Origin of the sequence: Paucisalibacillus globulus DSM 18846, from assembly GCF_000482485.1 — a bacterium.
Classification (GTDB): domain Bacteria; phylum Bacillota; class Bacilli; order Bacillales; family Amphibacillaceae; genus Ornithinibacillus; species Ornithinibacillus globulus.
The window spans coordinates 196,899-312,241 of the sequence record NZ_KI519437.1 but is presented as its reverse complement, the minus strand read 5'-3'; the positions used below and the strand labels follow the sequence as shown (position 1 = coordinate 312,241).

Below are 115,343 nucleotides of genomic sequence, written 5' to 3'. Positions count from 1 at the left end.
ATAGAATTCGCCTGACGATACTTAAATAAATCAACTAAATATCGTAATGTATTACCACTATCAATAATATCTTCAATTATTAACAGATCACGGCCCTCTACTTTCGTATTAAGGTCTTTTAGTATCTTTACTTCCCCTGAAGATTTAGTATTGGTGCCACCATAACTAGATACGTCCATAAAGTCCATTTCCAAATGAGCATTTACTTGTCTTAATACATCGGACATAAATGGTAATGCACCTTTTAATACACCAATAGCTAATGGAAAACGTCCTTCATATTCCTCTGTTAACTTTGCCCCGATTTCTTTGCATTTTGCTGCAATTTCTTCTTCCGTAATGAGTATCTTTTTAATGTCGTTATGCAAATAAAACCCTCCTACAAATTACCTTTTTCATAATAAAGCTTTATATATGAGGAACTTTTTTGGTCTGGTATGGAATCTCTTTTTTTCAATCCGACAAGCCAAAGTATATCCCCATTATTATCCGTTACAACTGGCCAACTATTCCGATCTTGTAAGGGTATTTTTGCATCGATAAAAATATCTTTCAACTTTTTACTTCCATTTAGTCCCTTCCAACTCATTCGATCACCGTCACGACGCGTTCGAATATGTAATGGAAGTTTAATTTCACTTTCCAAACAAATATATGTATTCTCATTAATACTCTTGACTTCATCTTGATATGTGGCTATCATTTTGTTGCCATTTGGTAATAATACTTCACCAGGTACTTTTAGAACCTCGTGGAAGTTCGGGAAATTATTTTCTTCTTCTTGGAAATAAAAGATAAGTTTATTATATGCCTTTTTCACCTTTAAATGACGGGGAAAGTCAATTTGTACATTACTTTTATCTTTAGCCAATAACGATAGTAATTGTTCCTCGTGGACATATGTTATATCTTTAGGTAAATCATTATGATATAGATATTTTAATATTAGATGATAGACACGCCTTTGTAAAGCAGATGCGCGCGACACAAAATCATTAATATTAAATGTGGCTGTTCTAAAATTTTCTTCTAATTGGACAACTTCCTCAAACACCCTATTCGCCTCAATTTGTAAAAAGTTCTCGTCCGCTTCCAGCGATTCACTCAAATGTTGAATGGTCTTATGCAAATTTCCATTTTTACTTTTTAATAGTGGTAATACGTTTATCCGGTAGAAATTACGTGTATAGTCATCACTCGCATTGGATGGATCAATTCTTGGATTGATTCCGTTAACCTGACAATAGTTCTCAAGTTCTTTCTTCGTAACACATAATAATGGCCGAATAATACTTCCACCAGCGAATTCTCTTTTGACAGGTATACCAGAAAGGAAACTAGAATCTGCAGAACGAACCATTCTCATTAACATGGTCTCAACTTGGTCATCTCCATGATGACCAAATGCTAAATAATCCGCTTGAAAATACTTCATTTGTTCTGCAAAAAATTGATATCGTAGTTCTCTTGAGGCAATTTGGGTTCCTATATGTTTTTTCTTCTTATAACTTATTACATCTATTGATTTCCCAATAAATTCTATATTCCACTCTCGGCACATACTTTTTACATATTCAAGGTCGTCTTTGCTTTGTTCTCCTCTTAATTGATGATCAACGGAGAGCGCAATCACCTTCAACCCCCATTCCTTTTGAATGGTTTTGAAAAAATGGAGGAGGGCCATTGAATCTGGACCACCAGATACTGCTACCATTACAGTAGTATTAGGTAATAATAGTTGATGCTTTTCAATAAAACTCGTTACTATATCCTTCACCAAACATCCACCCTCTTAATCACGGGATATATCTTCATTTTAACATAGAATATAGCTACTATTAAGGAATTAACAGTGAGGATAAATAGTAACCAAGTGCAATTATTAAAAAACCGATCGACTCTAATGCTAATGAAGGATGATCATGCTTTCTTTTTGGGGTAGTGTCTGTCTTCTGTAAATCATATATAACCGTTGAAACTTCTTGTCTCATTTCATTACTTGTTTGGTATTTCCCTGTTAACGCCTTTTTTAAACAGTCCTGATATGGATGAAGCGCCTTTACTTCATTTACCTTTTTAAACAATGTTACTTCAGTATTTGCCCCTTTAGGAAAATGGTTAGGATAGAAAACAGTCAAGAATACCATTACTAAAGCAAATAAGTCATAGCTCGGCTCCGCCTTTCTTGTACCCAGCCCCCAATATCCCCGGTCATAGAATTCCGTATACTCTTTTATTGCCCTACCTATTTGCGTTGTTCCCCCTACATCAATCCATCTTAAACGCGTGGGTGAACCAGATACCAGTAGATTATCCACCTTTAAATCGCCGAAGACCCAACCGGATTGGTGTAAGTTACTTAGATCCTCTAATAATTGCAACATAAAGACACCTATCCATTCGTTACCATTTTGTTTCATAAATTCTGGAAGTGTTCTACCGTGAATATATTCCATGACATAAAATGAGAACGTCTTTCCTTGAGGAGTGACCCAATCATCAACATCCAACAAAGAAGGTCCAAGACTCTTTCCTTGGACCTTCCCTAGTGACTTCAATACGTTTACCTCCATTGTAATAGATGTACTCATGTCACTTATCTTTAATGCAGCTTTTTTTCCATTTGCATCACATAGATAAACCGATCCTATTGCACCATTTCCTAACTTTCGGATGATTACATAACGTTTTTGGTGCCACTTACCAATTAATGTCATCCCTGGTCTTAGAAAAGAATCATGCGTTTTCAATGTCTTGTTCATGGTTATTTCTGAAGCTCCTTAGCAAGCTTTTTTTACCAAATTGATACATTGCCTCCCGAATAGCGGGGCCTGTTGGCGTAATCCCTCCACTAGTTAGCTTTGGAAATACTGATGAAAATGTATCCAGTCTCGGAGACCAGTCTAGTACTTTATCAATATCCTTACGTTTTCCCGGGAAATTATAAATTGCAAAACGATTTCTTCCCACTCTTGAATTTAAACTAATAGATAAATCAATTAAAGCTTCTTTAACCGTGGGTAATTTATCATGCATACTTGCACTAGTATCAATCAAAACTAATACCTCAAGATCACTAGTTTCACCCAAATCCTCCACCACTTCCATGATTTCTCCACGCTTTTCCGGGTCCAAATCATCCATGGTTTGATCGCGCCCAAGAATTTGTTTTAGTTCCAAATTAACTAGGCCCTGTAAGGTCTGAGTCATTCCCTGCTTTGTTACCATTTGTACGGTTTGTGACAATGCTTGTTTATAAACTAACTGGCTAACACCTCCACCAGATAGTGCGATTTCTTCTACTTCTTGTAAGCCCTCTGGATCCTCTGTTTGATTATCTTCCAAAATACCAATAACATTTATCGTTATTCCTTGTTGATACGCCAAAGCTGCAGTTGCTGCTGGGTCTTCACCTTTATTAGAACACCCATCTGTAATTAATAGAATTTGCTTTAAAGTCCCCTTCTTCAATACGAACACCTCCAGATTAATCCTTATCATCCTCGACAAATAATCATGGAAATATACATAAAGATGGGTATAATCCGCCGGAGACTAGCCATAAGTATAGAAATAATCTAGCATTAATTAGACGGATGCTTTTGTTTGATAGATTGGAAAGGTCGCCCACTCTGGAATATTCTTTTTTACTTTAGCAACCAATACCGTCATATCATCTTCTATTTCTCCTGATCTCGTTCGAATGACTTCTTCTAATAATAGATCCGCTATTTCTTGTGGATTGTCTGTTTCCATCTCACGAATCTTTCGTTTTAACCAGAGATCCGTATTTTCCACATGTTTTGGCCCATCAAAAATACCGTCACTCATCATAATTAGAAGGTCCTCAGACTGTAATTGTTCGTTAACTATATCAACCTCAAATTCACGTATTATCCCCATTGGCAAATTACTTGCTTCAATCTTTAATAATTGCTCTCCTCGCTTTACAAAACTAGGAGTTGATCCTATCTTTAAAAACCTAACAAATGCATTATGCAAATTGATAACTGCTAAATCAAGTGTTGCAAACATCTCATCAGTTGTTCTAAGAGCTAGAATAGAATTAATAGATTTGATTGCCACTTTCTCCGGTATACCTGTCTGTAAAATTTGTTGAAGTAACCTTAATGTTTCCTTACTTTCCTCATTAGCACGCACTCCATTACCCATTCCATCACTAATGGCCATGGCATATTTCCCTTCACCGAGCTCAATCATGGTATAACTATCTCCAGAAACTACCCCTCCACCCTTTGCAGCATTAGCAACACCGGTTTCAACAGTAAATTCCTTTGCCGACCCAAACGCCAAATAGGAATAGCCATTTGGAAAAGGTGATATGTCCTCTTGTTTAACAATAATGGTTTCATTTAATATATCGGAAATAACGGGTGCAATGAGCTTATCCCCTTCACCATGGTAATCATAAAAAGATGCGGTCATCTCAATATCTACACTCCCTTTATCCAACCGGTAAACATCTAATTTCTCTAGTTCAATACCAATTGACTTTAATGCATGACTAATTTGCATCTCTTGATTTTCATGTTGTTCTCTTTCCTTTAAAATTTCTTTAGCAAAATCCTCCATTACATCGGAAACACCTTGCAGTTGTTCCGCAACTAATTTCTTACTTTCAAATACTTGTCGCCTAAGTTTACGATTTGCTTCAAAATAGGACATTTCCTCTTTCATCGTATCAATTACTTTACGAGATTTAATACAATGGTTTTCAAATTCCTTCACAAGTTTTCTTCCTGGGTCATTTCCTGTTTCTATATCTTTCTTTAACTCCCCCATTAAGGCATAGGTTGTATCAAATTGTTGTTGCCAACACCGTTCTTTCATAAAGCAGGATTGACATGTTTTTTCAGTAACATTACTTAGAAAATAATCCGTCTCCCGCTCAGCTTCAGCTTCTTCCAAAGAATAGTTTTCTGCAGAACTAAAGCTTTTAGACAAAGCCTCAAAGACCTCCGAAAATTGTTCCACTCTTTTAGCCGTTACGTTCCGGATTTTCTGTAGATATTGTTGCTGTTCATTAGCATGCTCCTCCGTTCCTGGGATATAACGTGATAATTGTGTAAACCAACTAGCTGGTGTAATAAGGAATAGTAGAATTGCCATGGAAGATTCGACTAAGGATGGTAGGAGTGCACTAGAGTCTCCATAAATCCCTACTAAAAATGTTCCAACCAATAGCCCTACACCAACACCAATCTTTTTACCTTCCTTTAGTAATCCTCCGAGCAAACCAGAAAATGCTAGTAGACTCATTTGGTACAGATTGGCCACATTTGCTAATGATAAAATTAAACCAACGACAACCCCGACTGTTGAGCCAATTGCTGCTCCGCCAACGAAAGCAAATATTAAAACAAAGTATCTGGATAAGACTTGTTCCAATGAAGCCCCGTAAACTTCCCAACCTACTGTTCCAGTCAGGATAGAGGCAATAAGAATAATCATGCAAACGATTTCTTCATTTTTTAATGTGGGACGATATCTTCTTTGTGATAATAATGGAACACTTTGCATGAAAATTAATACTAAGACTGTACCAAGTACACCTTCTACGAAAATAAGCATCCATTCATAGGAAGTGAGCTCTCCAGAGATGGAGTATAGAAAAATCCTTGGCCCTACCGTTGCAAGAAACACAAAGATTGGAATTTTAGTTTGCTGACCTTTTATGTTCTTGAATATGGCACTGATAATAATAAAGAAAAACATTGCAATACCGACAAATAAACCATGTGATAGTGAAATAGTAAATGCACCTAATATCGTAGCAAGCAGCACTTTAGGTGCCTTATCTTTATGCATAAACCACAATGTTGCTAAAAAGGCGACCGCAAATGGCGAAACTACTGACAAGATAATAGCCCGTCCCAATAAAAAACCTACAAAAACATAAAGCCATCCGCGATCTAGTAGAATCCTTTTACCCCCTGTGTATACTCTCACTCGCATATTTTCAAGAAATGTACCTTCCACACCTATTGCTTTTGTATGAGCCCTAGTAACTGATTCCATTCAACCACTCCTCTTTGACAGTTATTATTAAATTCACTTTGTATATGTAGTTCTAACGGACGGATTGTTGGCATATATTATTCTTATGGACATGACTCTTTCATAACAGTAAACCACATATCGTTATTTTTTTTTGTCAAAACAAGAAGATAGAATCCATAAATCGTTCGACTGAAATCTAGTAGGTGGTGGGCATTTCTACATAATCTGTATTTTTGTGTATTCTTTTTGTCAGAGAACGTCATTGTAATAGGATACAGTTAATGTAAACTTACTTTTCTCTTCCTTCCAAATCACTATATTTTTGGAAGACAGCAAAAAAGCCACCCTATGGTAGGTGACTATAAAAATCTTTTTAAATATTGAATTGCCCCTGCGTGTAGACCTTCATGATATATGGTGCGGATTAGTACTTGTTCTATCGTATACATACCCATTTCGGTAGGTTCGAATTCTTCTTCTAAACGGTCCATGTATTTTTCTTTTATTTGTATCGGTTGACGGTGAAGTAACTCTTTTAATTCAAAAAAGTTAGGTGTACTATCTGTAAAATTCTCCGGGCCTGTCCCAAAGCCAAACCACGTATTAAACACTTTAGTTTGAAAAGACTTTTCCTTGGTCACAGATTCAATCCACAAATATTGGTCGAGATAGATATGTCCTAGATTCCACCTTATATTATTACTGAATCCAGTTGGTATTCTTTCCGCTTCTTCATCCGTAATATCCTTAATTAGACTTAAGGTTTCTTCACGATAAGTAGATAGTTGTTTAAATAATACTTTATAGCGCCTCTCCACTATTTATCACCATCTTTCCATTGTGTTTTTATAAATTCAATTTTATCTGAAAATACCCTTTTTAGTAAAAGATATTGACACAATTTGTTTCATATTGTATGATGATTTTTGTTGGCTTAAAGAAAAAAAGTCAAATTATATTATGGCGGCGTAGCTCAGCTGGCGAGAGCGTACGGTTCATACCCGTGAGGTCGTGGGTTCGATCCCCTCCGCCGCTATCAAATAAAAAGCTTGTTATCTGTTTTGGATAACAGGCTTTTTTTGTTTAGTATCTTTTTGTACAGTTTGTTGCTATTTGTATAGACTGTGCGGTAACCTTTATGGATAGCTGGAGTTGGTGAACTGCTATCCCCCGCTCCGGGAGGATAGGCATAGGTGAGACCCCGCAACGACGAAGGAGTGAGGAGGCTCACCAGCCGCCCGCGGAAAGCGGAGTGTATTTCCGGAGCGGAGTTAGAAGCTCAACTTAAAATCCTAAGTGAAGTTACCGCGCAGTTTCCATCAACTCATTATGTTCAATGTCCGTAGATACCCAACAAAAAAACAGCTACGTTTACATGAAACGTAGCTGTTTGATTGACATATATTAAATAAATAGAGCATTATCCGGTAGACAGCATCTACTATCCTCTTCTAGCACCTCTACCTCCGCGCCTAGATTCTGTGTGCTTCTTCAAAGAGGCTAATCGATCTTCAGAATCCTTAAGAAATCGGTTCATTTTTTGATCAAATGTTTCCGTGCGTTCTCTTGGATTATGACGGACTGGCTTTTTTTCTTTTGCCTTTTTAATTGATAAACCAATTTTGCCATCCTTTTCGACATTAATTACTTTAACCTCTACTTGGTCACCTACTGTTAAATGTTCATTAATGTCTTTAACATAATTATCGGCAACCTCACTAATATGAACTAATCCTGTTGTGCCTTGGCCGAGCTCAACAAAAGCACCAAAATTTGTGATACCGGTTACCTTACCTTGCAGCTTGCTGCCTACTTCAATTGACATAAAAAAAATGCTCCTCCTTAAGATTTTTAAATACCTTACTTATATATTATAGCTAGTAACTCAAAAGTGTGTCAATATGACGTATCATCATCTGGCGTTTTAAAAATTAATTCGCCTTCTTTAGATAGGAAATATTTGGTGCGAGCAATTTCTAAAATGTACTCTTCATCATTTAGTAATTCTATTTCCTCTTTATACTTATCTTCTGCTTTTTTCAAGTTAGCTATTTCTTCTTTAAGTAGCTTATACTCTTCCGCTTTTTCTATATGTAATGCTCGTTGTTGGAAGTGGTATACCGCCATGCTACCAACTGCAATGGCAACTAAAATGAGAAAAAGAGCTAACCTCCGATAAAGGCGCTTTTTCTTCCGCTTCTGTCTTTCTATGTAAGCATCATATTGTTCCATATAGTTTGAGTTTAGTTTTGTAATTGTCTTCTTCTTTTGCATAGCGTCACCTCCTCTTTGATGAAATGAGCTTCCAATACTTTCTACATATATTCTGTATTTTACTATAAAATCCTGCTAATTTGTGTAAAATTAATTTGAACTTTTTTGGAAGTAAACGATAAACCTGTTTTAAGAGCCATTTCAACGGGAGGTAAATACACTTCAAAAAGAAACCCAAAACTACCATAATCATATTAAAGAGGAAGATTACACTTGCTATTAGAAACTTAATTAAGTATCTTATCGGCGCAATAATTACGTTCTTTACTAGATTAAAAATTATTCGATAGATTCTTGAAGCTATAATAATTATTCGTTCTAATAATCGTTTATATAGGGTTGCAGCCAATGCTTGATAAGCTGCAAACCCTAATAAACATGCAACAAATACATAAACCCTTAGCTCACCTAAATTCACTTGAAATAATATAAAATATAATATGAATACTTGGGTGAGCCAAAAGCTAACTTCCATAAAATAAACTAAAAACACATTTCTTTTCCAGTGTCTATGGAATCTGCGAAAAGTATCTAATGCAACACCAAGGTAAAAGCCTCCAGCAATCATGGAAACCATGGTTAAAAACTGGATACTTAGTGTCATTTGAATAGCTTGCTAAAGAATCCTTTAGCCTTCTCCTGAGAATGTTCATCTACATAGGAAACTTCGTACACCTTACCCTTAATAGCAACAATTCCCTCCGAAACATCTAAATTCTTCAGCTGAAGGTTTTGCCCACGAATGATTAGGTATCCCATAACTGTTTCTAATAGAAACTCCTCATTGTCAAAACTATCTACTTCTTTCACGCCTGTAATTTCTAACAACCTACGATTATTTAGTTTTAACTGATGTTCCTGTTGAGTCACTCTTGTACTATTTTCTTTTTCATAATAGTTCATATCCGCTTCCTCCTTATCAGTAATATTTTATGAAAGGAGGGACAAGTCTAGAACTATTCTCTATCTATTTTTTCTTCTTTAATAATTTTATATAACATGTCAGCTTCTTCTTTTCGAACCGTTTCTTTTAGAGCCGTAACCTCAACTGTTACAAGCTTCTGACCGAATTTAATTTGCATCATATCCCCTACAGATACCATCGAAGACGCCTTTGCCTCTTTTCCATTTATGGAAATCCGGCCTTGATCTGCGACTTCTTTTGCTAGAGTACGTCTCTTAATTAATCGAGATACTTTTAAAAATTTATCTAAACGCATGAGTTTACTCTCTCCCCTTCGCTTGATCCCAATAATAATCCATTTCTTCTAGTGTAGATTGCCTAATATCCTTCCCTTTTTCATGCAATTTCTCCTCAATATATGAGAACCTCTGAAAGAACTTCTTATTAGTTAGGCTTAAAGCATTCTCTGGATTTACTTTATAATATCTTGTTAAATTGGCAAGGACAAATAATACATCACCGAATTCCTTTTCTACTTCCTCTTCATTACCCGAATCAATGGCTACCTTTACTTCTTTTATTTCTTCATCAAGCTTATTCCAAATATCTACTACTCGATCCCAATCAAAACCGACTTTAGCTGCTTTCTTTTGTAATTTATAAGCCTTTAGAAGCGATGGTAAGCCTTTTGGTATTCCATCCAAGACTGACTTCCTGACATCACCTTTTTCCTTACGCTTAAGTCCTTCCCAATTTGTCATCACATCATCAACGGACTGGACAGATACATCAGAAAACACATGAGGATGTCTATAAATCATTTTGTCTGTAATAGATTGAATTACATCATTAATAGAAAAATACCCATCGTCCTCACCAATTTGACTATGTAGCATTATTTGCAGAAGAACATCGCCAAGTTCTTCAATCATACCGTTATCATCCTGCTCATCTATAGCTTCAATCAGTTCATAAACTTCCTCAATGGCATATTCTCTCAATGACTCATGTGTTTGCTCCTTATCCCAAGGGCAGCCATTTGGACCCCTTAAAATAGCAATTACTTCCCTAAGTCGATTAAATGTATGATTTAGTAATTGCTTTGGCGCAGGAGGAATATAAACGCTAGTTAAATTACTTATCTCTAATCTATGGTCTAATTCTTCTAATGGTATTGTTATCATTTTCTCCTTTTCACTTCCAGCTGCATCTATAATGGTTACTTGATAATCAGCTGGTAAATCCTCTAATAACGCTAGTTTTACTTCAGATGCTATAAACCGGTCATATACTTGGCAAAAAACAATATGATGTTGATAGTCAAGCTGTTCCCTAGTAAAACTTGTACCATCGACAAACTGAAAGCCTTCAATTGGGTCAACTTTCAAGGATGTGAATAAGGCATCTAGATAACTTTGTCCCCCTATTATTGCCACTTCTACTTCCTTTTGTTCGAGTAGAAGCTGAACCGTTCTCTCCGCGAGCATAGGATGACCTGGGACGGAATAATACACATCTTTATCCTGTGCTGTTTCTAAGAGAACTTTCACAATTTCTTGATATACTGATTCAAACTCCTTTTCCCGTTCATATAAATAATCAAACGAAGAAAAAGTCACACCCTCTTCACTTAATGACTGAATTACTGGGTGGTCTAATGTGCGAGTAAACAGAACATGATTCATATTCGTTAACTTACGGTAAATACCAAGTGGTAATTGTTCTATTTCACCTGCTCCTAATCCAATGACTTCTATACGATGCTTCATTTTATTTCCTCCTATTGCTGCTATTTAAAAACCTTGAAACAAAAGGTAAAAGATTTAATTCCTGTTCTGAAAAAGCTTGATAGCGTATGAGAATTAATAGATAGATTAATGCTCCGATTACTGAAACTATAAGAACGAAGAATAATAACTCTATCCTAGAAAATACATCCGTTGGTAGCATCATTTTTATACAAAATATAAATGCAATCATTCCAATATTAGAAAGGATAAATGCCTTCCAGTTAATATGCACTAGCTTTTTACTTCGCAAGGACATTTTTAATTTTAGTAATGTGGCAAAGGTTAAAAATAATAAACTAAATACAGTTCCGATTGAGCCACCTGCTATACCAACACGTGGAATTAATAGCCAATTTAATAACCATTTAAGTAAAAAGGCTACCAAAATGAATAGAGCTGTCCACTTGACATGCCCTAACCCTTGCAGTATAGAACTTGATGTAATAATTAGGGAGCTTAATACAACGGCTACCATCAACAGGCTTAATGCTTGTTCCCCTTGATTATCTTGATACAACAACCGATTTGCTTCTGGAAATAGTAATATTAATCCTAATGTGGCACCCCACGCTAAATAAAAACTTATTTTTAACGAACTATCAATATGTTGTCGTTGTCTTGCTAAAGCGTCCTTTGCCATACTAGGTATTAAGGCAAGTCCAAAGGATGATCCAAGAACAGCCCCTATCTGTATTAGTGGCTGCCCCCTGTCAAAGACACCCTTTACTTCCATTGCCGCTTGATTTGATAAACCATATTCTACTAACTTAGGTACAATAGTAAATGAATCAGCAAATTGAATAATCAACAAGATCATATGATTCAATGACGCAATTAATCCAAATACCATGATTGTTTTCCCATAATATTTCCAAGGGATTGGTTGGCTCAAAGTTGTGGTTGGTTTAAAGTTCAAAAAGAAAATAATCAGTATAATAATTGCTGCAATTACACCAATAATAGAGGCAATCCCAGCAATATTACCTATTTGATAAATATCTATTCCGTATTTCGCCACACATACCGCCATCACAATAATAATCATAACCCTAAAAAATTGTTCGCCAATTTGTGAATAGGCTGTTGGCTTCATTTCCCCTTTTCCTTGAAATACACCGCGCAGTAAAGCAGAGAAAGGAATAACTAACAATACTATACTTGCTAATTTATAGGCTGAAGTCAACCTCACGTCTCCAACGAAAATGGCGATAGATTCAGCATTAATAAAAAGAAGCAATGCCAAAGTACCGCAAATCCCGAATAGAATGGTTAAAATAGGCAAGATAAAATATGTAATAGAAATGTCCTTTTTTTCTGCTGTTAACTTGGATATTGCTGTTGGAAACCCGTACAGGGCAAGGACTAGCGTTATTCCAAGAATGGGGTATACTTGCTGATAAATATAGAAGCCAAAATCACCAGTAAGGTTTTGTAAGGGAATTCGATATCCAGCACTTAAAACCTTACTGATTAATCCAGCTAACGTTAAAATTAAAGCACCCTTAACAAATTTATTAGATTCCATATGTAACGTCCTCTTAGGGCTTTCCCACTGTTTAAATTTCCACTCCATTATACCATATGGATGTCTAGCTAGTCCGTGAGTGGCGCGCATCTTTACTTTTGCTCTATTCGCCCTACTATTTAAAGACTGTTTCCGTATTTGTATAAACTGCGCGGTAACTTAAGAAATTACCGAGCTATACATCATTTTGAAGTAGATACTTAAGTGAAATGGCGAATAGAACCCCGCTATACATCAATTTGATGCAGATACTTAGGTGAAATGATGAATAGAACCCTGCTATACATCATTTTGATGCAGATACTGGAGCAAAATGACGAATAGAACCCCGCTATACATCATTTTGATGTAGATACTGGGGTGAAATGATGAATAGAACCCTGCTATACATCATTTTGGTGCAGATACTGGAGTGAAATGACGAATAGAACGCCGCTATACATCATTTTGATGCAGATACTTAGGTGAAATGACGAATAGAACCCTGCTATACATCATTTTAATGCACAATCAAACACTATTAGTTACCGCACAGTTTCTATCTACTATTAGTTAGATGCAATACCAGAAAAGTCAATCTTTTATTTGGCTAAAAAAAGAGTAAAAATTAGTTTTTGAATAACTAATTTTTACTCTTTTAAACCTCTATTCCATTTGTTTTGCTAAAAAGCTTGCTGCTGTTTCCAAAGACTTTTGTTCTACTTCACCTAACTTATTATCGCCTTCTCTTGAATACATCACAACACAACCAATCGGGTCACCATTTGCAATGATAGTACTTATACAATAAGAGTTTACTTTCTCTTCTTTTCCTGCTAATAATTCTAGCGAGCTACCTTCTGTTTCCAATGTTTGCAGTCTTGCTTCAATTGCTTTTTCAATTTTTGAACCAATGTTTTTATTTAAATAATCTTTTTTGGATTCCCCAGCTACTGCGATAATTTCATCACGATCACAAATTAATACTGGATGATGGAGAGAATCAAACAGTGCCTGTGCGTACTCCGTTGCAAAATTTCCTAATTCATTGATTGGTGAGTATTTCTTAAGAATTACCTCACCCTCACGATCAATGAATATTTCAAGCGGATCTCCTTCACGTATTCGTAATGTTCTTCTAATTTCTTTCGGGATGACTACTCTACCTAAATCATCAATCCGTCGTACAATTCCTGTTGCCTTCATTCAAGTGAAGCCTCGCTTTCTTATGATGATTTTTGGTGCCAAAGATTCGAAGCTAAGCCTATTAAGTTACAATGGTGATTGTTTGGTTAGGTGTTTAACTAACAGCCTACGCCCTAAGTACTTACACAACCTTTAGCGTTTCTTTTGTATTTTTTAAAACTGCTGTTGTGTTTTAGTAGTATGAATCAACTTGGAAGAACTATACATGAAATACCATTTTCTGTTCTTCATGGAAATTCCCGATATAATAACTAGTTTTTTATTATTTGTATGAACCTACATCTAAAAAGATATTTTTAAAAGTTAATCCCGTGTATACGGCAGGGAGGAGTGGTATTTTTGTTAATCTATCCCCGCTTTTATCGGTTAATCGTATCCATTTTTCCTACAAAGTCTTTTATCGTATCATATCGGTTTATTTTCGTATCTTTTGAATATCGATATATTACCTTTAGTTTACTTCCCTCTGTTCCTAACATAACTTCTCTACCATACTGATTTGCTAATTCAAATATTTTGGATCCATCAATCATCTGGCTCCTATCTACTGAAACAAGCATTTCAATCTTGTAATTTTTTTCTACTATGGATTCAATCTTTTCTTTTTTTGCTAACCATCTGAGTTCAGAAACAATGAAAAGATTCTCTACCTCTGTAGGGAAATCCCCAAATCGATCCAATAATTCATCTTGCAAGTCATGGATATCCTGCTTAGATGAAAATGTTTGGAACTGCTTATACATATCGATTTTCTGTCTTTCATCCTCAATATAAGTGTCCGGTATATACGCATCCATTGATAAGTTTAGCTCTGGATCAAATGGTTTAACATCCTTAATATCTTTACCAAGCTTACGAGCTTCAATAGCATCACTTAGCATTTGGTTATACATATCAAATCCAACTGAATCAATGAAACCATGTTGTTGTGCCCCAAGAAGATTACCAGCTCCACGGATGGATAAATCACGCATAGCAATTTTAAAGCCTGATCCTAATTCCGTGAATTCTTTAATTGCTTGTAGTCGTTTCTCGGCAACCTCTGTTAAAACCTTGTCTTTTTTATAGGTAAAGTATGCGTAAGCAACACGGTTTGAACGTCCAACCCTACCTCTTAACTGATAGAGTTGACTTAAACCCATCCGGTCCGCATCATAGACGATCAACGTATTCACATTGGGAATATCTACACCCGTTTCAATAATGGTAGTACTTACCAGAACATCAAATTCTCCTTCTAAGAAGCCGAACATGACATTCTCAAGCTCTGATTCATTCATTTGTCCATGAGCAATCGCAACCCGTGCTTCTGGTACTAACATTCCGAGATCTCGAGCCATTTTATCAATACTTTCCACTCGATTGTATAAGAAAAATACTTGACCACCACGGGACATTTCTCTTTCAATTGCTTCACGAACCAATACAGGATTGTATTCCATTACATATGTCTGGATAGGGAAGCGATTCTCTGGTGGTGTTTCAATTACAGACAAATCACGAACTCCAAGCATAGACATGTGTAAGGTTCTTGGAATTGGTGTTGCCGTTAGCGTTAGAACATCGATATTTGATTTCAATTGTTTAATTTTTTCCTTATGCTTAACTCCAAATCGTTGTTCTTCATCAACAACTAATAATCCCAAATCATGATACTCAATATCCTTAGATAACAGTCGATGGGTTCCAATTACAATATCTACTAGTCCTCGTTTTATTCCGTCGATTGTTTCTTTTTGTTGTTTAGGTGTTCTAAATCTGCTTAATAGACCAATATTAATTGGATAGTCCTGAAACCGTTCCCGAACCGTTTCATAATGCTGTCCAGCAAGAATCGTGGTTGGGACAAGGAATGCAACCTGTTTCCCATCTGCAACAGCTTTAAAGGCAGCACGGATAGCCACTTCTGTTTTGCCATATCCAACGTCACCACATAATAGTCGGTCCATCGGTCTAATACTCTCCATATCTTGCTTTATCTCTTCGATACAACGCAGTTGATCTTCTGTTTCTTGATATGGGAATGATGCATCAAACTCCCGCTGTAACTCCCCATCTTGTGAATAAGCAAATCCTTTTTGAGCTTGTCTTTCTGCGTATAGTTTGATTAGATCATCTGCAATATCCTCAACAGAGCTCTGTACTTTGCGTTTTACTTTAGTCCATTCACTACCACCTAACTTATACAGCTTAGGCTCTTTTCCCTCTGAGCTAACATACTTTTTAACGAGATCAATTTGATCTATAGGAACGAATAATTTATCGTCACCAGAATACTTAATTAGCATATAATCCTTATGCTTTCCACTTACTTCTAGTGTTTCTATACCTAAATAACGTCCAATACCGTGACTAGTATGAACTACATAGTCCCCAACTTTTAACTCTTGGTAATTTTGAATTCGTTCCGCATTGGAGATATTCTGTTTCTTTCTTGGTCGTTTGGATTTTTTCTTAAATAACTCATTCTCTGTTATGACAACAAGCTTATGCATAGGTAATTCAATACCACTTGTCATATTAGCTACAGCAATAGTAGGAACTTCTACTGGTAATTGTAAGTGGTCTGTAATCCCTGCTTCAATATCATAGTCAGCTAAAATGGATTGAACTTTCTCTGCCCTACTTTTACTTGGTACGGCAATAACAACAGAAAAGTCTCCCTTGGACCAACGCTTCAATTCATTTTTAAATAAATGCATTTGACCATGAAACTCTTGCATTGCTCTTGACGAAAGGTTAACGATATTCTGTGGGTTTGTATTAGGAATATGACGTAAAAATACAGACATATAAATTCGCGTGGCATTCATATTGATAAATACAGAATGCCAGTCAAAGGAGAATCTTCCACCAGCCACCATTTTATTTGCTTCTAACAGACTGCTATACCATTCCGCTTCTTCGTGATCTAAATTTGTAGCGGTTTCCTGTATTCTACTCATCTCATCAAGAATAATAAATCCGTTTGTTGGTAAATAATCTAATAAACTAGCAGGTTTATCATAGAAAAAACCTATGTATTTATGCATTTCCTTGAAGTGGTCTAAACTCTTTAGACGTTCGATATCCCCTTCAATCGCTTCTACTAGTTCTTCCTTCGATTCTTTTGACTTCATTTTCTTTAATGTGTTGATGAGGGCCTCTTCTAACCTATTTGCTCCGGTAAGAATATCTTCATTCGTTAAAAGTAATTCCGTTGCTGGTCCAACCGCTATTCTTTGCAAGCGGTCTAATGATCGTTGCGTATCGGCATCAAAATAGCGAATAGAATCTACTTCATCATCAAACATTTCAATTCTAATAGGATGGGCCTCTGTTAGTGGGTAAATATCAATAATTCCCCCACGACGACTAAACTCCCCTGGTGTTGTTACCATGGAAGCATGTTCATATCCCATATCCACTAATGAACTTAAATAAGAATCCAGTGCAATTTCTTCACCTTCTGAGAAGGTTAGTTGGTATTTACTCCAATAATGTATTGGGGGCAATATTCGTTTCAATGCTGCTACTGGTGCAATTAAGATACCAGATTTTTGATTGGTCCATTTTGTTAAAGCATCTATCCGTTGGCTCTTTAACTCCGGACTAGATATAGCAATATCAGAAGCGATTAACTCATTAACAGGATATAAATGGACATGGTCCTCGTCCACTAATACAGTTAAATCATCATATAACTGCTGAGCCTGGACTAATTGATATGTAACAAGGAGAATCGGGCGTGTAGTCGCCGCCTCCAGAGCAGAAACTAGCATACTTCTAGCTGAACCAGATAGTCCTGCAACTAATTGCTCTTTTAAGTTTCCTTCGATTCCGCTAATAATAGACTGTACGTCTTTTTGTGACTCTAAATATTGATTAAAACCTTTCACTTCAAAACCCCCATTGTGACTTTCCCAAATGTTGGATTTGCTAAGTTAATAGCATTTTTCCTATTGCCAATCCGCTGCTCGAATACACTTCACTTTTGCTACCACCATAAGAGCGACATCTGCTCAGATTAGGATCAGCGCAGTGTCTACCTTGCCGTGTATTCGTGCACTCTGTGCAAACAATTAATTTTTCCTATTTATTTAGTTACAAACAACCATCCAGGTTAAATCTACTAAATAAAGCAGAAAAATGCCTTGGTTTGGGGACCAAAGCTTTGTATAACTTTATGTTTTATTGTATGAAATAATCTAATTCGTGATATTCAGGATGTGTTCCAAGGGTTTCTTCACAGTTTTCGCAAATCGCTTGGATATGTACGTCCCCATTTGATTTATATTGGATCATTTCTTTTTTTTCCTCATCTGATAGCTTATTCCAACCGAGCAATGATGTATCAATAACTTGCTCATTAATTTCACCAATTACATGCCCACAGTGCCTACAAGTATAGACAACAGACATAGGATAACCTCCTCGTATAAACATTAACTACTAGTTAATAGGTTTATCCGAAAAGACTCATTTTATACAATTTACACATAAACTGGCATGTTATGCATTAAATTCATTCATTACTTCTTCAAATTGTTTATTCAACCACTTTTCACAAGCATCTGCAGCTTTCTGAATACTTTCTTGTACAGCAACTTGTTCTTCCTTTGGAAAGGATCCTAGCACATAATCTACAACAGGAATTGGTGATGTTGGTCGTCCGACACCCAGACGGATACGTTTAAAATCCTTCGTTCCTAAATGATCGATGATGGAGCGAATTCCATTATGTCCACCATGTCCACCCTTTTGGCGTAATCTAACCTTACCAGTTGGTATATCTAAATCGTCATAAATAACAAGTACATCTTCAACATTTATATCATAATATTCCATTAATGGTCTAAGGGATTCCCCTGATAGATTCATGTAGGTTTGTGGCTCTAGGAGAATAACCTTCTCACCATTAATAGTTTCGATTGCATATTTGCCTTTAAATTTATCTTTGTTAAGGTTGAGGTTATGGCGTGATAATAATTCATCGATTACCATGAATCCGATGTTATGACGTGTGGCTTCATATTTCTTCCCCGGGTTTCCTAAACCAATAATACATTTCATTTTGACTCTTCCTTTTGTTTTTATATATTTATGCTAACAAATTATCATATACTAATAATATTGCCCGAGTTTGGGATGCTCACAAGTTTAAAGCATCTGTTTGATGTATTAAAATAAAACAACCATTCTATATAATAACAAATACAATAATCCCTCCAGTATAAATATATTTATATGGAGGGTTATTGTTTTTATAGTTAAAATTTGAACTTGTGTTTTGTTTTAGTCTTCATTCGCTTCGGATTGGGCTTCTCCAGTAAATTCTGGTTCAGATCCAGTTTCTTCTTGGCCTTCCATATCCGCGTTGGTATTTGGTGCTAGAACACTTGCTACTACTGTCTCAGCATCTTCTACCACTTCGTAGGAAGTTGATTCTCCCAATTCAGCTACGGTGATAATATCTCCGATGCTTTTATTAGAAATATCCACGGTTATCTCATTCGGTATGTTATTCGGTGTCGCTCTAACGGTTACTTCATAGAGTGGTTGTTGAACAACGCCATTTTCCGGTTCACCTTCTAAACGAACAGGAACTTGAGCATCCAATTCTTGAGACATGTTCACAATGTAGAAGTCAGCATGTAAGACACTATTTTTCACATAATCAGATTGATAATCATGTAACATGACATTAATAGCTGAATCTCCTTCAACTTGCAAGGATATTACTGCATTTATTCCTTCATCGCGTACTGTTTTAAGTAATTCCAAACTATCAACTGAAATTGATTTAGACTCTTTTTCTTTTCCGTAAACTACCGCTGGAACTTGTCCCTCTTCACGGAGTTTTTTTGTTGCCGATCTTGCATGATCTTCTCGTTTCATTGCACTTAAGGTAACTGACATAATATATCATCCTTTCGATTAATTAAAAACTAGCATCTCATCCAATGGTGGTGACAACTTTCTCGTTATATGAAATTTTCTACCTAAATCTTCTTACATAATATAGTATGTTCCCTTAAAACACACAGACTAAACATTAATCAAATAAAATACTAACGGATTGTTCTTCATGAACACGAATAATCGCTTCACCAATAAGTGGTGCTACAGATAATTGGGTTATCTTATTTATCATCTTATCTTCTGGTAGAGGAATAGAATTCGTAATAACTAATTCTTTTATTTTCGAATTTTCTATACGTTCAATTGCCGGACCCGATAATACAGGATGTGTACAGCATGCGTATACTTCTTTAGCGCCATTTTCGACTAAAGCATTTGCAGCAAGTGTAATCGTACCTGCAGTATCAATAATATCATCGATTAAAATTGCTGTTTTGCCTTCAATATTCCCGACAATGTTCATAACCTCAGCAACGTTAGGACGTGGTCTTCTTTTATCAATAATTCCAATTGGTGCTTTCAGACGGTCCGCCATCTTTCTAGCTCTTGTTACTCCACCATGGTCTGGTGAAACAACGATCACGTCATCAAAGTTTTTCGCTTCAAAGTAATCGGATAGAAGTGGAACACCTTGTAAGTGATCAATAGGTCGATCAAAGAATCCTTGAATTTGTGGAGCATGTAAATCAAGTGTAATAACACGGTCTGCACCTGCTGTTTCAATTAAATCAGCAACTAATCTTGATGTGATTGGTTCTCTCGCTCGCGCTTTACGATCTTGTCTAGCATAACCATAATACGGCATTACAACGTTAATCGTTTTTGCTGATGCACGCTTTAATGCATCTAACATAATTAATAGTTCCATTAAATGTTGGTTAACGGGTGAACACGTTGATTGTACAACATATACATCACAACCACGAACACTTTCTTCAATATTGATTTGAACTTCCCCATCACTAAATGTTGTTACCATACATTTTCCAAGTGAAATTCCAATGTGGTCCGCAATTTCCTCTGCTAACTTTCGATTCGAATTAAGCGAAAATACCTTCATGTTTGAATTTTGATATTGAGACATCAAGTAAACCCTCCGTATTATTTATCTTTTAGTCTGTTTTTTAGACGGGATGCGTAGCCATCTTTATTTGTCTGTCTTGCACGAGCAACAGATAAAGCATCTTCTGGTACATCTTTCGTGATTGTCGAACCAGCAGCAACGTAAGATCCTTTTCCAATTGTTACTGGGGCAATCAAATTAGAGTTACAACCTATAAATGAATCATCTTCGATTGTAGTCAAATATTTATTTTTCCCATCATAGTTCACTGTTATTGTACCACAACCAATATTAACATTATTTCCTACTTTTGCGTCACCAATATAACTTAAATGGGAAACTTTACTTCCTTTTCCTAACTCTGCCTTCTTAATCTCTACGAAGTTACCAACCTTCGCTTCATCGCCAATATTGGCATCTGGTCTAATATGTGCAAAAGGACCAACGTTAACACGTTCGCCAATTTTACTATCCGTAGCGACACTTTGTTTAATAACGGATTCTGCACCTACTACACAATTGGAAATTTCACTGTTTGGACCAATAATGGCATTTTCATGAATAATTGATTTCCCAGAGATGATTGTACCAGGGTGAATAACTACATCCGATTCGATTACGACATCTGGGTGAATATACGTATTTTCTGGATCAATGATAGATACGCCATTACGCATATGCTGCTCATTAATACGAAGCTTCATCGTCTTCTCCGCCTGTGCTAAAGCAACACGATCATTTACACCAAGCGTTTCATCGAAGTTTGGAGTTAGAAAGGCACTAACCTTTTCTGATTTATTTTTTAGTATTTCAATAACATCAGGTAAATAATATTCCCCTTGAGCATTATCATTTGAAACTTCTTTTAACGCTTCAAATAATGACTCATTATCAAAACAATACGTACCTGTATTTATTTCATCTACTAATAACTCATCACTTGTAGCATCTTTATGCTCAACAATGCGTTCTACTTCACTTTGTTCATTCCTAATCACTCTACCATACCCAAATGGATTAGGAGCTTTTGCCGTTAGTATAGTCGCTTTTGATCCTTCTTTCTCATGGTGATCAAAGAGCTTCCTGAAGGTTTCTTCTGTAATTAATGGTGTGTCACCACAAACAACTATTGTTGTACCCTTTTTATCTTTCATTAATTCTTCTGCTTGAATTACTGCGTGTCCTGTTCCTAGCTGTTCTTCTTGCAGAACAAACTTCGTATGATCTCCGAGGTGTTCTTTTACTTTATCTGAACCAAATCCAACAACTGTAACAACATCCTCAAGACCAACTGCACTCACTTGCTCAAGCACATGTTGAACCATTGGCTTATCTAAAACAGGATGGAGTACTTTATATAATTTAGATTTCATTCTAGTACCTTGCCCCGCCGCCAGTATAATAGCATATCTTTTCGTCATGAGGTACCCTCCAATATTTAAGATAGTTCATTTCCCCTATCTTTTATCCATTTTGACTATATCCTAAAAAACAGCTGATTTCAACAATTTGAACAGTAAAATGGAAGTGGCAGCTTGCTAGTAGTCTAACTTGGAGGGAATCTGGCTATTAGGATTGATAAAGAATATTTATAGACACAAAAAAAGAAGGCTAATCTTGGGAGATTAGACCTCTAGTTGTAAAGGGTTTCATTTTTAGGAAGCTCCAGCTTCCTCAAACTCGACTTCTTCACCTGCACGGCGATATTCTTCTAACACTGCGTCCTGAATTTTAGAACGCGTACTAGAGTTAATCGGATGCGCGATATCTCTGAATTCACCATCAGGAGTTCGCTTCGATGGCATAGCCACAAATAATCCATTGTTTCCATCAATCACGCGGATATCATGAACGACAAATTCCTGATCTAACGTAATAGATGCAATAGCTCGCATTCTACCTTCCGTGTTTACACGGCGTAATCTTACGTCAGTTACTTCCATGCTGATTCACCACCTTTATACTTTTGAGTTAATTAATAATTCTACAAATAAATTAAAATTCCTGCTTAAATTTGAAAAAAGTTTAATAATTTACACAAAAAGTAAAAAATAGATGTTTTTTACTAGTTTTCAGATAGTTTCTAAAATAAAAAAAGACCCTAATTATGAATAGGGTCTAATCAGTTATATAAAGTTACCACGTTGTACGGAAATAAAATTCTCTTTAATATCAACATCCGATATTTTCACTAGAGATGTATATTCGTCTACCATTCGCTCTTCTTCTTCATCATCCGCTTCAGCTAAAACTCCAATGGCTTTCACATTAGCATTAAATTCCTTTAAGAGACTAACCATCCCATTAATAGTTCCACCAGCTTTCATGAAGTCATCAATGATACATACATTGGATCCTTCCTCGAAACTACGCTTTGGTAAAACCATTGTTTGGATTTTTCTTGACGAACCAGATACATAATTTATGCTTACAGATGAACCTTCTGTTACTTTTGGATCTCTTCTAACGATCACTACTGGTACATTTAAGAAAGAAGCAACAGCATAGGCAAGTGGAATACCTTTTGTAGCAACCGTCACTACAACATCAATTTCTAAATTGGAGAATTTCGAAGCAAAAATTCTTCCAATTTCACGAACTGTTGATGGTTCACCTAAAATATCACTCATATAAAGATAGCCACCAGGTAGAATTCGATTAGGGTCCTTTAACCGTTCACACAACCAATCAACAAATTCTATTCCATTTTCTCTAGATGATTCCGGGATATACATAACTCCACCAGTAGAACCGGCACTTCTCTTTAAGTAACCAATGCCTTCTTCACGCAAAAGTTCATCAATAATATCTAAATCTTCACTAATGGAAGCTTTTGCTGCATTATATTTATTTGAAAAAGATGGTAAGTTTTTATGTATTCTAGGGTTTTCTAGAAAGAAGTTTGTTAATGCTACTAAACGTCCACTTCTCTTCATATCTTCACCTCAAAAACCGAATTATTTTATATAAACATACCACCATTATATGCTTATAGCAAGTTCTACCCAATTAAACGTACTAAATAAACCTCCGCGCAAAAACCTTTCATTCCATTGTAAATTCTTTGTGCTTTACTTTCATGTTCTACTAGTCCATACACAGTAGGGCCACTCCCACTCATTAATACACCAGAAGCACCTGCTTGTCCCATCTTCTCTTTAATCCGTAATATTTCTGGATGAATAGAAGAGGTGATTGCTTCTAGAGAATTACCAATATTGTTACAGAGCATTGTAAAGTTCTTTTCATACAATGATTGAATAATCGCTTCCGTATTAGGGTGAGTAATTTCATCGATTTTCACACGTTGAAAGATAGTTCTCGTTGATACACCAATATCTGGCTTTGCCAATACTACCCAAAAGGGTGGTGGTGAAGGCAATCTTTCAATTATTTCTCCAAAGCCTTTGGCAATTCCGGTTGAACCATACACACAAAAGGGGATGTCTGAACCAATTGTCGATCCAAGTTTAGCAAGTTCTTCAATCGGGATATTCATATTCCACAATTGATTTAGTCCCCGTAGAACTGCCGCAGCATCTGTACTTCCACCACCTAGACCAGCAGAAACTGGGATGACCTTTTCAATTTTAATATGTACCCCTTTAGTAATATTATATTTCTGTTTAAAAGCTTTCGCAGCTTTATAGGCCAAATTCCGTTCATCATTTGGAACATATCTACTCCATAGTGAAACCTCGATACGGTCCTCCGTTAAAGTATTTAACTCAATTCGGTCTGCTAAATCAACAGTTGTCATAATCATTTCCACATCATGATAACCGTCTTCACGCTTCCTAAGAATATCAAGGGAAAGGTTGATTTTAGCAGGCGCCTTCTCAAAATGAGTCATATCCGTCACCTACTTTTTTCATGTATGGAAATTGTATCATATTATTTTTAAAGGTGAAAGTGACTGCTTTGATAGGCTTTTTAGAAATCTAGATTGTATAAAAAATGGATATTTTCTAAAAGGTTATTGATTACAAATTTTGTTATAGACTGTGCGGTAGCCTTTATGGATAGCTGGAGTTGATGAACTGCTATCCCCCGTTCCGGAAATACACGGAGACTCCTGCGGGAGGATAGGCATAGGGAGGCTCACCAGCCGCCCGCGGAAAGCGGAGTGTATTTCCGGAGCGGAGTTAGAAGCTCAACTTAAAATCCTAAGTGAAATTACCGCGCAGTTTCTATCAACAGTGAAAACAGAAGGCATTAAGTATAGTATAGATAGAAAAAAAGAGCAGATCCATTATGATCTGCTCTGCATATTTTGCTCGGCTATTTCAATTGCACGTTTTACCATGTTCCCAGCATCCCTTGCCTTAATTCCGCCCCAGCCTTCTTTTTGCACGGTGTCGTAAAAGCCTAACTCTTTTGCAATTTCTTCTTTCAGTTGGTCAGACATTAACCCACGTCTACCCATGAAAGAACAACCCCTTCCCTGTTATAACTTGTTACGACATTCTTAGCTTGTTCAAGTATGACGGTTATAGACCAGTTATATTTAGGTAAATTAGGGAAATCCTTCTTAAAACTGATATTGTTTTAATAGACTTTCTAGTTTTAATGCCAGTGTGATATTCCCCTCAACCTTAAGCTTACCTGTCATAAATGCTGTCATACTATTTAAATTACCCGCCAAAAACTTTCTAAATACAGTATTTTTCATTTTTAATATGCAGTCAGCATTACCATTCGTATCTTTTTTAACAGAAAAACCCCCATCATTAAATGAAAGTTGGTATGTGACATCCTCATCTGTAATTTGTACTTGATATGTACCCGTCATATCTGAATATGGATTTTTATCTTTGGTCAATTTATCTTCAATTTCTTGCCAAATTTCTTGAATTGTTCCATTCTCCAGTGTCCCCATTATAATCCCCTTTGAAATATTATTTTAATTATCAAATAATTATATGCAAACTCATCACTTTTGCCAAGCATTATGTGGGTAATTATTTCTATACTAGAGTGGACATAGGAATTGTTTATCAATAAAAAACAAGGATCAGTAATCCTTTTGGGTTACTGATCCATTAACGTTGCATTTGCATGAAGATTTTCATTGAAGTCTAATTCTACTGTTTCTGTTAGTACGTCTGCATAGCTGTATGAAACACGTTCGAAAGCATTTTCGTCTTGATCTAATTCAACAATAAATACAGAAGGATACGTTTCTGCTAGTACTCCCGTTCTTTCTATCGTCTTCCTTCTGCCACCATTAGCTTTTAATGTCAATCGTTTTCCAATCTGACCTTCAAGACCTTGCTTGATTTCGGTTAATGTTTTAGCCAATACACTCCACCTCACTGTAGTTAAACTATACCATATGCTTGTTTAAAAGTCAAATAAAATCTTTTATTATAACAAGATATGTTTTTAGGTGTCAACAAGTAAATTTCACCTATTAGGTTTATTATTACAAAATATTGTCGGATTATGTATTTTTTTTTACAATTTGCTATTTATTTTAACCTCAAACAGTTATAACGGTGCAGTTTACCAAATTTTCTATTCATTAACTATAAACATTGCATTTTTTAAAAAAGTATTTAACGAGTCAAAACCCGACTTACATGGAAGTTAGCCGAGTTTTATTTTTATTGATTTGCAATTGATTCATCTGACTCTTGGTCACTATCTGTTAAATATGGTAAACCTGTACGAAGGAGTCCCTTTGTCTCTACTCCGCCCATACCTTTTTCTCCTGTCAGTGTATTTCGAAGTGCATCCCATACATTTACCTTTTCCATAAATGGTGTATATGCTATTTTTGCGGCGATATAAACAGGATCTAACGCATGGATATTAATCCTTAATGGAGAGCTTGCAAAATTAGCTCCAGCTCGAATAAGCGATTCAAAATGAGACTGACAAGCTCCCGCAAATATTACCAATTGATCGAGATTAGGAACCAATTTCCTAGCTTCTCTAACGGTTTCTGCAAAGTACTTTGAGTGACGATATGCACGAATATCATCTTTTGTCCCTTTTGCTTTTGAAAACGAATCATGTCCTGTAATTACAATAATATCAGGTTGTATTTTTTCGATTAGTGACCGAATATGAAAAGACATTTCCTTCTCATTCAGATGAACCCCATGAACTTGAAGTCCTAATCGTTGATATAGCGCGATACATTTTCTTAAGTACATTTGATCACCATCTAAATGAAGAACTTTAGCCGGTATTTGAAAGTAATCGGTATATTGATAGCCATCTGTTGATTGGTAATCACGCTTTTCTTTCATAAGCTGATAATCCTGTCTGAATAAACGATACGAAAACTCTTCTTGTTCTTTACCTTTTTGCCTTCTTTTTACAAGATCCCTTTCTTCAACCTTCACTAAATCTTCTAGAGGAGCATCCGCTTCTAACCGAATATCCTCCCCATGTAGGATTGCCTTTTCCTGCTTTACCTGGGAAATTCGAAATAATAAATCATGATGATATGATTTCCTTGTTACTAATTCACCTGTTGTTCTACGTTCCATATATACACCTCACAGCCTTCACTGAAGAAAAAAGCATTCTCCTCTATAGACTATGAGTAAAGAGCCTTATACGTGCTTTATAACAATTAGAAAAGGGTGCCCATAGTGGACACCCTTTTAATTTCTCTGTATTTTATAAAATGCATTAGCCAAAACACTAAATTCCTTCATATCAAGTGATTCTCCACGTCTTGTTCCATCAATACCGATAGATTCTAACGTATGATTTATCGTGTCTTTATCCAGTATTCCTTTGAAATGGCTAGATAAATTATTCCGAAGGGTTTTTCTTCTTTGTGCAAAACAAGCTTGAACAATAGTAAAAAAGTAATCTTCATCTTCAACATGAACAGGAGCTTCGCTACGAGAAACTAATTTCAAGATTGATGAATCAACATTTGGTTGCGGCATAAATACGGTTTTAGGGACATTCATAACTACTTTTGCTTCCGTATAATATTGGATTGCAATCGTTAAGGAACCGTAGCTCTTTGTATTTGGTCTTGCAGCCATACGATCAGCCACTTCTTTTTGAATCATAACTGTAATACTTTCAACAGGCAAACGTTCTCGTAATAATTTCATTAATATCGGAGTGGTTATGTAGTAAGGGAGGTTTGCCACGATGTTTATGGACTGATCCCTCTTAAAATTTTCATTAATAACCTGAAGCACATCAGCCTTTAAGATGTCCTCATGAACGATACGAATATTATCATACTCTGAAAGGGTGTCTTGTAAAATCGGTAGTAGTCTACCATCGATTTCAAAAGCAACAACCTTATCTGAATGGATTGCGAGTTGTTCCGTCAAAGCTCCAATACCGGGACCAATTTCAATGGTTCCTGACGTCTGACCAATCCCTGCATGGCCAATGATATTTTTAAGTACATTAACATCAATTAAAAAATTTTGTCCTAGACTCTTTTTGAATGTAAATTCATATTTTTGTAGGATTTCCTTTGTACGTATCGGTGTAGCTATATATTTCTTATCCATTCGTGTCCTCCTGCTCTAACCTTAGCATTGCCTCTTCAAATTGTACCCTTGTTATTTGGAACATCGTTAAACGCTTTAGTAATTGCTTGCCATTAGTATGCCCGATTTGTACTAACTCTCCAAGTTTTTCGCGTTTCCTACTTGCGCCTGGGCCTCCAATTAACTGATGATCTATTAAATCCTTCTTTGTAATGTCTGTTTGTTTAATCTCTGCCAGTTCATATACGTCCTTTAGAGCCTGCTGTATAGCTTCTACGGATGCATGCTCTATTCCAAGGCTTTTATTATTTGGATGCTTAGCACGTGCCTTATCTTGCGTTAAGAAGGCATGCTTGCAACCGGGTACGTTTTGGTCAATTATATGTCTAATTCGTTCCCCAGGATAATCAGGGTCTGTAAAAATGATGACTCCACGTTTTTCTTTAGCATGTTTAATTTGTTGTATTGTTCTTTGGCTTATTGCTGATCCGTTTGTTTCAATGGTATCTGCATCGACAGCTAGTTTTATTTTTGTTGTATCATCTTTTCCTTCGACAACAATTACTTCTTTTATTTTCAATGGATGTTCCTCGCTTTATACAAAATAAAATATGCTCTTACCACTATAACACGGTAAGAGCACTCATTTCATTAGTCTAAAATTTTTACTTTTACTTTTCTTACGCCCCATTTATAGGCATCAGCTTTTGTTGGCACATGTATATCAATTCGCATACCACTAATATTACTACCAGTATCTCCAGCAATTGCTTCTCCATAACCTTCAACCCAAACTTTCGTACCCAGTGGAATTATGCTTGGATCCACTGCTATAACCTTTATATTTGGGTTTGCTTTCAGGTCAATTCCAGTAGCAGTATACCCAGAGCACCCACTACAATCTGAAGTAAATGCACTTGCTGTCATTGTAAATTCTTTTCCACTACTATCCGAAAGTGTTACAAGGTTCTGCTGTTCTTTCGTCCCAATAGCAACTATGCGATTTTTGCTTTCTTTAGTCACTTCTTCCGTAACTAATTCCCGGTTTACTTCTTCCCCGTTTTCATATATAACTTCATATGTTTTAACAACGGTACCGTCTTCGCCTGCAGCAATTACTTGCTCTTTACCTTTTGCAAGGGAACTATCTTCACGCGTCTCTGTCTTAAAAGCAATCGAATCTGTCACTTCTTCATTCTTTTTTTCCACTCGAACAATGGAGATGATTGTGTCCTTTGAAACAGTTTGGTCTAGAGCCGGATTGACTTTATCAAACGCTGATAGTTGGATATCATTGGACTTTAATAAATCATTAACTGAACCACCTGTTGCCCAAACACTAGCTTCATTTCCACCGTCATTAATCATAACTTGATAAGCTTTTGTAATAGAAAGGGTCAGACCATCTGTAATTACCTCTTCTAATTGGTGGGATACATCATCATGTTCAGAGACTGATAGATTGAGACCATTTAGAAAATCCTTAACTGTATCTTCAACAGTAAAATATTCTTCTTCTTTGCCATCGATGGTTACAACAACTTTATTTGCTTTTTTATATTCAATCTTCATTCCGTCTGCAATCTCTGCATTTAATTCATGCGATAGTGCATCATGAACTCCAACTTTTATTCCTACTTCTTCTAGTAGTTCTTCAACTGTATCAGCATGTGTATGAATGGTTCTATCTTTTTCATTTTCAGTAAATACTATTTCATTCTGTGTTGCGTAAAATAGCATTACACTAGCAAATGTTAAAAGCACTACAATACCAATACTTGAATTGACCAGCATCCGTTTCGAGGCCGGCAATAGCTTTGAAAGAATTCGCATGCATCTTGCCTCCTTATTCGAATTGATTATATAGACAGTATTATGATAATGTAAATGCTTATAGGATTATGGTTATTTTACAATTAGGTAACAAAGCGGATAAAAACATAATTCATGATTGACATTAAAACGCATCAAACCTTTGATATTACTGTGTTTTAACTCTCTTAAAAAAATTGAAAAGGACTAGGCATTCACCTAGTCCTTTTAGTCTAAAATTATGAAGAAGTTGTGACCTTTTTAGGAAATATTAACTAATCACGTGGATAGTCTTGGAAGAAATAAAGTAAACCTCGAGGACTAACTTCACACTTATGTAAAAAAATGCCCCTTACTTTTTCCTTACGCAGCCATATTATTATGTTTGGGATTTTCCCCGTACTTATTACTACCTGGCATGCTATCAAGACAATTAAATACTAATATAACAATCCCTCCGGCTAATGGAATAAAATTAAAAAAGACCCACCATCCACTCTTACCAATATCATGTAGTCGTCTAACAAGCACCGCTAGACTAGGAATAAGTGCTGCAAGTAGATAGACTGCTGAAAAATAGCCAAGAATTCCTGGATCAGCATCTCTCCCCTTTATAGCTAACTCTATGGCAGTTGGAACAAAAATAATTAACAAGTTAAATAGCATAAACATCCAATACTCTTGTCGTCTTGCCCTACCATTGAAATTAGCATAATTTCTCCATACCTTCAGATACCACTGCATAAAAATCCCCCTACACATCAAAAAATTCCAAATAATTACACATTGATTATAGGTAACTTATAGATATTAATAAATAGGGCTTTTTTCCTCATTGATTTACCATTATTAGCGTAAAATTTTAAAAAATCTTAGAGCATTTTCTGTTGTTTGATTACTAAACTCTTCAAAGGAAATTCCTCTTAGTTCTGCAATTTTTTCTGCTACTAATTCAACATATGCAGGTTCATTTCGTTTACCTCTATTTGGATGTGGGGCTAGAAAAGGAGCATCTGTTTCAATAAGAAGTCGATCTAATGGGACTTCTACTGCTACTTCTTTTGGTAGTGGAGCATTTTTAAACGTTACAGGCCCGCCTAGTGAAATATAAAAGTTCATATCCAGACAAGTTTGGACGTATTTTACAGAGTCATTATAGCAATGCATAATTCCTCCTACTTCTTTTGCATTTTCTTCTTGAAGAATTTCTATGATATCCTCTGTTGCTTCACGATTATGAATTATGATTGGCATCTTTACTTTTTTTGCTAATTGAATTTGCTTTCGGAATACTTCTTTTTGGATATCCTTAGGTGATTTATCCCAATGATAATCGAGTCCCATTTCGCCAAGGGCAACAACTTTTGGATGACTGGATAGCTCTTCAATCCATTCGAGATCTTCATCTGTCATATCAATTGCATCAACTGGATGCCAGCCTACCGCTGCATATATAGTTTCATATTGTTCCGCAATTTCAATTGCTAGGGGTATTGTTTCTCGATCGAAGCCGACTACAACCATATAGTTAACTCCTGTTTCAAAGGCGCGCTTGATTACTTCGTCTCGGTCTTGTTTGAACTGTTCTGCGTTCATGTGAACGTGTGTGTCGAATAACATATGATTTTTTCCTTTCTATTAGAAAAGGTCAGGATTCTACAAAATGTAGCATGCTGACCTTTTATTATGGTTCTCTGATTATTGCCCACGGTCCAAAAACATTCCACTCTTACTTTCAAGCACCGTGAAACCAGAGTAATATCCTTATAAGTACCTACAATTTTATTTAACAATAGACCCATTTGGTAATGATTGTTCTACTGTTGCTAGGGATAGGCTTCCATCTGCATCTTCACCAGATAGGATCATTCCTTCTGACATTTCTCCGCGCAATTTAACTGGTTTTAGGTTGGTTACACAGATTACTTTTTTACCAACCATTTCCTCTGGTGTGTAGTATTTTGCAATTCCTGAGATTACTTGTCGTTTTTCAGTACCTAAATCCAGTTGAAGTTTCAACAATTTGTCTGCCTTTTTCATCTTTTCTGCGTGAATTACTTCTGCTACTCGCATATCTAGCTTCATGAAATCATCGTAGACAATTTCCGCCTTTTTGTTAGCTTCAACTTCTTCTTTTTCTTCAGGCTTAGGTCCTTGCATCATAGCTTTAATTGCCGCCACTTCTTCCTCTACATCTAAGCGTGGGAAGATTGGAGAACCTTTTTCAACTTGCGTACCTGCTTTAACTTGCCCTAACTCATAAATACTTTCCCATTCTTTTAATGCTTCATCTTGGATACCTAATTGTTTAAAGATTTCTACAGGTGCTTTTGTTAAGAATGGTTGAAGCATGACAGCAACCACACGTAATGAATCTGCTAGATGAGCCATTACATTACCAAGTCTTTGTGTACTTGCCTCATCTTTTGCTAGAACCCATGGCTCTGTTTCATCAATATACTTATTGGTGCGACTTATTAATTGCCAGATGGAAGATAATGCGACAGAGAATTGCATATTTTCTAATGAATCTTCAACTTGCTTAATAGTTTCATTAATCATTGCTTCTAATGACTCATCGACTCCTGTTTCTCCTAAACGATATTCAGGAAGTTTTCCATCAAAGTATTTTACAATCATGGCAACAGTACGATTTAATAAATTTCCTAAGTCGTTTGCCAAGTCGAAGTTAGTACGCTCTACAAAGCCTTCTGGGGTAAAGACCCCATCTGATCCAAATGGAACTTCGCGTAATAAGTAATAGCGTAATGCATCTAAACCGTAACGGTCAATTAAGCTCACTGGGTCAACAACATTCCCTTTTGACTTAGACATTTTTCCGTCTTTCATCAAAATCCACCCGTGTGCAAATACTTTTTTCGGTAGTGGTAAGTCAAGTGCCATTAACATAATTGGCCAATAAATCGTATGGAAACGAACAATTTCCTTACTCATTAAATGAACATCTGCAGGCCAGTATTTCTTGAACTTCTCATCATCGTCCGTTCCATAGCCAAGAGCCGTAATATAATTACTTAATGCGTCAATCCATACATAAATTACATGCTTCGGATCCCCTGGAACTTTAACTCCCCAGTCAAATGTCGTTCTAGAAACAGCAAGATCTTCGAGTCCCGGTTTAATAAAGTTATTTAACATTTCATTTTTACGACTTTCGGGTTGGATAAATTCTGGATGTTCATCATAGTATTGTACTAGGCGGTCCACATATTTACTCATCTTAAAGAAATAGGACTCCTCTTTAACCATTTCAACTTTTCCACCACAGTCCGGGCAATGACCATCAACCAATTGCCTTTCGGTAAAAAAGGATTCATCTGATGTGCAATACCAGCCCTCGTATTCATCTAGATAAATATCACCTTGCTTAACTAGTTGATCAAATATTTTAGCAACAACTTTTTTATGACGCTCTTCCGTTGTGCGGATAAAATCATCATTGGTAATCTCTAACTTCTGCCAAAGATCTTGAATACCACTAACAATTTCATCCACATAGGCTTGCGGAGTAACTCCTTTTTCTTCTGCTTTACGCTGAATTTTTTGACCATGTTCATCTGTACCTGTTAAGTATCTTACGTCATAGCCACGCATGCGTTTATAACGGGAAATAGCATCCCCTGCTACTGTGGAATAAGCATGTCCAATATGTAATTTTCCACTTGGATAGTATATCGGAGTTGTTATGTAAAATGTCTTTTGTTCACTCATTAGAATGCCTCCTCGAATCCTTTATATGATTCTTCTATTGTATCGACTTTTCCTGTAGATTTCCATATTTTCTTATTGTGTATAGCTCTTCTATCTTGAATTATTAGCGATACGCACGTGTTTTAGACACCCTTCCATGTATAATGTTTTACTTTTAATCACTGTATTGGAATATTTATATAATTTTTTACTGATTTTTGGTTTATTTAGGTAAAATATCGGGTAATGGAGAAAAGAATACTACTAATACATAAAATTTTCCTATTATTTATTGAATTGCATCAACAGAATTGACAGTAGTAGAAAGGTTTGCTAATATAACAAAAGAAATATGTCGAAAAATGACGAAATTTAATTGTAGGAGGAGGGGATACATATGAAATCTACTGGTATTGTAAGAAAGGTAGATGAATTGGGAAGGGTCGTTATTCCGATTGAACTTCGTAGAACATTAGACATTAATATCAAGGACCCTTTAGAAATTTATGTAGATAATGATAAGGTCGTATTGAAAAAGTATCAACCAAATATGGCTTGTCAGATTACTGGGGAGTCTTCCGAAGAAAATATTGCATTGGCAAATGGTAAAATTGTTTTGAGTCCCGAGGGGGCACAACAATTAATTAATGAAATTCAATCTCGTTTTAAATAAGTAGTGATAAATGCGGTGCCCTGTTGTAACAGGGACTATACTGAAGCACTATAAGTATTATCCTATGGAATACAAGCCCAATTATAAACACAAGAGGAGCTTGATAGTTAACAAGCTCCTCTTTTATTCATTCAATATGATAAGCCTGATATACATCTCTTTTTGGGAGATTTCTATCTTTTGCTACTTGTTTTATGGCATCTTTACTAGACAGTTCTTGCTCGTGGATGTAATAATCAACATGGGCTGGAATTTCTAAATTACTCCACCAATTTTCTACTTCCTCTAACTGCTCTTCCGAATTACCTTCAACCACAATACAAAATTCACCTTTAAGCTCACTTTGATTTGTCCATTCTATTAACTCGCTTGCAGTACCACGAACATATTCTTCAAATCGTTTCGTTAATTCACGAGCTATGGCTATATTTCGGTTTCCAAGTTGTTTTTGTATTGCCTTTAAAGTTTCTTTGACTCGGTATGGCGACTCATAAAATAGTAAAGTTGCTTTGTATCTCCCTAATCTCTCTAGTTCTTCTTCTTTTTCCTTTTGCTTCCGAGGTAAAAACCCGTAAAATAAAAATTCCTTATTAGGTAGAGCTGATCCCACTAATGCACAAAGGGCTGCATTCGCTCCAGGTAAAACAATTACTGAGAAATTCTTCTCTGTTGCTGCTTTAACGATTTCATAACCAGGATCGGAAATAGCAGGCATACCTGCATCACTTACTAAAGCAATGGACTCACCATTTGCAAGTTTCTCCAGAAGCTGATCCTCACGTCCTAATTTATTATGTTCATGATAACTTATAAGAGCAGTAGAGATGTTAAAGTGATTTAATAATTTTATAGTATTACGTGTATCTTCTGCAGCGATAACAGAAACTGATTTCAAAATAGAAAGAGCACGATACGTAATATCCTCTAAGTTACCAATTGGTGTTGGAACAACATATAGTGATCCCTCATTACGATTCTCAAAGCTCTTTTGAATCATCATAGCTCATGACCTCTTTCAATTTATCTCGGATCAATTCAAATTTTCCTTTACGAGTTAACTGCTTAATTTCATATTCCCGCTTCATTGCTGTTTCCTTTGTTGGAAATTTTTCCACAAACATTATCTGAAAAGGTCCTCGACCACGAGTATACTTTGCACCTTTTCCTGATTCATGCATTTTCAAACGGTTTTCTATATCATTCGTATAACCCGTATATAATGAACCATCGCCACATTTTAAAATATATACGGTATGTTCCCGATCAGTCATAAATAATCTCCTTTGCTTCCTCAGTATACGTGCCATCTTCCTTATAAATATATAGCGGTGGCAAGATATGTAAGTCTGCCTTTCCATCGCGAATTCCTTCTACTAATAGCATATTTGCTTCTCGACCCTTTTTCGGATAAACAAGTTGTAAACGTTTTGGTTCAAGTTTATAAGCTCGAAATGTCGTTAGAATATCAACAAGCCTTCCAGGGCGATGAACCATTGCAACCTTTCCTCCAGGTTTAACATGTAATTTACATGCTTTAACAGCATCCTCTAATGTACAATACACTTCATGCCTAGCAATGGTTAGAAATTCATTTTGATTATGCTCAGTGATAGATGGTGTTTTAAAATATGGGGGATTACAAGTGACCATATCAAAACTAGAGTGACTTAATTCCTCTTTTAAATTTCGAATGTCACCTTGAATCATATTAATTTGCTTGGTTAGATTATTAAGTTCAACACTTCTTTTAGCCATACTAATAATTCGTTCTTGTAATTCCACACCAACTATATTCACATTTGTTTTCCTTGATAAAAGAAGTGGAATAGCCCCATTACCACTACATAAGTCTAGTATATTCCCTCTCTTTAATGGTATAGACGCAAAACTGGCTAATAATACAGCATCTAGTGAAAAAGAAAAAGCTGTAGGGCTTTGAATAATTTGCATACTTTCATCTGCGGTCAAATAATCAAGCCTCTCATCATCAAGTAGTTGAACCATTTTAAAAATTCCTTTCTAGTTTTAAGAGTTATATGTTCATTCCTGTTACGGCACTTGCTCCAAACAATCAGGTACATCCTAATCAAGTAGTAAAGAAAAAACTGCCTGGGTACAAAAACCAGACAGCTACATTATACGTTATTTAGTTTTGCTAAGAAAATCTAAACAAAACATACAATCTTCATTTCTTCTTGGACTACCAAATTCCAAATTACAAATATGGAATCCTTCTTCATACAATCTAGCTAAATTATCATAACCCTCACTTGGAATTTTTGTTATTTCCATGTTATCACCATTACTTTCCTGATTGGTATCAAATCCATCCAAACGATTTCTTAAATGATGATTTTCCATTTCAAGGCGATGATTTTCTTCTAGTAAGTCGCTTAGTCTTCCTTTTAGGTCACCAAGCTGTTCATATAATTCACCAATTTGTTTTTCCATATCTGATACTTGGTCAAATATTTTTCTCTTTTGCAATTTCGACTCACTCCATTATTCTTGGCGCTGAGCTGTCACAATTCCTTCTTCGATGAGTTCATCCAAGGTATATTCAATAACGCGTTCTTTTTCTGGGATTTCAATTTGAATGACACGGTCAAGAAAGTTAAGACCAACGACATGTCCTTCTCCATGAGGAGTTTTAACATGTTCTCCTAAGTCTGGTAGTTCTCGTTTTGCTTCTTCATATTCATCATTTTCATATTTTAAGCAACACATTAATCTTCCACATAAACCAGATATCTTAGCAGGATTTAGTGATAAATTTTGATCTTTTGCCATTTTAATAGAAACTGGCTCAAAATCACCTAAAAAGGTAGAACAACAAAGCATTCTTCCACAAGGTCCAATTCCACCAAGCATTTTTGCCTCATCACGAACGCCGATTTGTCTGAGTTCAATTCTTGTTTTAAACATTGCTGCTAAGTCTTTTACGAGTTCCCGGAAATCAACCCGTCCATCTGCAGTAAAGTAAAAAATGATTTTATTACGGTCAAATGTATACTCTACATCAACTAAATTCATATCTAATTGATGTTCTTCAATCTTATCTGAACATGCAGCAAATGCTTTATCCGCATACTCCTTGTTTTCCATAACTGTTAATTTATCTTGTTCACTTGCAACACGAATAACCTTTTTCAATGGAAGAACAACATCTTCTTCATCTACTTGTTTGCTAGCAATAACTACCTTACCAAATTCAATCCCCCGGACAGTTTCTACGATAACGTAACTATTTAACTCTATATCTTGCCCAACTGGATCAAAATAATATATCTTACCCGCTTTTTTAAAACGGACACCAATTACCCCTATCATCTTTTCACCTCTCGATTTGAAGTGTAACCTGTTCCATCACAAGGGTTGGATGGACATTTTGCTTCAATTTTCTTTTTGCATCTAGTAATCCATGTAGAATAGAAACCAGTTTTTCCTGGGAGAAATACATGCCCAGACGCTCTAATTGCTCATCCTGTTGAAAGAACACTATGGACTCTTCATTACCCAGATGAGAATATAATATATCTTTAAAGGCTAAAAGCAATAAATCGATTCCTTGCTCAATTTTTATTCTCTCTTTAAAAGACGGGAACCAATGATTATGCATAAATAAATAAACATCATTTGAATTATCTGTAAATGTTTCTACTAATTGTACCACTAATTTTCTCGCTTCGGCAAACCACTCGTCTTTGCTCCATTCCAATGCTTCATCAAGATTATTGGTAAGTGCACTCATCAATTTTGCACTTGCTTCATTTAATCCCGCTTCTATCAACTTACCCTGAAACCTTTTGGAGTTTAATGGCTGTAAATCAATAATCTGACAACGAGACCTAATGGTTGGCAAAATAGATTGACTGTTCTCTGTAAGCATAATTGCGGTTGTTTTTTGACTTGGTTCCTCCAAAAACTTTAGAATACGGTTGGCTGCATTCGCCGTTAATGTATCGGCACCTTTTATAATATAAACTTTCTGATCTGATTCAAGACCAGAATAGGTAAATTCCTTCTGTAAATTTCTAATCTGTTCCATTTTAATAGATTGACCATCTGGCTCAACCCAGTGGACATCAGGGTGATTACGCGAATCAATTCGTTTACAAGCGTTGCAAGTTAAACACGGATTAACTCCCGTCAAATTTTCGCAAAACAGAACCTTAGCAATTATTACAGCAATTGCTTCTTTACCCGTTCCACGCGCACCTTGAATTAAATAAGCATGTGAAATGCGGCCCTTTTTAATACTATTCGTAATAACTTTACTAGCCATTGGTTGTATTTCAGCTATTTCAGACCACGATTTCATGTTTCTACCTTCCTGTCTAGCTTCAGGCTCCAGCGACTAGCGAGACGCCTTTCGCTTTTCCTTAATGCTTGTCCACTCTCAAGTATATAAATTAATCAACAGACCCTTAATCTCACCGATAAGACCTAATAAGTCTACTGTCTTTTTTTCTTGGCTCATAATTTCTTCCGTTAATTCCATAAGCTTTTCATCAATTTGCTTAACTAGTGTTAGGTTCCTACTACTACCAGTATAACTAAAACTAAGTGACTTTTGTAAATCCATACCGTTCGATACAGCTTCTTCTAAGAATCGTTTAATTAAACGTTTGAATTTCACCAAATCTTTAAATGATCTATATCGTGCTAAATGATTCCCTTGTAGAGTAATATCTTGCGTTAATCTCTGTAACTCAGCTTGTTGCATTTTTTGAGTTTGGGACTGAACTAAATTACCGAATGTAGGTTGATTTTGTTCTCTAGTACGAATATTTTTTTTCGATGTATCCACTTGTTTTAACATCTCTTGACTTATTTTCAACAGTTCAGCCCCCTTTCCATGATGGTATTAAAATTGAAAAAATGATTCAATTGGTAGTACAAAAACAGTTGCTCCTCCTACTTCTACCTTCACAGGTCTTGGAATATAAGAGTCCGCATTTCCACCCATTGGTGAAATAGGTGCTACCATTTGTTCACGTTGGGAACAGTTTTCTTTAATAATTTGAAGAACATCATCTACATACTCATCTTCACAACCGATGATTAATGTTGTATTACCCTCTTTTAAGAATCCACCAGTTGTTGCAAGCTTTGTGGACTGATAATTGTTCTTTCCAAGTGCACCAGTTAATCGATTAGAATCTTTATCCTGAATCACTGCCATGACTAGTTTCATAAACTAACCCCCTTTACTCTATTGTATTTAGAAACTGGGTTATTAATGATAGGCTGTCTTCTTCCACTTTCTCAAAAGTTTGATCTGCATTAATAACTTGGATTCGCTCTGGAAAACGCTGGACCAATAATTGATATGCCTCATACACTTTCTCGTGAAAATCAATATTTTCTAAGTCCAGACGATTTCGTTCTCGATCCTCATTTGCAGCAATCCGCTCCAACCCTTTTTGAGGTTCGATATCAAAAAATAAGGTTAAATCTGGCATAGCATTTTGGATAGCAAATTGATTAATGCTAAATACTTCCTCTATGCCTAACGCTCTTGCATAACCTTGATAAGCTAAACTGCTATCAATAAAACGATCACATAATACTATTTTTCCCTGTTCTAAGGCAGGAAAAACCTTTTCAACCAAATGTTGTCTTCGGGCTGCAGCGTATAATAGTGCCTCCGTTCTCCCATCCATTGCGGTATGCAATGGATTTAGAATGATATCGCGAATTTTCTCTGCAATCTCAATTCCACCGGGTTCTCGCGTAGTCACTACGTCATACCCAAGATGTTCAAGTCTTTTTACTATTGAATGTAGAATAGAAGTTTTTCCTGCTCCTTCCCCACCCTCAAACGTTATAAAATAACCACTCACTTATTTATTCTCCTTTAATTAGAAATGCGTAAGGCGCCCGCTTAGCGACTTCGGACTGCGCCTGGCCATGCCAGGTGGGTCAACGTTGCCACGCAAAGTGGTGGTTTTAGTTGACCATTCTTACCGTAGGAGATAAAGGAAACACGACGACCGGAGGAAGTCGATGTTGACTTATCGTACGGAGGCGAGGGAAGTCTCGCTAGTCGCTGGCGCCTGAAGCTGGACACCAATCGAAAACTTGGATGCCTTGTTCGATATCTTGATGTTGAAATGTTGCACCTTGCTGTATTAAATGCTGAATCAGCCTAATCTGCTCCTCTGTTACACGCTCCCCTTTTAAAATAACAGGAATACCTGGTGGGTAAGGGATAACCGCCTCTGTAGCAATATAGCCTAAAGCTTCTTTCCATTGTATCCTTTTTCTAGGGATATGGATCATTTCATGATAGGTTAATGCTAGTTCTGATATAGAGTCTTTAAATAAATTTCTTACCTCCATTGTAGCATGATTTGAAAGATAATTATATTCCTCGTTTATGCTTTTCACGATATTTTCTACTTGCTTATGCTCCTGGAAAACCCCTAATCCATGAATAAACAGAACTTGTTTATCAGTTGCTAGTTCTGGATAGACATGATACTTCTCAAAATAAGATGCAACTTCATATCCAGATAGCCCATTATTTACCTGTATCGTGAGTTTTAATGGATCATTGGTGGGGAGAACCTGCCAGTGCTTTCCCTGAAGGAATACAGATTTCACCTGATTGGCGCTATCTACTATTGTCTCTATTTCTTCCCTTGTAACTGTTGCTAAATAAGACCGTGCAATATCTAACGATGCCATCAACGGATAGGATGGACTACTTGACTGAATGATTTGTAAATAATGAGCAACATGGTCTACTAATACGATATGAGACTTTACATGTAAAAGTGATGCCATTGTCATCGCTGGAGCCATCTTATGTGCTGACTGCACAACAATATCAGCCCCTAGAGCTAATGCAGATTTTGGAAAAGGTTCCCCAATAGAAAAGTGAACGCCATGTGCTTCATCAACTAATACTGGAATATGATGATGATGAGCAACATCAATCATCTGTTGGATATCATAAGTATGCCCAAAGTAATCTGGGTAGGTTAAGACTAAAGCCTTTGCATCTGGGTGCTTTAAAATAGCTTGTTCCACCGTTTGATAGCTTGGTGCTGTGTACCGATGAACAGTTTCATCATATTCTGGACTAATAAATATTGGCTTTGCACCACTTAATTCCAATCCATTCATAATTGATTTATGACTATTACGCTGAACAATGATTTTGTCACCAGGTGTACATACCGATAAAATCATTGCTAAGTTACCCGACGTACTACCGCCAACTAAGAAAAATGTATGATCTGCACCAAAATGATCTGCTGCTATATCCTGCGCCTCTTTTATTGCTTCATGTGGTGCATGTAAGTCATCTAATCCGGTTAATTCTGTTAAATCAAGCGGTAAAATAGAATCAAAATAAGGTTTTGCTATTTCTAAAAATACCTTTCCATTTTTATGTCCTGGTACATGAAATGAAATTGAATCTTGTTTTTTAAAATCAATAAGCCTTTTTAGTAAAGGCAATTCATGATGATTCATCAATCTATTTCCTTTCAAAGCTAATAACATTATCATAACAACAAAAATGGCCTTTGCAAAAATAATGCAAAGGCCATTTCCATTAATCTATGAAAACAGGGAAGGTTGATTAATATTTTTTAACTTTTGTAGATAGTAATTATACTTTTCCTCACGTGGTTCGGTATGAATCATATTATATTCGCATTCCGTACATATAAACATATTATATAGATGAATGCCTCTCTGTTTCTTTTCCTCACAAATTCCACAATGCTCTAATTCTACTATTCTTTCTTCCATTTTCCCCACCTCCGTTAAATCTAATAACTAGTTTGTCCAACTTTAACGGAAGCTATACTTTGAATCTTTGAAAATATTATGGAAGTATGATGAGATGGATTGCCGCGAGACTTGCAACACCAAATAAACCTAAGAAACCTGAAACAACCGCTGTAAATACGTTGATTGGAATATGCAGACCAAATGTTCCGCCAATAACATTAAAAAAGAATAAAAATAAAATACCGATTCCTAATTTAACTGTGCCATTTACAAGAAATCGCATCGGTTTAAAAGATGATCCAACAAAAAGCAATAAAACGATAACTGCCACCATAATGGAAATAATGACTGTCGGTTCCATCTAAAATCACTCCTTTAACTTGTCCCTTATATAGTTAAATATGAGTCGAATCTAAAAAAAAGAACTGATTTGTTATTTAAAATAGGCTGTTTTTTTATAAGAATATTGTTAATCTCACTATTTGTATAGACTGTGCGATAACTTAAGAAATTACCGAGCTATACATCATTTTGAAGTAGATACTTACGTGAAATGATGAATAGAACCCTGCTATACATCATTTTGATGCAGATACTGGAGTGAAATGATGAATAGAACCCTGCTATACATCATTTTAATGCACAATCAAACACTATTAGTTACCGCGCAGTTTCCATCAACAGGAAAAGTAATAAGCAACAAGCTTTATGGAAAAAGCCTAAAAATAAAAACACCTACAATAGGAATTGTAAGTGTTTTTGTTTTATTTACTATATCTAATCGCGCTAATTTTACGGCGCCTTGCTTCCCGCAATAAAAATAAATATTTAGATTGAGCAATTTTCTCTGAGCTTTTCCCCTCGAATGTTGGTTCAATAGATTTTCCGACTATAGATCTTATTTGTTTCCATTCGTGTTCGACGGAGAAGATAGCATCCAGTAAAAGCTCATCAACCTCTCGCTTTTGCTTTCTTTTCTTTCTTCCCACTTATGTCACCTGACTTTTCAGTATATGTTCGAAAAGAACCGAAGTCGGCTATCGAAACCTTTAACGGGACTTTTCGAACATTCTTTTATAGTTCTCTTCTACCCTCTAATGCTTTCGATAACGTTACCTCATCTGCATATTCTAAATCGCCACCAACCGGTAAACCATGCGCAATCCTTGTTGTTTTGATACCAGAAGGCTTTACTAAACGCGAAATATACATCGCAGTTGCTTCTCCCTCGATATTAGGGTTTGTTGCTAGGATAATTTCATTCACTTCATCGTCTTTTAAACGATTTAACAAATCTGGAACATTTATGTCTTCCGGACCAATTCCATCCATTGGTGAGATTGCACCGTGGAGTACATGATACTTCCCATGGAATTCCCGCATTTTTTCCATGGCAATAACGTCCTTTGGATCTTGAACGACACAAATTACTGAGTTATCTCTTGTATTATCAGAGCATATTGCGCATGGGTCTTGATCAGTAATATGACCACAAACCGAGCAATGTGTTAATTCACGTTTTGCATTGACAAGAGAATTAGCAAATTCAAGTACATCATCATCTTTCATATTTAACACAAAAAAAGCCAGACGAACAGCCGTCTTCGGCCCAATACCTGGCAATTTTGTAAAGCTGTCAATCAGCTTGGAAATTGGTTCTGGATAATACATGGTGCCTTCCCCTTTCGAAAAGCGTATGTCGTCTTCACCTGAAGTTAGACAGATTAAAACATTCCTGGCATATTTAATCCTTTTGTAAATTGACCCATTGTTGCATTTGTTTTATCGTCAACTTGTTTTAATACATCATTTGTTGCTGCAAGAATTAAATCCTGTAGCATATCGATATCATCTGGATCAACAACTTCTTCTTTAATTTCTACATCAAGAATTTCTTTTTTACCATTTGCTTTTATAGTGACCATTCCACCACCAGCAGAAGCTTCAAATACCATTTCAAATAATTCGTCTTGTGCCTGCATCATTTTCTTTTGCATTTTTTGCATTTGTTTCATCATATTTCCCATATTTCCCATACCTTTCATGGAAAACGCCTCCTTTAAATTTGAATTTATTTAGTCATGTATTTCAATCAAGTCATCCCCAAAAAGCTTTCTTGCTTCTTCCACTACTGGGTCTCCAGTTTGCTCTCCACTATTAGATGGTTCTTGATTTTTTATATATTCATTCCGAAGTTCTTGCCAATCCTGATTCGGTATCGGAATAATGGTTAACGTTTTATTTAGTACACTTGTTAATATAGATTCTACTAGTTCACGATTATCCATAAAAAGCGAACAATGTATTTCATATTTAAATGCTACAACAAGAGATGAATCAGATGCTGCAGCAGGTTTTGCATCCTGAATGGTTGCATGTGCTGGAGCACTCGTTGATTTGAGCTTACTTAAAAAGTTTGCCCACTGTGATTGAATTTCTTTCAAAGCTGGTTTCTGTGCCTCTTTTAGCACATTACGAATTCGCTCAAATGGAATCTTATAACTATTTTTAGACTTTGTTTGTTGCTGTCTTTTCTTTTCAGGCTGCGGTGCTTGCCCGCCCACTAAAGGAGGTGCCTGTTTTAAAGTAGCAATTTCCTTTTCTAAATGGGCTAACTTTTGGGTTAGTTGCATAACAGCATCAGATGAAATAGCATCCGTAATTTCCTTTGTACTTTCATAACGATTCGAAATAGTTATCATTGCAATTTCAATAAAGACCTTTGGATTATTAGACCATTTCATTTCTTGTTGACATTGGTTTAATTGCATAATTGCGTGCTGTATCCATTCTTCGGGAACAGCAGACGTAAGTTTTTGAAAATCTTCGTCGATAATTGCTCTCTCTAAGATCCCCTCTAAAGATGGTGCACTTTTATACAGCAATAAATCCCGTAAGAAGTAAATAATATCATAGATAAATCGTGCTGGATCTTTCCCATTTTGAATAAGCTGATCGAGCATTTTTAAAGCTGATTGAACATCCTTCTGGTGCATGGATGCTACAATATTAGTTAGAATTTCTTGAGAAACCCCACCCGTAACAGCAAGAACGTCCTCTAGTTCTACACGTTCCTCACTATAGGAAATCGCTTGATCCAGAATGCTTAACGCGTCACGCATTCCACCTTCAGCAGCTAAAGCTACAGCATCAAAGGCTTCTTTAGATACCGGAACACTTTCAGCCTCGACAATTGTCTGCATCCGTTCAACTATTGCTTGATTAGGAATCGGTTTAAAATCGAATCGTTGACAGCGTGAAATAATTGTTAATGGTATTTTATGCGGCTCTGTAGTCGCTAAAATAAACACAACATGCTTTGGTGGCTCCTCTAATGTTTTCAGTAATGCGTTAAATGCATTAACAGAAATCATATGGACCTCATCAATGATGTATACCTTATATGGAACAGCGCTGGAAGCATATTTTACATTTTCGCGAATTTCACGAATGTCATCTACACTCGTATTTGATGCTGCGTCAATTTCAATGACATCAGAAATAGAACCATCTCGAATGCCCAGACATGCAGCACATTCATTACATGGCTCTTTTACTGGAGCATGTTCACAGTTAATTGTTTGCGCAAAAATTTTGGCCGCACTTGTTTTACCAGTACCACGTGGACCAGTAAATAAATACGCATGCGAAAATTTTTCCTGAACAATCGCATTTTGAAGTGTTCGTGTTATATGACTTTGACCAACAACATCCTCAAAAGTTCTCGGACGCCATGTGCGATACAATGCTTGATAGCTCATAATTGATTCCCCTCATTGATTTCTACCTAATTATACCGATTTTAGTGTGGAATGTGAATGATAATGAAAAAGAAATTGTGGAATGTTCATTAATTCATGGGATTTTGTTAGCGGTAAAATATGAAGTACGACAAAACCTCTTGTATAAACAAGAGGTTTTACATTAAAGTATGTATGCCGTGCACCCACCGTCGATGAAATGACCCCATGCGTTACTCAAGTTCATGGCTCGGTTTAGGTGACCCTGCGGCACACAGAGATATCCACTTACTGCTGCTTCCTTCCGGACCTGACAGGGTTCGTGGGTCTCTGTTGCGCAGGACCTAAACGTCAACACCAATCCCTTGAGGCAGACCACACGGTCATCCACCTCGTGATGGGGATTCAGCCTCGCTACAGCGGATTGCGAGTACAGGGCACCGCTACCTCCCCGCCTAGCACGGTAATATTTATTATAACATGATACGAGAAAAAATCAATGGACAGCCACTAATGATGGTTGAATATTTATCGCTTTTTTCTTTCTCGTAATGCTTTAAAGAAGTTTGATAAAAGTTCACTGCATTCTTGTTCCATGACACCTGAAGTAACATCAGCTTGATGATTAAACTGTTTTTGATCAAGTAAGTTCATTAACGTACCTGCACAACCTGCTTTTGGATCTGTGGCTCCGTAGACAACCCGTTTTATTCTGGATTGCACGATTGCACCAGCACACATTGGACATGGTTCAAGCGTTACATATAATGTACAATCTTCCAAACGCCAGCTTCCAATTCGTTTATTCGCTTGTTGAATAGCAATAAGCTCTGCATGGGATAATGTCTCCTGTGATTTTTCCCTAACATTAAAACCACTAGCTATCACTTCATCCTGATGGACAATAATTGCCCCGATAGGAACTTCATCCTTTTCCAATGCCTTTTTAGCTTGTTCTATTGCTAGTTGCATATAGTGTTCATCCGTCACTTCATCACTACTCTCTTGCATAATCTATTTCAATTTATTAATACTATTAATTCATAGCCTATAGGAGGTGTACATCATTTGGAAGATCAATTTGCTAAAACTGCCATTATATTTATCGATTTAATTAATGATTTTCAATTTGATGGAGGCGAGAAATTACGCTCTCACACAGAAGAAATTTTGCCAAACCTTATCAAACTACGTCATGTTGCAAGAGAATATCAACTTCCAGTAATTTATGTAAATGACCATTATGGTTTATGGCAAACAGATGCCCATTCCATTGTAAAGCATTGTACAAATGAAATGAATAACCATATGATCGAACAAATAAAACCAACAGCAAATGATTTCTTTTTTATTAAACCACAGCATTCAGCCTTTTTTCAAACTCCACTCAAATCACTTTTAGACGAGTTAGGGAAAACAACCCTTATATTAGCCGGAATTGCAGGAGATATTTGTGTACTATTCACTGCAAAAGATGCTTATATGCATAAATTTGCGATGCATATACCAAAAAATTGTATGGCTTCAGAAGAGAAGAACGGGAATGATTATGCACTTTATTTAATGGAATCTGTAATGAAAGCAAAAATCACCCCGATTTAAATAGACATAACTTACATGCTCCCTTCATAAATTTGTATATAGAGACATTAGTCATGAATTCAAGTTTTGACTTGAATCTGATTTTTAAGGAGGGAGAATATGCAAATTCATGTTGTCGCACAGGGGGACTCTCTATTTTCCATTGCTGGTACATACGGTACAACCGTTGATGCAATAAGTAATGCAAATGAATTAGATGCTCCAAACCAGCTTGTTGTTGGGCAAGCATTAGTTATCCCAATTGTAGGGAGCTTTTATTTTGTTCAACCGGGAGATAGTTTATTTTCAATTGCTGCACGGTTTGGAATATCCTATCAAGAACTCGCTAGGATAAATAATATCCCAGTAAACAGTCCACTTAATGTTGGGTTACGATTATATATACCACCTAGACCAAAACGGGATATTATCTCCAATGCCTATATCGAACCTATTGGTGGAACTGTTTCTGAGGCTTTGGAAAACGCTGCAAGAAAAAATACTCCTTATTTAACTTACCTTGCACCTTTTAGTTACCAAGTTAATCGAGATGGAAGCTTGGCTGCTCCACCTCTAAATAAATTCAAGGAAATCGCTGATGCCAACAATGCCAATCTAATGATGGTTGTTACAACGCTTGAAGAAGGAGCTTTTAGTGCAGAGCTTGGGCATATTGTCGTTACCGTTCAAGAGGTACAAAATAGATTACTAGACAATATTGTAAACACTGCCCATCAGGTTGGCTTTACTGATGTCCATTTTGATTTTGAATTTTTGCCTCCTGAGGACCGGGATGCCTATAGTACATTTTTAGCCAAAGCAAAGGAACGTTTATCTGCGGAAGGTCTTCTAATGTCCGTTGCACTTGCACCTAAGGTAAGCGCAACGCAAGAGGGTGCGTGGTATGAAGCACATGATTATGGGGCAATCGGGGCAGTAGCAGACTTCGTTGTTCTTATGACCTATGAATGGGGCTATAGTGGGGGCCCTGCTATGGCAGTATCACCAATTGATCAGGTCCGCCGGGTAGTAAATTACGCCCTAACTGAGATGCCTGCAAGTAAAATATTATTAGGTCAAAATTTATATGGTTATGATTGGACACTTCCTTTTGTTCCAGGTGGACAATATGCGCGTGCTGTAAGCCCGCAGCAAGCTATTACACTTGCTAGAGAGCATAATGCTGCCATTCAGTACAATACAACAGCCCAAGCGCCATTTTTTAATTACTGGAATGAAGGTAAACAGCATGAGGTTTGGTTTGAAGATGCACGCTCGATACAAGCTAAGTTTGACATGATTAAGGAACTCGAATTACGTGGCATTAGTTACTGGAAGCTAGGGCTTGCTTTCCCACAAAATTGGTTATTACTACAAGATAACTTTAATATCGTGAAGAAGTCAGGGTGAGGTGAAAGGCCTTAACCATTTTATTAGATATGAACTTGAATACGGATGAGGTTTATCTTCATCGTACTATAGTTACTTTTAAGACATAATGGTACTACTTAAAGTCAAAAGAAAGAACAAAGGCTATCCCATAGCCTTTGTTCTTTCTTTAACTTCGAAACATTGCTAATCGATTATTTAATTCCTTGGTTTTCCTATAAACCTCTTTATATAGCGTAAATAACTCCTTATATTTCACTACATTTTCTGGAATTGGAGTAACTGTATGTTCCTCTATTAAGAATTGCTCTGCACAATCCCTTAATGAATCAAACCAGCCGCTTCCATATGCTGCAAGCATTGCTGCTCCCATTCCTGGCCCTTGTTCACTGCTAAGTCGTACCATTGTTGCATTAAAAATGTCTGCCTGTATTTGAAGCCACTCATCATTCTTCGCACCACCACCAATCGATATGATGGTGTCAATCCTTTTCCCACTTTGCCTAAATATTTCTATAGACTCATTTAAGGAAAATGTTATTCCTTCTAGTACAGAACGGATAAAGTGTTTACGCTCATGTGAACTATCCATTCCTACAAAACTTGCACGAATAGTTGCATCCGCATGTGGGGTTCTTTCTCCAACAATATACGGTGTAAATACTAATCCATTAGATCCTACCGGAACAGAACCAACACCCTCAAGTATTTCCTCAAATGATTCATTACTCGCAAAAACATCTTTAAACCATGTTAAGCTATACCCTGCTGCAAGTGTCACGCCCATAGTATAATAAGCATCCGTCATACCATGGTTAAAATAATGAACTCTTCCCTCGAAGTCCTTCTCTTGACTAGCCTCATAAGAAAGAACAACACCAGAAGTACCTATGCTACATAATGTTTTTCCATCCTCTAATATGCCTGCACCAATTGCACCACAAGCGTTATCTGCACCACCTGCAAATACTTTAGTTGATGGAGATAATCCCGTTTTATTTGCAATATCTTCTAGAATCATCCCTACCTGTTGATGGGATTCAACTAAAGGTGGACAAAGCTCTATATCAACATTAATCATGTCGCATATTTCCCTACTCCATGTTTTATCACTAACATTTAACAATAATGTTCCTGCTGCATCTGAATATTCCATGTGCAACTGCCCAGTAAGTCTGTAGCGAACATAGTCTTTTGGCAAAATAAAATTGCTAACCTTTCGAAAAATATCCGGCTCATGCTTTTTCACCCATAGGAGCTTTGGTAATGTAAATCCCTCTAATGCCGGATTCTTCGTAATCTCCAGTAACCGTTCTTCACCAACCGCATCATAAATGTCCTGACATTCAACAGTTGTTCTTGTATCATTCCAAAGAATTGCATTTCGTAATACCTTCTGTTGTGCATCAAGTAATACAAGGCCGTGCATCTGTCCTGAAAAACTAATTCCTTCTATTTCTTCACGATCTCCATCAAATCTTTTTAGTATATCTGCCAAGCCATCGATTGTCTGATGTACCCAGTCCTCAGGGTTTTGTTCACTATATCCAGACCTTTCTTGAATCAAAGGGTATGTTTTAGAGACTTCATCTATAACTATTCCCAACTGATTAACGAGTATAATTTTCACCGAACTTGTTCCTAAATCAATACCAATTACATATTTCATGGCAGCACCTCATTACTATAGGGGGACTGTCCCCCTGACTATTACATTACTATTCAGCGTATATCGTTAATAAATATTGATTAATGGTTGCCTTGATTAATTCTAATCGACCGGATGTATGCTTAATTTCTGTTAATCCTAATGCATGAGCTTCTAATTGTCGGAAATCTGCTTTATTCTCCACGATATCAAGGCCGATACCTTCTTTAAAACTGCTATAACGATCCTCAATAAAATTATCGAATACCTTGTCATCAATTAATCGCTGGGCAACCTTTAGACCAACTGCAAAGCTATCCATACCAGCAATATGAGCATGGAATAAATCCTCAGGCGTAAAGGAACCACGCCGAACCTTTGCATCAAAGTTTAGTCCACCACGGCCAAGACCACCATTTTTAATAATTTCATACATTGCTAGAGTTGTAGTATATAAATCTGATGGAAACTCATCCGTATCCCATCCTAATAAAGGATGTCCTTGATTTGCATCCACAGAGCCTAACATTCCATTTACTCGTGCATATCGAAGTTCATGTTCAAAGGTATGACCAGCAAGCGTGGCATGGTTCGCTTCTATATTAAATTTAAATTGTTCATGGAGATCATAATGTTGCAGAAATGCATACCCACTAGCAACATCAAAGTCGTATTGATGTGTCGTAGGTTCCTTTGGTTTAGGTTCAATTAAGAATTGTCCATCAAAACCAATTTCTTTTGCATAGTCTACTGCCATATGGAAGAAACGGCCAAGATTATCTAATTCCAGCTTCATATCTGTATTAAGCAGTGATTCATATCCTTCACGACCACCCCAGAATACATAGTTTTCAGCTCCTAGCTCTTTTCCAATCTCTAAACCCTTTTTAACTTTTGCTGCAGAATACGCAAAAACATCCGCATTATTTGATGACGCAGCACCATGCACAAAGCGTGGATGCGTAAAATTATTCACGGTGTTCCATAATAATTTTGTTTTGCTATCCTTCATATAATCTTTAATTAATGCAACAATCGTATCTAAATTTTGATTTGATTCTCTTAACGTGCTTCCTTCTGGTGCAATATCGACATCGTGAAAGCAAAAATAAGGAACACCTAATTTTTCAAAAAATTCAAAGGCAGCTTCCACTCTTGCCTTTGCTAAATCCATGCCAGTATAGTTATCCCATGGCCGAATCGCAGTACCTAGACCAAAAGGATCGGATAAATCCTCAGTAAATGTATGCCAGTATGCAACTCCAAACCGTAAGAATTCTTCCATTGTACGATTCCCTATTTTTTCATCCGGATTATAAAATTTGAAAGCATAAGGGTTTTTAGATAATGGACCTTCATAGGCTATTTTGTTTATTGTTTTGAAATAGGACATTCTACTTACCTCCAGAATTTAAATTTTGCAACTTAATCCATCCATTAAACAAACTTCGTAAATTTACTATATTTATATGAATCCTTCATGTAAAATAAACCTATGAACACAACCTAGCCATTAAGGAGGTTACATACATGAATTACACTAGTAGTAAGATTTATAGCATATTAGAATGGATTACTAGACTCGCTTACGTTAATCTACTGTGGATCTTCTTTACCATATTAGGGGGAATCATATTCGGCTTTTTCCCTTCTACTATTGCAATGTTTGCAGTTACACGAGAGTGGTTACTAGGGAAACCCGATATCCCTATTTTCAAGTCATTTTGGACGCATTATAAGAGTGAATTTATAAAGAGTAATAGAGTCGGAATCATTATCGTTTTAATCACTGCCCTAATCGGAATTGATTTTTTCTTCATTCAATACGTTGTGAATGAGTCATATTCTTGGATATTGATTCCGTTATTTTCATTTATGCTACTTTTTATATTATTTTCATTCTATCTTTTTCCCGCATTTGTACATTATGATTTAAAAGTATTCCCATTACTGAAAAACGCATTTCTAATCATGCTTATAAATCCAATAAATGGTTTTCTAATCTTAGTTTGTTTAGTATCAGCTTATTTTCTTGTGATGTTCATTCCTGCACTATTGTTTATCTTTGGCGGAAGTGTCTATGCCTTTATTTGTATGTGGCTTTCCCTACACACATTTCGCAAAGTTGAACAGAGAAAGGCAGATTACAAAGCCACTTCTTAATCTTTTTTTTAAAAACAAGGTATACATTTCCTATCCTTTCACAGCGCTTGCAGAAATTCCTTCGACCACTTTATTGCTGAAGAAGAGGAATGCTAAAAGTATTGGTAATACACTTATAATTAATGTTGCACCAATCGCACCCCAGTCTGTCATATACTGGCCAATAAAATTTTGAATTCCGACAGTTAGCGTTTTATATGCATCCGAACTAATAAACGTATTAACAAACACAAATTCATTCCAATTGTAGATCATATTAATGATAACGGTTGTAGATAATACCGGTGCTGTCATTGGTAATATGATTTTAAAAAACATGCGGTTAATGGAGCAACCATCGATGATGGCAGCTTCTTCTATTTCTCGTGGTAGCGTGTAATAAAATCCTAGCAGTATCATAATGGTAATTGGTAGATTATACGCTGTGTATGTAATAACAATAGACCATGGGTTATCAATTAAATTTATATTTAAAAACATACTAAACAATGGGATGATTGCAGAATGAATTGGAATCATTAGCCCAACCATGAATAACCCTAATACAGGCTTACTTAGCTTCCATTTCATCCTAGTAATCGCAAAAGTGGCCATACTTGCAAACAGAACAGTAATAATAATCGCTACTGAAGTTATCCAAATACTATTCCAAAAATATGTACCAATTCCACCTTCCCATACTTTTACATAGTTCTCCCATCTGAACTCGGAAGGTAGGGCGAACGGAGAACCTGAAAATATTTCACGATTATCCTTTAAGGAGAAAAGGAATAACCAGATGATTGGGAATACCTGAAACAGTGCAACGCCCCCTAAACAAATGTACAAAACAAAGTAGCCGATACGTTTCATAAAACCCCTCCCTAATATTGAATTTCTTCTTTTGATGCAGTGACTTTACGGATGATTACTGTAACAATCAGTGTAATAACTAATAATAAGAAGCCAATTGCACTACCATAACCAAAGTCCTTACTTGAAAAAGCCAGTTTATACATATACGATGCCATAACCTCACTGGCACCATTTGGTCCTCCACCAGTCATGACATAAATAAGGTCAAAGTACTTCAAAGAACCAACAACAGCAAGAACAATTGTTACTTTTATAACTCCCATTATTAATGGTAATTTAATTCGATATGCAATTTGTAAAGGAGATGCCCCATCAATCCTCGCAGCTTCAATAATTGATTCAGGGATATTTTTTAATGCTGCATAATAAATCAAAATATAGAAACCCGCATATTGCCATAAAATAGGAACAAATATTGCAAATAACACAATAGAAGTATCAGCCAGCCATGCAGGGGGATTTTCCACTCCTAATGCTATAAGAATATGATTTAACATACCGTTTGTTGGATTAAATACCTTTATCCAAAGCTGTGCAATTGCTACAGAAGATAGAAGCATTGGAATCAAGTAAATTTTCCGGAGCAAGTTTGCACCTCTTATTTTCGAAGCTAAAATAAGTGAAATTGCTAAGTAAATTGCTAGGCTAAGTGTTGAAAAAATTGCTAATAAAAAAGAATGCCAGGCGCTATCCCAAAATTTCATATCTTGTAGGGCGGTTACATAATTTTCTAGCCCAATAAAATACATTTCTCCAACGCCGTCCCAGTCCATGAGCCCATAATATCCTGTTAGGATTAATGGGATAAATACTAGTATGGCAATTAAAAGGAGTGCAGGAAGAACATATAATGTAATTACCCATTTATTGGACATAACTTTGTTCATTTCTTTCAACCCCATATCGTTTAAAATAGAAAAGGACTATCCAGATGTAAGGATAAAGTCCTTTTCACTTAATCACTGGATTTACGACTCTAGAATGCTATATATTTGCCTACTCTTCTGCTGATAAGGCATCCTCATGTGCTTTCGTAAATTCTTCTGGTGTTGCTTCATTTCCAAATATAGCTTGAATCATATCTAAATGAACTTGTGCCGCATCAGGACTCATTTGAACATCTGCAAATAAAGTTAGATTACTTGCTGCGTTAAGATTCTCTAATACATCTACATACATTTGAGGTAGTTCTAAAGATGCTACATCCAGTTTAGTTGCTGGGATTACACCAGCTTGTGTTACAGATTTTTCTCCCCATTGTTGAACAAAGAAGGAAACAAATTCCTTTGCTTCTTCTTTAACATCAGAATTTTCAGATACAAATAACCCTACTCCAGGACCACCAACAAAGCTATTCATATCGCCTTTGCCATCCACTGTCGGGAAATGAAAATACCCTACAGAGTCTCTAAATTCCTGTGGTACATCTTCATTCGTTGTATAGTTTGGTAAATCCCAAGTAGCAATTAGATACATTGCCGATTGCTCGTTCATAAACATACTTTTTGCTTCTTCATCCGCTAATCCATTAAATCCTTTTACGAAAGCATCCATATTTACTAAATTTTGAATTTCCTCTGCAGCCTGTACTAATGCTGGATCCTCAAAAGTTCCAGTACGATTGATTGCATTCGTTAATACATCAGAACCACCAATTCGGTCAGCTAAATACATATACCATAAAGAACCTGTCCATCGGTCTTTATTACCAAGTGCGATTGGAGCGATACCATTATCATTTAATGTTTGGATAACTTCCTCTAATTCATCAAGTGTACTTGGTTCTTCAAGACCATACTCATCGAAAATTTGCTTATTATAAAATATCGTTGCAATATTGAGCTCCAATGGTAAACCATATGTTTTACCATCTATTGCATAGGCTTCGGCAGTCCCCGCCACAAAACTATCCGCTAAATCCCCCGCTAACAAATCATCCAAAGGAGCAAATTTCTTACCATTTACATAAGGCTCTAAATATCCCGCTGCCCATGTCATCCCTACATCTGGTAATTCATCTGATGTGGATAATACTTGAATCTTATCCTTGTATTGTTCATTACTCAAAACTTCTAATTCAACTTTTACACCTGGGTTTTCACTTTCAAAATTTGCGATAATCTCGTTTACTATTTCATTATGTGTTTTTGAACTTCCCTCTGGCCACAAGTGCATGAACTTAATTACCTTCGAATCCCCATCAGTTCCCGAGGTCTTGTCATCACCACATGCCCCTAGCACAAATGCAACTGAAAACAGTATAACAACCAAAAATGTAATCGCTTTCTTATTTTTCATTACTAACCCCCCTAATTTTTTAAATATTATGGCTTATTACTAAGCTTAAGTAAAGATTAGCAAAAAACATTTTGTTTGTCTAGTGGATAAACTAAGTTTATAATAAATTTATATAATGATATACTAAAATAAAACTTTTAGAGAGTGATGCTTGAAAATGATGAAGACTAAAACGTGGAATCAGCATGTTGTAAAAAAAGAAAACAAATCATTAGTATTAAGAACCATACGGAACAACTCCCCAATTTCTAGGGCAGCTATTGCAAATATGACTGGATTGAACAAAGGAACTGTATCTTCTCTTGTAAGTGATCTTCTAGAGGAACAATTAATCTATGAATCTGGCCCTGGGGAATCAAGTGGTGGGAGAAGACCTGTCATGCTACTTTTCAATCAACTAGCAGGCTATTCCATTGGAATTGACTTAGGTGTTAATTACCTACTTGGTGTATTAACTGACCTAGAAGGAAATATTTGTTTAGAGAAACAAATAAAGTTTAAAAATATGTCTTATGAAGAAATAGTAATTGAGTTATTTCAAATCATTGATTACTTAAAAAATAATGCTCCAGCAAGTCCATACGGGGTAATTGGGATTGGGATTGGAGTACCAGGTACTGTTAATAAAAGTGGTGAAATTTTACTTGCACCAAACCTTGGTTGGAAAAACGTTGATCTCAAATCACTAATCGAAGAAAAATATTCGTTACCTGTTGTCATTGAAAATGAGGCAAATGCTGGTTCGTATGGAGAAAAGAAGTTTGGAGCTGGGAAAGACTTTAATCAAATTATCTATGTAAGTGTTGGAATTGGTATCGGTGTTGGTCTTATCCTTAATGGAGAACTATATCGTGGGAATAATGGTTTTTCAGGTGAACTAGGACATATGACAATCGAAATAAATGGAACCAAATGTCGTTGTGGAAATGAAGGATGCTGGGAATTATATGCATCAGAACAAGCATTAGTGAAAAGTGCAGAAAACATGGGCTTGCCTATACCTGCTGAAAAGGAACATACACTGGAAAGCCTAATTGATCTTGCTAATGAGGGAAATACCGAGGCAATTGAATTATTCAACCAAATAGGAGATTACTTAGGTGTTGGTATTAATAATATCACCAACATATTTAATCCTGAACAAGTCATTATTGGTAATCGCATGGCATATGCGAAGGAATGGTTAATGGAGCCATTGATGGAACGAATACGAAGACAAACACTTTGGTTCCAACAACAGGACTTAGAAATTAACTTTTCTGAACTAACAACACACTCTACTGCATTAGGTATCGCAGCATTTTCTGTTGAGAATTTTTTACTTATAATTTAAGACAGCCAGAATTAATTACTATCTCTCCAGATGGCCCTTACATTTGGAGAGAAGTTTTTATAAAAAAAGGTAAGCGCATTCAATTTTATTAATATAGAGGAGGAACAAAAGTGGCAACTATTCATAATCCAATTTTAACTGGCTTTAACCCAGATCCAAGTATTTGTCGTGCAGGGGAAGACTATTATATCGCTGTCTCTACATTTGAGTGGTTCCCTGGTGTAGGAATCTATCATTCTAAAGACTTAAAGAATTGGCGCCTTGTATCAAGACCGTTAAATAGAATAAGTCAGCTTAACATGATAGGTAACCCTGATTCGGGTGGAATATGGGCGCCTGCTCTCAGTTATAGTGATGGTAAGTTTTGGCTGATTTATACTGATGTGAAGGTTACAGAAGGGCAGTGGAAGGATTGCCATAATTATCTCGTAACCTGTGATTCTATCGATGGTGAATGGTCTGAACCGATTCACATTAATAGTTCTGGATTTGACCCATCATTATTCCATGATGAGGATGGAAGGAAATATTTTGTTAACATGTTATGGGACCACCGGGTTGGTCACCATAATTTCTACGGAATTGTCATGCAAGAATATTGTGTAGAGAATCAAAAACTTATTGGACCTTCCAAAATAATTTTTAAGGGAACAGATATCAAGCTTACTGAAGCACCTCATCTATATAAAATAAATGGCTACTACTATCTTCTTACTGCAGAAGGGGGAACAAAATATGATCATCAAGCTACGATAGCACGTTCAAAGGATTTATGGGGTCCATATGAAGTACATCCAGAGAACCCATTAATTACGTCATTCCTGTCTCCCAGAAACCCACTACAGAAAGCTGGGCATGCATCCATGGTACAAACCCATACAGATGAATGGTTTTTAGTACACTTAACCGGTCGCCCATTACCAAAGGATAATCAGCCATTACTAGATCCAAGAGGGTATTGTCCACTTGGTAGGGAAACAGCCATTCAGCGATTAGAGTGGCGAGATGATTGGCCATATGTAATCGGTGGTAATCAACCTTCATTAGAAATAGAAGGTCCAAAAATAGAAGAAGTTGTGTGGGAAAGAGACTATGAGGAAATAGATGATTTTAATTCAAAGGAACTGAATTTGCATTTCCAGAGTTTAAGGATTCCATTAGATAAGAGCATTGCCTCCTTAAAAGATAATCCAGGGCATTTACGATTATATGGAAAAGAATCACTTACCTCAAAGTTTACTCAAAGCTTCATCGCAAGAAGATGGCAACATTTTAATTTTGTAGCAGAGACAAAAGTAGCATTCCAACCTGAATCATTCCAACAGTCAGCCGGTCTAGTAAACTATTACAACACACAGAACTGGACAACACTAACGATTACTTGGAATGAAGAAAAAGGACGGATTCTGGATATTACGACTTGTGACAACTTTACCTTTGATCAGCCTCTTAATGGTAAGGAAATTGGTATTCCAAATTATGTAGACTATGTCTATTTACGTGTTGAAGTACAAACCAACCGATATGAATACTCTTATTCTTTTAATGGAGATGATTGGATAAAGATTCCTATTCCATTTGAGTCTTATAAATTATCGGATGATTACATTCATGGTGGTGGGTTCTTTACGGGGGCATTTGTTGGAATGCATTGTCAGGACACTTCTGGTATGAATAAACATGCTGATTTTGATTACTTTAAATATAGTTATTAGATAAATAATCCTCCAGTTCTATACTGGAGGATTATTTTTATGCTTCCAAAGTAGAAGTATCACCAGTTGGAAGACCAAGCTCCCAAGATTTCAATAATCGACGCATGATCTTCCCGCTTCGAGTTTTTGGAATCGTATCACGCACTTCCATTTCACGGGGTGCTGCATGGGCAGCTAATTCCGTTTTTACAAATGTACGGATATCCTCTAATAGTTCAGGAGACTCCTTGTAACCAGGATTTAACGTGATAAATGCTTTGATAATTTCTCCACGTTCTGGATGTGGCTTTCCAATTACACCCGCTTCTGCTACAGCTGGATGTTCAATTAACTTACTTTCCACTTCAAACGGTCCTACACGCTCACCCGATGTATTAATGACATCATCAAGTCGGCCCTGGAACCAAAAGTAACCATCTTCATCACGATACGCACTATCGCCAGATACATACCAGCCATTAATAAAGTAGCTTTCAAACTTACTTTGATTATTCCAAATCGCACGCATCATAGATGGCCAACCTGCTTTAATTGCTAAATTGCCCATTTGATTGGGTGGTATTTCATTTCCCTCATTATCGACAATAGATGCCTCAATACCTGGAATTGGTTTTCCCATAGAACCAGGGCGAATTTCCTCAGAGGGTAGATTTACAATTAGTTGTGCCCCTGTCTCTGTCATCCACCACGTGTCATGAATACGTAGATTGAATGCTCTTAGTCCCCATGTTACGACCTCTGGATTCAACGGCTCACCAACACTCATAAGATGGCGTAACGATGAAAAGTCATATGTTTTAACCAAGTCTTCTCCGGCACTAACTAACATACGCAATGCTGTAGGAGCAGTGTACCAAACCGTTACCTTGTTCTTTTCTAACGTTCCATACCAATCCTCCGGTGTAAAACGTCCACCACGAACTACATTGGTGACGCCATGTAACCAAGGGGCAAAAACACCATAACTAGTCCCAGTTACCCATCCTGGGTCTGCTGTACACCAATAAACATCATCTTCTTTAAGGTCAAGTACCCACTCTCCTGTCACATAATGCTGAATCATTGCATTGTGAACATGTAATACACCTTTTGGTTTGCCAGTAGATCCAGATGTATAGTGGAGTACCATGCCGTCCTCCAAGTCTACCCATTCTATATCAAAGTGCTCACTAGCCATTTCCATCTCGCTATAATAATCAATATAGGTATCAGACTCTTCACTACGATTTCCGACTAAAATTACTTTCTCTAAAGATGGTAATTCCTTTTGCGGAACCCGCTCTAGTAAATCAGGAGTTGTTACAAGTATACTTGCTTCACTATCCTGAATACGATCTCGAACGGCTTGCTCCATAAATGCTTCAAATAATGGCCCTGCAATAGCACCCGTTTTCAAGATACCAAATAAACTTACGTAAAACTCAGGACTCCTTGGCATAAACAAGAAAATACGGTTCCCTTTGTTTACACCATATTTCTTTAACACATTAGCAAATCTGTTACTCTCTTTACTAATTTGCCCAAAGGTTAAGGACTCTTCTCTACCTGGTGCAGAGTATAAAAGAGCAACCTGGTCTTTTTTAGCTGGGTTTTCTGCGTGTTTGTCAATTGCCTCATAAGCAATGTTTACTTTTCCCGTTTCATTCCAGGAAAAATTCCCATGAACATCTTCCCATTTAAATGTTGCTCGCGTCTCATTATAGTTCTGTAAATTGTAGTTACCTTCTTTAGCAGGTATACGTTGCATATCCATCCTATCACCTCATTTTTGAAATTTGAAACCGATTACATTTAATTAATTATGAAATATTTGAAATCTCACTTCATATTTTAGAACATTTTGTGACATTTTAAAAGTAGTTATTGCTAATTTGATAGAATTTTTTATTAATTAGTATGAATTAGATTTGATTCCTATACTAAAAACCTCTCTAGTAATCTACTAAAGAGGTCACACAATTTTTCACTATGTAATTTACTGACGCTTCTTAGTTTGTTATCTTTATTGCTATTTCTTCATAACTCATTTGTTCATTTAATTGATATGTACCAACACGAATAATTCCTTCAAAGTCATTTTCTTCTAAGTAATCGTTGAACTTACTAGCATCATCTACCATTCCATTTTTATACAGAAGTTCAGCTACGGTTATGGAAGACATCCCTCGTTCAATTACTAATTGATATTCCATTTCTTTCTCTTCAACGGAATTCTCTGTTTCCTTTTCTACATTTTCTGTTTCTTCTATATCCTCCGGTTGTGAGATATTAGGTTTTACTGGATCTTTCTTAACCACTTCATAATCTTGCTTTTCCAAATAGGAAACCGCAGCTTCGACCGTGTAATCCTTTTCCTTAACAATGACTTCTTGAGGATTTGTGTAATAAACAAACGCAAGTATACCGGTAGCTAATAAAACACCTAATGTAATCCCTCGTAATAAATCTCTCATTCTTTATATTCCACCATTAACTCTTCTTCTAATACCTTCAATCGCTTATTTATCTTATAAAATTCCACTGTTTGCTTGGTGCTTAATTCATCATAGTTTGCTTCCGCGTCGAACTTTTTAACTCCAAATGATATTAGAAATACTAATAAGGCAAAAACAACTAATAAAATAATTGCTACTAACATTTTTCCACCTCAATTTTTCTTTTTAACATAAAAAACACCGAATCCGACTAAAATAGTCTATCCAGTGTTCTAGTATACATCAAATTAAATATTACGTATAAGGAATATCTTCAAATGATGCCCACGGCAGGAATCGAACCTGCGACACACGGTTTAGGAAACCGATGCTCTATCCCCTGAGCTACGAGGGCTAATTAAAATAGGAACAATGATTATTATACAAAAACTGGTGAATAAATACAAAATACTTTACTTAGAATACCTAAAATTTCTTCCAAAATCTAGTATAGAAGGCTTCTCTATAGTATGGTAAAATTAGAAGATATGTCAGTATTTCATTTTTTTGATTGGGGGAACTAGGATGGCAGGAGTCCCATTTATAGCAATTGAAGGACCAATTGGTATTGGAAAAACATCACTAGCAAAAAAGCTATCTGATCACTTTGATTTCCATTTATTAAAAGAAATTGTTGAAGAAAATCCATTCTTGGGTAAATTTTATGATGATATCGATGAGTGGAGTTTTCAAACGGAAATGTTTTTCCTATGTAATCGATTTAAACAACTGGAAGATATAGATAAGAAGTATTTAACACAGAATAAGCCTGTCGTTGCTGATTATCATATCTCTAAAAATATGATTTTTGCAAAGCGAACACTTCAAGCGGATAAGTTTGAAAAATACGAGCAAATTTATCATATCCTAACAGCAGATATGCCTGTTCCTAATATGATGATTTATTTGCATGCTAGTCTGGATACGATTTTAGATCGGATTAAACTTCGTGGTAGAGAGATTGAACAAAATATAAAGGCTTCTTACCTAGCTCAGCTTGCGGCGGACTATGAAGCTTATATGAATGAATTTGAAATCATGCATCCCAATATCCCAGTTATTCGGATTAATGGGGATGAAATGGACTTTGTAAAAAAACAAGCTGATTTAGAGGCTATAATAGAACAAGTACAAAAGCAGCTACATTCTTTAGAATCTGTTGCGAAATAATATCCTAATTATTAAGCCCTTATAAAGGAGATCAAGTAATGAATTTACGAGAAAAGTACCTAATACCAAATGATAGTATTATTACGATTGCTGGAACGGTTGGTGTTGGAAAGTCTACCATGACAAAAGCTCTAGCAAATGCATTAAATTTCAAAACATCATTTGAAAAGGTGGATACCAATCCATATCTTGAAAAGTTCTATGATGATTTTGAACGTTGGAGTTTTCATTTGCAGATTTACTTCTTAGCAGAGCGCTTTAAGGAACAGAAGAAAATCTTTGAATATGGTGGTGGATTTATTCAAGATCGTTCCATCTATGAAGATACTGGTATCTTTGCAAAGATGCATTTCGAAAATGGCACGATGTCTAAAACGGATTATGAAACGTATACTAGCCTATTTGAATCCATGGTGATGACACCTTATTTTCCACATCCAGACTTGCTTATTTATTTAGAAGGCTCGTTTGATGAAGTGTTGAGTCGAATTCAGGAACGCGGTCGAGAAATGGAGAAAAGCACTCCAATTGCGTATTGGGAAGAAATGTACAACCGTTATGAAAACTGGATTAATAACTTTAATGCATGTCCTATCTTACGTATTAATATTTCTGATTATGATTTAATGAATGAAGAAACATCGATTGAACCAATCCTTGAGAAAGTTGGACATTTCATTCAACAATCAAGACGTTGGGAAACTAGAGAACTTATCAAGAAATAATTAGAAAAGCTAACACATTCGCTCGTCCTTTTGCGAATGTGTTAGCTTTTCTTATGTCGGCGGAAAGTTTTTTTATACTTTCCTAACTACGAACAAAAGCGCAAGCGCCCGGTTAGGGACTACGGACTGGACTGAGCCGTAGGAGATAAAGGAAACACGACGACCGTAGGGAGTCGATGTTGACTTATCGTACGAAGGCGAGGGAAGTCTCGCTAGTCCCTGGGCGCTGGAGCTGGACGTGGCTGTTCCTGCACAAGAACTTAATAAAGTCAAAAATTTATACTTTCTTATCTTTCTAAAAAGACGAAATCGTAATTAGGATTTCGTCTTTTCTTTTGATTACGTATTTCCACTAATATAGTTTTGTACTCCTGTTGTATAATAAAGCTATATAGAAAGAAAGGAAGTTGTTTTTTTGGAAATAGAAGCAAGCAAGCTACAGCAATTGAAACTAATACGGAAAGAAATGACCCGTTTTATGATGAACTATAAATTTGGTCTTGATGAAATGAATACGAAACTTAAAATTCTCCAAGAAGAGTTTCAAAATATACATGAATACAATCCAATTGAACATATTAATTCACGTCTAAAATCACCAGAAAGTATCTTAAATAAAGTTTATCGAAAGAATATTCCTTTCTCGATAGAATCCATAAAGGAAAACATTCATGACATCGCAGGTATCCGAATCGTCTGCTCCTTTGTGTCAGATATTTATATGGTTAGTAACATGATTCATCAGCAAGAGGACGTAACTGTCATATCGACAAAAGATTATATTAAAAATCCGAAACCGAATGGATACCGTAGTCTTCACTTAATTCTATCCATTCCTGTATTCCTATCAGACCGAACGGAAAGTGTATTGGTTGAAATCCAAATTAGAACGGTTGCGATGGACTTCTGGGCTAGCTTAGAGCATAAAATTTACTATAAATATAATAAAGATATTCCTAAGTCTATATTAAATGAGTTAACAAATGCTGCAGAGGTAGCTACTGATTTGGATTACCGAATGGAAAAGCTCCATAATGAAATGAAAATAGTAAAGGGAGCTAATACTAATGAGGATTTAAGTTTATTACAGATAAATAATGAGAAGTTTCATCTTCCATCTGTGTTTTTAGAGTCCCTTTTAAAGGATGAGCAACAATAACTTCAATTAACTTACAGTGAACCGCCTGCTTATGAGAAATTATATTTGTCCCTCGTAAGTAGACGGAATACTTTCTTATCTATGAACAAAAGCGCAAGCACCCGGTTAGGGACTACGGACTGCGCCCTGCCATGCAGGGTGGGACTGCGTTGCCACGCAAAGTGGCGGTTTTAGTAGTCCATTCCCCGTAGGAGATAAAGGAAACACGACGACCGTAGGGAGTCGATGTTGACTTTCACCACAAGGGTATAAGTGCGACTAAGCCTCTGTCAAAGCCAATCGGCAAGTCTTCTTTATCGTACGGAGGTGAGGGAAGTCCGCTAGTCTCTGGGTGCGGAGTGAGACGTGGCTGTTCCTACACAAGAACTTAACAAAGCCATATCTTTATACTTTCTCATCTATCAAAAAAAACCACTACATTTTCTGTAGTGGTTTCCATATCTCCAATATTTATGCGCTTATTAGAATGGAGGAGGTAGAGGGATTCGAACCCCCGCGCGGTTTGACCCGCCTGTCGGTTTTCAAGACCGATCCCTTCAGCCAGACTTGGGTATACCTCCGTAGCAACAAATATTAATATACAGGATTTAAATTTTAATGTCAATTGAATTTGTCTATTTATTTTCGTAAAAGGAAATAAAAATATTTTCCCATTTGAATGACTATTTATGAATTTTAATTAAATAAACTTGCTCTTCCTTTGTTAGGCAACTACATATATATTATCTTCTAAAAAAAACTTTCCCTATAGTACGAATGAACTGAGCCTGTGTTGCTTATTATTATTTACACCGAAAGCTAGAGTGAACTAATTTATGATAGCTTCTATCAGGGCTATTTGTGCTGTATAAACAACTTAAGAAAGAAAAGCCCTCACCGCTTTACCATACTATCGGTGAGGGACTGACTTTCTATTTAATTACTTCTACGCCGCCCATATATGGAACAAGAACATCAGGAACTTTTACTGTTCCATCTTCTTGCTGGTAATTTTCTAAGATGGCTGCAACTGTTCGTCCTATTGCTAATCCAGATCCATTTAATGTATGAATAAATTCGGGCTTTCCATTAGCTTCTCTTCTAAAACGAACACCCGCACGTCTTGCTTGGAAGTCCTCAAAGTTAGAGCATGAAGATATTTCACGATACATATTTTGACTTGGAATCCATACTTCAATGTCATATTTCTTCGCTGCTGTAAATCCTAAATCACCAGTACACATGCTCATCACACGGTATGGTAACCCAAGTAGTTGTAATACTTTTTCTGCATGCCCTGTTAACTCCTCTAAAGTTGCATAAGAATCTTCCGGCTTAACAAATTGAACTAATTCGACTTTATTAAACTGGTGTTGGCGAATTAATCCACGAGTATCACGTCCTGCAGAACCTGCTTCTGAACGGAAATTTGCACTAAATGCTGCATATTTTTTAGGTAAATCCTCTACACGTAATATTTCATCACGGTGATAGTTGGTTACTGGGACTTCTGCTGTTGGAATTAAAAAGTAATCGGTATCAGATAGTTTAAATACATCCTCTGCAAACTTTGGTAATTGTCCCGTACCAGTCAGACTTGCTCGATTCACTATTTGTGGTGGTAACATTTCTGTGTAACCATGTACATCAGAATGTAAGTCCATCATAAAGCTCCACAGTGCACGTTCCAGTCTTGCTCCAAGTCCTTTATAAAAAACAAAGCGACTTCCAGTTACCTTACCAGCTCTTTCAAAATCAATAATGTCTAGATTTGTTGCAACATCCCAATGTGCTTGTGCTTCGTAACTAAATGAAGGAACCTTTCCCCAAATACGTGCTTCTACATTATCTTCTTCATCCTCACCAACGGGTACACTTTCATGTGGGATATTAGGAATAGATAGCATAATCGTTTCTAAAGAAGCTTCTATTTCTCTTAATTCTTCATCATATTCTTTGATTTGATCGCCTACTTCACGCATTTCTTTTATAGCCGCTTCTGCATCCTTCTTTTCCTTCTTAGCTTGAGAAATCTGCTTAGAAACTTCATTACGCTTGGCCTTTAGAATCTCCGTTTTATTAATTAATTCTCGTCGGCGGACATCTAATTCGCCAAAGTGGTCAAGTTCTGATAAATCTTCTCCACGATGTTGTAGTTTTGCTTTTACCTCTTCAAAGTTGTTACGTAAATACTTCATGTCTAACATTGGTAATTCCTCCTATTCATTTTTGAATACAAAAAACTCCCGTCCCTAGAAATAGGGACGAGAGTATTAATTCCCGCGTTGCCACCCTTGTTGAAGAGTTACCTCTTCCGGCTTAGACGTGTTAACGGTACGTAACCGGGTTTACTTACTATTGTTTCGGTAAACCAGTTCAAGGATGGATTCACAATAGGTTTTCGTCGATTCTCACCGGCCATCGACTCTCTTTGGAAAACGGTATTGTTACTATTTCCTGTCATTACTGTTGGAAATTATTTTTTAATTATTCATTATCATAGCTAATTTTTGTTTAAAGTGCAAGTATTATTCTTTACGGTGAAAAATCATAGCTTTCTGGCCGTGACCGCGGCGGGAATATACTTCGCTTTCCGCGGACGGCTGGTGAGCCTCCTCGCTCCTTCGTCGCTGTGGGGTCTCACCTATGCCTGTCCTCCCGCAGGAGTCTTCGTATATTCCCGCCGCTCGGTGCAATAAAAATTAATACTAATTACATCTAAAAAACATTAATTAAAACTTAAGAAAACCATCCTTTAACTGTATCTACTATGGATGTGAAGATTCCGCTGAAGAAGTCGCCGATTGCTCCTAGGGTTAGCATGAACCAGTTGGCTTTTTCGACGGTTTGTTCTGCGACGATGTCGACGGTTTGGGTTTTGCTGTTAAAGATGTACCCGTTATCGTCTTCACCAGTATAATCTAGTGTTGCTGTTCCAATTTTGTCGCCTTTTTTTATAGGAGCGATTACTTCTCCTTCTTTATTTAACTTATCTTTACTAATACTGTATTCAACACTATAAAGTTCTTCTTCATCTTTTTTTATTGGACTAGTGAAGGCTTCATTTGTAGAGATTTCTACTGTATCTTCTTTTCCTTTTGCAACTGGTAGCGTTTCTTTTCCTTCAAGCTGGAATCCTTTTGCAAACAGTTCTGTTTCTTCAAATTGACCGAATCCATAATCCAATAATTTTGCTGTTTGTACAAAACGAGCAGACTTACTCTCTGTTCGCATAACAACGGATATTAATCGGCTGCCATTACGTTCTGCTGTACCAGTAAAGGTATAGCCAGCAAGGCCTGTATAACCTGTCTTTAGGCCATCCATTCCTTCATAGTAAAACTGTTTTAAATAGCTTGCTTCATGTGGTAACATCCAGTTTAAGTTCTCAACCGTATATCCTTCAAAGTCATCCTCAATTCGGCTGGAAATATCAAGAGCGTGTGGATAATCTTTGATTAGATTGTATGCTAAAAGAGCAAGTGATCTAGCAGACAATAGGTTTGTTCCATTTGGATCTGTACCCTCAGGGTGGTTTTCACCTAACGTTTCATTATCAAGTCCCGATGCGTTAACAAATTTAAAATCTGGAAGACCCATTTCCTCTCCCTTTTGATTCATCTTCTTAACAAATTCCCCTTCGGAACCTGAAATTAACTCTGCAAGTGCAATGGTTGTACCGTTATCTGAGAAAATAGCCATTGCTTCATATAATTCTTTAACTGTGTAGCCTTTATCTTGTGTCAATCCTATACCTGAAAAATTAGGATTTGCTGAAATGCCGTATGCATAATCACTAATTTGAGTAGTTGTTTCCCATGTAATTTCCCCGTTTTCAATAGCTTCCAAAACAAGGTATTCCGTCATCATTTTCGTCATACTTGCTGGTGGAAGTGCCATATCAGGGTTTTTTGCAAATAACACCTTCCCTGATTCTGCATCAACTAATATAGCTGACTCAGCATCTAATTCTAAATCGGCTGCCTGTGTATTCAATGGTTGTGTTATAAATGATGTCGTTGCGATAAGTACAGCTAGAAACATCATTACTATTTTGGAATAGATCTGTTTCACTTTTTTACCTCCACCCTTATATTTTTGTATATTTTTTTAGAACACCTCTAGTATTTTACCATATATTGAAACAAAAAAATAGACAGGCATGAGCGCCCATCTATTGTTTAATCTAATCGTAATATTTACCCTTTTAAGGAGTAGTTTGGAGCTTCTTTTGTAATTTGAACATCATGTGGATGGCTTTCTTTTAAGCCAGCATTAGTAATCCGTACAAATTGTCCTTCTGTTCGCAAGGCTTCAATTGATGAAGTTCCACAGTATCCCATACCTGATCGTAATCCCCCAAGTAATTGGTGTACGGTATCAGAGAGTGGCCCTTTATAGGCAACTCTACCTTCAATTCCTTCTGGTACAAGTTTTTTCGTTTCTACTTCGCCATCTTGGAAATAGCGGTCCTTAGAGCCTGCCTTCATCGCACCAACTGAACCCATACCACGATATACTTTATATCTCCTGCCTTGATAAATTTCCATTTCACCAGGGCTTTCTGTTACACCTGCAAACATACTACCTAGCATAACAGCGTGTGCACCGGCAGCAAGAGCCTTAACAATATCACCAGAATACTTAATCCCACCATCTGCAATAACTGGGACGCCATATTCAGCGGCAGCTGTAGCACAATCGTACACAGCAGTAATTTGCGGTACCCCAACACCAGCTACGACCCTTGTCGTACAAATAGAGCCTGGTCCAATTCCAACTTTGACAATGGTAGCACCTGCTTCAATTAATGCCTTCGTTGCTTCTGCAGTAGCAACATTACCAGCGATAATATTAAGGTCAGGATAGGCTTCGCGAACTTTTTTCAATTGGTCTAATACCCCTTGAGAATGTCCATGTGCAGTATCGATAACAATAGCATCTACACCGGCATTAACTAATGCTTCAATACGAGACATAGAATCACCAGTAACACCTACTGCCGCTCCAACTAGTAACCTACCTTGTGCATCTTTTGCAGCATTTGGAAATTCAATAACCTTTTCAATATCCTTAATCGTAATTAACCCTTTAAGGACACCATGATCATCTACTAGAGGTAATTTTTCAATTTTATATTGCTGAAGAATATGTTCTGCTTCATTTAGCGTTGTTCCAACTGGTGCAGTAACAAGATTTTCACTTGTCATCACATCAGAAATTAACAACGAGTAGTCTTGAATGAAACGTAAATCACGATTCGTAATAATACCGACAAGCTTTTGTTCTTCTTCATTATTTACAATTGGTACGCCAGAGATTCTATATTTACTCATCAAATGCTCTGCAGCGAATACCTGATGCTCTGGTGTTAAGAAAAATGGATTAGTAATAACACCACTTTCTGAACGTTTTACCCGATCAACCTGTTCAGCCTGTTCTTCAATAGACATATTTTTATGAATGATTCCAAGGCCGCCTTGTCGTGCCATAGCAATCGCCATGCCAGCTTCGGTAACAGTATCCATTCCTGCACTAATTAATGGAGCATTTAGTTTTAAAGTAGGGCTTAAAGTAGTACTAAGATCGACCTCACGAGGCAAAACCTCAGATTTCGCAGGTATCAGTAATACATCGTCAAAAGTTAATCCTTCTTTCGTAAACTTATCCTTTCTCATAAAAAAATCCTCCTTTTATAATGTCAGAACTAAGGTAATAGAATAATAAAATAAATCCTGGAAAAGCTAGTACGTATATCTATTGTTATTTACAATACGCCAACCAGATGATATTTTCAATAACTGATTTACTATAATATAAAGTTTATAAATTCTAACTTTTCTTTCAAAGGGGAAGGGCGTTTTTATGCATTTCCGAGAAGAAATTCATTCATTCTATACGTATTTACAATCCCAACAAACTGCTCAAAAATATTTACTCCAATGCTATCAACAAATTAACGAGATTGAAGCCGAAAGAAAAAGCTACGAAAACTGCAATGTATTTATGTACTGTCTTAATCATGGGATGGATTACTACCATGCTGGAGACAAGTTAGACACGGTATTAAAACCTGTCATGCTATTTTATGGGATGGCCCATTTATTAAAAGCATGCTTACTTACCAAACGACCTGATTATCCAGAATCTACTTCCGTTCTTGCGCATGGTGTGTCTACTAGAAAGCGTAAAAAAAAGGATTATAGCTTTTTGGACGATGAAGTAAAGCTACAACATAAAGGACTTTTCCCATATTTTTCTGAACATCTATTTGAAATTAGTAAACTTCCATTTGAAAAAGTTACAATGAAATCTTTGCTTTGTTTAATACCAGAGCTAACTTCCTTTTTTAAGTATGAACAAAAGCAAAGTTTGGTGAAAATCGGCAACCTCTATAGTCAGACGTTAACAATCCCTAAAACAATCTGTGATGATTACCACATGACAGAAAGTGCTTTGATTAAACGCTTGGAACGCTATTTACCAGCTATTTTGGAAACGGAAAATAATTCAAATTCTATTTTACTGACTCTTAGTAAACCTATTCCTAATAATTCCGGTCCCTTTCAATTCAATAAGTGTAATGACATTTATTTACCAACAAATAGAGACTTTTTTACCCCACTATCTGAAGTTATGGTACATTACCTACTTTTATACAATCTTAGTATGTTATCTCGTTATGAGGCTGAGTGGTGGGGAGATCTTCTAGCACTAAAACCAGATGCTGATTATCCATTTATTGTAAGGTTTCTAGATATTACGCAAGAAAAGATTCCAATTACAATGGGGAAATACCTATTTAGTAGAGTGGAGGATTAGGACAAAGTTAAAACACTATTTCAAAGACACCTAAATTAAATCTGAACTTTACTTTGGTTGTACAGTAAAATTTTAGAAAAACTCACATTCGTTCGTCTTTTAACGAATGTGGTAGTTTTTCTTATGTCGGCGGAAAGTTTTTTATACTTTCCTAACTACTAAAAAAGTTGGGACAAAAAATTTGTCCCAACCGCTTACAATATTTCATCTATATGTAAATCCTGGCGATTGCTTAGTGTAATAATCTCATCATTTTCAAGTCGTAAAATTGGGCGCGTTGGCATCTTCGAATCAATAAAGACTATCTCACCTTCTTGGTTATTAGAAAGCAATACCTTTGTGCCGATAGAAAATTTTGCTATTGCATCGATAAATACTTGTACAACTCGAATATCAAGCCTACTGTATTGTTCCTTTTGTAGCTCTTCAATAACTTTAAATGGAGACTGCTTCCTGCGATATACCCGATCACTTGTCATTGCATGATAGATATCACAGACAGCAATAATTCTAGCATAACTATGAATTTTATCCTTTGATAAGCCAAGTGGATAGCCGCTTCCATCCATTCGCTCATGATGCTGCAGAACAGCTAGCTTTACGGTGTATGGAATAGAAGAAATATGTTCAACCATTCGATATGTATAGGTTGGATGTTTCCTAATCTCTATTTTTTCCTCATTCGTCAATGAACCTACCTTTTTAAAGGCAAACTCTCCTAGCCTTGCCATCCCAGCATCACTTAATAATCCAGCAATACCAATCTGGAACCATTCTCCTTTTTGGTATCCAAGTTTTTTACCTAAATAAGCACTTAATATGGAAACAGAAACACAATGATGATAAAAGTAATCATCTTTAGTTGCAAATTGATGCAATTTGTACACAGATAAGGCGATATCATCCATACGATCTATTAACGGTAAGATAAGATTACGAACAGCCAAGCTATCAATATTTATATTTCTTCTCCATGAATCGAATAGCTTTTTATATTCGTTAACGACATGATGATAATGATCCTTAAAAGATAACTCTGTAACATCAACAACTTTTTCATTACTTGGACTTGGACGCTCTACTTTTTCATTGTCGTTTACATGCTGAGGTTGAAATGGTGTACCATTTTTGAGTCGCTCCGAAACATCAACGTGTTCAATCAAAAATTTATGTAATACCATAATATGTTCAGCAGTTAATATCGTTTTTTGTGGAATAATTGGCTTGCTTGTCTTTCCCTTTACATCACGTAAAAGTACACAACCTGGAACTAATTGAGATGGCGATACACGCATTTTGTCCCCTCCCTATGATGAAGAAGGTGACGATGAAAGATTATTCTTTTCACCCTCACCTTGTTTATTTCTTATTCCTCTTCTGTTTCTACTTCCACTTGCTCCGTTGATTCTTCTACATTAGTAGATTCTACTTCTACTTCTACTTCTTCTTCATCCTCATGTTCAATTATCGCTACTGTTGCTACTTCTTCATCCTCTTGTAGACGAATTAAGCGAACACCTTGGGTATTTCTTCCTGTCTGGGATATACCTTCAACCGGAATACGAATTAACACACCTGCTGCAGTAATTAGCATCAGGTCCTCGTCGCCTTTTACTGCCTTAACAGAAACAACATGCCCTGTCTCATCTGTTAACTTCGCTGTGAAAATTCCTTTACCACCACGGTTTGTAATACGATACTGATCTTCAGGAGTACGTTTACCGAGACCTTTATTGGTAACATGAAGAATTTGTAATCCACTATCTAAGATTTCCATTGAGACGACTTCATCATCATCTCGTAATGAGATACCACGAACACCAGCTGCTGTTCTTCCCATCAATCTTACTTGCTCCTCAGGGAAACGAATCAGTGAACCATGTTTCGTTGCAATCATTATATCCTTTGTACCATCTGTTAGACGAACAGACATTAGCTCATCATCTTCCCGTAAGCCAAGGGCAATTAAGCCACCTTTACGGATATTAGCAAATTGTGAAAGACTTGTACGTTTTGAAATACCTTTTTTCGTCGTAAAGAAGAAGTTCCAATCCTCACTAAATTCACTAACTGAAATGACAGCATTAATCCACTCTTCTTTTTCAATCTGTAGAAGGTTGATGATTGGTAGTCCTTTTGCAGTACGACTGAACTCTGGAATCTCATAGCCTTTAACTTTATAAACTTTTCCTTTATTCGTAAAGAACAGGATTGTATCATGAGTTGTTGTGGAAATAAGATGTTCAACAAAGTCATCTTCATGAGTTCCCATTCCTTGTATACCACGTCCACCACGCTTTTGAACACGATATGTAGAAGAAGGTAATCGTTTAATATAGCCTTTATGTGTAAGAGTAATAACAATGTTTTCTACTGGAATTAGGTCCTCATCCTCGAAGAAGTCTGCACCACCAGCGCCAATCTCTGTACGTCTTTTATCTCCGTACTTCTCTTTTATTTCTTCTAATTCTTCACGGATAATTTCAAGAACTTTTTCTTCATCGGCAAGAATTGCTTTTAATTCTTCAATTAGTTTTTGAAGTTCATTATATTCATTTTCAATCTTTTCACGTTCTAATCCAGTTAAGCGTTGTAGCCTCATGTCAAGGATTGCTTGTGCTTGCTTTTCAGATAACTTAAAGCGAGTCATTAGTCCTTCACGGGCAATATCTGCTGTTTTCGAGTTACGAATTAAGGCGATAACCTCATCCAAATGATCCAGAGCAATTCGTAAGCCTTCTAAAATATGTGCTCTAGCTTCTGCCTTTTTCAACTCAAAAGCAGTACGACGTCTAATGATTACTTTTTGGTGATCCAAATAGTGCACTAGACATTCCTTAATATTTAGCACTTTTGGAATACCATTTACAAGTGCTAAGTTGTTCACACCGAAAGTCGTTTGTAATGATGTATATTTATATAAATTATTTAGAACCACATTGGCATTTGCATCACGGCGTAATTCCATAACAATACGCATACCATTACGATCTGATTCATCACGTAGATCTGTTATACCTTCTACACGTTTATCACGGACTAATTCAGCTATTTTTTCAATTAATCTAGCCTTATTAACCTGATATGGTAATTCTGTTACAAGTATTGTGGCTTTTCCATTTGATTTTTCCTCAATTTCAACCCTAGCACGAACCGTAATCGAACCTCTACCAGTTTCATAGGCTCTACGAATACCGCTACGACCTAAAATAATTCCTGCAGTAGGAAAGTCTGGTCCTGGCAAATGGTTTTCCATAATCTCGTCAATTGTAATCTCAGGGTCCTTACTAACGGCTAATACGGCATCAATTGTTTCCCCTAGATTATGAGGAGGAATGTTAGTAGCCATCCCTACAGCGATTCCAGATGCTCCATTAACTAGAAGGTTAGGAAAACGAGCAGGAAATACTACTGGTTCTCTTTCAGAACCATCATAGTTATCCTGAAAGTCTATCGTGTCCTTATTAATATCACGGAGTAATTCCATTGAGATCTTAGACATTCTAGCTTCTGTATAACGCATCGCCGCTGCTGAGTCACCATCGACGGAACCAAAGTTACCATGTCCATCAACTAATGGATTACGATAACTAAAAGGCTGTGCCATACGTACCATTGCTTCGTATACCGCAGAGTCACCATGTGGGTGATACTTACCGATAACTTCCCCTACAATACGAGCAGACTTTTTATATGCCTTATCAGAATGCATACCTAAATCATTCATAGCATATAATATTCTTCGATGAACAGGTTTCATACCGTCTCTTACATCTGGTAATGCACGAGATACGATAACACTCATCGCGTAGTCTAAAAAGGATGTACGTACTTCTTGGCTTATATTAATTTCTTGTACACTTCGACGTTCCTGATCCGCCATAGATTTAAACCTCCTGATTGTGTCAAAGACTAACTTTCGCTTATGTTAGTCAGACACATGTTTAGAAAAACTCGCCACAATCGCCTCTCGATTTTATCGCTTGGAGTGCCTCTCTTTAGAGTAATCTTTACAATACGGCAAGCGATCCTTTGCTAGTTTTTCTATACGTGTGTGAAAGATGTTTATACTTTCCTAACTACCTAAAAACGAGTAATATTTTATCTTTTAACTTTTAATAACTTATCGTTAAATATCTAAATTCTTAACATACTGGGCATTTTCTTCAATGAAATGACGACGCGGTTCTACCTTGTCACCCATTAACATATCAAATACATGGTCCGCTTCAATTGCGTCAGATAATTCTACCTGTAGCAATGTTCGATTTTCAGGGTCCATTGTTGTCTCCCAAAGTTGTTCCGCATTCATTTCTCCAAGACCTTTGTAACGCTGTAGACCAGGCTTAGGTGCTTGTGGTAATCTAGCCAAAATTTGCTCTAGCTCTTTGTCATCATAAGCATAATGAACAGCTTTACCTTGCTGAACTTTATAAAGTGGTGGCTGAGCAATATAAACGTAACCATGTTCGATTAATGGTCGCATAAATCGGAAAAAGAATGTTAAAAGTAATGTTCGAATATGTGCACCATCCACATCGGCATCAGTCATAATAACAATTTTATGGTATCTTGCCTTTGAAATATCAAAGTCATCACTTATACCCGTTCCAAGAGCGGTAATCATAGAACGTACTTCATTATTGGACAAAATACGATCTAATCGTGCTTTTTCAACGTTTAGAATCTTACCTCTTAATGGCAAAATTGCTTGGAAGTGTCTGTCGCGACCCTGTTTTGCGGAACCACCCGCAGAGTCTCCCTCAACAATATACAGTTCACTAATGGATGCATCCTTTGAGGAACAGTCAGCCAACTTACCTGGAAGATTGGAAATTTCTAAAACTCCCTTTCTTCTAGTTAAATCACGGGCTTTCTTTGCTGCAGCACGGGCACGAGATGCCATTAAGCCTTTTTCTACTATTATCTTTCCTACAGTAGGGTTCTCGAATAAGAATTTAGCAAACAACTCACTAAACACTGAATCTGTAATTGCACGAACTTCACTATTTCCTAGTTTTGTTTTTGTTTGCCCTTCAAATTGGGGGTCTGGATGTTTGATAGACACAATCGCAGTAATTCCTTCACGAACATCGTCACCCGTTAAATTAGTTTCACTTTCTTTTATTAGATTACTTTTACGTGCATAATCATTTATTACACGTGTTAAGCCTGTCTTAAATCCAGACTCATGTGTTCCGCCCTCATACGTATGAATATTATTGGCAAAGGAGAAAATATTGCTATTAAAACCATCGTTATACTGGATTGCCACTTCCACAGCAATTCCCTGGTCTTCTCCTTCCGCATAAAAAGGCTCGTGAAGAACTTCCTTATTACGGTTAATAAACTCTACATATTCACCAATTCCACCTTCATAGTGGAAAGATTGAGGTTCTTCACCAGTACGCTTATCTTCAATTGTGATTCGGATTCCTTTATTTAGGAATGCTAGTTCACGTACACGTTGAACTAATGTGTCTAAATCATATGTCGTAGTTTCAGTAAAAATCTCTGGATCAGGAGTAAAATGAACCGTTGTTCCAGTGCGATCTGTTTCACCAATAACTTCTAGGTCTTTGACCTTATCACCACGTGAAAAGCCAATATGATGCACTTTTCCATCGAGATGTACATACACATCTAAATTAGTTGACAGTGCGTTTACTACAGAGGCACCAACACCATGTAGTCCACCAGAAACTTTATATCCGCCACCGCCAAATTTACCACCAGCGTGTAGGACAGTCATAATAACTTCAACAGCAGGTTTACCAGTCTGTTTCTGAATATCTACTGGTATACCACGTCCATTATCCTTAACCGTAATACTATTATCCTCTTCAATAATTACCTGAATATGGTCACAGTATCCCGCTAGTGCTTCATCAATACTATTATCAACGATTTCCCATACTAAATGGTGCAGTCCCTTTTCACTAGTGGAACCAATATACATCCCAGGTCTTTTACGGACTGCTTCTAACCCTTCTAATACCTGGATCTGATCGGCATTATATGACTCTTCTGTTTTTACGTTTTCTTCCATTGCCATTTTCCCACCTACATTCCATTTGAATTATTCAAGCTCTAAGTCACTTGAATAATCATCAAGTTTACTTATTGTTGACATGATACTTGCTCGTTTCTTTAATGTTGCAACAGACAATGTGCTCAAATACAATTGGTTATTCGTAATCACAACTGCTTTTGCATCCTCTACTGGTCCAATAATGATAGCTTGATTGGCTGTCATCATTTCATCCATAATAGTGGATGATGAAATAATATTATAATCAATAATGGAAACAATATCTTTTGACCTTATAACATTTTCATTTCCAATGTGAATAAACAATTTTTACTCCCCCATCTACATACAATTCCCTAAGAGATGACCATTCCATCTTGAACTCTAAAAATTTCTGCCTTTTCCAAGGTACTATGATGAATTCCATCTACACTTGTCGTAGAAACAAAGGTTTGGACTTTCCCTTGAATTGTATTTAAAAGATGTGACTGCCTATAGTCATCCAATTCACTTAAAACATCGTCTAAGAGGAGGATTGGATATTCTCCTACTTCACTGTAAATAAGATCAATTTCAGCTAACTTTACGGACAAAGCCGTTGTACGTTGTTGACCTTGGGATCCATATGTTTGAACATTTTTCCCATTTACGTAAAAGTGGATATCATCTCGATGAGGTCCATAAAGTGTTGTTCCACGTTCAATCTCTTTATCAATAGATTGCTCAAACTTCTCTTGAAAACTACTTTCTATTTTCTCCTTAGACGCACCTTCTAATACTTCTATCGTTGCTTGGTACTCAATTTCAAGTTCTTCTAATTGATGGCTTATCCCATGATGAATTGGCTTTGCCCATTTTCTTAGCAGTTCTAAGAAGGCAAAGCGTCGTTCTAAAATAGTGCTTGCATGTTCAATTAGTTGCTCTGTTAAGACGCTGAGCATCATACGATTTATACTTCGGTCTCTTTGCATTTGCTTTAATAAGTGATTCCGCTGCTTTAATACCTTTTGAAACTGTCCAAGGTGATATATATACCTAGGTTGAATTTGTCCTAGTTCCATATCAATAAACCTTCTACGTACATTCGGAGGCCCTTTGACTAAGGTCAAGTCTTCAGGGGCAAACATGACAACATTTAAGTTCCCAATATAATCACTTAGTTTTCTTTGTTCTAAATGATTTAACTTTGCTTTTTTTCCTTTTCCGGATATAACTATTTCCAGTGGAATGGAGGTCTTGCGCTTTTCGACTCTACCTTCTATTTTAGCATATTCCTCGTCCCAACGGATTAATTCTTTTTCTTTAGAGGTTCGATGTGACTTGGTAAATGCGAGAAGATAAATGGCTTCCATTAGATTTGTTTTACCTTGTGCATTTTCTCCAATAATGACATTTACTTTATCATCGAATTCAATATTCAAGGTTTTATAATTCCGGTAATTTGTTAATTTTAATTCTTTAATATGCATGTGCATTCCTCATTTAGGAACTAATCTTTTTTTACAACAACGAAAGATCCAGCACCTTCAATTTCAACAACATCGTTTGGATAGAGTTTTCTCCCGCGACGATGTTCTAATTCTCCATTAACAACAGCTCCTATATCTTGTAAATATGCTTTTACCATACCACCTGACTCTAGTACGTTAGTGAGCTTTACAAGTTGGCCGAGTGTAATATAGTCCGTGTTAATTTCAATAGTTGTATGCAATTTCATCACCGATTCCTGATTGTTTTTTAGAAATAATCGCTTATAACCATTTTACTAAAGTTTTTGCTTGAAGGAAAGGTAAGACCCTTAAAAAGAGGTTAAAACGTTTGTATGGGGTTAAAAATGCTTTTTATTGGTATGAAAAAAGACTTTTATCGCTCGGGTTTGTGATAAAAGTCTTTTTTTAGTTTTCTTGCCATGTCCACGTCGTAAAGGGTTATCCTTTTCCTACAGCTGCAGAATTCTAATATGTTCTTACCGGTAGGATTAGTTGGAGCATGGTTGGGTCGTTTATTGGGCGGATGATGAATGGTCTCATAGCGCCTGTGAAGTCGACTTTTACTTCGTCTACTTCCATTACCTTTAGAGCATCTAGCATATATTTTGAACTGAAGGAGATTTTTAGTTCTTCACCTTCGATTGATTGAACAGCTAATTCTTCTGATACGTGTCCTACTTCTGGAGAATTACTTGTAATTTCCAAAATATTACCGTTCAGAGTTGTTAATTTAACCACATTATTTCTTTCTTCCCTAGCAAGTAGAGATGCACGGTCAATACTACTTATTAAATCTTTTGTTTTTACGTGAAGAACTGTTTTACTTTGTTCTGGAATTAGTCTAGATGTTTCTGGATAGTTTCCGTCTAGAATACGAGATAAGAAGTTTAAGTGTTTCGTACGGAATAAAATCTGATTATTAGTGACACTTATTTCCACTGTTTCTTCTGTATCATCTAGAATTTTATTTAGTTCATTTAAACTTTTACCAGGGACTACAATACTCCCGAATTGTACATTGGATGATGAAACAGGTACTTCTCTAGCTGCTAAGCGGTGGCTATCCGTAGCAGTAAACGTCAATTTATTATCCACAAGTGAAAGGTTAACACCCGTTAAGATTGGACGTGTTTCCATAGAAGAAACAGCAAATACTGTTTGTTTAATTAAGCTTTTTAGTAAATCAATTGGAAGTTCAAAACTCTCATCCGTTTGTAATTTAGGAAGTTGTGGATATTCATCAGCATCTTGGCCATTTAAATTAAATTCAGCTTTCCCAGAACGAATGGTTACCTTTAAATTTTCATCAGCCACAATTTCTACGTGCTGTTCTGGTAATTTACGTACGATATCAGGGAAATATTTGGCCTGTAAAACAATACTACCTTCTTCAATATCTTCTACATTTACCATACCGTTCTCTTCAGCGGGGATATAAGACTCAATGGAAATATCGGAATCACTACCTGTTAAGGTTATCCCATGATGCCTTACTTCTATCTTCATCCCCGTTAGAATCGGTATAGCGGTTCTAGAAGAGATAGCTTTCATTACATCTTGTACACTATCAATTAATAGATCACGTTGAATCGTAAATTTCATGAATAAATCCTCCAATGGAAGTTCTATATATTTATTATTTTTATAAAGATTTTATAGTAATAATAGTAATAGGGGCTGTGATTATGTGGATAACCGTAACGAACACAGATGGTATATAGTTATCCACATGTGAATAAAGTGTTTGTAAGTATGCACCCCTTATCCACGATATTAACAGGTGGATAACTCTAAAGAGATTTCAATTCTTGTTTAATTTCTTCAATTTCTCGTGCCAGTAAAGAGTCATTTTCAACTAATCGAGCAATTTTTTCATGAGCATGGATAACAGTTGTATGATCACGCCCTCCAAATTCCTCACCAATTTTAGGAAGAGATAAATCCGTTAATTCTCTAGATAAATACATGGCGATTTGACGTGGGAATGCAATCGATTTTGTTCGTTTCTTAGCAAGGAAATCCTCTTTTTTGACATTATATTTCTCACCAACTACTTCCATAATGGCGGGAATAGTAATAACTCGAGGTTTGTTATTTGGAATAATGTCTTTTAATGCATCTGCTGCAAGGGAAGCATCAATATCTCGGTTAACAAGCGATGAATAGGCAACAACGCGAATTAACGCACCTTCAAGTTCACGAATGTTGGTATCAATCTGGTTTGCAATATAAAGCATAACCTCGCTTGGAATATCAAGCCCTTCTGCTTTTGCCTTTTTGGTTAGAATTGCGATTCTCGTTTCTAAATCTGGTGGTGTAATGTCCGTAATAAGGCCCCATTCAAATCTAGAACGTAACCGATCCTCAAGCGTTGGTATTTCCTTAGGTGGCCGGTCACTTGAGATAATAATTTGCTTATTTTCCTCATGTAGTGCATTGAATGTATGGAAAAATTCTTCCTGTGTTGATTCTTTACCAGCAATGAATTGGATATCATCGATTAGTAGGACATCTACACTACGGTACTTATTGCGGAAATTTGCTGTTTTATTTTCCATAATGGCATCAATAAACTCATTCGTGAATTTCTCTGAAGAAAGATAAACAACTTTGGCATTTTTATTATGTTCTAATACATAATGTCCAATAGCATGCATTAAGTGAGTTTTCCCTAATCCTACGCCACCATAAATAAATAGAGGGTTGTATGCTTTAGCTGGTGCTTCAGCTACTGCCAGTGAAGCTGCATGAGCAAATCTGTTTCCAGACCCAATAACAAACGTATCGAAGGTGTACTTAGGATTTAGCATGGTTTTACCATCATGTACATCATTTATTGGTGGTTTTTGTTTTGGTTTAGGCTTGTTGTCTTCTTCAATAATCGTATCCAAAACAATTAGTTTTAAGTTTAATTTTGCACCAGTTACTTCAAGTAATACTTTTTGAATGAGTTGGGAGTATTGTTCTTCTAACCAATCTCTTGCAAATTCATTTGGTGCTGTTATCGTTAATGTGCTTCCTTCTAATGATTCTGCTTTTGTATCTTTAAGCCATGTATCAAAGCTAGGCTTACTTATCTTTTCTTCAATTTTTTCAAGCGTAGCTAACCATAAATCATGGATATTTTCCAATTCATGACCCCCCTTCAAATTAGATAATTAATTAGCCAAAATTAAGAATAAAAAACCTCTCTCTATCTTTTCTAGTAAGAAAGTATAAAAACTTTCAAATACGATTTCTCGTAGCATAAAATTGCTAGTTAAATCATAAAGATGGAAAGGTAAGTAATCTATTTTTGTAGTTAGGAAAGTATAGGAACTTTCCGCATGTATAGAAAAAACAAACACATTCACTTTGGATGATACGAATGTGCGTTTTTCTAACGTTTTTTTACCATAACTATATAAAATAGTTAAGAATGATTGTGGATAATTAAGGTCAACTCTACTAAGTGTTAAAATGAGTTATGCGCAGATTAGATGAAATTGTGGATAATATATAAAAACAAGTTGTGAATTAATGTCCACAGGATATCCACAGTTTGTGAATAACTTTTAATAGTTAGTTGCTTATTAACATGTTAAAACACAACTATGATACCAAAAAAATGGTAGGTTTGCAATGCCTTTTCGACACTTATCCACAATATCCATCTGTTGTAGACAATTTTTATACACACCACCATATTTTGTGATTAACCTGTCGACAAATGCTGTGGACAATAAAAAATGATATAAAAAATAATAAACAGGGGATGTGGATAATTAAATTTGTGTAGTAAGAGAGGAAATATGACTACTTTTTTTATTGTGGATAGTTCTGTTGTTTTTGCTTTCTATAATTTTGAATTGATGGAAACTGCGCGGTAACTAATATCAACTTTCCTCACTCTAATGAGAAGAGAGTGGTAAAGTGCTATGTTAGTGCTCCAGCAGAATACTCCGCTTTCCACGGGCACGGCCTCAGCCTCCGTTGCGGAAAGAGCACCGCTGCGGGGTCTTCGGACACGTGCTATTCCCGTAGGACAAATGTTTTCGGTGGGGCGAGTAATCGCAGTCCCAAGGAAGGCTTCGTCAGCAAGGCATCGCACGAAGAAAATCGGTTTTTATTTTCGAGGAGTCTCCGTATTCTGCCTACGCTAATTTAATTTTCTAATTATGATATAGTTGTTAAACATAATTACAAGAAATTAAGTGCATTTATTAGTGATTAATATACACTAGCTCCGGAAATACACGGAGACTCCTATGGGAGGATAGGCATAGGTGAGACCCCGCAGCAACGAAGGAGTGAGGAGGCTCAACAGCCGCCTTAGGATGCGCGAAGTGTATTTCCGGAGCGGGTACGATACGCTACCAAAAATTATTAGTTACCGCACAGTCTATACAAAGTATGAAATTGACAATATGGTTACAGCTGTCTTATGGAGTGAGAATGAATGAGAAAAGTGGATGTAATTATTTTGTGAGTTGTCTTATCAGTAATAAAGGGATGGCAACGGAGGGGATCCTTTATTCAGAAGATAGGAATTCAATGGAAAAAATGCGATACCGCAGTGTTGAATTATCAGTATGGACAAGGAAAAATACACTTCATTATAAGAGTAATATTTCAAAATCAAGTTGACGATAAAAAAATTTTTCTGTATAATGACAAAGACTGTCTAAGGATTAGTTTATTTGTTAGGAAAGTGATATCTTTCCCGCCTGCAATAGTTGTAGGCATTCACAATTGTTTAAAAGCTCAGGCCAATGGCCAAGTTTTGTAAAAATAGATCCCCCTTAGGAGGTGCAGCATAAATGAAAAGAACGTTTCAACCTAATAACCGTAAACGTAGTAAAGTACATGGCTTTCGCGCACGTATGAGCACAAAAAACGGCCGTAAAGTTTTAGCTCGTCGTCGTCGTAAAGGAAGAAAAGTATTATCTGCATAGGCCACTGAAACCATCAGTGGTCTTTTTTTGCAAAAAAGAAAGTTTAAAAACTTATTTTACCGATTTACGTTTTTTATTACTATAAATAGATAATATAATAATTATATAGTTAGAATAAACTTTAAAGCAGTGGTTCAAAATGGTAAAAGGTCCATTGCTTTTTGTTTTTACATATGAATTGGATTTATATTTTTCTAAATGTAGATTAATGGGAAATATGGTTAATCGCGACAGGTGATCAATGATGAAGAAAGAATTTCGTGTGAAAGATAATAAGGAATTTCAAGGTATCTTTAAAAAAGGGAAGTCCTTTGCGAACAGGCAGTTAGTTATTTATTATATGAAGAAAGAAAATCAAAATCATTTTAGAGTGGGCTTATCCGTTAGCAAAAAGATTGGAAATGCTGTGGTAAGAAATAGGATTAAAAGATATATTCGTCAGGCATTTCATGAATTAGAAAAGGATATTAAGCCAACTTATGATTTTATCATTATTGCTAGACAGCCTACGAAGGATTTGGAATTCTTTGAAGTAAAAAAGAGCTTAACCCATTTATTGTCGAAAGAAAGACTATTAAATAAAAGGTAAAGTTTGAGATAAGAATAGAATCTAGCGAGTGTTTATTGTAAAATATGTGTTATATACGTCTTTTAGTGAAAGCGATTTTTTTCGTTTGGACTAGTTAGGAGGAAAAGGATTTGCGTAAGAAGTTATTTTTAATAGTGTTACTAATAGGATTGGTTGTTTTCTTATCAGGTTGTACTGAAATTAAAGAACCAATCACACCGGAAAGTGAAGGAATTTGGAATGAATATTTCGTATATCCGTTATCATGGTTAATCATTTATTTCGCTGATTTATTTAATGAAAACTTTGGACTAGCTATTATTTTGGTGACAGTAATCATTCGTACTTTATTACTTCCACTTAATATTAAGCAATTAAAAAGTTCAAAAGCAATGCAAGATATTCAGCCTGAATTAAAAGAATTGCAGGCAAAATATAGCTCAAAAGATGCTAATACACAGCAAAAATTACAGCAGGAAACGATGGCATTATTCCAAAAGCATGGTGTAAATCCACTTGCAGGATGTTTACCGATCTTTGTTCAAATGCCAATTTTACTTGGAATTTATCATGCAATTATGCGTACGGATGCAATTGATGGTCATTCATTCTTATGGTTCCCATTAGATGAAAAAGACTTTATTCTTCCATTTATCGCAGGGGTAACAACTTTCTTGCAACAAAAATTAATGATGGGTGGAAGTCCAGCAGCAAATAACCCACAAATGACAGTAATGCTGTATATGATGCCAATTATGATTACTGTATTTGCGTTTATGTTCCCAGCTGCATTAGCACTATACTGGGTCATTGGTAACCTATTTATGATTGCACAAACGATCTTTATTCGTAAACCAATGATGAAAGATAATACTGGAGGAGACAAAAAGTGAGAGAAGTAACTGCTACCGGACAAACAGTTGATGAAGCGGTCCAATCAGCACTAGAGCAGTTAAACACATCCAGGGACCAAGTACAAGTTACGATTATTGATGAAGGTAAAAAAGGGATTCTAGGAGTATTCGGAGCCAAACGAGCAATTGTAAAGGTAACGTTGGCTAAGAATCCAATCAAAGAAGCAGAAAAGTTTATCCTAGATGTTGTCAAAAACATGAATGTAGATGTTGAGGTGACAACTGCTGTAGAAGATAAGCATGTAACCTTTGATTTAGCTGGAGAAAAGATCGCGTTATTAATTGGAAAACGTGGGCAAACGTTAAATGCATTACAGTATTTAACACATCTAGTAGTCAATAAAGAAGGAAATAAATATTATACCGTTACAATAGATGCTGAAGGCTATAGAGGTCGCCGTAAGGAAACTCTAGAAGGTCTAGCATTACGAATGGCTGAAAAGGCTAAGCGAATGAATAAGAAGGTCGCATTAGAACCAATGCCAGCTTATGAACGAAAAATAATTCATAGTGTCTTACAGGATAAAGAAGATGTTTCCACTTATTCTGACGGAGTAGAGCCACACCGTCACGTAGTTATAAAACCATAATCGAAATAAATGAAGCCTCTGGTTAAATCAACCAGAGGTTTTTTGTATGATTTTAACTATAAGTTCCATAATAACTAATAATGTGTATGTAAAGGGGAGTGTTCAGTGGAACAGTTTTATGGGGCAGTTTTTGAAGGAGAAATAGAACATAAGGGATTTTACTTAACCCAGGTTAAAAATATAACCACTGGATCCTCATTATCTGTTAATCAATTAATGAAAATGGCAGCATATTTAGGTGCACAGACGGATTCATGCACGATAACGGTTAATGATCAAATACCATTATTGTTAAGTGTAAGAGATATTAAAGACCTTCTAACGGATGTAGAAAGTATATTAGGAAAAATAAATTAGCTAGAAAGAAAGGTGAGAATGATGGATAAAAACAAAAGAACGAATTCAAATGAAGTGGCAGAAATGAACTACGATGCTGCTGGATACAAAAGTAGTAATCTAGTTGAAAAAGGTTTAGCAACAACTCATGAACAGGCGACAGATGCCTATACGGAGGGGACCGTTGATGCAAAACTAGATCAGTTAGATGAACAGGGCGAGTTAAGAACTTATCATGGCGAAGATATAAAAGAATAGACTATGATAAAGTATAATTTCGTGTCCTGCTATTGAGGTTTAAGATTTTATCTATATTATATTGTTTCGCATCGGCGATTCATCGCTTTTTCTACCCAAACAACGTATAATAAGTGAAGCAGAAGAAGAATTCGTTTTTCCTCTAGTTAAAAAAAGAGGTGCAATGACTTGAAACAGTTTGAAACAGTATTACCAGAGCAATACGAAGCATTAAAAAAACAGGCCAATTATACGTCTAGCTGGCGAGAGCGTTTGGACGCAGTTGAGAAGTTATCAGCTTTTCAACACGACAAAGTTGTCGATTTATTAAGAAATCGTATGCAGCATGATAAAGTCTATAAGGTGCAGCTAGCAGCTTATGAGGCACTTGTAGCGTTTGGTGAGGAAGAAGAGAAACCAGCACCTGCACGATTTGATATTATTAAAGGTACAGATAAGATTTTCCTACGCGTGAAAAAAAGCTTACCGGAAAATCACACTGTGGTAGACTTTGCTGATAAGCTAAAGCGTATGCGTTTAGATGTCTTTGATGCGTATGAAGGTGACAAAGGTAAACAATTCATGGACTGGTTAGAGGAACGTTGGGTAAAACTATAATCAGTAGATTGATGATTATAAGTTAAACGGTCATTCTCTCGATAGTCGAGGGGTTGGCTTGAACATGTTATAGAAAAGTGAAAGGGGTATAGAGAAGTTTTTTCTCTGTACCCCTTTCTATACATTTACCTATGCTATAAAAGCAGCCATTCTTTTTGTAAAGGTTATTAAATTTACCAACTTATATTTTTTTTACATTTTTACTCTTTTCAATAGCTATAGTTGCTCCAAACAGAATGAGAACAAAAATAACTAAAGAGATTGGAAATAGACTCATATGGAAACGTTGAAACACTACTCCTAATAACGGAGGGAATATGGTAATACCAACATAACCAAAAGCTACTTGTAACCCAATAATTGCACCCGAGTTCCTTTCTCCAAACCTTCTAGGGGTTTCGTGCATCATGGTTGGAAAGATTGCGGCACAACCAAGACCAATTAGTAAAAATCCAGCGTACAGCATGCTTCCTTTTCCAATAGCAACGGTGATAATTCCTATTAGAAGGGTGATTTGACTAAATATCAACAACTTTTGGTTAGTTAGCCAAAAGGTAATAAATCCGGAAAAAATCCTTCCTACCGTTATACTTGCAAAGAATATGGATACTATAAAACTAGCGGTTGCGGCAGACAACGACTTCAGTTCAATTAAATAACTGCTCCCCCACAAAAAAATGGTTCCTTCTAAACCAACATAAAACACAAAAGATACGAGTGATAATACAACACCTGTTTGTTTCCATACAGATCGAAAGGACACGGTACTTTCATCAGATTTTTTAGATGTTTTTTGTTCATTTTTCTTCCACAGTGGGAGGGAAAATAGGAGTAAAAAAACTAATGTCAGCTGAATGCTACCAATAATTAAATAACCATTTCGCCAAGAAAAGTGGTTATTTAAAACAACCCCCATAATAATTGGCCCTAACGTTGCCCCAACTCCCCAAAAAGCATGCAACCAGTTCATATGATGTGCCTTTAAGTTGGCTGCCACATAGTCGTTCACTGAGGTGTCAATAGCACCAGATCCAAAACCTAAAGGAAGTGCTGCAACTATTAATAAAAAGAAATTTTGTGTAAGCGCAAATCCGATTAATCCAATCGAAGTAAGTAATACACTGCCTAATATCAACTTGCCCGTTCCTATTTTTTGAGTGATTCGGATAGTTTGTAAACTAGATATCACCGTACAAATTGCAATTGTCATTGAAATTATCCCAACTGCACTGTATGCAACATGAAATTCTCCCACCATCTTTGGCCAAGCCACTCCTAAAAGAGAATCAGGTAAACCTAAACTGATATAAGTTGCATAAATTATGAATAGAAAAGTTAAATTACGCACAGATTGCCTCCATTATTTGCATCAGTATACGATTCAGACGATAAAACAAAGTCTGTGTGATTTTTAGTTAGCATCTTACATTATACCAAAAATCGGAAATTGACAGTGCATTTTCTCGTTACTTCAATAAACGCTCTACTATTTTATGGAAGCATTAATGGTTTAAAGTTCAATATGGGGAATAGTATTGTGGATAAACAAAAAAGTTTACATGTGTAAACTTATCCACATGTTAATAAGTTATAAAAATAAAAAGGTATTTTTGTGTTGTGGATAAGTTTATTTTTGCTAGAAATTGTGTTATTCTATTAAGTTAGTGACGGAAAAAAATCGTTGCTAATAAAATGTGGATAAAAAATTGTCATTATATATAGATTGAAAAATGATAGTGGAGGTGAAAAGAATGTTTGATACAGAAACGATTACTGCAATATCTACCCCAATAGGTGAGGGAGCAATTTCGATTGTACGTTTAAGTGGAAGTGATGCGATTGAAATAACTTCAAAGATATATAAAGGGAAAGATTTGCAAGAGGTGGAGTCCCATACCATTCATTATGGAAAGATTATTGATCCGGAAACGAATGAAGTAGCAGAAGAAGTAATGGTGACGGTCATGCGTGGTCCAAAGACATTTACACGTGAAGATGTAGTAGAAATCAATTGCCATGGTGGACTTGTATCTGTTAATCGAGTACTCGAGATTGTTTTAAACCAAGGTGCACGACTAGCAGAACCTGGTGAATTTACAAAACGTGCTTTTTTAAATGGAAGAATTGATCTATCCCAAGCAGAAGCGGTAATGGACCTAATACGTGCAAAGACAGATAAAGCAATGAATGTTGCTTTAAAGCAAATGGATGGTCGTCTGTCATCGTTAATAAAAAAGTATCGACAGTCTCTTTTAGAAACAGTTGCGCACGTTGAGGTTAATATTGATTACCCAGAATATGATGATGTGGAAGAAATGTCACATGAAATGATGCGTGTAAAAACGAAAGAAGTTCATGCGGAAATTGAGGAACTGTTAAGTGTAGCAAAGCAAGGAAAAATATTGCGTGAGGGAATTGCAACTGCTATTATTGGACGTCCAAATGTTGGAAAGTCTTCACTACTAAATGCATTAGTACAAGAGAATAAAGCAATTGTTACAGATATCCCTGGTACAACAAGGGATATTATTGAGGAATACGTGAATGTAAGAGGTATTCCATTACGCTTGATTGATACTGCGGGTATTCGTGAAACGGAAGATGTTGTGGAACGAATTGGGGTGGAGAGATCCCGACAAGCATTAAAAGAAGCAGATTTAATTTTACTTGTCTTAAATAATAATGAAGAGTTAACAGAAGAGGATTTACGGCTACTCGAAGTTGTAAAAGGTCTTGAATACATTGTTATTATTAATAAAACAGATTTAAACCAAAAATTAGATGTTGAAAAAGTAAGAGATTTAGTAGAAGATAAAAGAATCGTTTCCACTTCTTTATTAAAAGAGGAGGGAATTGGTGAATTGGAATCGGCTATTGCGGATTCTTTCTTTGCTGGTGAAATTGATTCTGTTGATTTAACCTATGTCTCCAATGCTAGACATATTCAATTATTAAAACAAGCAAAGCAGGCTTTAGAAGATGCGATGGATTCCCTTGATATGGGAATGCCACTTGATATTGTACAAATAGATGTAACAAGAACGTGGGAGTTTTTAGGCGAGATTATTGGCGATACTGCTAGCGATAGTTTAATCGACCAGCTATTTTCACAGTTCTGTTTAGGCAAGTAAAATAGCTTTCTGGCCAAAACCGCGGCCCGAATACACTCCGCTTTCCATGGGCGGCTGCTGAGCCTCCTCGTGCTTCGCACTGTGGGGTCTCACCGATGCCTGTCCTCCCATAGGAGTCTCCTTGTATTCGGGCCGCTCAGAGTGATGATAATATTTACCTTTTACAAAATAAAATGCAATAAGCACTATAAATTATATAAAGAAGAAAGGAATGAATAGTATGGTATATGATGCGGGGCGTTATGATACGATTGTTATCGGTGCGGGGCATGCTGGTGTTGAGGCTGGTCTTGCTGCGGCGAGAATGGGTGTTAAGACATTAATGCTTAGCTTGAACCTGGATATGATTGCTTTTATGCCATGTAATCCATCAATTGGTGGTCCGGCTAAAGGGATCGTTGTTCGTGAAATTGATGCCTTAGGTGGGGAAATGGCTAAGACAATTGATAAGTCTTATATTCAAATGCGTATGCTAAACACAGGAAAAGGCCCTGCGGTTCAAGCATTACGAGCACAAGCAGATAAGCCTGTTTATATAAAAGAAATGAAACAAGTTCTAGAAAACCAAGAAAATCTTACCCTTCGTCAAGGTATGGTAGATGAACTTATTGTCGAAAATGGTGTATGTAAAGGTGTTATTACAGAAACTGGGGCAGCATACCGGGCAGAAACAGTTATTATAACAACTGGAACGTTCATGCGTGGTAAAGTTCTAATGGGCGATTTAGAGTATGAAAGTGGGCCTAATAACCAACGTCCTTCCCTTAAATTATCTGAAAACCTTGAGAAGCTAGGCATAGAATTAATTCGATTCAAGACTGGTACACCACCACGTGTTAATAGTCATACGATTGATTACTCTAAGACTGAAATTCAACCAGGAGACGATAAGCCTCAAGGGTTTTCTTATGAAACAAAAGAATTTATTATGGATCAAATACCTTGTTGGTTAACCTATACGAATGAATTTACTCATCAAGTAATTAATGACAATTTAGGACTTTCAGCAATGTATTCTGGTGCAAAACGTGGTACTGGTCCTCGTTATTGTCCATCGATTGAGGATAAAATTGTTCGGTTCCATGATAAGCCTCGTCATCAGGTTTTCCTTGAACCAGAAGGAAGAGATACGGAAGAAGTTTATGTGCAAGGTCTATCTACTTCATTACCAGAATCGGTTCAACATGAAATTGTTCGTTCTGTTCCAGGGTTAGAAAATGCTGAAATAATGCGCCCTGGTTATGCGATTGAATATGATTCTATCGTTCCAACACAACTTTGGCCAACACTTGAATTAAAAGAAATTCCTGGACTATTTAGTGCAGGTCAGATTAATGGTACGTCAGGATATGAAGAAGCGGCTGCACAAGGAATTATGGCAGGAATTAACGCTGCTGCAAAAGTTCTTGGGAAAGATCCAGTTATTTTAGACCGTTCTCAAGCTTATATTGGTGTATTAATAGATGATTTAGTAACAAAAGGTACAAAAGAACCTTATCGTCTCTTAACATCACGAGCAGAATACCGTTTATTATTACGTCATGATAATGCAGATTTGCGTTTAACAGATATTGGTTATCAATTAGGCTTAATTTCAGAAGAACGTTATCAAGCGTTTGACATGAAGAAACAATTAGTAGAAGACGAGAAAAAACGTTTACGTAAAATTTCAATTAAACCAACACCAGAAGTTCAACGTATGTTAGAGGGAGCAAATGCAACCCCACTTAAAGAGCCTATGAAAGCTTATGATTTACTAAAACGTCCAGAATTAAACTATAGTTCAATTGAATCCGTCATAGAGAAAGTAGAAAACCTTCCTACTGATGTAAAAGAACAAGTAGAAATACAAATTAAGTATGAGGGGTATATTAAAAAAGCGAATGAACAAGTAGAACGCATGCTTAAAATGGAAGATAAAAAGATTCCAGAGGACATTGACTATGAGGCAATTAGTGGTCTTGCAACGGAAGCAAGGCAAAAGTTGAAATTGGTTCAACCGTTATCCGTTGGTCAAGCTTCACGTATCTCAGGCGTAAATCCAGCTGATATTTCTATTTTGTTAGTGTATATCGAACATGGAAGAATAGCTAAACTTGCCAACTAAATACAAAATATAAATATAAGGGTCAGTCTCCTGAATAGGAGTCTGACCTTCTCTACATAATGTATAAAGGAGTTATATCAATGAATCCAAGCCAATTTGTCCAAGCTTTAGAAAAGCAAGGGATACTATTAACTGAAAAACAGATGAAACAGTTTGACACATATTTTAAGACGTTAGTACAATGGAATGATAAGATCAATTTAACCGCATTAACTAACGAAGAAGATGTGTATTTAAAGCATTTCTATGATTCCATCTCTGCATCCTTTTACCACGACTTTACGATAGAACAACATATTTGTGATGTAGGCGCTGGTGCTGGCTTTCCAAGTATTCCTTTAAAAATATGTTTCCCAAATATTAAAGTAACCATTGTAGATTCACTTCAAAAAAGGATTGGTTTTCTAAATCATCTTGCGACACAGCTTGAATTAACAGATGTTGCTTTCTACCATGATCGGGCAGAGACATTTGGAAAAAATACGAAGTTTCGAGAGTCATTTGATACCGTAATGGCAAGGGCAGTAGCAAGAATGTCTGTTTTAAGTGAGCTATGTATACCTTTAGTTAAGAAGAATGGTGTTTTCATTGCCATGAAGGGTGCACAAGCAACAGAAGAGTTAGAGACGGGAAAAACAGCGATAGAGGTTTTAGGGGGAGAAATTGAATCCTCCAATACATTTACGTTACCAGAAGAAAATAGTGAACGTTCAATTGTTTTAGTAAGAAAGAAAAGACAAACACCTAAGAAATATCCTAGAAAGCCAGGTACCCCGAATAAAGAGCCGATTGAATAATGGTAAAGGAATTTACTAATGGTGTGAAAAAAACTGCTTTAACCTATACATTTTAAACAGGAAATTTATCATATTTCCTGTTTTTTTGTCGATTTAGTAATTACCACATGTCCAAGAGCATTGGATTATGATAAAATAGGCTTAGTGCCAATTTTGTGGTAAACTATAATGGATTATGAGTGTTGATATGATTGTAATCTACATATCATTTTTAATAAATGTTTCACGTGAAACATTGTCTATGAATAAGAGATAATTATAGGTTTATAAAGAGAAAAACTATCAATCTATCTTATAACAATAAAGGTGGTGTCTGCTGATGGTGAGTCCATTTAACCGGATATTTGGAATCGGGGAAAAGGATAACGAAGTAGTTGAAGAGGAGACCTATCATCCAGATGAAGTAATGCAACTTCCAGTAAATCAAATTCAGCCAAATAGGTATCAGCCAAGATCTGTATTCAATGAAGAAAAGATAGAAGAACTTGCAAAGACCATTAATACTCATGGTATTATTCAACCAATAGTAGTACGAAAAGTAGAAGATGGTAACTTTGAAATTATTGCAGGAGAACGCAGATGGCGCGCTGTTCAGTTGCTTGGTTGGGAGAATGTTTCTGCAATCATTCGAGAGATGAATGATACACAGACCGCCTCAGTTGCTCTAATAGAAAACTTACAACGTGAAGAATTAACTGTTATCGAAGAGGCAGTTGCATATGCAAAATTACTAGAGTTACAAGGATTAACGCAAGAGGCCTTAGCACAACGATTGGGGAAAAACCAATCAACTATTGCTAATAAACTTCGGTTATTAAAGTTACCGGAACAGATTCAAGAGGCATTATTACAGAAGCATATTACAGAGAGACACGCTAGGGCATTAATTAAATTAAAAGAAGAAGAGGCTCAATTGAAGCTCCTTCAAGAAATCATTGAGCATGAATTAAATGTAAAACAGACTGAAGAACGAATCAATAAACTAATGAGCGATCAAGAAAAGCCTAAGAAAAAGAAACCTAAATTAAAGGGTGTTAATAAAGATATTCGTATTGCAATGAATACGATTAGGCAATCTTTGAGTATGGTATCTGATACAGGCATTGATATTGAGTCAGATGAACAGGATCTTGACGATTACTACCAAATCACAATTAAAATTCCTAAAAAGAAATAATTATTGCCCCATCTCGTAATAGATGGGGATTTTTATGTGCTAAACATGCTTCGTTTATTGAATTATGTACAAGAAATATTTCATTTTAATAAAAAAGGTGAATTTAATAGTTTTTATATCAAAAAAAGTGATAAAATATAAAGTATATTGTTTTAGGTAGGTGAAACCATGGGGAAGATTATGTCTATCGCCAATCAAAAGGGTGGCGTAGGGAAGACAACTTCATCAGTTAATCTAAGTGCTTGCTTGGCATACTTAGGAAACAAAGTATTATTAGTAGATATAGACCCACAAGGAAATGCAACCAGTGGGGTTGGTATAAATAAGGCAGATATGAATCAATGTGTATATAATGTTTTAGTAGAAGACTTACCAGCTGGTGAGGTTTGTGTACCAACTACTGTCAATAATCTAGATATTATTCCTGCAACTATTCAACTTGCTGGAGCAGAAATTGAATTGGTACCGACTATTTCACGCGAAATTAGATTGAAAAAGGCTTTAGATGAATTACGAGATTACTATGACTATATAATTATAGATTGTCCACCTTCACTTGGTCTTTTAACTCTAAATGCATTAACCGCTTCAGATACAGTTCTAATCCCAGTACAATGTGAATACTACGCGCTTGAAGGACTTAGTCAGCTACTAAACACAATCCGTTTAGTACAAAAACATTTAAATAAAGAATTGATGATAGAAGGAGTACTTCTAACAATGCTTGATGCTAGAACAAATCTAGGTATTCAAGTAATTGAAGAGGTTAAAAAGTACTTCCAAGATAAGGTTTATAATTCTATTATTCCTAGAAATGTTCGATTAGGAGAAGCACCAAGTCATGGGCAACCAATAATCACATATGATCCAAAGTCTAAAGGTGCAGAAGTATATCTTGAGTTGGCGAAGGAAGTGATGGCGAATGGCACGAGGGTTGGGTAGAGGTTTAGATGCATTTTTTCCTGAAATTAAGGAAAAAGATGATGATATTGTTCAACAATTGCCGATTAAGGAGTGTAGACCGAATCCTTATCAGCCAAGAAAGACTTTTAACACTGATTCTATTGAAGAATTAAAGGAATCTATATTGGAATTTGGTATAATACAACCTTTAATTGTACGAAAAAGTATTAAAGGCTATGAAATTGTTGTAGGAGAAAGACGTTTTCGTGCTGCGAAAGAGGCTGGATTATCAACTGTTCCTGCAATAGTAAAAGAACTTACCGATGAAAAGATGATGGAATTAGCATTACTTGAAAACCTTCAACGAGAAGACTTGTCACCGATTGAAGAGGGACAGGCATATGCTAATTTAATGAAAGAATTAAATATAACGCAAGAAGAGCTATCAAAGCGTCTCGGAAAAAGTCGATCTCATATTGCAAACATGGTACGACTTCTTGGATTACCAGACCAAGTTATATCTTATATCAATAATGGAGAGTTATCCATGGGTCATGGAAGAACATTACTTGGGTTAAAGGATAAGGATAAAATAATACCTTTAGTTAATAAAATCCGTAATGAAAAATTGAATGTTAGGCAAGTAGAAAAGCTAATCATAATACTCAATGAGAAGCCGGTTAAGAAAAAGCTAAAACCCAAAAAAGATATCTTTTTACAGGAAAGAGAGTCGGTTTTACGAGAAAAACTTGGTACAGCTGTTTCCATTCAACGTGGTAAAAGAAAAGGTAAGATTGAAATTGAATTTTATACAGATGATGATTTAGACCGAATCATTGAAGCTTTAGAAAGATAATTTAATACGATTAAAAAAGGACTGTGAGACACTGATTTCACCAGTCCTTTTTTGATTAAATAATATGGACAAAAGCACGAAATACATAGTACTATTAAATAAAATTATAAATGTTTCACGTGAAACATTTTAGCTATTAGGTAAAGGGTTGTTGTAAATTACATCATTTGTATAAACTGTGCAGTAACTACTTTTAATTCCTTCCAAGTCTTTATGGATTAAGTGATATAATACCGCTCAGGCAAAATACTACGCTTTTCGCGGGCACGGCCTCAGCCTCCTCTCGGAAAAACCACCGTTGCGGGGTCTTTGGACACGTGCTGTTCCCGCAGAAGTTTCTGTATTCTGCCTGCGCTAATTAGAGTTTCCAATTTACGGATTGTTTGTAACATATATTTTCAGTAATTAAGTACAAAAACTCTCATTCACTACCAGCGTAGGAAATACAGGGAGACTCCTGCGGGAGGATAGGCATAGGTGAGCCCCCACAGTGTGTAGCATGAGGAGGCTCACCAGCCACACGCGGAAAGCGGAGTTTAATGCTCAACTTAAAATCCTAAGTATAGTTACTGCGCAGTTTCCATCAAAAGTGCAAAAAAGCAATAAACAATACTAAGACAGCCAACATAGTATTAAAAATGGCAGTGAAGTAGAGTTTCGTCTAGAGAGAGGGTTTATACATATGGCTTTATTTGGGACGTTAGTTAATGGTGGTTTAATTATTGTTGGAAGTCTACTTGGTTTGTTGTTTACCAAAATTCCAGAGCGATATAAAGAAACGGTAATGCATGGAATTGGATTAGCTGTGGTATTAATTGGATTACAAATGGCGTTTTCAACACAAGTGATTATTGTCGTTCTATTAAGCTTGTTATCTGGTGCGATTATAGGTGAACTTTTAGATGTAGAGAGAAAGCTTAATCTATTTGGAAATTGGGTCGGAAGTAAATTCAAAACTAGTGCAAGTAATGATTCATTCTCCCAGGGGTTTGTGACAGCATCGCTTATCTTCGTAGTAGGGGCAATGGCTATAATAGGTGCGTTGGATAGCGGAATACGTGGTGATCACGAAGTGTTAATTACAAAAGGAATTTTGGATGGTTTCACTGCATTGGTATTAACAACAACATTAGGCATTGGAGTACTATTATCTGTCATTCCAGTATTACTATATCAGGGTTCAATTACATTACTTGCTACGCAAATTGAACGATGGATTCCAGATGCTTTTTTAAATGGACTTATTGTTGAATTGACTGCGGTAGGTGGACTTCTAATTGTCGCAATAGGACTAAATATGTTGAAGGTTGTCCAAATAAGAATTGGAAATCTATTACCATCTATTGTGACAGTAGGTTTAGTGTATTATATTTATCATTTAATCTAATTTAAAAGGACTGATTTTAAATCAGTCCTTTTTATATTGGTTTCTTCCTTAGGTTAGTCATCAAAACAGCAGGGATAACATGACTTGCTGTGAGCTGTTGGTCAATCATATCTATTATATTGGCAATGTTTTTAGCCATCTCTACCACTATAGAAAGTCTTGTATTTTGCAGAACAGAGTATTCCATAAATCCACTAATATTAACAACTCCTGTTACATGAATATCCCCGATAGGTGGTAATGGCTTTTTTAGGGCTGCTCCAGGCTTTAAAGCTCCAACGCTCGCAATTACCTGCCCTACAGAACTTGTTTTCCCTAAACATGCATCAATAGCTATTATAAAGGCATTTTTGTGCTGTGTATGTATTAAACGAATATAATCTTCTAGGTTTGTAGCATGCACAGGGTCATGTAATGTGCCATAAACAGTCATATGTCTTAATTTTTTATCTGATAAGTATGTTCCAATTAAAGGACCCAATGCATCACCTGTTGAACGATCTGTTCCCACACATACTACAACATATTCCTTTGGTATTCTTGGAAACCAAGAACTAATCTGTTCACTCATTGTTCTGTAAAGATTTGGGTCTGTATGTAACATCCGGATTGATTCACTATTTTGAGATAAACGGCTCTTTAGATTCATAGGTTCTCCTCCGCAAACATATTGATATTAGTATACGGATTCAATATAAATTTTATACGTTAGGTTCCATATAAAATTTAATGTAAAAAGTTTAATAAATCATAACAAAAAACATTAGAAAACGATATTCTACACACTGATACATAAATGGAGGAGAAAATATGTGGAAATCTGGATTTAAGTGGATGTTTCTTATAATTGGGACAACCATAGGAGCGGGCTACGCATCAGGAAGAGAATTATGGGAGTTTTTTGGGCATGGAAGTGGACTGGCTATCGCATTATTTATGATATTTTTTATCATTTCTCTGTATATCATCATGTCCATAAGTTATAAATTAGCATCAACAGAGTATCGACCGGTGTTAAGGGCAATAGTAGGAAAAAAGTTATCGGGGATATATGATGTCATGATCTTTATTTACTTATATACAACAACTGTCGTTATGCTCTCTGGAAGTGGTGCAACTGGACAAGCATTTAATCTACCATACTGGTGGGGAGTTGCATTTATTGCTATTATGCTATTTATATTGTTTTTAAGAGACATCAGTGGATTACTTTACATTAATCAAATAATTTTACCAATACTAATTATTGGCATGTTGTATGTACTACTATCTTTTACATATGATCAAAACCTGAACTTATTCTCACATTGGTATGAACAACATAATTGGATGGCTGCCTTTCCATTTACAGCACTTAATATTCTCCCATTAATTGCGGTATTAGGAGCAATAGGGGATAAAATAAAATCAAAAACTGAAATTTGGATAGCTAGTGTCGGAAGTGGACTATTATTAGGTATCATTACATATATTTATAATAACAGCTTAATTCAAATTGCTGATGAAATCCTTGGGTTTGAAATACCCCTTTTTGCGATATTAAGCAATTATCCATTTCATATGGTGCTTTTTATGTCCGTATTATTATGGTTTGCAATCTATACAACTGCAGCATCGGGAGTTTTGGGACTAACCACCCGACTAGTTACTTACTTTAATATACCATTTTGGTTGCTTGTCATCATTATTTTAGCTACAATGATACCATTAACAACACTCGGTTTTTCAACCTTAATAAGTATTTTATATCCACTATATGGATTACTGAACTTATATGTCCTTACAAGACTATTATTATTTCCATTGTGGTATAAAACAGACAAATAATGGATCTTTCAATAAATTATATAATCATTGATGAACTTGTTCTTATAAATAAATAAATTGCAGGAAAAGGGGAAATTCATATGGTGGAAAAAGAATTTGAATTACATGATATTGTACAAATGAAAAAACCCCATCCGTGTGGAGAAAACCGCTGGAAAATTATCCGTATGGGTATGGACGTTCGTATTAAATGTACAGGTTGTGATCATAGCGTCATGATTCCACGAAAGGAATTTGCCAAGAAAATAAAAAAGGTCTTAGAAAAGGCGTCAAATTAACTTTGTTACTATGGACTAATTTACTACAAAATGGTAAAATTAGTTTATAGATAGATAGAATAATATAGAAGTAGTAGGGTGAAAACGCAAAAGTAGGCTTCATTATGAGGCCTATTTTTGCGTTTTGCTTGCTTGTCTTTTTTCTTGTCAATATCTATAATTGAATTAATGAACGCGTTCTAGATGAATGGTATCCTTAAGGAGTGGAAACAAATGGCTTTAACAGCAGGAATCGTCGGACTTCCAAACGTAGGAAAATCTACATTATTTAATGCAATTACCCAAGCTGGGGCTGAAGCAGCGAATTATCCATTTGCTACAATCGACCCGAATGTTGGTATGGTGGAAGTGCCTGATGAGCGCTTAAATAAATTAACAGAATTAGTAAAACCGAAAAAAACTGTTCCAACAACATTTGAATTTACAGATATTGCAGGCATTGTTAAAGGTGCAAGTAAAGGTGAAGGATTAGGAAACCAATTCTTATCTCACATCCGTCAAGTTGACGCAATTTGCCAAGTGGTACGTTGCTTTATTGATGAGAATATTACACATGTTGCGGGAAGGGTGGATCCAATTGATGATATAGAAATCATTAATTTGGAGCTAATTCTAGCAGACTTAGAATCCGTCAATAAACGTTTTCAACGTGTTGAAAAACTTGCAAGACAAAAAGATAAGGATGCACTTGTAGAATTTGAAGTGCTTTCTAAGATTAAAACAGGATTAGAGGAAGAAAAACCAGTTCGTGCATTAGAATTTACAGATGAACAACAAAAGATGGTAAAAGGCCTTCATTTACTAACTAGTAAGCCAATGCTGTATGTGGCAAATGTTGGAGAAGATGAAGTAGCTGATCCTGATGCAAATCCAAACGTACAAAAAGTAAAAGAATATGCTGCGGGTGAAGGTGCAGAGGTTATTGTAATTTGTGCGAGAATTGAAGAAGAGATATCAGAACTAGAACAAGATGAAAAGGAAATGTTCTTAGAAGAACTAGGCATCACTGAATCTGGTCTTGATAAACTAATTAAAGCTTCTTATAGCTTATTAGGACTAGCAACATACTTTACTGCCGGTGAACAAGAAGTTCGTGCTTGGACCTTCCGAAGAGGAATAAAGGCGCCACAAGCGGCGGGCATTATTCACACGGACTTTGAAAGAGGATTTATACGTGCAGAAACAGTATCGTATGCTGATCTCATGGAAGCAGGGTCTATGGGACATGCTCGTGAAAAAGGGAAAGTACGCTTAGAAGGAAAAGAATATATCGTTAAAGATGGCGATGTAATCCACTTCAGATTTAATGTTTAATGTAATCTTTCTCCTGAGAATGAAAGGTAAGGTTAAGCAATAGGCTAGAGCAAGGAACTATAACGTAAAAAAGGATCTCTCGAAAACTTGTTATTTCATAAAAAATTTGGTATAATACACTATTGTGAGTAATGAAAGTAAATTACTCCTTGCTCTTATTGAGAAACTAGTTCAATAAATAAGGGCCGCTAAGACCAAAAGGAGGTGTAACGGATGAGAAAGTATGAAATCATGTACATCATCCGCCCAGACATGGAAGAAGAAGCTCAAACAGCTGTTATTGAGCGTTTCAACGGTATCTTAACTGATAACGGGGCGGAGATTGAAAAAGTTAAAGAAGTAGGCAAAAAACGCCTAGCATATGAAATTAACGATTACCGTGATGGATATTATGTTTTAATTAACTTCTCTGGCGATGAAAAATCAGTTAATGAATTTGATCGTCTAGCTAAGTTCTCTGAAGATATTATTCGTCATATCGCAATTCGAGAAGATGATAAATAATAAGGAGTGGTTCTGATGTTAAATCGTGTCGTACTTGTCGGCAGGTTAACGAAGGATCCCGATTTACGTTATACTCCAAATGGAGTAGCAGTAGCTAACTTTACAATTGCAGTGAATCGTCCTTTTTCTAACCAACAAGGTAATAGAGAAGCGGATTTTATTAACTGTGTCATTTGGAGAAGACCAGCGGAAAACCTTGCAAACTTTATGAAAAAAGGTAGTTTGATTGGTGTTGATGGACGAATTCAAACTCGTTCATACGAAGGTCAAGATGGAAAAATGGTTTATGTAACAGAGGTTGTTGCAGACAGTGTACAATTCTTAGAATCTAAAGGCTCTTCCCAAGGTGGAGGCGGACAAGGTTCTTACAATTCACCAGGATTCCAACCAAATCAGAACCAGAATCAGAATCAAAATCGAAATCAGAATCAATATGAAGAGGATCCATTTAGAGATAATGGTGAACCAATTGATATTTCTGATGATGATTTACCATTTTAAATTTAATGTGAATGATATATAACTAAAATTAAAAGGGAGGGTTATCAATGGCAGCTCGTCGTGGACGCGGTGGTAAGCGCCGTAAAGTGTGTTTCTTTACAGCAAACGGTATTACAAACATCGATTATAAAGACGTTGATCTTCTAAAACGTTTCATTTCTGAACGTGGAAAAATTCTTCCTCGTCGTGTAACTGGAACTTCTGCAAAATATCAACGTAAACTTACAATTGCAATTAAACGCGCTCGTCAAATGGCTTTATTGCCATATGTGGGTGAGTAATAAATTGAGGCCTTAATAGGATTATTCCTATAGAGGCCTCTTTTCATTTTTGGGGTATGCGTAGTTAGGATAAATTTGTTTTATTATTTACTTTACGCTTCGGATAAACCGTAATAATTTTAATCACCAGGATGGTGGTAAATAAAATCGAGAACAGTAAATACGTATCACTAAATGGAAATATAATTGCAATTACTGTGTAAAGAATAAAGGGTATAGTGGTGGTATACGCAATCATTTTCCATAAGATTTGTAATTTTAGTTTTCGTTGCATTCCTCTAGCAATCCATGTAAAAAGGTATGCTAAGAAGGTAATTAATAGGAATACCATAATGGTTAATGGTAGGTAATAAAACATAAAAAAGTAAATTAGCTTAAAAATAATATTCATATCTGCACCAATACTAGTTGTTTCTGTTAACCGCTCTATTAATGAGGGAATAGAAACAATAAAAAGCATTATAAACATGTAGAAAACAGTGATATCCATCGGTATTCGATTTAATTTAAAAACGGACTGTTTCCTTGGTAACTGTAAACTATATAAGAATGTCTTCCACAAAACCATCTATTTTTCAATCCTTTTATTATGTCTTCCTTTATATTATAATGGAAGTTGTTAATTAAAGCTTGAACAAATACGTAACTTTTCTTCTTGAACTTCTTATAATCGGCCCCTCATATGTGAATCAATCTCTTTAAAGTACTCATTCTAATACCATAAACTAATTTATTCATGTTATCATATTACAATAAACTTTCTTAATATATATGAGGTGCATACTGGATGAATAAATCGAAACAACTAACAGATGGAGCACTACTTACGGTAATTTTTGTCGTGCTTTTGCTGATTAATACATTCGTTCCTGTTCTAATGGTTGTATTGGCAGTTCCATTTGTTATTTTTGCAGCAAAGCATAATTGGAAACCCTCTTTAATCATGCTTGGTGTTGCTACCATATTATCAATGTTATTTGCGACCATCTATTCCTTACCTATACCTATATTAGCTGGATTAGGTGGGATTATGATAGGAACAGCAATTTATCGAGAACGCTCAGCTTACGAAACGTGGGCTAGAGGAACACTAGGTTTCGTAGCAGGCATTTTATTCTTCTTTTTATTCGCATTTATAATGATGGATGTGAATGTGATTGAAGAGTTTAACGCTCAAATAGATCAATCGCTAGATATGAGTAAACAATTAATTTTAGACTTTGGAATGGGAGAAGTATCTGAAGAAGAGTTTGGTTTAGTAGAGCGGCAAGTTATGTTATTTAAACAACTAGTACCAGTTATTGTTGTGCTTGCATCCATTTTCCTTGCACTAATTAACCAGTGGGTTAGCTATAAGATACTAAATCGGATTGAACGCAAACAACTGCATTTTCCTAAGTTTAGAAATTTACGATTACCAACAGCAATTATATGGATATACTTATTGGCTATGGTTGGTACCCTATTCCAAATGGATTCAAGCGATACGGTATATATTGCCTTACAAAATGTAATCATGTTAACAGAGTTTTTATTGATTTTTCAAGGGATTTCTTTCATTTTCTTTTACTCACACCACAAAAACATTTCGAAGGCAATACCAATAATTACTACAATTTTTGTATTTCTTTTACCAATACTTCTCCCATTGGTCCGAATCATAGGTATAATAGATTTAGGATTTGGTCTTAGAGATCGTATGGTAAAATAGCAGTATATGAAGGAATAAGAGTTGCTCATTAATAGGAGCTGAAAATAATGTCAGATGTAAAGAAACGACCGAAGTTAAGTAATCATTTATGGCTAATTTATGCTGTATCTGTTATTTTGCTTGGGTTAATATGGTACTTCCAGTGGATTCTTGGTAGTATAATGACCGTTTTTCTAGTATTGTCATTTTACTATTCCATTCGTGTGGAAAGAAAATTATCCGATGAAACAACTAAATATATTTCAACCCTATCTTACCGAGTGAAAAAGGTTGGAGAAGAAGCATTGTTAGAAATGCCTATTGGAATTATTTTATTTAGTGATGAGTATGCGGTGGAGTGGACAAACCACTATATGCACCAATTTACTGAAGAAGATTCAATTGTAGGAGAGTCCTTGAATTTAATTTCTGAAGATCTTATACCGATAATTAGAGAAAATCAAGATGATGCTCGTATCCAGCTTGGAGAATTTGAATTTCAAACGGTTGTAAAAAGGGAAGAACGATTAATTTATTTATTCGATCGTACAGATCAGGCAGAATTAGAATCATTATATCAAAGTGAACAGACGGTACTATTCTTCATCTACCTTGATAACTATGATGAAATCTCGCAGAATATGGAAGATACCATTAAGAGTCAGCTGAACTCAGAAGTTACGTCCTTTCTTAATCAATGGTCACATTCCTTTGGATTATATTTAAAACGGACATCACAGGACCGTTTCTTAGCTGTCGGTACAAAGGAAATCTTAGAGCGATTAGAACGGACTAAATTCGACATTTTAGATGAAATGCATGAATTAAATTCTGAACTAGATATCCCGATCACGTTGAGTATCGGGGTAGGAGTAGGAAATGCAACATTACCTGAATTAGGTCAATTGGCGCAATCAAGCCTTGACTTAGCACTTGGGCGTGGCGGGGACCAGGTTGCCATTAAGGATGATAGTGGTAAGGTAAGGTTCTATGGCGGGAAGTCAAATCCAATGGAAAAGCGTACGCGGGTTAGAGCTAGAGTGATTTCCCATGCATTAAGGGATTTAGTTAGAGCAAGTGACCGTGTTATTATAATGGGGCATCAAGCACCAGATATGGATTCGATTGGTTCTGCAATTGGAATATTAAACATAGCCCGGACGAATGGGGTGGATGGTTATATTGTCTTTGACCCTGACGATGTGAGTACTGGCGTCTATCGATTAGTGGAGGCAATTAAGTCGGAACCTAATCTTTGGCAGCATTTTGTTGATCCTGATGCAGCTGAAGATCTTATTACAAGTCGTAGTTTGATTGTTGTCGTTGATACTCATAAACCTTCGATGGTAGTTAGCAAGCGGTTATTAAGTAAATCAGAATATAAAGTTGTGATTGATCATCATAGGCGTGCAGAGGAATTTATCGAAAACACGACATTGGTTTATATGGAACCATATGCTTCTTCGACAGCTGAATTAGTAACAGAACTTCTTGAGTATCAACCAAAAGGTGAAAAATTAAAAATGCTTGAGGCAACAGCATTACTTGCAGGTATTATAGTAGATACAAAGAGCTTCACGTTAAGAACTGGTTCAAGAACATTTGATGCGGCATCTTATTTACGTGCAAAGGGTGCTGATACGGTACTCGTACAACAATTTTTAAAAGAAGACTTGGGTTTATATATTAAGCGTAGTAAACTTATTGAGCGAGCAAAAATATATCGAGGATCCATTGCGATTACAAAAGCAGATAAAGGTGATATATTTGGGCCGGTATTAATCGCTCAAACAGCGGATACATTATTAACCATGACAGGAATATCTGCTTCATTTGTTATTGCTGAACGTAAAGATGGAAAAATTGGCATCAGTGCTCGTTCGTTAGGTGAAATAAATGTTCAAATCATTATGGAGCAGATGAACGGTGGCGGACATTTGACTAATGCTGCAACACAATTAGAAGATACAACCGTAGAAGAAGTAGAAGCACAATTACGTGATATATTAGATGAATATTATGAGGGGACGGATACAGTATGAAAGTAATATTTTTACAAGATGTTAAAGGAAAAGGTAAAAAAGGTGAAGTTAAAAATGTATCGGATGGATACGCTAGAAACTACTTACTGAAGAATAAACTTGCAGAGGAAGCAACCACAGGTAATATAAAAGCTTTGGAAGCTCAAAAGCGTAAATCAGATCAAATCGAACAACAAGAAAAAGAAAATGCGGAACAACTGAAGAAAAAAATTGAAAGCTTAGAAGTAACTTTGAAAGCCAAATCTGGTGATGGTGGAAGATTATTTGGCTCTATTACAAGTAAACAAATAGCGGATGCTTTAAATAAAGATCACGGTATTAAAACGGATAAACGTAAAATTGAACTAGACCAACCAATTCGTGCTTTAGGCTATACTAACGTTCCAATTAAACTTCATCCTGAAGTGACAGGGACGGTTAAAGTACATGTTGTTGAACAATAAGATACTATGCGTCTCAAGGTTTAGAGGGGGAAACAAATCATGAGTGAATGGACTGACAGAACTCCACCACATAATATTGAAGCGGAACAAGCTGTTATCGGTGCAATCTTTCTTGAACCAGAGGCATTTTCAACGGCATCAGAGTTACTGATGCCAGGTGACTTCTATCGTGCAAGTCACCAACGAATTTTTGAGACAATGTTAAGTCTCGGCGACAGGGGCGAACCGATTGACCTAGTAACAGTGACATCGGCTCTATCCAATAATCAGCAATTAGAAGAAGCAGGCGGCGTATCTTATCTAGCCCAAGTAGCAGAAAGTGTACCAACTGCAGCTAACATTGAGTATTATGCTAAAATTGTTGAAGAAAAAGCAATACTACGCCGTTTAATTCGAACAGCAACTGATATTGTTACGGAAACCTTTTCAAGAGAAGATGAAGTAGAAAATCTTTTAAACGAAGCGGAAAAGAGCATTTTGGATGTTTCTGGAAGAAAGAACACTGGAAGTTTCAAAGTAATCAAGGATGTCTTAATCGAGGTTTATGATAAGATTGAAACCCTTCATCGTAGTAATGGAGATGTAACGGGTGTTCCTACTGGTTATCGTGAATTAGACAAGATGACATCTGGATTCCAGCGAAATGATTTAATTATCATTGCCGCCCGTCCATCAGTTGGTAAAACGGCCTTTGCCTTGAATATAGCGCAAAACGTAGCCACAAAGACAGATGAGAATGTAGCCATCTTTAGTCTAGAGATGGGTGCAGACCAATTAGTTCAACGTATACTTTGTGCGGAAGGAAATATTGATGCAACTCGCCTGCGTAATGGTAAGCTCGAGGCAGATGATTGGAGTAAACTAACCATGGCAATGGGAAGCTTGTCCAATGCCGGAATCTATATTGATGATACACCAGGTATTCGTGTAAGTGAGATTCGTTCAAAATGTCGTCGTTTAAAGCAAGAGCATGGTCTTGGAATGATCTTAATTGACTACCTACAACTAATCTCAGGTAGTGGAAAACCAGGTGAAAACCGTCAACAAGAGGTTTCCGAGATTTCTCGTTCCTTAAAAGGACTCGCTCGTGAGCTAAATGTACCACTAATTGCACTTTCTCAGCTTTCCCGTGGTGTTGAACAACGTCAGGACAAGCGTCCGATGATGTCCGACCTTCGTGAATCTGGAAGTATTGAGCAGGATGCCGATATTGTAGGCTTCCTATACCGCGATGATTACTACGATAAAGAATCAGAGAAGCAAAATATTATTGAAATCATCCTTGCTAAGCAACGTAATGGTCCAGTTGGTACTGTTGAACTAGCTTTCGTAAAAGAATATAACAAGTTCGTGGACTTGGATCATCGCTATCAAACGAGTGATGTCCCGCCAGAACCAAGTTTTGCATAACAGCCTTATTTCGGAGGGCTGTTTTTTTTATCAACAAATTTATTTATGTTAATGTGTGTTTTTAAATGTTAAATTGCTTTAGTTAACATACAAAAAAAGTACCTTTTGTTACATGTTTGTAAAATAAATGTAAAAAAATAGTATAAACTGCATATAAATTACAATAATTTATAAAAAAATACAGTTATTTTGAAAAACATTGTTACATATTATACATTTACATTACAAAACTGCGGATGATGTTCCTTCCCCTATCAAATTGTGGTAGATTAATAGAGTAAATAAATAGGTCTTTTAATCTATATAAATACATCATGTGATTTAGATATATAAAATGATAGTAGTAGGGGGAAGTCTAGTGTACTTTGGAAAAGGTGAGCAGAGTAGGCGAAAGAAAAGTCTGCTAAGAAGATCCATCATTGCGACAGGCCTCATAACGGTGTTAGGAACCGGAATAGTCTTTGCGGAAGAATCAAATAAGGTAGAAACTGTGCACCATGTATATGTTGATGGTGAGCATATCGGACAAATTAGTGACCAAGAGTTGGTTAACCAGATTATGCAGAATAAACTTCAACAAGCTAAAGGGTCTTATGAGGAAATCGACCTAGCAATTGGCGAAAACGTCAAGCTTGTTACAGAGTTAGTATTTAATCCAACGTATAATAATTCTTCGATTGTGGAGTACTTAGAGGAGAATCTTACAGTAAAGGCTCAGGCGGTGGAATTAAAAATAGGCGACGATGTTGTTGGTTATTTTGAAGATGAGCAAGATGCTCTTAAAGTTATTGAAGATTATAAGTTGAAATATGTGGACGATGAGACATTAGAGTTAATAGAGTCTGCAAAGTCTGAGGTTAGGAAGTCAGATAGTCCCCAAGTCACTGAAATTCCGGTAGAACGAACAGACCTTGCAGTAGGTGAATCTATAATATTAGACGTAACGCTATCAAAAGAAGTTTCATATTCTACAAAAAAGGTTGCCCCAAATGAAGTTTTAACAGTAGCTGACGGAATGAAGTTATTAGAAAAAGGAATACTTAAAGAGGAAAAGCATACCATTCAAGATGGAGAAGTATTAGGAGAAATTGCCTCCAAGTACGATTTATCCTTAGAAGCTTTACTAGAACTTAACCCTTCCCTTAAAGAAGATTCTTTAATTCAAATTGGACAAGAGCTTAATGTAACGGAATTAAAGCCTTTTGTTGATGTAATAGTTCTTAAGGAAGAAAAGAAGGAAGAAACGATTGCACACGAAACAGAGGTAGTCGAATCTGAAGAGTTATTTAAAGGTGACGAAGAGGTTAGAGAGCAAGGGTCTGATGGTAAAAAGGTTGTAAAATATTCCATTGAAATTCGTAATGGAAAAGTTGCAAAACGTGATGTGGTAGAAGAGGAAGTAACGAAAGAAGCTGTTAATAAGGTCATTGTAAAAGGTACAAAGGTGATCCCTTCCCGTGGAACTGGGAACCTTTCGTGGCCAACAGTTGGTGGTTATATCTCTAGTCATGTTGGTAATCGTTGGGGTTCATATCATAAGGGAATTGACATTGCTAGACCATCTAATCGCTCTATCTTGGCAGCAGACAATGGAACAGTAGTGTCAGCTGGTTATTCAAATGGATTTGGTAATAAGATTGAAATTAACCATAATAATGGGATGAAAACAATCTATGCACACCTTTCATCCATTGATGTAAGTGTTGGAGATGTCGTTCAAAGTGGTGAGCAAATAGGAGTTATGGGATCAACTGGTAATTCTACTGGTATCCATCTTCACTTTGAAGTCTATAACAATGGAGAATTACAAAACCCATTAGATTATTTAAATTAATTTACCGAAGTATAAAAAGCTGACTCATGAACGATGTTATGAGCCAGCTTTTTAAATACAAGAATCTATAATTTTATTCGAATCACGTAAGTCTTAACGCACAAGACATTTTAATAAAAGTAAGTTAAAATAGAGAAAATACAATCTAATCAACACATATATAGGAATGAATATAACTAATTAACCAAAAGGATGTGTTATTGTGGTACAGAAGATTTTAGTTGTAGATGATGAACAACCAATTGCAGATATATTGAAATTTAACTTAGAAAAAGAAGGCTATGAGGTAGTTGTGGCAAATGACGGCGATGAAGCAATTAAATTAGCAGATTCAGAAAATCCAGATCTTATTTTGTTGGATATCATGTTACCTAATAAGGACGGTAATGAAGTTTGCCGAGAAATCCGTAAAACAAAAACAATGCCAATTATCATGCTAACAGCAAAGGATTCTGAAATTGATAAAGTTCTTGGCCTAGAATTAGGTGCTGATGACTATGTAACGAAGCCATTTAGTAATCGTGAGTTAATTGCCCGTGTCAAGGCAAATCTTAGAAGACTACAGCATGTGCCGGAAGAGCCAGGGAAAGAAAATAAAGATATTTCTATTGGTTCACTTACCATTCATCCAGATGCTTACACCGTATCAAGGGACGGAAAGCAAATCGAACTAACACATCGTGAGTTTGAATTACTACATTACCTCGCTCGTCATATCGGTCAAGTGATGACTAGAGAACATTTATTAGAAACGGTATGGGGATATGATTACTTCGGTGATGTTCGGACAGTCGATGTTACGGTAAGAAGACTTCGAGAAAAAATAGAGGAAAGTCCAAGTAATCCAACATGGATTGTAACACGTCGTGGTGTTGGATACTATTTACGTAATCCTGATCAGGAGTAGGTATTTATGCATAAAGTCGGTTTTTTCCGCTCGGTTCAATTAAAGTTTATTCTTATTTATATTCTATTATTATTAGTAGCTATTCAAATTATTGGTTCCTATTTTACTACCTCCCTTGAAAAAGAGCTAACAAGTAATTTTAAAAGCTCCATCAATGGAAGAGTTGACATGTTAAGTCATTATCTGGAAAAGGCTTTTAATCAAGAGCGAACAGAGGACGAGGAGCCAACACTTCAGCAAGACCTGCAAGCTATTATGCGAGATATTGACACGGATGGTACTTGGGATGTTTGGGTTGTTGATAATCAATTTCGTGTACGGGCAGTAAATGATTTTAGTTCGCAACACTTAGTAGGGAAAAAGACTACACTAGATATTATTCAAAAAGTATTAGTTGCTAGTAGTGAAGATTCGGAGGAAAGCAGAGATAAAGATAATAACCGAATCTATAGACAAGCTACACCACTTTTTGATGAAGAAGAAAATGTAGTTGGTGTTATTTATGTGGTAGCTCCTTACGAACACATTTATGATCAATTACAGGATATTCTTAGAATATTTATAAATGGTTCTATTCTAGCGATAATAGTCGTTGCAGTTCTAGGAATATTGGTAGCGCGCGCCATTACAAAACCAATTATGGAAATGAGAAAACAAGCACAAATTATGGGTAAAGGAGATTTTACGCAAAAGGTTAATGTCTATGGTACAGATGAAATTGGGCAATTGGCTATTGCTTTTAATGACTTAAATGACCAATTAAAGCATTCCAATGCAAAAACAGAGGAAGAAACAAGAAAGTTGAATTCTGTTCTTGCCAATATGTCTGATGGGGTAATTGCGACAGACGAGATTGGCGCAGTCACATTAATGAATGAAGCTGCCGGAATTCTCCTCGGTGTAATCCCTGAGGAAAGTTATGGTGAGCTTATTATTGATGTCCTAAAACTAGATGAAAAGATCGTGGACTTATCTGATTTACAAGAGAGTGGGTCAATGATTATTGACTTTAGTGAAGAGGATGAAATTTTCCTTATTCGTGCAAACTTTTCAACGGTTTCCGATGATGATGATGAAATTACCGGTTTTATTACGGTTATTAGTGATGTAACAGAACAAGAAAAGATTGAGCAAGAACGTAGGGAGTTTGTTTCCAATGTGTCACATGAGCTGAGAACTCCACTAACGACGATGAAAAGCTATCTTGAAGCTTTAACAGATGGTGAGTGGAAAAACGAAGAGATTGCACCACGGTTCCTTGAAGTGACCCAAAATGAGACAGAACGCATGATTCGTATGGTTAATGATTTATTGCAGCTTTCCAAGATGGATAACAAAGAGCAGCAGTTACAGAAAGAACGTACGGAATTTATTAGTTTATTCCATCATATCATTGATCGTTTTGAAATGAATGTCCCCGAACATATTGAATTTGTGCGGGAATTACCTAGTGAAAAGTTGTATGTATATATTGATAAGGATAAGCTCATGCAAGTAATTGATAATATCATTTCCAATGCGATAAAATACTCCCCTGAAGGTGGGCAAGTCATTTTCCGGATTGTTAAACAAAGGTATCAAGTATTAGTGTCTGTCACTGACCAGGGAATGGGTATTGCTTATGATAAGCTCGATAAAATCTTCGAACGATTCTACCGAGTGGATAAGGCACGTACGAGGAAGTTAGGTGGAACAGGACTTGGACTTGCTATATCGAAGGAATTGGTAGAATCCCATCATGGGAAAATTTGGGCGAAAAGTAAGGAAGGAAAAGGTACCACTATTTTATTCACTCTCCCGCTGATGGGTAAGAAGCGGAGGAATAACTCATGAAACTAGAAGTAATCAAATCGTATACATTAGCAATTTTGGTAGGTATTAGTTTAATGCTTTCATTTAGCTTGTGGAGTTATCAACCGAAAGATAAAGGCGAAATGTTAGATGATGAAAATGAACTTCTGAATGAAGAACAAATTAATTTAGGTGGTAGTGAGGAATCGAGAAAATCATTAGTACAGCCTACTCAGATCATCTTTGATATTAATGATACGTACTATGGTTTTACAAGCCCAGTAAATAGGCAGATTCTATATGAGGATATGACGTCATGGGTACTATATAACTTGCATATTAGTGAAGCAAATGGGCCTCCGAAGAATGAAAATCAGGTAGAGGTCATTTACCCTGATGAATTACCACTTGCTATTGTTCCAAGTTTATTTACGGTTAATGATATGGAACAGGTAGATAATATAGAAGATGATTTCTCCTTTCAAAGGCTTTATATCACTTTTCAATCTGATCATTCACTAACCTTTACTTTTTTATCAACAGATGGAAAGACCCAATTACGAGCAGAGGTTAATAATGCACAAAAGTATAATCTGCTCTTAGATTATGTATCGACGTTAGAGAGTTTAGAAAAGTATGCCGTGCTTGAGAAAGAAACATCGCCAATATATCTTCCTGCAGGTCCAATCAAAGCATTAGGATATAAAGGGTCGATGTCAAAGCTGCAACCAGAGATTTTAAAGAACGCCTTATTTAAAGATCCACTTGGTGTATATGAAACTAAGTCAGTAGAAAATGAAATTTGGTATCAGGATAGTCTTAGGTCGATGCAGGTTTTTGATAATGGACTTAATATGTCCTTTATCCATCCACAGGAGACACAAAATCTAAATGCGGTAACATTCCTAGAATTATTTGATCAAAGTATCGCAAAAATTAATGGGTATAAAGGTTGGGTAGAGGATTTTAATTTAGAAAGCATAAACTTAATGAATATTCGTTATCAAATGCATGTTGAAGGTTATCCGGTATTTAATTATGAAGGCTTAGCAACCATCGAACAAAGATGGGTAAATAATGAGCTTGAAGAACACAAGCAACCGTTATATAAGATCAATAGTAACGTGCCGGATCAAACGTACCAGTTAGATTCAGGTGAGGCTATTATTTCCTATATAAAGGACAATCCTACGTACAATTTAGAAAAAGTTGAAGATATACAAATAGGTTATCGTTTAGGCTATCAAATAACAACCGATGAATATGCAGAAGCTATAACTTTATCATTAACTCCCGGTTGGTTTATTAAAATCGAGGGAGACTGGGTCCAAGTTAATCTAGACGAAGAACAAAGAAAAGGAGTGAGCTGAGGATGCAATGGGGTCAAATAAAAACATTATTTATCCTCTGCTTCTTACTTCTTGATATTTACTTATTGTCTTTAGTTCTAAAACAGCTAGAAAAAGAGGAAATTGGGCTTACTATGGAGCAACAAGAGCAAGTCGCGCAAACGTTAGAATCAGAAAACATTTCAGTTACAAAGGATTTACCAGATTCCCTATCGGATGAGGAATTAGTGATCATGCAACAGAAAACCTTTAATGAGGAAGATTTGAAGCTCATTCAATCACGGGAAGACCAAGAAATTGAAGTGGTGAATAATAATTTAATCCTCTCTCTTTTTAAAAAGGCGGTATCCATTCCAGATAATGCTAACGATAATGCTATAGAACAATTAGTTGCATCTAAGGTATACTTAGGTAATGAGTATGCCTATGGATATTGGGATAAGGGGCGTAACATTCTGATATTCTTCCAAACGAAGGATGGCAGACCTATTTATTATAACCAAAGTGGCATAGTCTTGGTTTATCTAAATGAAGATAATGAAATGTTGGGCTATACACAATCCTACCTTGATTCCCCAGAAACAGGTAGTGATAAAAAAAGTTTAATCAAACCATATGATGCAATTATGAAACTGTTCGATAGTAACTTACTATATTCTAACGATGAGATAACGGATGTAGAAGTTGGCTATTATACAACGTATCCATTAGATAGTGGGGGACAAGTTCTAGCTCCAACTTGGAAAATAACCATAGAAGATAAAGGGGAAAGAGTTCGGGAAAGGTTTGTTAATGCTATCGAACAATATGTAGTTCCATTAAATAAAAAATTTATTGAAGGTGTGTTAGAATTAAGTATAGAGAACACAAGAGTAATTAAAGAAAAAGAAGAATTTAAAAAAAGCATGCTAGATATTTTAACTAGCAAGCAAGCAATTAATCGGAGTGAATCAGCATGACATTACGCTTTAGTGTCCTAGCATCCGGAAGTACAGGAAATGCTTTCTATATTGAATCTGACAAGGAAAAGTTACTAGTAGATGCGGGACTAAGTGGAAAACAGATGGACAAGCTTTTTGACGAAGTCCAAGTTTCCCCCGCAGATTTGTCAGGAATTCTAGTAACCCATGAGCATAGTGACCATATTAAAGGACTTGGTATTATCGCTCGTAAATATAATCTACCAATCTATGCAAACCAAAAGACATGGAATGCCATGGAAGGATCTATCGGAAAACTATCCTTGGACCAAAAATTTGTCTTTAACATGGAAGAAGTGAAAACATTTGGTGACATTGATGTCGAGTCCTTTGGGGTATCACATGATGCCGCAGAACCAATGTTTTATGTTTTCCGTGCTGGTGGAAAAAAGGTAGCTTTAGTAACAGATCTGGGCTATGTATCCGAGCGAATTAAGAAAACGGTTGAAGGCGCAGATGCCTATATCTTTGAATCTAACCATGATGTAGGTATGCTTCGTATGGGCAGGTATCCATGGAGTGTTAAACGCCGTATCCTAGGCGACTCCGGCCACGTATCTAATGAGGATTGTGGACTTGCACTGACTGACGTAATCGATAATAATACGAAGCGGATTTATTTAGCACATTTAAGTAAAGATAATAATATGAAAGACCTAGCACGTATGTCCGTAGATAACATCCTACGAGAGCGTGGGATTAACGTGGAACTGCATGATACAGATCCACTGTTGCCGACGGGGATGTATGAGGTTGGTTAGGATTTTCGTTGTGATAGAGCGACCTTTGGGGTTGCTCTTTTTTTGTGTGGTTGGAGTTGATTGGCTGGGGGTTATTAACTTATAGTTGTGGTTATTGATGAGTTTTAGACAGAATTAGGGGAATAGCTGTAAATCTATGCTGTAGAATGGTTCTAAAGGACAGAGTTAATGGAAAATCTGCAACTCAGTCTAATAGAACGGTTCTAAAGGACAGAGTT

112 protein-coding genes, 3 tRNA genes, 1 other RNA gene and 1 other annotated feature (1 of these 117 only partly in view) are annotated in these 115,343 nt (G+C 36.2%); of the genes, 41 read left to right on the top strand and 75 right to left on the bottom strand.

Annotation, left to right across the window (positions count from 1 at the left end; translation table 11 throughout):
- From hpt to K332_RS0116940, 6 genes are all read right to left on the bottom strand, one after another.
- Positions 1–368, bottom strand: partial view of a hypoxanthine phosphoribosyltransferase gene (hpt, locus tag K332_RS0116965; protein ID WP_026908552.1) — the 5' portion only. 181 nt of this gene lie to the left of the window's left edge; only the first 368 of its 549 coding nucleotides appear in the window; the start codon lies at positions 366–368; its stop codon lies beyond the left edge, outside the window.
- A gap of 11 nt (positions 369–379) precedes the next feature.
- Positions 380–1,777 (bottom strand): tRNA lysidine(34) synthetase TilS, encoded by a 1,398-nt coding sequence (gene tilS, locus K332_RS0116960; protein ID WP_026908551.1) that lies wholly within the window; start codon positions 1,775–1,777, stop codon positions 380–382.
- 61 nt (positions 1,778–1,838) lie between these two features.
- Positions 1,839–2,762: a protein kinase domain-containing protein gene (locus K332_RS0116955; RefSeq protein WP_026908550.1), complete on the bottom strand. Its 924-nt coding sequence runs from the start codon at positions 2,760–2,762 to the stop codon at positions 1,839–1,841.
- Positions 2,737–3,471, bottom strand: a complete 735-nt coding sequence (locus K332_RS0116950; RefSeq protein ID WP_026908549.1) for a vWA domain-containing protein — start codon at positions 3,469–3,471, stop codon at positions 2,737–2,739. The genes K332_RS0116955 and K332_RS0116950 overlap by 26 nt, the downstream gene beginning before the upstream one ends.
- 117 nt (positions 3,472–3,588) lie before the next feature.
- Positions 3,589–6,039 (bottom strand): stage II sporulation protein E, encoded by a 2,451-nt coding sequence (gene spoIIE, locus K332_RS0116945; protein WP_026908548.1) that lies wholly within the window; start codon positions 6,037–6,039, stop codon positions 3,589–3,591.
- 341 nt (positions 6,040–6,380) lie between these two features.
- Positions 6,381–6,839: a DinB family protein gene (locus K332_RS0116940; RefSeq protein WP_026908547.1), complete on the bottom strand. Its 459-nt coding sequence runs from the start codon at positions 6,837–6,839 to the stop codon at positions 6,381–6,383.
- A gap of 144 nt (positions 6,840–6,983) precedes the next feature.
- Between K332_RS0116940 and K332_RS0116935 the strand changes: the two genes are divergently transcribed.
- A tRNA-Met gene (locus tag K332_RS0116935) sits at positions 6,984–7,057 on the top strand.
- 405 nt (positions 7,058–7,462) lie between these two features.
- Here the strand turns inward: K332_RS0116935 and K332_RS0116930 are convergent.
- The 27 genes from K332_RS0116930 to metG form a co-directional block, all read right to left on the bottom strand.
- Complete coding sequence (locus K332_RS0116930; protein WP_026908546.1) at positions 7,463–7,846, bottom strand: S1 domain-containing RNA-binding protein; 384 nt, start codon at positions 7,844–7,846, stop codon at positions 7,463–7,465.
- Positions 7,847–7,917: 71 nt separating this feature from the next.
- Complete coding sequence (locus tag K332_RS0116925) at positions 7,918–8,295, bottom strand: FtsB family cell division protein (protein WP_026908545.1); 378 nt, start codon at positions 8,293–8,295, stop codon at positions 7,918–7,920.
- Positions 8,296–8,299: 4 nt separating this feature from the next.
- The gene (gene yabQ, locus K332_RS0116920; protein WP_026908544.1) at positions 8,300–8,899 is read right to left on the bottom strand and encodes a spore cortex biosynthesis protein YabQ; all 600 of its coding nucleotides are present in this window, start codon (positions 8,897–8,899) and stop codon (positions 8,300–8,302) included.
- Positions 8,896–9,198 (bottom strand): sporulation protein YabP, encoded by a 303-nt coding sequence (gene yabP, locus K332_RS0116915; RefSeq protein ID WP_026908543.1) that lies wholly within the window; start codon positions 9,196–9,198, stop codon positions 8,896–8,898. Before yabP ends, yabQ begins: the two co-directional genes overlap by 4 nt.
- A 53-nt stretch (positions 9,199–9,251) precedes the next feature.
- The gene (locus tag K332_RS0116910; RefSeq protein WP_026908542.1) at positions 9,252–9,515 is read right to left on the bottom strand and encodes an RNA-binding S4 domain-containing protein; all 264 of its coding nucleotides are present in this window, start codon (positions 9,513–9,515) and stop codon (positions 9,252–9,254) included.
- A 4-nt stretch (positions 9,516–9,519) separates the two neighbouring features.
- Complete coding sequence (gene yabN / locus K332_RS0116905) at positions 9,520–10,968, bottom strand: bifunctional methyltransferase/pyrophosphohydrolase YabN (protein ID WP_026908541.1); 1,449 nt, start codon at positions 10,966–10,968, stop codon at positions 9,520–9,522.
- Position 10,969: 1 nt separating this feature from the next.
- Positions 10,970–12,514, bottom strand: coding sequence for a putative polysaccharide biosynthesis protein (locus tag K332_RS0116900; protein ID WP_026908540.1), 1,545 nt, complete (start codon positions 12,512–12,514; stop codon positions 10,970–10,972).
- Between the two features lie 645 nt (positions 12,515–13,159).
- Entirely contained in the window at positions 13,160–13,699 is a 540-nt protein-coding gene (gene spoVT, locus K332_RS0116895) for a stage V sporulation protein T (protein ID WP_026908539.1), read from the bottom strand.
- Between the two features lie 359 nt (positions 13,700–14,058).
- Positions 14,059–17,577, bottom strand: coding sequence for a transcription-repair coupling factor (gene mfd / locus K332_RS0116890; RefSeq protein ID WP_026908538.1), 3,519 nt, complete (start codon positions 17,575–17,577; stop codon positions 14,059–14,061).
- Positions 17,578–17,869: 292 nt separating this feature from the next.
- Complete coding sequence (gene fin / locus K332_RS0116885) at positions 17,870–18,100, bottom strand: anti-sigma-F factor Fin (protein ID WP_026908537.1); 231 nt, start codon at positions 18,098–18,100, stop codon at positions 17,870–17,872.
- Positions 18,101–18,190: 90 nt separating this feature from the next.
- Positions 18,191–18,751 carry an aminoacyl-tRNA hydrolase gene (gene pth / locus K332_RS0116880; RefSeq protein ID WP_026908536.1) on the bottom strand — a complete coding sequence of 187 codons (561 nt, stop codon included), beginning with the start codon at positions 18,749–18,751 and terminating at the stop codon, positions 18,191–18,193.
- 222 nt (positions 18,752–18,973) lie between these two features.
- A complete protein-coding gene (locus K332_RS0116875) occupies positions 18,974–19,597 on the bottom strand; it encodes a 50S ribosomal protein L25/general stress protein Ctc (protein ID WP_026908535.1) in 624 nt (207 codons plus the stop codon).
- A 136-nt stretch (positions 19,598–19,733) separates the two neighbouring features.
- The gene (locus tag K332_RS0116870) at positions 19,734–20,687 is read right to left on the bottom strand and encodes a ribose-phosphate diphosphokinase (protein ID WP_026908534.1); all 954 of its coding nucleotides are present in this window, start codon (positions 20,685–20,687) and stop codon (positions 19,734–19,736) included.
- A 14-nt stretch (positions 20,688–20,701) separates the two neighbouring features.
- Positions 20,702–22,084 carry a bifunctional UDP-N-acetylglucosamine diphosphorylase/glucosamine-1-phosphate N-acetyltransferase GlmU gene (gene glmU, locus K332_RS0116865; protein ID WP_026908533.1) on the bottom strand — a complete coding sequence of 461 codons (1,383 nt, stop codon included), beginning with the start codon at positions 22,082–22,084 and terminating at the stop codon, positions 20,702–20,704.
- A 234-nt stretch (positions 22,085–22,318) separates the two neighbouring features.
- Positions 22,319–22,606, bottom strand: a complete 288-nt coding sequence (gene spoVG, locus K332_RS0116860) for a septation regulator SpoVG (RefSeq protein ID WP_026908532.1) — start codon at positions 22,604–22,606, stop codon at positions 22,319–22,321.
- Between the two features lie 183 nt (positions 22,607–22,789).
- The gene (gene purR / locus K332_RS0116855; RefSeq protein WP_026908531.1) at positions 22,790–23,599 is read right to left on the bottom strand and encodes a pur operon repressor; all 810 of its coding nucleotides are present in this window, start codon (positions 23,597–23,599) and stop codon (positions 22,790–22,792) included.
- A 65-nt stretch (positions 23,600–23,664) separates the two neighbouring features.
- The gene (gene ispE, locus K332_RS0116850; protein ID WP_026908530.1) at positions 23,665–24,516 is read right to left on the bottom strand and encodes a 4-(cytidine 5'-diphospho)-2-C-methyl-D-erythritol kinase; all 852 of its coding nucleotides are present in this window, start codon (positions 24,514–24,516) and stop codon (positions 23,665–23,667) included.
- 399 nt (positions 24,517–24,915) lie between these two features.
- Positions 24,916–25,089 (bottom strand): small, acid-soluble spore protein, alpha/beta type, encoded by a 174-nt coding sequence (locus K332_RS0116845; protein WP_026908529.1) that lies wholly within the window; start codon positions 25,087–25,089, stop codon positions 24,916–24,918.
- A 105-nt stretch (positions 25,090–25,194) separates the two neighbouring features.
- Positions 25,195–25,542 (bottom strand): SCP2 sterol-binding domain-containing protein, encoded by a 348-nt coding sequence (locus tag K332_RS0116840; RefSeq protein WP_036689167.1) that lies wholly within the window; start codon positions 25,540–25,542, stop codon positions 25,195–25,197.
- A gap of 152 nt (positions 25,543–25,694) precedes the next feature.
- Positions 25,695–25,964, bottom strand: a complete 270-nt coding sequence (gene veg, locus K332_RS0116835) for a biofilm formation stimulator Veg (protein ID WP_026908527.1) — start codon at positions 25,962–25,964, stop codon at positions 25,695–25,697.
- Between the two features lie 305 nt (positions 25,965–26,269).
- On the bottom strand, positions 26,270–27,163 hold the full coding sequence (gene yabG, locus K332_RS0116830) for a sporulation peptidase YabG (protein WP_026908526.1): 894 nt from the start codon (positions 27,161–27,163) through the stop codon (positions 26,270–26,272).
- 117 nt (positions 27,164–27,280) lie between these two features.
- Positions 27,281–28,162, bottom strand: coding sequence for a 16S rRNA (adenine(1518)-N(6)/adenine(1519)-N(6))-dimethyltransferase RsmA (gene rsmA / locus K332_RS0116825; protein WP_026908525.1), 882 nt, complete (start codon positions 28,160–28,162; stop codon positions 27,281–27,283).
- Entirely contained in the window at positions 28,155–28,721 is a 567-nt protein-coding gene (gene rnmV, locus K332_RS0116820) for a ribonuclease M5 (protein WP_026908524.1), read from the bottom strand. Before rnmV ends, rsmA begins: the two co-directional genes overlap by 8 nt.
- A 71-nt stretch (positions 28,722–28,792) precedes the next feature.
- Complete coding sequence (locus K332_RS0116815) at positions 28,793–29,974, bottom strand: G5 and 3D domain-containing protein (RefSeq protein ID WP_026908523.1); 1,182 nt, start codon at positions 29,972–29,974, stop codon at positions 28,793–28,795.
- Between the two features lie 342 nt (positions 29,975–30,316).
- The gene (locus K332_RS0116810; RefSeq protein WP_026908522.1) at positions 30,317–30,697 is read right to left on the bottom strand and encodes a DUF805 domain-containing protein; all 381 of its coding nucleotides are present in this window, start codon (positions 30,695–30,697) and stop codon (positions 30,317–30,319) included.
- A gap of 105 nt (positions 30,698–30,802) precedes the next feature.
- Positions 30,803–31,573, bottom strand: a complete 771-nt coding sequence (locus tag K332_RS0116805; RefSeq protein ID WP_026908521.1) for a TatD family hydrolase — start codon at positions 31,571–31,573, stop codon at positions 30,803–30,805.
- 162 nt (positions 31,574–31,735) lie between these two features.
- Positions 31,736–33,685 (bottom strand): methionine--tRNA ligase, encoded by a 1,950-nt coding sequence (gene metG, locus K332_RS0116800; RefSeq protein WP_026908520.1) that lies wholly within the window; start codon positions 33,683–33,685, stop codon positions 31,736–31,738.
- A gap of 376 nt (positions 33,686–34,061) precedes the next feature.
- Here metG and K332_RS0116795 point away from each other — a divergent pair, with 376 nt between their 5' ends.
- On the top strand, positions 34,062–34,337 hold the full coding sequence (locus K332_RS0116795; RefSeq protein WP_026908519.1) for a transition state genes transcriptional regulator AbrB: 276 nt from the start codon (positions 34,062–34,064) through the stop codon (positions 34,335–34,337).
- Positions 34,338–34,464: 127 nt separating this feature from the next.
- Here K332_RS0116795 and rsmI read toward each other — a convergent pair whose 3' ends face one another.
- The 18 genes from rsmI to tadA all read right to left on the bottom strand — a co-directional run bounded on the left by rsmI (position 34,465) and on the right by tadA (position 46,837).
- Entirely contained in the window at positions 34,465–35,337 is an 873-nt protein-coding gene (gene rsmI, locus K332_RS0116790; RefSeq protein WP_026908518.1) for a 16S rRNA (cytidine(1402)-2'-O)-methyltransferase, read from the bottom strand.
- On the bottom strand, positions 35,315–35,608 hold the full coding sequence (locus K332_RS0116785) for a GIY-YIG nuclease family protein (RefSeq protein ID WP_026908517.1): 294 nt from the start codon (positions 35,606–35,608) through the stop codon (positions 35,315–35,317). The genes rsmI and K332_RS0116785 overlap by 23 nt, the downstream gene beginning before the upstream one ends.
- Positions 35,601–36,341 (bottom strand): tRNA1(Val) (adenine(37)-N6)-methyltransferase, encoded by a 741-nt coding sequence (locus K332_RS0116780; protein ID WP_026908516.1) that lies wholly within the window; start codon positions 36,339–36,341, stop codon positions 35,601–35,603. Before K332_RS0116780 ends, K332_RS0116785 begins: the two co-directional genes overlap by 8 nt.
- 138 nt (positions 36,342–36,479) lie before the next feature.
- Positions 36,480–36,824 (bottom strand): DNA replication initiation control protein YabA, encoded by a 345-nt coding sequence (gene yabA, locus K332_RS0116775; RefSeq protein ID WP_026908515.1) that lies wholly within the window; start codon positions 36,822–36,824, stop codon positions 36,480–36,482.
- 15 nt (positions 36,825–36,839) lie between these two features.
- A complete protein-coding gene (locus K332_RS0116770) occupies positions 36,840–37,667 on the bottom strand; it encodes a PSP1 domain-containing protein (protein WP_026908514.1) in 828 nt (275 codons plus the stop codon).
- Between the two features lie 4 nt (positions 37,668–37,671).
- Positions 37,672–38,658: a DNA polymerase III subunit delta' gene (gene holB / locus K332_RS0116765; RefSeq protein ID WP_026908513.1), complete on the bottom strand. Its 987-nt coding sequence runs from the start codon at positions 38,656–38,658 to the stop codon at positions 37,672–37,674.
- A gap of 78 nt (positions 38,659–38,736) precedes the next feature.
- Positions 38,737–39,177 (bottom strand): YaaR family protein, encoded by a 441-nt coding sequence (locus K332_RS0116760; protein ID WP_026908512.1) that lies wholly within the window; start codon positions 39,175–39,177, stop codon positions 38,737–38,739.
- 27 nt (positions 39,178–39,204) lie between these two features.
- Positions 39,205–39,534 carry a cyclic-di-AMP receptor gene (locus K332_RS0116755; RefSeq protein ID WP_026908511.1) on the bottom strand — a complete coding sequence of 110 codons (330 nt, stop codon included), beginning with the start codon at positions 39,532–39,534 and terminating at the stop codon, positions 39,205–39,207.
- Between the two features lie 13 nt (positions 39,535–39,547).
- Positions 39,548–40,183: a dTMP kinase gene (gene tmk / locus K332_RS0116750; protein ID WP_026908510.1), complete on the bottom strand. Its 636-nt coding sequence runs from the start codon at positions 40,181–40,183 to the stop codon at positions 39,548–39,550.
- Between the two features lie 199 nt (positions 40,184–40,382).
- Positions 40,383–41,822, bottom strand: a complete 1,440-nt coding sequence (locus K332_RS0116745; protein ID WP_036689163.1) for an aminotransferase class I/II-fold pyridoxal phosphate-dependent enzyme — start codon at positions 41,820–41,822, stop codon at positions 40,383–40,385.
- 87 nt (positions 41,823–41,909) lie between these two features.
- Entirely contained in the window at positions 41,910–42,104 is a 195-nt protein-coding gene (locus K332_RS0116740; RefSeq protein WP_026908508.1) for a sigma factor G inhibitor Gin, read from the bottom strand.
- Positions 42,105–42,180: 76 nt separating this feature from the next.
- Positions 42,181–42,447: a pro-sigmaK processing inhibitor BofA family protein gene (locus K332_RS0116735; protein WP_026908507.1), complete on the bottom strand. Its 267-nt coding sequence runs from the start codon at positions 42,445–42,447 to the stop codon at positions 42,181–42,183.
- 403 nt (positions 42,448–42,850) lie between these two features.
- A complete protein-coding gene (locus K332_RS0116730) occupies positions 42,851–43,075 on the bottom strand; it encodes a YaaL family protein (RefSeq protein WP_026908506.1) in 225 nt (74 codons plus the stop codon).
- 85 nt (positions 43,076–43,160) lie between these two features.
- On the bottom strand, positions 43,161–43,757 hold the full coding sequence (recR, locus tag K332_RS0116725) for a recombination mediator RecR (protein ID WP_026908505.1): 597 nt from the start codon (positions 43,755–43,757) through the stop codon (positions 43,161–43,163).
- 53 nt (positions 43,758–43,810) lie between these two features.
- A complete protein-coding gene (locus K332_RS0116720; protein WP_026908504.1) occupies positions 43,811–44,131 on the bottom strand; it encodes a YbaB/EbfC family nucleoid-associated protein in 321 nt (106 codons plus the stop codon).
- 30 nt (positions 44,132–44,161) lie between these two features.
- Positions 44,162–45,847, bottom strand: coding sequence for a DNA polymerase III subunit gamma/tau (gene dnaX / locus K332_RS0116715; RefSeq protein WP_026908503.1), 1,686 nt, complete (start codon positions 45,845–45,847; stop codon positions 44,162–44,164).
- Between the two features lie 177 nt (positions 45,848–46,024).
- An RNA gene (gene ffs / locus K332_RS23730) (signal recognition particle sRNA large type) lies at positions 46,025–46,290 on the bottom strand.
- 64 nt (positions 46,291–46,354) lie between these two features.
- Positions 46,355–46,837: a tRNA adenosine(34) deaminase TadA gene (gene tadA / locus K332_RS0116710; RefSeq protein ID WP_026908502.1), complete on the bottom strand. Its 483-nt coding sequence runs from the start codon at positions 46,835–46,837 to the stop codon at positions 46,355–46,357.
- 57 nt (positions 46,838–46,894) lie between these two features.
- Here tadA and K332_RS0116705 point away from each other — a divergent pair, with 57 nt between their 5' ends.
- Both K332_RS0116705 and K332_RS0116700 read left to right on the top strand, forming a co-directional pair.
- Entirely contained in the window at positions 46,895–47,428 is a 534-nt protein-coding gene (locus tag K332_RS0116705) for a cysteine hydrolase family protein (protein WP_026908501.1), read from the top strand.
- Between the two features lie 99 nt (positions 47,429–47,527).
- Complete coding sequence (locus K332_RS0116700) at positions 47,528–48,817, top strand: glycoside hydrolase family 18 protein (protein WP_026908500.1); 1,290 nt, start codon at positions 47,528–47,530, stop codon at positions 48,815–48,817.
- A 148-nt stretch (positions 48,818–48,965) separates the two neighbouring features.
- On the opposite strand, the gene xylB is transcribed toward K332_RS0116700, so the two are convergent.
- Positions 48,966–50,465, bottom strand: a complete 1,500-nt coding sequence (gene xylB, locus K332_RS0116695) for a xylulokinase (RefSeq protein ID WP_026908499.1) — start codon at positions 50,463–50,465, stop codon at positions 48,966–48,968.
- Positions 50,466–50,514: 49 nt separating this feature from the next.
- Positions 50,515–51,837, bottom strand: coding sequence for a xylose isomerase (gene xylA / locus K332_RS0116690; protein WP_026908498.1), 1,323 nt, complete (start codon positions 51,835–51,837; stop codon positions 50,515–50,517).
- Between the two features lie 137 nt (positions 51,838–51,974).
- Between xylA and K332_RS0116685 the strand changes: the two genes are divergently transcribed.
- The gene (locus K332_RS0116685; RefSeq protein WP_026908497.1) at positions 51,975–52,607 is read left to right on the top strand and encodes a YesL family protein; all 633 of its coding nucleotides are present in this window, start codon (positions 51,975–51,977) and stop codon (positions 52,605–52,607) included.
- A 30-nt stretch (positions 52,608–52,637) separates the two neighbouring features.
- Here K332_RS0116685 and K332_RS0116680 read toward each other — a convergent pair whose 3' ends face one another.
- From K332_RS0116680 to K332_RS0116670, 3 genes are all read right to left on the bottom strand, one after another.
- The gene (locus K332_RS0116680; protein ID WP_026908496.1) at positions 52,638–53,459 is read right to left on the bottom strand and encodes a carbohydrate ABC transporter permease; all 822 of its coding nucleotides are present in this window, start codon (positions 53,457–53,459) and stop codon (positions 52,638–52,640) included.
- A gap of 11 nt (positions 53,460–53,470) precedes the next feature.
- Complete coding sequence (locus K332_RS0116675) at positions 53,471–54,349, bottom strand: carbohydrate ABC transporter permease (protein WP_026908495.1); 879 nt, start codon at positions 54,347–54,349, stop codon at positions 53,471–53,473.
- A gap of 109 nt (positions 54,350–54,458) precedes the next feature.
- On the bottom strand, positions 54,459–55,760 hold the full coding sequence (locus K332_RS0116670; RefSeq protein WP_026908494.1) for an extracellular solute-binding protein: 1,302 nt from the start codon (positions 55,758–55,760) through the stop codon (positions 54,459–54,461).
- A 157-nt stretch (positions 55,761–55,917) separates the two neighbouring features.
- Between K332_RS0116670 and K332_RS0116665 the strand changes: the two genes are divergently transcribed.
- Together K332_RS0116665 and K332_RS0116660 are read left to right on the top strand one after the other, a co-directional pair.
- Positions 55,918–57,093: an ROK family transcriptional regulator gene (locus K332_RS0116665; RefSeq protein ID WP_026908493.1), complete on the top strand. Its 1,176-nt coding sequence runs from the start codon at positions 55,918–55,920 to the stop codon at positions 57,091–57,093.
- Between the two features lie 110 nt (positions 57,094–57,203).
- Positions 57,204–58,808: a glycoside hydrolase family 43 protein gene (locus K332_RS0116660; RefSeq protein WP_026908492.1), complete on the top strand. Its 1,605-nt coding sequence runs from the start codon at positions 57,204–57,206 to the stop codon at positions 58,806–58,808.
- Between the two features lie 37 nt (positions 58,809–58,845).
- On the opposite strand, the gene acsA is transcribed toward K332_RS0116660, so the two are convergent.
- The 4 genes from acsA to K332_RS0116640 all read right to left on the bottom strand — a co-directional run bounded on the left by acsA (position 58,846) and on the right by K332_RS0116640 (position 61,637).
- Complete coding sequence (acsA, locus tag K332_RS0116655; RefSeq protein ID WP_026908491.1) at positions 58,846–60,561, bottom strand: acetate--CoA ligase; 1,716 nt, start codon at positions 60,559–60,561, stop codon at positions 58,846–58,848.
- Positions 60,562–60,796: 235 nt separating this feature from the next.
- Complete coding sequence (locus K332_RS0116650) at positions 60,797–61,261, bottom strand: endolytic transglycosylase MltG (protein WP_026908490.1); 465 nt, start codon at positions 61,259–61,261, stop codon at positions 60,797–60,799.
- A complete protein-coding gene (locus tag K332_RS22805; protein ID WP_036689160.1) occupies positions 61,258–61,446 on the bottom strand; it encodes a hypothetical protein in 189 nt (62 codons plus the stop codon). Before K332_RS22805 ends, K332_RS0116650 begins: the two co-directional genes overlap by 4 nt.
- Positions 61,447–61,564: 118 nt before the next feature.
- Positions 61,565–61,637 (bottom strand) — tRNA-Arg (locus tag K332_RS0116640).
- A 170-nt stretch (positions 61,638–61,807) separates the two neighbouring features.
- Here K332_RS0116640 and K332_RS0116635 point away from each other — a divergent pair.
- From K332_RS0116635 to K332_RS0116625, 3 genes are all read left to right on the top strand, one after another.
- Complete coding sequence (locus tag K332_RS0116635; RefSeq protein ID WP_026908489.1) at positions 61,808–62,452, top strand: deoxynucleoside kinase; 645 nt, start codon at positions 61,808–61,810, stop codon at positions 62,450–62,452.
- 38 nt (positions 62,453–62,490) lie between these two features.
- On the top strand, positions 62,491–63,177 hold the full coding sequence (locus K332_RS0116630) for a deoxynucleoside kinase (RefSeq protein WP_026908488.1): 687 nt from the start codon (positions 62,491–62,493) through the stop codon (positions 63,175–63,177).
- A gap of 466 nt (positions 63,178–63,643) precedes the next feature.
- Positions 63,644–64,336: a GTP pyrophosphokinase gene (locus K332_RS0116625; RefSeq protein ID WP_084288080.1), complete on the top strand. Its 693-nt coding sequence runs from the start codon at positions 63,644–63,646 to the stop codon at positions 64,334–64,336.
- Between the two features lie 467 nt (positions 64,337–64,803).
- On the opposite strand, the gene K332_RS0116620 is transcribed toward K332_RS0116625, so the two are convergent.
- The 4 genes from K332_RS0116620 to guaB all read right to left on the bottom strand — a co-directional run bounded on the left by K332_RS0116620 (position 64,804) and on the right by guaB (position 69,993).
- A tRNA-Ser gene (locus tag K332_RS0116620) sits at positions 64,804–64,896 on the bottom strand.
- A 351-nt stretch (positions 64,897–65,247) separates the two neighbouring features.
- A complete protein-coding gene (gene serS, locus K332_RS0116615; protein WP_026908486.1) occupies positions 65,248–66,522 on the bottom strand; it encodes a serine--tRNA ligase in 1,275 nt (424 codons plus the stop codon).
- Positions 66,523–66,572: 50 nt separating this feature from the next.
- Positions 66,573–66,788 (bottom strand) — a binding site (T-box leader).
- A gap of 266 nt (positions 66,789–67,054) precedes the next feature.
- A complete protein-coding gene (locus K332_RS0116610) occupies positions 67,055–68,389 on the bottom strand; it encodes a D-alanyl-D-alanine carboxypeptidase family protein (RefSeq protein WP_026908485.1) in 1,335 nt (444 codons plus the stop codon).
- Between the two features lie 125 nt (positions 68,390–68,514).
- The gene (gene guaB, locus K332_RS0116605) at positions 68,515–69,993 is read right to left on the bottom strand and encodes an IMP dehydrogenase (RefSeq protein ID WP_026908484.1); all 1,479 of its coding nucleotides are present in this window, start codon (positions 69,991–69,993) and stop codon (positions 68,515–68,517) included.
- Between the two features lie 187 nt (positions 69,994–70,180).
- Between guaB and K332_RS0116600 the strand changes: the two genes are divergently transcribed.
- Positions 70,181–71,137 carry a YaaC family protein gene (locus K332_RS0116600; RefSeq protein ID WP_026908483.1) on the top strand — a complete coding sequence of 319 codons (957 nt, stop codon included), beginning with the start codon at positions 70,181–70,183 and terminating at the stop codon, positions 71,135–71,137.
- A 194-nt stretch (positions 71,138–71,331) separates the two neighbouring features.
- Here K332_RS0116600 and K332_RS0116595 read toward each other — a convergent pair whose 3' ends face one another.
- The 8 genes from K332_RS0116595 to dnaA form a co-directional block, all read right to left on the bottom strand.
- Positions 71,332–72,432, bottom strand: a complete 1,101-nt coding sequence (locus K332_RS0116595) for an HD-GYP domain-containing protein (RefSeq protein WP_026908482.1) — start codon at positions 72,430–72,432, stop codon at positions 71,332–71,334.
- Between the two features lie 71 nt (positions 72,433–72,503).
- Complete coding sequence (gyrA, locus tag K332_RS0116590) at positions 72,504–75,020, bottom strand: DNA gyrase subunit A (protein ID WP_026908481.1); 2,517 nt, start codon at positions 75,018–75,020, stop codon at positions 72,504–72,506.
- Positions 75,021–75,266: 246 nt separating this feature from the next.
- Positions 75,267–77,192, bottom strand: coding sequence for a DNA topoisomerase (ATP-hydrolyzing) subunit B (gene gyrB, locus K332_RS0116585; RefSeq protein ID WP_026908480.1), 1,926 nt, complete (start codon positions 77,190–77,192; stop codon positions 75,267–75,269).
- 24 nt (positions 77,193–77,216) lie between these two features.
- Complete coding sequence (gene remB, locus K332_RS0116580) at positions 77,217–77,495, bottom strand: extracellular matrix regulator RemB (RefSeq protein WP_026908479.1); 279 nt, start codon at positions 77,493–77,495, stop codon at positions 77,217–77,219.
- A gap of 29 nt (positions 77,496–77,524) precedes the next feature.
- Complete coding sequence (recF, locus tag K332_RS0116575; RefSeq protein WP_026908478.1) at positions 77,525–78,637, bottom strand: DNA replication/repair protein RecF; 1,113 nt, start codon at positions 78,635–78,637, stop codon at positions 77,525–77,527.
- Positions 78,638–78,657: 20 nt separating this feature from the next.
- Positions 78,658–78,879, bottom strand: a complete 222-nt coding sequence (gene yaaA / locus K332_RS0116570; protein WP_026908477.1) for a S4 domain-containing protein YaaA — start codon at positions 78,877–78,879, stop codon at positions 78,658–78,660.
- A gap of 244 nt (positions 78,880–79,123) precedes the next feature.
- Positions 79,124–80,260: a DNA polymerase III subunit beta gene (gene dnaN / locus K332_RS0116565; RefSeq protein WP_026908476.1), complete on the bottom strand. Its 1,137-nt coding sequence runs from the start codon at positions 80,258–80,260 to the stop codon at positions 79,124–79,126.
- Between the two features lie 188 nt (positions 80,261–80,448).
- Positions 80,449–81,789, bottom strand: a complete 1,341-nt coding sequence (gene dnaA / locus K332_RS0116560; protein WP_026908475.1) for a chromosomal replication initiator protein DnaA — start codon at positions 81,787–81,789, stop codon at positions 80,449–80,451.
- A 1,668-nt stretch (positions 81,790–83,457) separates the two neighbouring features.
- On the opposite strand from dnaA, the gene rpmH reads away from it, so the two are divergent.
- From rpmH to K332_RS0116515, 7 genes are all read left to right on the top strand, one after another.
- Positions 83,458–83,592, top strand: coding sequence for a 50S ribosomal protein L34 (gene rpmH / locus K332_RS0116545; RefSeq protein WP_026908473.1), 135 nt, complete (start codon positions 83,458–83,460; stop codon positions 83,590–83,592).
- Between the two features lie 244 nt (positions 83,593–83,836).
- Entirely contained in the window at positions 83,837–84,181 is a 345-nt protein-coding gene (rnpA, locus tag K332_RS0116540; protein ID WP_026908472.1) for a ribonuclease P protein component, read from the top strand.
- A 110-nt stretch (positions 84,182–84,291) separates the two neighbouring features.
- Positions 84,292–85,053 carry a YidC family membrane integrase SpoIIIJ gene (gene spoIIIJ / locus K332_RS0116535; RefSeq protein ID WP_026908471.1) on the top strand — a complete coding sequence of 254 codons (762 nt, stop codon included), beginning with the start codon at positions 84,292–84,294 and terminating at the stop codon, positions 85,051–85,053.
- Entirely contained in the window at positions 85,050–85,664 is a 615-nt protein-coding gene (gene jag / locus K332_RS0116530; protein WP_026908470.1) for an RNA-binding cell elongation regulator Jag/EloR, read from the top strand. The genes spoIIIJ and jag overlap by 4 nt, the downstream gene beginning before the upstream one ends.
- A gap of 105 nt (positions 85,665–85,769) precedes the next feature.
- Positions 85,770–86,021: a hypothetical protein gene (locus K332_RS0116525; RefSeq protein WP_026908469.1), complete on the top strand. Its 252-nt coding sequence runs from the start codon at positions 85,770–85,772 to the stop codon at positions 86,019–86,021.
- A gap of 21 nt (positions 86,022–86,042) precedes the next feature.
- On the top strand, positions 86,043–86,258 hold the full coding sequence (locus K332_RS0116520; protein WP_026908468.1) for a YozQ family protein: 216 nt from the start codon (positions 86,043–86,045) through the stop codon (positions 86,256–86,258).
- A 168-nt stretch (positions 86,259–86,426) separates the two neighbouring features.
- Complete coding sequence (locus K332_RS0116515) at positions 86,427–86,855, top strand: HEAT repeat domain-containing protein (RefSeq protein WP_026908467.1); 429 nt, start codon at positions 86,427–86,429, stop codon at positions 86,853–86,855.
- Positions 86,856–87,036: 181 nt separating this feature from the next.
- Here the strand turns inward: K332_RS0116515 and K332_RS0116510 are convergent, their stop codons facing one another.
- A complete protein-coding gene (locus tag K332_RS0116510; protein ID WP_026908466.1) occupies positions 87,037–88,203 on the bottom strand; it encodes an MFS transporter in 1,167 nt (388 codons plus the stop codon).
- Between the two features lie 403 nt (positions 88,204–88,606).
- Between K332_RS0116510 and mnmE the strand changes: the two genes are divergently transcribed.
- From mnmE to K332_RS0116470, 7 genes are all read left to right on the top strand, one after another.
- Positions 88,607–89,986, top strand: coding sequence for a tRNA uridine-5-carboxymethylaminomethyl(34) synthesis GTPase MnmE (mnmE, locus tag K332_RS0116505; protein ID WP_026908465.1), 1,380 nt, complete (start codon positions 88,607–88,609; stop codon positions 89,984–89,986).
- A 220-nt stretch (positions 89,987–90,206) separates the two neighbouring features.
- Complete coding sequence (gene mnmG, locus K332_RS0116495; protein WP_026908464.1) at positions 90,207–92,093, top strand: tRNA uridine-5-carboxymethylaminomethyl(34) synthesis enzyme MnmG; 1,887 nt, start codon at positions 90,207–90,209, stop codon at positions 92,091–92,093.
- Positions 92,094–92,173: 80 nt separating this feature from the next.
- Complete coding sequence (rsmG, locus tag K332_RS0116490; protein WP_026908463.1) at positions 92,174–92,890, top strand: 16S rRNA (guanine(527)-N(7))-methyltransferase RsmG; 717 nt, start codon at positions 92,174–92,176, stop codon at positions 92,888–92,890.
- Between the two features lie 319 nt (positions 92,891–93,209).
- Positions 93,210–94,067, top strand: coding sequence for a nucleoid occlusion protein (gene noc / locus K332_RS0116485; protein WP_026908462.1), 858 nt, complete (start codon positions 93,210–93,212; stop codon positions 94,065–94,067).
- Positions 94,068–94,235: 168 nt separating this feature from the next.
- Positions 94,236–95,009 (top strand): ParA family protein, encoded by a 774-nt coding sequence (locus tag K332_RS0116480; RefSeq protein WP_026908461.1) that lies wholly within the window; start codon positions 94,236–94,238, stop codon positions 95,007–95,009.
- Positions 94,990–95,826 (top strand): ParB/RepB/Spo0J family partition protein, encoded by an 837-nt coding sequence (locus K332_RS0116475; RefSeq protein ID WP_026908460.1) that lies wholly within the window; start codon positions 94,990–94,992, stop codon positions 95,824–95,826. Before K332_RS0116480 ends, K332_RS0116475 begins: the two co-directional genes overlap by 20 nt.
- A 682-nt stretch (positions 95,827–96,508) precedes the next feature.
- Positions 96,509–97,213, top strand: coding sequence for a DUF554 domain-containing protein (locus K332_RS0116470; RefSeq protein WP_026908459.1), 705 nt, complete (start codon positions 96,509–96,511; stop codon positions 97,211–97,213).
- A 31-nt stretch (positions 97,214–97,244) separates the two neighbouring features.
- Here K332_RS0116470 and yyaC read toward each other — a convergent pair whose 3' ends face one another.
- Positions 97,245–97,862, bottom strand: a complete 618-nt coding sequence (gene yyaC / locus K332_RS0116465; RefSeq protein ID WP_026908458.1) for a spore protease YyaC — start codon at positions 97,860–97,862, stop codon at positions 97,245–97,247.
- A 161-nt stretch (positions 97,863–98,023) separates the two neighbouring features.
- On the opposite strand from yyaC, the gene K332_RS0116460 reads away from it, so the two are divergent.
- From K332_RS0116460 to rpsR, 6 genes are all read left to right on the top strand, one after another.
- Positions 98,024–99,040, top strand: coding sequence for a YkvI family membrane protein (locus tag K332_RS0116460; RefSeq protein WP_026908457.1), 1,017 nt, complete (start codon positions 98,024–98,026; stop codon positions 99,038–99,040).
- 80 nt (positions 99,041–99,120) lie between these two features.
- Positions 99,121–99,318: a DUF951 domain-containing protein gene (locus K332_RS0116455; RefSeq protein WP_026908456.1), complete on the top strand. Its 198-nt coding sequence runs from the start codon at positions 99,121–99,123 to the stop codon at positions 99,316–99,318.
- A gap of 213 nt (positions 99,319–99,531) precedes the next feature.
- Positions 99,532–100,632 (top strand): redox-regulated ATPase YchF, encoded by a 1,101-nt coding sequence (gene ychF / locus K332_RS0116450; protein WP_026908455.1) that lies wholly within the window; start codon positions 99,532–99,534, stop codon positions 100,630–100,632.
- A gap of 213 nt (positions 100,633–100,845) precedes the next feature.
- Positions 100,846–101,136 (top strand): 30S ribosomal protein S6, encoded by a 291-nt coding sequence (rpsF, locus tag K332_RS0116445; protein WP_026908454.1) that lies wholly within the window; start codon positions 100,846–100,848, stop codon positions 101,134–101,136.
- A gap of 15 nt (positions 101,137–101,151) precedes the next feature.
- Positions 101,152–101,637, top strand: a complete 486-nt coding sequence (gene ssb / locus K332_RS0116440; RefSeq protein ID WP_026908453.1) for a single-stranded DNA-binding protein — start codon at positions 101,152–101,154, stop codon at positions 101,635–101,637.
- A gap of 47 nt (positions 101,638–101,684) precedes the next feature.
- Positions 101,685–101,918: a 30S ribosomal protein S18 gene (gene rpsR, locus K332_RS0116435; protein ID WP_026908452.1), complete on the top strand. Its 234-nt coding sequence runs from the start codon at positions 101,685–101,687 to the stop codon at positions 101,916–101,918.
- A 64-nt stretch (positions 101,919–101,982) separates the two neighbouring features.
- On the opposite strand, the gene K332_RS0116430 is transcribed toward rpsR, so the two are convergent.
- On the bottom strand, positions 101,983–102,486 hold the full coding sequence (locus K332_RS0116430) for a hypothetical protein (RefSeq protein ID WP_026908451.1): 504 nt from the start codon (positions 102,484–102,486) through the stop codon (positions 101,983–101,985).
- Positions 102,487–102,705: 219 nt separating this feature from the next.
- Here K332_RS0116430 and K332_RS0116425 point away from each other — a divergent pair, with 219 nt between their 5' ends.
- From K332_RS0116425 to K332_RS0116380, 10 genes are all read left to right on the top strand, one after another.
- Positions 102,706–103,629, top strand: a complete 924-nt coding sequence (locus K332_RS0116425) for a YybS family protein (RefSeq protein ID WP_026908450.1) — start codon at positions 102,706–102,708, stop codon at positions 103,627–103,629.
- A gap of 47 nt (positions 103,630–103,676) precedes the next feature.
- Positions 103,677–105,650, top strand: coding sequence for a DHH family phosphoesterase (locus K332_RS0116420; RefSeq protein ID WP_026908449.1), 1,974 nt, complete (start codon positions 103,677–103,679; stop codon positions 105,648–105,650).
- Positions 105,647–106,093 carry a 50S ribosomal protein L9 gene (gene rplI, locus K332_RS0116415; RefSeq protein WP_026908448.1) on the top strand — a complete coding sequence of 149 codons (447 nt, stop codon included), beginning with the start codon at positions 105,647–105,649 and terminating at the stop codon, positions 106,091–106,093. The genes K332_RS0116420 and rplI overlap by 4 nt, the downstream gene beginning before the upstream one ends.
- Before the next feature lie 39 nt (positions 106,094–106,132).
- On the top strand, positions 106,133–107,503 hold the full coding sequence (gene dnaB, locus K332_RS0116410) for a replicative DNA helicase (protein WP_026908447.1): 1,371 nt from the start codon (positions 106,133–106,135) through the stop codon (positions 107,501–107,503).
- 358 nt (positions 107,504–107,861) lie between these two features.
- Positions 107,862–109,337 (top strand): peptidoglycan DD-metalloendopeptidase family protein, encoded by a 1,476-nt coding sequence (locus K332_RS0116405; RefSeq protein ID WP_026908446.1) that lies wholly within the window; start codon positions 107,862–107,864, stop codon positions 109,335–109,337.
- A 202-nt stretch (positions 109,338–109,539) separates the two neighbouring features.
- On the top strand, positions 109,540–110,244 hold the full coding sequence (yycF, locus tag K332_RS0116400; protein ID WP_026908445.1) for a response regulator YycF: 705 nt from the start codon (positions 109,540–109,542) through the stop codon (positions 110,242–110,244).
- 6 nt (positions 110,245–110,250) lie between these two features.
- Entirely contained in the window at positions 110,251–112,077 is a 1,827-nt protein-coding gene (gene walK, locus K332_RS0116395; protein ID WP_026908444.1) for a cell wall metabolism sensor histidine kinase WalK, read from the top strand.
- Complete coding sequence (locus K332_RS0116390) at positions 112,074–113,405, top strand: YycH family regulatory protein (RefSeq protein WP_026908443.1); 1,332 nt, start codon at positions 112,074–112,076, stop codon at positions 113,403–113,405. The genes walK and K332_RS0116390 overlap by 4 nt, the downstream gene beginning before the upstream one ends.
- Before the next feature lie 2 nt (positions 113,406–113,407).
- On the top strand, positions 113,408–114,343 hold the full coding sequence (locus K332_RS0116385; protein WP_026908442.1) for a two-component system regulatory protein YycI: 936 nt from the start codon (positions 113,408–113,410) through the stop codon (positions 114,341–114,343).
- Positions 114,340–115,125, top strand: coding sequence for an MBL fold metallo-hydrolase (locus K332_RS0116380; RefSeq protein ID WP_026908441.1), 786 nt, complete (start codon positions 114,340–114,342; stop codon positions 115,123–115,125). Before K332_RS0116385 ends, K332_RS0116380 begins: the two co-directional genes overlap by 4 nt.
- Positions 115,126–115,343 lie beyond the last annotated feature (218 nt).

What these genes read in the sequence shown, in the direction of transcription:
- K332_RS0116955 (WP_026908550.1), bottom strand. Translation starts at nt 2,762, where the DNA reads ATGAACAAGACATTGAAAACGCATGATTCTTTTCTAAGACCAGGGATG.
- spoIIE (WP_026908548.1), bottom strand. Translation starts at nt 6,039, where the DNA reads ATGGAATCAGTTACTAGGGCTCATACAAAAGCAATAGGTGTGGAAGGT.
- K332_RS0116930 (WP_026908546.1), bottom strand. Translation starts at nt 7,846, where the DNA reads ATGTCAATTGAAGTAGGCAGCAAGCTGCAAGGTAAGGTAACCGGTATC.
- K332_RS0116925 (WP_026908545.1), bottom strand. Translation starts at nt 8,295, where the DNA reads ATGCAAAAGAAGAAGACAATTACAAAACTAAACTCAAACTATATGGAA.
- yabQ (WP_026908544.1), bottom strand. Translation starts at nt 8,899, where the DNA reads ATGACACTAAGTATCCAGTTTTTAACCATGGTTTCCATGATTGCTGGA.
- yabP (WP_026908543.1), bottom strand. Translation starts at nt 9,198, where the DNA reads ATGAACTATTATGAAAAAGAAAATAGTACAAGAGTGACTCAACAGGAA.
- K332_RS0116910 (WP_026908542.1), bottom strand. Translation starts at nt 9,515, where the DNA reads ATGCGTTTAGATAAATTTTTAAAAGTATCTCGATTAATTAAGAGACGT.
- yabN (WP_026908541.1), bottom strand. Translation starts at nt 10,968, where the DNA reads ATGAAGCATCGTATAGAAGTCATTGGATTAGGAGCAGGTGAAATAGAA.
- K332_RS0116900 (WP_026908540.1), bottom strand. Translation starts at nt 12,514, where the DNA reads ATGGAATCTAATAAATTTGTTAAGGGTGCTTTAATTTTAACGTTAGCT.
- spoVT (WP_026908539.1), bottom strand. Translation starts at nt 13,699, where the DNA reads ATGAAGGCAACAGGAATTGTACGACGGATTGATGATTTAGGTAGAGTA.
- fin (WP_026908537.1), bottom strand. Translation starts at nt 18,100, where the DNA reads ATGTCTGTTGTCTATACTTGTAGGCACTGTGGGCATGTAATTGGTGAA.
- pth (WP_026908536.1), bottom strand. Translation starts at nt 18,751, where the DNA reads ATGAAATGTATTATTGGTTTAGGAAACCCGGGGAAGAAATATGAAGCC.
- K332_RS0116875 (WP_026908535.1), bottom strand. Translation starts at nt 19,597, where the DNA reads ATGTCAGTTACCTTAAGTGCAATGAAACGAGAAGATCATGCAAGATCG.
- glmU (WP_026908533.1), bottom strand. Translation starts at nt 22,084, where the DNA reads ATGACGAAAAGATATGCTATTATACTGGCGGCGGGGCAAGGTACTAGA.
- spoVG (WP_026908532.1), bottom strand. Translation starts at nt 22,606, where the DNA reads ATGGAAGTAACTGACGTAAGATTACGCCGTGTAAACACGGAAGGTAGA.
- purR (WP_026908531.1), bottom strand. Translation starts at nt 23,599, where the DNA reads ATGAAGAGAAGTGGACGTTTAGTAGCATTAACAAACTTCTTTCTAGAA.
- ispE (WP_026908530.1), bottom strand. Translation starts at nt 24,516, where the DNA reads ATGACTCATTTTGAGAAGGCGCCTGCTAAAATCAACCTTTCCCTTGAT.
- K332_RS0116845 (WP_026908529.1), bottom strand. Translation starts at nt 25,089, where the DNA reads ATGGGTAGACGTGGGTTAATGTCTGACCAACTGAAAGAAGAAATTGCA.
- K332_RS0116840 (WP_036689167.1), bottom strand. Translation starts at nt 25,542, where the DNA reads ATGGGGACACTGGAGAATGGAACAATTCAAGAAATTTGGCAAGAAATT.
- yabG (WP_026908526.1), bottom strand. Translation starts at nt 27,163, where the DNA reads ATGGAACGTAGAACAACAGGTGAATTAGTAACAAGGAAATCATATCAT.
- rsmA (WP_026908525.1), bottom strand. Translation starts at nt 28,162, where the DNA reads ATGGATAAGAAATATATAGCTACACCGATACGTACAAAGGAAATCCTA.
- K332_RS0116815 (WP_026908523.1), bottom strand. Translation starts at nt 29,974, where the DNA reads ATGCGAATTCTTTCAAAGCTATTGCCGGCCTCGAAACGGATGCTGGTC.
- K332_RS0116810 (WP_026908522.1), bottom strand. Translation starts at nt 30,697, where the DNA reads ATGCAGTGGTATCTGAAGGTATGGAGAAATTATGCTAATTTCAATGGT.
- K332_RS0116805 (WP_026908521.1), bottom strand. Translation starts at nt 31,573, where the DNA reads ATGTTATTCGACACACACGTTCACATGAACGCAGAACAGTTCAAACAA.
- metG (WP_026908520.1), bottom strand. Translation starts at nt 33,685, where the DNA reads ATGAGTGAACAAAAGACATTTTACATAACAACTCCGATATACTATCCA.
- K332_RS0116795 (WP_026908519.1), top strand. Translation starts at nt 34,062, where the DNA reads ATGAAATCTACTGGTATTGTAAGAAAGGTAGATGAATTGGGAAGGGTC.
- rsmI (WP_026908518.1), bottom strand. Translation starts at nt 35,337, where the DNA reads ATGATGATTCAAAAGAGCTTTGAGAATCGTAATGAGGGATCACTATAT.
- K332_RS0116785 (WP_026908517.1), bottom strand. Translation starts at nt 35,608, where the DNA reads ATGACTGATCGGGAACATACCGTATATATTTTAAAATGTGGCGATGGT.
- K332_RS0116780 (WP_026908516.1), bottom strand. Translation starts at nt 36,341, where the DNA reads ATGGTTCAACTACTTGATGATGAGAGGCTTGATTATTTGACCGCAGAT.
- K332_RS0116770 (WP_026908514.1), bottom strand. Translation starts at nt 37,667, where the DNA reads ATGATAGGGGTAATTGGTGTCCGTTTTAAAAAAGCGGGTAAGATATAT.
- holB (WP_026908513.1), bottom strand. Translation starts at nt 38,658, where the DNA reads ATGAAATCGTGGTCTGAAATAGCTGAAATACAACCAATGGCTAGTAAA.
- K332_RS0116755 (WP_026908511.1), bottom strand. Translation starts at nt 39,534, where the DNA reads ATGAAACTAGTCATGGCAGTGATTCAGGATAAAGATTCTAATCGATTA.
- K332_RS0116745 (WP_036689163.1), bottom strand. Translation starts at nt 41,822, where the DNA reads ATGAATCATCATGAATTGCCTTTACTAAAAAGGCTTATTGATTTTAAA.
- K332_RS0116740 (WP_026908508.1), bottom strand. Translation starts at nt 42,104, where the DNA reads ATGGAAGAAAGAATAGTAGAATTAGAGCATTGTGGAATTTGTGAGGAA.
- K332_RS0116735 (WP_026908507.1), bottom strand. Translation starts at nt 42,447, where the DNA reads ATGGAACCGACAGTCATTATTTCCATTATGGTGGCAGTTATCGTTTTA.
- recR (WP_026908505.1), bottom strand. Translation starts at nt 43,757, where the DNA reads ATGTATTATCCAGAACCAATTTCCAAGCTGATTGACAGCTTTACAAAA.
- K332_RS0116720 (WP_026908504.1), bottom strand. Translation starts at nt 44,131, where the DNA reads ATGAAAGGTATGGGAAATATGGGAAATATGATGAAACAAATGCAAAAA.
- dnaX (WP_026908503.1), bottom strand. Translation starts at nt 45,847, where the DNA reads ATGAGCTATCAAGCATTGTATCGCACATGGCGTCCGAGAACTTTTGAG.
- tadA (WP_026908502.1), bottom strand. Translation starts at nt 46,837, where the DNA reads ATGCAAGAGAGTAGTGATGAAGTGACGGATGAACACTATATGCAACTA.
- K332_RS0116700 (WP_026908500.1), top strand. Translation starts at nt 47,528, where the DNA reads ATGCAAATTCATGTTGTCGCACAGGGGGACTCTCTATTTTCCATTGCT.
- xylB (WP_026908499.1), bottom strand. Translation starts at nt 50,465, where the DNA reads ATGAAATATGTAATTGGTATTGATTTAGGAACAAGTTCGGTGAAAATT.
- xylA (WP_026908498.1), bottom strand. Translation starts at nt 51,837, where the DNA reads ATGTCCTATTTCAAAACAATAAACAAAATAGCCTATGAAGGTCCATTA.
- K332_RS0116685 (WP_026908497.1), top strand. Translation starts at nt 51,975, where the DNA reads ATGAATTACACTAGTAGTAAGATTTATAGCATATTAGAATGGATTACT.
- K332_RS0116680 (WP_026908496.1), bottom strand. Translation starts at nt 53,459, where the DNA reads ATGAAACGTATCGGCTACTTTGTTTTGTACATTTGTTTAGGGGGCGTT.
- K332_RS0116675 (WP_026908495.1), bottom strand. Translation starts at nt 54,349, where the DNA reads ATGAACAAAGTTATGTCCAATAAATGGGTAATTACATTATATGTTCTT.
- K332_RS0116670 (WP_026908494.1), bottom strand. Translation starts at nt 55,760, where the DNA reads ATGAAAAATAAGAAAGCGATTACATTTTTGGTTGTTATACTGTTTTCA.
- K332_RS0116665 (WP_026908493.1), top strand. Translation starts at nt 55,918, where the DNA reads ATGATGAAGACTAAAACGTGGAATCAGCATGTTGTAAAAAAAGAAAAC.
- acsA (WP_026908491.1), bottom strand. Translation starts at nt 60,561, where the DNA reads ATGGATATGCAACGTATACCTGCTAAAGAAGGTAACTACAATTTACAG.
- K332_RS0116650 (WP_026908490.1), bottom strand. Translation starts at nt 61,261, where the DNA reads ATGAGAGATTTATTACGAGGGATTACATTAGGTGTTTTATTAGCTACC.
- K332_RS22805 (WP_036689160.1), bottom strand. Translation starts at nt 61,446, where the DNA reads ATGTTAGTAGCAATTATTTTATTAGTTGTTTTTGCCTTATTAGTATTT.
- K332_RS0116635 (WP_026908489.1), top strand. Translation starts at nt 61,808, where the DNA reads ATGGCAGGAGTCCCATTTATAGCAATTGAAGGACCAATTGGTATTGGA.
- K332_RS0116630 (WP_026908488.1), top strand. Translation starts at nt 62,491, where the DNA reads ATGAATTTACGAGAAAAGTACCTAATACCAAATGATAGTATTATTACG.
- K332_RS0116625 (WP_084288080.1), top strand. Translation starts at nt 63,644, where the DNA reads ATGACCCGTTTTATGATGAACTATAAATTTGGTCTTGATGAAATGAAT.
- serS (WP_026908486.1), bottom strand. Translation starts at nt 66,522, where the DNA reads ATGTTAGACATGAAGTATTTACGTAACAACTTTGAAGAGGTAAAAGCA.
- guaB (WP_026908484.1), bottom strand. Translation starts at nt 69,993, where the DNA reads ATGAGAAAGGATAAGTTTACGAAAGAAGGATTAACTTTTGACGATGTA.
- K332_RS0116600 (WP_026908483.1), top strand. Translation starts at nt 70,181, where the DNA reads ATGCATTTCCGAGAAGAAATTCATTCATTCTATACGTATTTACAATCC.
- K332_RS0116595 (WP_026908482.1), bottom strand. Translation starts at nt 72,432, where the DNA reads ATGCGTGTATCGCCATCTCAATTAGTTCCAGGTTGTGTACTTTTACGT.
- gyrA (WP_026908481.1), bottom strand. Translation starts at nt 75,020, where the DNA reads ATGGCGGATCAGGAACGTCGAAGTGTACAAGAAATTAATATAAGCCAA.
- gyrB (WP_026908480.1), bottom strand. Translation starts at nt 77,192, where the DNA reads ATGGCAATGGAAGAAAACGTAAAAACAGAAGAGTCATATAATGCCGAT.
- recF (WP_026908478.1), bottom strand. Translation starts at nt 78,637, where the DNA reads ATGCATATTAAAGAATTAAAATTAACAAATTACCGGAATTATAAAACC.
- dnaN (WP_026908476.1), bottom strand. Translation starts at nt 80,260, where the DNA reads ATGAAATTTACGATTCAACGTGATCTATTAATTGATAGTGTACAAGAT.
- rpmH (WP_026908473.1), top strand. Translation starts at nt 83,458, where the DNA reads ATGAAAAGAACGTTTCAACCTAATAACCGTAAACGTAGTAAAGTACAT.
- rnpA (WP_026908472.1), top strand. Translation starts at nt 83,837, where the DNA reads ATGAAGAAAGAATTTCGTGTGAAAGATAATAAGGAATTTCAAGGTATC.
- K332_RS0116520 (WP_026908468.1), top strand. Translation starts at nt 86,043, where the DNA reads ATGGATAAAAACAAAAGAACGAATTCAAATGAAGTGGCAGAAATGAAC.
- mnmE (WP_026908465.1), top strand. Translation starts at nt 88,607, where the DNA reads ATGTTTGATACAGAAACGATTACTGCAATATCTACCCCAATAGGTGAG.
- mnmG (WP_026908464.1), top strand. Translation starts at nt 90,207, where the DNA reads ATGGTATATGATGCGGGGCGTTATGATACGATTGTTATCGGTGCGGGG.
- rsmG (WP_026908463.1), top strand. Translation starts at nt 92,174, where the DNA reads ATGAATCCAAGCCAATTTGTCCAAGCTTTAGAAAAGCAAGGGATACTA.
- noc (WP_026908462.1), top strand. Translation starts at nt 93,210, where the DNA reads ATGGTGAGTCCATTTAACCGGATATTTGGAATCGGGGAAAAGGATAAC.
- K332_RS0116480 (WP_026908461.1), top strand. Translation starts at nt 94,236, where the DNA reads ATGGGGAAGATTATGTCTATCGCCAATCAAAAGGGTGGCGTAGGGAAG.
- K332_RS0116475 (WP_026908460.1), top strand. Translation starts at nt 94,990, where the DNA reads ATGGCACGAGGGTTGGGTAGAGGTTTAGATGCATTTTTTCCTGAAATT.
- K332_RS0116470 (WP_026908459.1), top strand. Translation starts at nt 96,509, where the DNA reads ATGGCTTTATTTGGGACGTTAGTTAATGGTGGTTTAATTATTGTTGGA.
- yyaC (WP_026908458.1), bottom strand. Translation starts at nt 97,862, where the DNA reads ATGAATCTAAAGAGCCGTTTATCTCAAAATAGTGAATCAATCCGGATG.
- K332_RS0116460 (WP_026908457.1), top strand. Translation starts at nt 98,024, where the DNA reads ATGTGGAAATCTGGATTTAAGTGGATGTTTCTTATAATTGGGACAACC.
- K332_RS0116455 (WP_026908456.1), top strand. Translation starts at nt 99,121, where the DNA reads ATGGTGGAAAAAGAATTTGAATTACATGATATTGTACAAATGAAAAAA.
- ychF (WP_026908455.1), top strand. Translation starts at nt 99,532, where the DNA reads ATGGCTTTAACAGCAGGAATCGTCGGACTTCCAAACGTAGGAAAATCT.
- rpsF (WP_026908454.1), top strand. Translation starts at nt 100,846, where the DNA reads ATGAGAAAGTATGAAATCATGTACATCATCCGCCCAGACATGGAAGAA.
- ssb (WP_026908453.1), top strand. Translation starts at nt 101,152, where the DNA reads ATGTTAAATCGTGTCGTACTTGTCGGCAGGTTAACGAAGGATCCCGAT.
- rpsR (WP_026908452.1), top strand. Translation starts at nt 101,685, where the DNA reads ATGGCAGCTCGTCGTGGACGCGGTGGTAAGCGCCGTAAAGTGTGTTTC.
- K332_RS0116430 (WP_026908451.1), bottom strand. Translation starts at nt 102,486, where the DNA reads ATGGTTTTGTGGAAGACATTCTTATATAGTTTACAGTTACCAAGGAAA.
- K332_RS0116425 (WP_026908450.1), top strand. Translation starts at nt 102,706, where the DNA reads ATGAATAAATCGAAACAACTAACAGATGGAGCACTACTTACGGTAATT.
- K332_RS0116420 (WP_026908449.1), top strand. Translation starts at nt 103,677, where the DNA reads ATGTCAGATGTAAAGAAACGACCGAAGTTAAGTAATCATTTATGGCTA.
- rplI (WP_026908448.1), top strand. Translation starts at nt 105,647, where the DNA reads ATGAAAGTAATATTTTTACAAGATGTTAAAGGAAAAGGTAAAAAAGGT.
- dnaB (WP_026908447.1), top strand. Translation starts at nt 106,133, where the DNA reads ATGAGTGAATGGACTGACAGAACTCCACCACATAATATTGAAGCGGAA.
- walK (WP_026908444.1), top strand. Translation starts at nt 110,251, where the DNA reads ATGCATAAAGTCGGTTTTTTCCGCTCGGTTCAATTAAAGTTTATTCTT.
- K332_RS0116390 (WP_026908443.1), top strand. Translation starts at nt 112,074, where the DNA reads ATGAAACTAGAAGTAATCAAATCGTATACATTAGCAATTTTGGTAGGT.
- K332_RS0116385 (WP_026908442.1), top strand. Translation starts at nt 113,408, where the DNA reads ATGCAATGGGGTCAAATAAAAACATTATTTATCCTCTGCTTCTTACTT.
- K332_RS0116380 (WP_026908441.1), top strand. Translation starts at nt 114,340, where the DNA reads ATGACATTACGCTTTAGTGTCCTAGCATCCGGAAGTACAGGAAATGCT.